The sequence below is a fragment of the Parafilimonas terrae genome, assembly GCF_900115755.1.
GTDB classification, from domain to species: Bacteria; Bacteroidota; Bacteroidia; order Chitinophagales; family Chitinophagaceae; genus Parafilimonas; species Parafilimonas terrae.
The window spans coordinates 115344-230686 of the sequence record NZ_FOXQ01000002.1; the positions used below are offsets into that span (position 1 = coordinate 115344).

91 protein-coding genes, 1 tRNA gene and 1 CRISPR repeat array (2 of these 93 cut by a window edge) are annotated in these 115343 nt (G+C 38.5%); of the genes, 46 read left to right on the top strand and 46 right to left on the bottom strand.

The genetic code is table 11. From position 1 onward, the window contains the following. The 19 genes from BM015_RS05300 to BM015_RS05390 form a co-directional block, all read left to right on the top strand. Positions 1-328: the 3' portion of a hypothetical protein gene (locus BM015_RS05300; protein WP_090655573.1), read on the top strand. The gene continues 140 nt to the left of window position 1, outside the view; 328 of the gene's 468 nt are visible here — the last part of the coding sequence; the start codon falls outside the window, past its left edge; its stop codon occupies positions 326-328. 593 nt (positions 329-921) lie between these two features. Next, entirely contained in the window at positions 922-4110 is a 3189-nt protein-coding gene (locus BM015_RS05305; RefSeq protein WP_090655575.1) for a SusC/RagA family TonB-linked outer membrane protein, read from the top strand. A gap of 50 nt (positions 4111-4160) precedes the next feature. Further along, positions 4161-5900, top strand: coding sequence for a RagB/SusD family nutrient uptake outer membrane protein (locus BM015_RS05310; protein WP_090655578.1), 1740 nt, complete (start codon positions 4161-4163; stop codon positions 5898-5900). A gap of 179 nt (positions 5901-6079) precedes the next feature. After that, a complete protein-coding gene (locus tag BM015_RS05315) occupies positions 6080-7156 on the top strand; it encodes a hypothetical protein (RefSeq protein ID WP_143075758.1) in 1077 nt (358 codons plus the stop codon). A gap of 98 nt (positions 7157-7254) precedes the next feature. After that, the gene (locus BM015_RS05320; protein WP_090655584.1) at positions 7255-8412 is read left to right on the top strand and encodes a glycoside hydrolase family 172 protein; all 1158 of its coding nucleotides are present in this window, start codon (positions 7255-7257) and stop codon (positions 8410-8412) included. Positions 8413-8481: 69 nt separating this feature from the next. Beyond that, positions 8482-8955 carry a TlpA family protein disulfide reductase gene (locus tag BM015_RS05325; RefSeq protein ID WP_090655588.1) on the top strand — a complete coding sequence of 158 codons (474 nt, stop codon included), beginning with the start codon at positions 8482-8484 and terminating at the stop codon, positions 8953-8955. A 46-nt stretch (positions 8956-9001) separates the two neighbouring features. Then, entirely contained in the window at positions 9002-10024 is a 1023-nt protein-coding gene (locus tag BM015_RS05330) for a LacI family DNA-binding transcriptional regulator (protein ID WP_245751238.1), read from the top strand. Between the two features lie 155 nt (positions 10025-10179). Further along, on the top strand, positions 10180-11430 hold the full coding sequence (locus BM015_RS05335) for a DUF6786 family protein (RefSeq protein WP_090655594.1): 1251 nt from the start codon (positions 10180-10182) through the stop codon (positions 11428-11430). A 183-nt stretch (positions 11431-11613) separates the two neighbouring features. Further along, a complete protein-coding gene (locus BM015_RS05340; protein ID WP_090655596.1) occupies positions 11614-13389 on the top strand; it encodes an L-fucose isomerase in 1776 nt (591 codons plus the stop codon). An 82-nt stretch (positions 13390-13471) separates the two neighbouring features. Then, positions 13472-14761 (top strand): sugar MFS transporter, encoded by a 1290-nt coding sequence (locus BM015_RS05345; RefSeq protein ID WP_090655599.1) that lies wholly within the window; start codon positions 13472-13474, stop codon positions 14759-14761. A gap of 91 nt (positions 14762-14852) precedes the next feature. Beyond that, positions 14853-16799 (top strand): glycoside hydrolase family 172 protein, encoded by a 1947-nt coding sequence (locus tag BM015_RS05350; protein WP_090655603.1) that lies wholly within the window; start codon positions 14853-14855, stop codon positions 16797-16799. Positions 16800-17201: 402 nt separating this feature from the next. Then, a complete protein-coding gene (locus BM015_RS05355; protein WP_177191821.1) occupies positions 17202-20252 on the top strand; it encodes a SusC/RagA family TonB-linked outer membrane protein in 3051 nt (1016 codons plus the stop codon). Positions 20253-20271: 19 nt separating this feature from the next. Then, the gene (locus tag BM015_RS05360) at positions 20272-21867 is read left to right on the top strand and encodes a RagB/SusD family nutrient uptake outer membrane protein (RefSeq protein WP_177191822.1); all 1596 of its coding nucleotides are present in this window, start codon (positions 20272-20274) and stop codon (positions 21865-21867) included. Positions 21868-22189: 322 nt separating this feature from the next. Further along, a complete protein-coding gene (locus BM015_RS05365) occupies positions 22190-25309 on the top strand; it encodes a GH116 family glycosyl hydrolase (protein WP_090655613.1) in 3120 nt (1039 codons plus the stop codon). A 32-nt stretch (positions 25310-25341) separates the two neighbouring features. Further along, positions 25342-26994, top strand: a complete 1653-nt coding sequence (locus BM015_RS05370; protein ID WP_090655616.1) for a ribulokinase — start codon at positions 25342-25344, stop codon at positions 26992-26994. Between the two features lie 27 nt (positions 26995-27021). Beyond that, positions 27022-29649: a GH116 family glycosyl hydrolase gene (locus BM015_RS05375; protein ID WP_090655619.1), complete on the top strand. Its 2628-nt coding sequence runs from the start codon at positions 27022-27024 to the stop codon at positions 29647-29649. Next, positions 29649-30005 (top strand): peptidylprolyl isomerase, encoded by a 357-nt coding sequence (locus BM015_RS05380; protein WP_090655622.1) that lies wholly within the window; start codon positions 29649-29651, stop codon positions 30003-30005. The genes BM015_RS05375 and BM015_RS05380 overlap by 1 nt, the downstream gene beginning before the upstream one ends. Before the next feature lie 61 nt (positions 30006-30066). Next, positions 30067-31131 carry a GTP-binding protein gene (locus BM015_RS05385; RefSeq protein ID WP_090655625.1) on the top strand — a complete coding sequence of 355 codons (1065 nt, stop codon included), beginning with the start codon at positions 30067-30069 and terminating at the stop codon, positions 31129-31131. 45 nt (positions 31132-31176) lie between these two features. Beyond that, positions 31177-31956, top strand: a complete 780-nt coding sequence (locus tag BM015_RS05390; RefSeq protein WP_090655628.1) for an L-fucose dehydrogenase — start codon at positions 31177-31179, stop codon at positions 31954-31956. 79 nt (positions 31957-32035) lie between these two features. Here the strand turns inward: BM015_RS05390 and BM015_RS05395 are convergent, their stop codons facing one another. After that, positions 32036-33508, bottom strand: a complete 1473-nt coding sequence (locus BM015_RS05395) for a M28 family peptidase (RefSeq protein ID WP_090655631.1) — start codon at positions 33506-33508, stop codon at positions 32036-32038. A 205-nt stretch (positions 33509-33713) separates the two neighbouring features. On the opposite strand from BM015_RS05395, the gene nhaA reads away from it, so the two are divergent. The 3 genes from nhaA (at position 33714) to BM015_RS05410 (ending at position 36987) form a co-directional block, all read left to right on the top strand. Continuing rightward, positions 33714-34868, top strand: a complete 1155-nt coding sequence (gene nhaA / locus BM015_RS05400; protein WP_090655634.1) for a Na+/H+ antiporter NhaA — start codon at positions 33714-33716, stop codon at positions 34866-34868. Positions 34869-35002: 134 nt separating this feature from the next. After that, entirely contained in the window at positions 35003-36412 is a 1410-nt protein-coding gene (gene lpdA / locus BM015_RS05405) for a dihydrolipoyl dehydrogenase (protein ID WP_090655638.1), read from the top strand. A 191-nt stretch (positions 36413-36603) separates the two neighbouring features. Then, positions 36604-36987, top strand: coding sequence for a response regulator (locus tag BM015_RS05410; RefSeq protein ID WP_090655641.1), 384 nt, complete (start codon positions 36604-36606; stop codon positions 36985-36987). Between the two features lie 80 nt (positions 36988-37067). Here the strand turns inward: BM015_RS05410 and BM015_RS05415 are convergent, their stop codons facing one another. Further along, a complete protein-coding gene (locus BM015_RS05415; protein ID WP_143075759.1) occupies positions 37068-37484 on the bottom strand; it encodes a hypothetical protein in 417 nt (138 codons plus the stop codon). Positions 37485-37786: 302 nt separating this feature from the next. On the opposite strand from BM015_RS05415, the gene BM015_RS05420 reads away from it, so the two are divergent. Next, positions 37787-38965 carry a galactokinase gene (locus BM015_RS05420; protein ID WP_090655648.1) on the top strand — a complete coding sequence of 393 codons (1179 nt, stop codon included), beginning with the start codon at positions 37787-37789 and terminating at the stop codon, positions 38963-38965. A gap of 190 nt (positions 38966-39155) precedes the next feature. After that, a complete protein-coding gene (locus BM015_RS05425) occupies positions 39156-42311 on the top strand; it encodes a beta-galactosidase, LacZ type (protein WP_218148437.1) in 3156 nt (1051 codons plus the stop codon). Positions 42312-42366: 55 nt separating this feature from the next. Here BM015_RS05425 and BM015_RS05430 read toward each other — a convergent pair whose 3' ends face one another. Together BM015_RS05430 and BM015_RS05440 are read right to left on the bottom strand one after the other, a co-directional pair. Next, positions 42367-43149 (bottom strand): alpha/beta fold hydrolase, encoded by a 783-nt coding sequence (locus tag BM015_RS05430; protein WP_090655651.1) that lies wholly within the window; start codon positions 43147-43149, stop codon positions 42367-42369. A 228-nt stretch (positions 43150-43377) separates the two neighbouring features. Then, entirely contained in the window at positions 43378-44220 is an 843-nt protein-coding gene (locus BM015_RS05440; RefSeq protein ID WP_090655658.1) for an N-acetylglucosamine kinase, read from the bottom strand. Between the two features lie 77 nt (positions 44221-44297). Here BM015_RS05440 and BM015_RS05445 point away from each other — a divergent pair, with 77 nt between their 5' ends. After that, entirely contained in the window at positions 44298-45914 is a 1617-nt protein-coding gene (locus BM015_RS05445) for a S41 family peptidase (RefSeq protein WP_090655661.1), read from the top strand. A gap of 101 nt (positions 45915-46015) precedes the next feature. On the opposite strand, the gene BM015_RS05450 is transcribed toward BM015_RS05445, so the two are convergent. Continuing rightward, positions 46016-47878 carry a CocE/NonD family hydrolase gene (locus tag BM015_RS05450; RefSeq protein WP_090655664.1) on the bottom strand — a complete coding sequence of 621 codons (1863 nt, stop codon included), beginning with the start codon at positions 47876-47878 and terminating at the stop codon, positions 46016-46018. A 214-nt stretch (positions 47879-48092) separates the two neighbouring features. Between BM015_RS05450 and BM015_RS05455 the strand changes: the two genes are divergently transcribed. Next, positions 48093-48467 carry a Dabb family protein gene (locus BM015_RS05455; RefSeq protein ID WP_090655668.1) on the top strand — a complete coding sequence of 125 codons (375 nt, stop codon included), beginning with the start codon at positions 48093-48095 and terminating at the stop codon, positions 48465-48467. A 76-nt stretch (positions 48468-48543) separates the two neighbouring features. Here BM015_RS05455 and BM015_RS05460 read toward each other — a convergent pair whose 3' ends face one another. Next, positions 48544-49155, bottom strand: a complete 612-nt coding sequence (locus BM015_RS05460; protein ID WP_090655671.1) for a YdeI/OmpD-associated family protein — start codon at positions 49153-49155, stop codon at positions 48544-48546. A 348-nt stretch (positions 49156-49503) separates the two neighbouring features. Between BM015_RS05460 and BM015_RS05465 the strand changes: the two genes are divergently transcribed. Together BM015_RS05465 and BM015_RS05470 are read left to right on the top strand one after the other, a co-directional pair. Further along, positions 49504-50661 (top strand): homogentisate 1,2-dioxygenase, encoded by a 1158-nt coding sequence (locus BM015_RS05465; protein WP_090656156.1) that lies wholly within the window; start codon positions 49504-49506, stop codon positions 50659-50661. Positions 50662-50730: 69 nt separating this feature from the next. Continuing rightward, positions 50731-51492: a transporter gene (locus tag BM015_RS05470; protein ID WP_090655674.1), complete on the top strand. Its 762-nt coding sequence runs from the start codon at positions 50731-50733 to the stop codon at positions 51490-51492. Positions 51493-51536: 44 nt separating this feature from the next. On the opposite strand, the gene lysS is transcribed toward BM015_RS05470, so the two are convergent. From lysS to BM015_RS05490, 4 genes are all read right to left on the bottom strand, one after another. Beyond that, positions 51537-53066, bottom strand: a complete 1530-nt coding sequence (gene lysS / locus BM015_RS05475; protein WP_090655677.1) for a lysine--tRNA ligase — start codon at positions 53064-53066, stop codon at positions 51537-51539. A gap of 171 nt (positions 53067-53237) precedes the next feature. After that, entirely contained in the window at positions 53238-53828 is a 591-nt protein-coding gene (locus BM015_RS05480) for a hypothetical protein (protein ID WP_090656159.1), read from the bottom strand. A gap of 112 nt (positions 53829-53940) precedes the next feature. Beyond that, positions 53941-55197 (bottom strand): DUF2130 domain-containing protein, encoded by a 1257-nt coding sequence (locus BM015_RS05485; RefSeq protein ID WP_090655681.1) that lies wholly within the window; start codon positions 55195-55197, stop codon positions 53941-53943. Positions 55198-55274: 77 nt separating this feature from the next. Next, on the bottom strand, positions 55275-55949 hold the full coding sequence (locus tag BM015_RS05490; RefSeq protein ID WP_143075760.1) for a hypothetical protein: 675 nt from the start codon (positions 55947-55949) through the stop codon (positions 55275-55277). Positions 55950-56141: 192 nt separating this feature from the next. Here BM015_RS05490 and BM015_RS05495 point away from each other — a divergent pair, with 192 nt between their 5' ends. Then, positions 56142-56663 carry a DUF2911 domain-containing protein gene (locus BM015_RS05495; RefSeq protein ID WP_090655687.1) on the top strand — a complete coding sequence of 174 codons (522 nt, stop codon included), beginning with the start codon at positions 56142-56144 and terminating at the stop codon, positions 56661-56663. 53 nt (positions 56664-56716) lie between these two features. Here the strand turns inward: BM015_RS05495 and BM015_RS05500 are convergent, their stop codons facing one another. Then, entirely contained in the window at positions 56717-57487 is a 771-nt protein-coding gene (locus BM015_RS05500) for an NIPSNAP family protein (protein WP_090655690.1), read from the bottom strand. Positions 57488-57599: 112 nt separating this feature from the next. Between BM015_RS05500 and BM015_RS05505 the strand changes: the two genes are divergently transcribed. The 3 genes from BM015_RS05505 to BM015_RS05515 all read left to right on the top strand — a co-directional run bounded on the left by BM015_RS05505 (position 57600) and on the right by BM015_RS05515 (position 60008). After that, positions 57600-58463, top strand: a complete 864-nt coding sequence (locus BM015_RS05505) for a carbon-nitrogen hydrolase (protein WP_090655693.1) — start codon at positions 57600-57602, stop codon at positions 58461-58463. Between the two features lie 92 nt (positions 58464-58555). Beyond that, positions 58556-58909: a four helix bundle protein gene (locus BM015_RS05510; protein WP_090655695.1), complete on the top strand. Its 354-nt coding sequence runs from the start codon at positions 58556-58558 to the stop codon at positions 58907-58909. 16 nt (positions 58910-58925) lie between these two features. After that, positions 58926-60008: an agmatine deiminase family protein gene (locus tag BM015_RS05515; protein ID WP_090656162.1), complete on the top strand. Its 1083-nt coding sequence runs from the start codon at positions 58926-58928 to the stop codon at positions 60006-60008. A 195-nt stretch (positions 60009-60203) separates the two neighbouring features. Here BM015_RS05515 and BM015_RS05520 read toward each other — a convergent pair whose 3' ends face one another. From BM015_RS05520 to BM015_RS05545, 6 genes are all read right to left on the bottom strand, one after another. Further along, entirely contained in the window at positions 60204-61181 is a 978-nt protein-coding gene (locus BM015_RS05520) for an acetyl-CoA carboxylase carboxyltransferase subunit alpha (RefSeq protein ID WP_090655699.1), read from the bottom strand. Between the two features lie 623 nt (positions 61182-61804). Next, complete coding sequence (locus tag BM015_RS05525) at positions 61805-65860, bottom strand: hypothetical protein (protein ID WP_143075761.1); 4056 nt, start codon at positions 65858-65860, stop codon at positions 61805-61807. A 287-nt stretch (positions 65861-66147) separates the two neighbouring features. Then, complete coding sequence (locus tag BM015_RS05530) at positions 66148-66684, bottom strand: hypothetical protein (protein WP_143075762.1); 537 nt, start codon at positions 66682-66684, stop codon at positions 66148-66150. 76 nt (positions 66685-66760) lie between these two features. Continuing rightward, on the bottom strand, positions 66761-67318 hold the full coding sequence (locus BM015_RS05535; protein WP_090655708.1) for a hypothetical protein: 558 nt from the start codon (positions 67316-67318) through the stop codon (positions 66761-66763). Positions 67319-67526: 208 nt separating this feature from the next. Then, the gene (locus BM015_RS05540) at positions 67527-68048 is read right to left on the bottom strand and encodes a hypothetical protein (protein ID WP_090655711.1); all 522 of its coding nucleotides are present in this window, start codon (positions 68046-68048) and stop codon (positions 67527-67529) included. 11 nt (positions 68049-68059) lie between these two features. Beyond that, a complete protein-coding gene (locus tag BM015_RS05545; protein ID WP_177191823.1) occupies positions 68060-68587 on the bottom strand; it encodes an NlpC/P60 family protein in 528 nt (175 codons plus the stop codon). 91 nt (positions 68588-68678) lie between these two features. On the opposite strand from BM015_RS05545, the gene BM015_RS05550 reads away from it, so the two are divergent. Both BM015_RS05550 and BM015_RS05555 read left to right on the top strand, forming a co-directional pair. Beyond that, the gene (locus tag BM015_RS05550; protein WP_090655717.1) at positions 68679-70622 is read left to right on the top strand and encodes a sensor histidine kinase; all 1944 of its coding nucleotides are present in this window, start codon (positions 68679-68681) and stop codon (positions 70620-70622) included. Beyond that, positions 70612-71250, top strand: coding sequence for a LuxR C-terminal-related transcriptional regulator (locus tag BM015_RS05555; protein WP_090655720.1), 639 nt, complete (start codon positions 70612-70614; stop codon positions 71248-71250). Before BM015_RS05550 ends, BM015_RS05555 begins: the two co-directional genes overlap by 11 nt. 263 nt (positions 71251-71513) lie before the next feature. Further along, positions 71514-73295: direct repeats of the CRISPR family, unit length 36 nt; unit sequence GTTTCAGTCAAGGAAGATTTGAAATTACTCTCTCAC. Between the two features lie 88 nt (positions 73296-73383). Here BM015_RS05555 and cas2 read toward each other — a convergent pair. The 13 genes from cas2 to BM015_RS21515 all read right to left on the bottom strand — a co-directional run bounded on the left by cas2 (position 73384) and on the right by BM015_RS21515 (position 82727). Then, on the bottom strand, positions 73384-73689 hold the full coding sequence (gene cas2, locus BM015_RS05560; protein WP_090655722.1) for a CRISPR-associated endonuclease Cas2: 306 nt from the start codon (positions 73687-73689) through the stop codon (positions 73384-73386). Positions 73690-73699: 10 nt separating this feature from the next. After that, positions 73700-74110, bottom strand: coding sequence for a CRISPR-associated endonuclease Cas1 (locus tag BM015_RS05565; protein ID WP_090655725.1), 411 nt, complete (start codon positions 74108-74110; stop codon positions 73700-73702). Between the two features lie 4 nt (positions 74111-74114). Beyond that, positions 74115-74849: a CRISPR-associated endonuclease Cas6 gene (locus BM015_RS05570; protein WP_090655728.1), complete on the bottom strand. Its 735-nt coding sequence runs from the start codon at positions 74847-74849 to the stop codon at positions 74115-74117. 7 nt (positions 74850-74856) lie between these two features. Next, positions 74857-75180, bottom strand: a complete 324-nt coding sequence (gene crn3 / locus BM015_RS05575) for a CRISPR-associated ring nuclease Crn3/Csx3 (RefSeq protein WP_090655730.1) — start codon at positions 75178-75180, stop codon at positions 74857-74859. Further along, positions 75152-76024: a hypothetical protein gene (locus BM015_RS05580; RefSeq protein ID WP_090655733.1), complete on the bottom strand. Its 873-nt coding sequence runs from the start codon at positions 76022-76024 to the stop codon at positions 75152-75154. The genes crn3 and BM015_RS05580 overlap by 29 nt, the downstream gene beginning before the upstream one ends. 254 nt (positions 76025-76278) lie before the next feature. After that, positions 76279-76536 carry an STIV orfB116 family protein gene (locus BM015_RS05585; RefSeq protein WP_090655735.1) on the bottom strand — a complete coding sequence of 86 codons (258 nt, stop codon included), beginning with the start codon at positions 76534-76536 and terminating at the stop codon, positions 76279-76281. Between the two features lie 7 nt (positions 76537-76543). Then, positions 76544-77725, bottom strand: coding sequence for a type III-A CRISPR-associated RAMP protein Csm5 (gene csm5, locus BM015_RS05590; protein ID WP_090655738.1), 1182 nt, complete (start codon positions 77723-77725; stop codon positions 76544-76546). Next, positions 77715-78800: a type III-A CRISPR-associated RAMP protein Csm4 gene (gene csm4, locus BM015_RS05595; protein ID WP_090655740.1), complete on the bottom strand. Its 1086-nt coding sequence runs from the start codon at positions 78798-78800 to the stop codon at positions 77715-77717. Before csm4 ends, csm5 begins: the two co-directional genes overlap by 11 nt. Next, the gene (gene csm3 / locus BM015_RS05600; protein WP_143075763.1) at positions 78797-79513 is read right to left on the bottom strand and encodes a type III-A CRISPR-associated RAMP protein Csm3; all 717 of its coding nucleotides are present in this window, start codon (positions 79511-79513) and stop codon (positions 78797-78799) included. Before csm3 ends, csm4 begins: the two co-directional genes overlap by 4 nt. A gap of 10 nt (positions 79514-79523) precedes the next feature. Then, positions 79524-79994, bottom strand: coding sequence for a type III-A CRISPR-associated protein Csm2 (gene csm2 / locus BM015_RS05605; protein ID WP_090655746.1), 471 nt, complete (start codon positions 79992-79994; stop codon positions 79524-79526). A gap of 3 nt (positions 79995-79997) precedes the next feature. Further along, positions 79998-81629, bottom strand: a complete 1632-nt coding sequence (gene cas10 / locus BM015_RS05610; RefSeq protein WP_090655749.1) for a type III-A CRISPR-associated protein Cas10/Csm1 — start codon at positions 81627-81629, stop codon at positions 79998-80000. A gap of 672 nt (positions 81630-82301) precedes the next feature. Further along, positions 82302-82526: a hypothetical protein gene (locus tag BM015_RS21510; protein ID WP_177191824.1), complete on the bottom strand. Its 225-nt coding sequence runs from the start codon at positions 82524-82526 to the stop codon at positions 82302-82304. Positions 82527-82562: 36 nt separating this feature from the next. After that, positions 82563-82727 (bottom strand): hypothetical protein, encoded by a 165-nt coding sequence (locus BM015_RS21515; protein WP_177191825.1) that lies wholly within the window; start codon positions 82725-82727, stop codon positions 82563-82565. 642 nt (positions 82728-83369) lie between these two features. Here BM015_RS21515 and BM015_RS05625 point away from each other — a divergent pair. Beyond that, positions 83370-83648, top strand: coding sequence for a thermonuclease family protein (locus BM015_RS05625; protein WP_090655751.1), 279 nt, complete (start codon positions 83370-83372; stop codon positions 83646-83648). A 105-nt stretch (positions 83649-83753) separates the two neighbouring features. On the opposite strand, the gene BM015_RS05630 is transcribed toward BM015_RS05625, so the two are convergent. The 7 genes from BM015_RS05630 to BM015_RS05660 all read right to left on the bottom strand — a co-directional run bounded on the left by BM015_RS05630 (position 83754) and on the right by BM015_RS05660 (position 91903). After that, a tRNA-Asp gene (locus tag BM015_RS05630) sits at positions 83754-83827 on the bottom strand. A gap of 249 nt (positions 83828-84076) precedes the next feature. Then, the gene (locus BM015_RS05635) at positions 84077-85183 is read right to left on the bottom strand and encodes a GEVED domain-containing protein (RefSeq protein ID WP_090655754.1); all 1107 of its coding nucleotides are present in this window, start codon (positions 85181-85183) and stop codon (positions 84077-84079) included. A 29-nt stretch (positions 85184-85212) separates the two neighbouring features. Then, complete coding sequence (locus BM015_RS05640; RefSeq protein ID WP_090655757.1) at positions 85213-86628, bottom strand: glucoamylase family protein; 1416 nt, start codon at positions 86626-86628, stop codon at positions 85213-85215. 139 nt (positions 86629-86767) lie between these two features. After that, positions 86768-87535, bottom strand: coding sequence for a PI-PLC domain-containing protein (locus BM015_RS05645; RefSeq protein ID WP_090655760.1), 768 nt, complete (start codon positions 87533-87535; stop codon positions 86768-86770). Between the two features lie 9 nt (positions 87536-87544). Beyond that, positions 87545-88900 carry a glucoamylase family protein gene (locus tag BM015_RS05650; RefSeq protein ID WP_090655763.1) on the bottom strand — a complete coding sequence of 452 codons (1356 nt, stop codon included), beginning with the start codon at positions 88898-88900 and terminating at the stop codon, positions 87545-87547. A 421-nt stretch (positions 88901-89321) separates the two neighbouring features. Beyond that, positions 89322-91301, bottom strand: a complete 1980-nt coding sequence (gene glgB / locus BM015_RS05655) for a 1,4-alpha-glucan branching protein GlgB (protein WP_090655767.1) — start codon at positions 91299-91301, stop codon at positions 89322-89324. A gap of 23 nt (positions 91302-91324) precedes the next feature. Then, positions 91325-91903 carry a hypothetical protein gene (locus BM015_RS05660; protein ID WP_090655770.1) on the bottom strand — a complete coding sequence of 193 codons (579 nt, stop codon included), beginning with the start codon at positions 91901-91903 and terminating at the stop codon, positions 91325-91327. Positions 91904-92246: 343 nt separating this feature from the next. Between BM015_RS05660 and BM015_RS05665 the strand changes: the two genes are divergently transcribed. The 9 genes from BM015_RS05665 (at position 92247) to BM015_RS05710 (ending at position 104287) form a co-directional block, all read left to right on the top strand. Then, positions 92247-95024 carry an outer membrane beta-barrel protein gene (locus tag BM015_RS05665; protein ID WP_090656165.1) on the top strand — a complete coding sequence of 926 codons (2778 nt, stop codon included), beginning with the start codon at positions 92247-92249 and terminating at the stop codon, positions 95022-95024. Positions 95025-95034: 10 nt separating this feature from the next. After that, complete coding sequence (locus BM015_RS05670) at positions 95035-95817, top strand: GLPGLI family protein (protein ID WP_090655773.1); 783 nt, start codon at positions 95035-95037, stop codon at positions 95815-95817. An 85-nt stretch (positions 95818-95902) separates the two neighbouring features. After that, complete coding sequence (bshA, locus tag BM015_RS05675; protein WP_090655776.1) at positions 95903-97039, top strand: N-acetyl-alpha-D-glucosaminyl L-malate synthase BshA; 1137 nt, start codon at positions 95903-95905, stop codon at positions 97037-97039. A gap of 53 nt (positions 97040-97092) precedes the next feature. After that, a complete protein-coding gene (locus BM015_RS05680) occupies positions 97093-97689 on the top strand; it encodes a Uma2 family endonuclease (RefSeq protein WP_090655779.1) in 597 nt (198 codons plus the stop codon). Between the two features lie 100 nt (positions 97690-97789). After that, positions 97790-98752 (top strand): oxygen-dependent coproporphyrinogen oxidase, encoded by a 963-nt coding sequence (hemF, locus tag BM015_RS05685; protein WP_090655782.1) that lies wholly within the window; start codon positions 97790-97792, stop codon positions 98750-98752. 93 nt (positions 98753-98845) lie between these two features. Further along, complete coding sequence (gene hemB / locus BM015_RS05690) at positions 98846-99823, top strand: porphobilinogen synthase (protein ID WP_090656168.1); 978 nt, start codon at positions 98846-98848, stop codon at positions 99821-99823. 49 nt (positions 99824-99872) lie between these two features. Beyond that, the gene (gene hemL / locus BM015_RS05695) at positions 99873-101162 is read left to right on the top strand and encodes a glutamate-1-semialdehyde 2,1-aminomutase (protein ID WP_090655785.1); all 1290 of its coding nucleotides are present in this window, start codon (positions 99873-99875) and stop codon (positions 101160-101162) included. A 361-nt stretch (positions 101163-101523) separates the two neighbouring features. After that, positions 101524-102351 (top strand): alpha/beta hydrolase, encoded by an 828-nt coding sequence (locus tag BM015_RS05705; RefSeq protein ID WP_090655791.1) that lies wholly within the window; start codon positions 101524-101526, stop codon positions 102349-102351. Continuing rightward, positions 102338-104287 (top strand): glycoside hydrolase, encoded by a 1950-nt coding sequence (locus tag BM015_RS05710; protein ID WP_090655793.1) that lies wholly within the window; start codon positions 102338-102340, stop codon positions 104285-104287. Before BM015_RS05705 ends, BM015_RS05710 begins: the two co-directional genes overlap by 14 nt. Positions 104288-104332: 45 nt before the next feature. On the opposite strand, the gene BM015_RS05715 is transcribed toward BM015_RS05710, so the two are convergent. From BM015_RS05715 to BM015_RS05735, 5 genes are all read right to left on the bottom strand, one after another. After that, complete coding sequence (locus tag BM015_RS05715) at positions 104333-104791, bottom strand: DUF5362 family protein (RefSeq protein ID WP_090655796.1); 459 nt, start codon at positions 104789-104791, stop codon at positions 104333-104335. 56 nt (positions 104792-104847) lie between these two features. After that, positions 104848-106560 carry a sensor histidine kinase gene (locus BM015_RS05720; RefSeq protein WP_090655799.1) on the bottom strand — a complete coding sequence of 571 codons (1713 nt, stop codon included), beginning with the start codon at positions 106558-106560 and terminating at the stop codon, positions 104848-104850. 165 nt (positions 106561-106725) lie between these two features. Further along, the gene (locus BM015_RS05725; protein WP_090655801.1) at positions 106726-107745 is read right to left on the bottom strand and encodes a dipeptide epimerase; all 1020 of its coding nucleotides are present in this window, start codon (positions 107743-107745) and stop codon (positions 106726-106728) included. Positions 107746-108205: 460 nt separating this feature from the next. After that, on the bottom strand, positions 108206-109429 hold the full coding sequence (locus tag BM015_RS05730) for a BaiN/RdsA family NAD(P)/FAD-dependent oxidoreductase (protein WP_090656173.1): 1224 nt from the start codon (positions 109427-109429) through the stop codon (positions 108206-108208). A gap of 99 nt (positions 109430-109528) precedes the next feature. Next, entirely contained in the window at positions 109529-110497 is a 969-nt protein-coding gene (locus BM015_RS05735; protein ID WP_090655804.1) for a PhoH family protein, read from the bottom strand. Positions 110498-110856: 359 nt separating this feature from the next. Between BM015_RS05735 and BM015_RS05740 the strand changes: the two genes are divergently transcribed. Next, positions 110857-111216 (top strand): GIY-YIG nuclease family protein, encoded by a 360-nt coding sequence (locus BM015_RS05740; protein WP_245751240.1) that lies wholly within the window; start codon positions 110857-110859, stop codon positions 111214-111216. 101 nt (positions 111217-111317) lie between these two features. Here BM015_RS05740 and BM015_RS05745 read toward each other — a convergent pair whose 3' ends face one another. The 4 genes from BM015_RS05745 to BM015_RS05760 form a co-directional block, all read right to left on the bottom strand. Then, positions 111318-111782, bottom strand: a complete 465-nt coding sequence (locus BM015_RS05745; RefSeq protein ID WP_090655807.1) for a DinB family protein — start codon at positions 111780-111782, stop codon at positions 111318-111320. A 46-nt stretch (positions 111783-111828) separates the two neighbouring features. Beyond that, the gene (gene panB, locus BM015_RS05750) at positions 111829-112644 is read right to left on the bottom strand and encodes a 3-methyl-2-oxobutanoate hydroxymethyltransferase (protein ID WP_090655809.1); all 816 of its coding nucleotides are present in this window, start codon (positions 112642-112644) and stop codon (positions 111829-111831) included. Between the two features lie 85 nt (positions 112645-112729). Further along, positions 112730-113617: a Ppx/GppA phosphatase family protein gene (locus BM015_RS05755; RefSeq protein WP_090655812.1), complete on the bottom strand. Its 888-nt coding sequence runs from the start codon at positions 113615-113617 to the stop codon at positions 112730-112732. Between the two features lie 182 nt (positions 113618-113799). Beyond that, on the bottom strand, positions 113800-114711 hold the full coding sequence (locus BM015_RS05760; protein ID WP_245751242.1) for an OmpA/MotB family protein: 912 nt from the start codon (positions 114709-114711) through the stop codon (positions 113800-113802). A 195-nt stretch (positions 114712-114906) separates the two neighbouring features. Here BM015_RS05760 and BM015_RS05765 point away from each other — a divergent pair, with 195 nt between their 5' ends. Further along, positions 114907-115343 carry the 5' portion of an SDR family NAD(P)-dependent oxidoreductase gene (locus BM015_RS05765; RefSeq protein WP_090655816.1) on the top strand. 358 nt of this gene lie beyond the right edge of the window, so the window shows 437 of its 795 coding nt (coding positions 1-437); the start codon lies at positions 114907-114909; the stop codon falls past the right edge of the window.

The window sequence follows — 115343 nt, forward strand, 5'->3', positions numbered from 1 at the left end:
AGATGCATCTACCCTTGCTTACAGCATGACGGCGGTGATATCTGTTTCTGACAGTTTAAAACAAACTGTGAGCACCGGCGATGAAATGGCGGCATTTATTGGTGATGAATGCCGCGGCATTGGTGTTTATGTTGAAAGGGACAGCGCTACACCGGTTTTTTATGTTTTGATAAAAGGCGCTGCAGATGAATCAGGCTACCTGAGTTTTAAATATTACAATAAGCAAAGCAGGTATATGTATTCAACAGATGAAATCATCCATTTCAAAATTGATGATAATTATGGAACAGTTGATGACCCCGCTATACCCATGTTTGAACCAATGTAGGTTGTTGGATTGTTGGCATCAGGCAAATGCAACATTTATTAAATCATCCTGCGATTACAGTTTATCCGCCACTGCGAATAAGGCTGGTTAAGGTTTATTTTTCCTCTTCTTTTTAATGATTTTTTGAAGAACGTAGCTTCTGAACCTATTGTTTCTGACGCCTGCATAAACAATGTGTTTTACATAAGCCTTAAAAATAATTTTAAAAAAACTTGCTTAAACGATTAAATGCCCTTACTTTCGTTTTTTATCTGCTGTTGTTGAAATGTGTTTGTTCGATTGCTTAAACGATTAACCATCTATTTTTTGCTTTAAACTGTATCGGCTCTGTAAAAAAATCAAAATTTGCTTAAACGATTAAATTCTCCTCTATGTATTGCTTAACCAAAATCGAAAAATTTTCCAGGGAGCTTTCGTTCCCGAAACGAATTACAATCCCCTTTAGCGGTATGAAGGTGTTGAAGAAATCTGCTTTCTGAATCACCGGCCTCCGTGTTATTTAATTACCTGGTTTATGTATAAGCCGGTAAGCACTTGTTTATATTATTAAGCAAGCTGGTAAATTCTTGTTGTCTCATCTAAAATAAACGTACATGCATTTCAATCTAACTGTTAAACGCTGCGTATGGTTACGCGGTTTTAAATTTAAAAAAGGCGCAATCAAACATGGGCTAACGCTCTTTTTTGCGCTCATTTTATCACACACCATGCTCTTTGCCCAGCAAACAATTACGGGCAAGGTTATGGATGAAAAATCAAATCCTCTTGTGGGAGCTACCATAAGGGTTTCAGGCAGCCGTACAGCCGTGCCAACAGGCCAGGACGGCTCATTTTCCATTACCGCTTCAAAAGGGCAGGTGCTGGAAATATCTTATGTGGGTAAGGTTAATGAAAGGGTAACGGTTGGCGATAATACTTTGATAAATATCACTTTGAAAGACCAGGCTGTATCAGACCTCGACGAAGTTGTTGTTACAGGTTATATGACCCAGCGTAAAGCTGATTTAACCGGTGCTGTTGCCGTTGTTACTCCAAAGGAATTAAGCAAAAGCCATGGGCAGACTAACGTAATGCAATCGTTGCAGGGCGTGGTGCCGGGCCTGCATGTAACCACAGATGGAAACCCTGCCGGCAACGTAGGCATACAGGTGAGAGGGCTTACATCCCTGAATGGTTCAAGCCCGCTAATTGTAATAGACGGTATGCCGAGTTATATGAACCTGCGTGATATTAACCCTGATAATATTGCTTCTATGCAAATATTAAAAGATGCCTATTCTGCCAGTATTTATGGAACGCAAGGCGGCGCAGGTGTTATTCTTATACAAACCAAAAAAGGCCAGGCCGGCAAAGCAAAAATTTCCTATAACGGTTCAGTCGGTTTTTCTCAATGGAATAATAAACCTGACATGCTGAACACGATGCAATACGGAACCGCTTTATGGCAGGCTGCAGTAAACGGCGGCCAGGACCCAAATACGGCAACACAGATTTATAACTACGAATGGCATAAAGATAATAATGGTATTCCTGTATTGGATAAGGTTACACCGCGGCAATATTTAAATGCCGATTCCACCATGATCGCTGCCAATACTAACTGGCTTGACGCTATTTCGCAAACAGGTATTCAGCATAACCACCAGCTTACTATTTCAGGTGGTAATGAAAAATCTACATCATTGCTTTCGCTAAACTTTTTGCAGAATGAAGGAACACAGTTGTACACAGGGTTTAAAAGGTTTACAGTTCGTGTAAATACAGAGTATAAAGTAATAGGCGATCATTTTACTATCGGGGAAAATATTGAAGCATCTCATTTAATAGACAACAACCAGAATGTAACGCACCTGGCCTTGGTGGAACCACCCATTATACCTGTACGTTCTACGGATGGCGGCTGGGGCGGTTCTGCGGTTGCATTAGGTATGGATGATTATTGGAACCCTGTAAGAGAGCTTTCTTTAAATAAAGACAATGGCAATAAATACAACAAAATTTATGGCGATGTGCACGCCAATGTAAAATTCCTTAAGAACTTTAATTTCCGTTCCCAGTTAGGTTTAATTTATACTGATGGTTATCACAGGACCATTCAGTTTACTTTCCAGGAAGCGGGGGGCAAATTCAACCCCATCAACAGCGTAGATCAATGGTATTGGAGAGAAACCACACTCGATCTTACCAATACACTTAATTATAAATTAAATACCGGTAAACATAACCTTGATGTGCTGGCAGGCATGGAAGCCAATAAATATATTACTGAATTTATGGATGCCAGGCGCCAGGCACTTGCCTTTGAAAATTACGATTATGCCTATATAAGCACTGCCACAGGTAATATGACACTTGGCGGCGGCGGCGATAAATATAACCTGCTTTCTTACTTTGGCAAGTTCAACTATTCATACAATTCAAGATATCTTTTATCAGGATCGTTAAGGTATGATGGTTCATCAAAATTCGGTTCTAATGAAAGGTTTGCTTATTTCCCGGCTGTTTCTGCAGGATGGCGCATAAGCCAGGAAGATTTCCTGAGCAGCAGCAAAGTTATTTCCGATTTAAAGCTGAGGGTAAGCTGGGGAAAGAACGGAAGCCTCGCCGGTATCAATTCATTAAATGCTCAAACCTTTTTTGCACCTGATTATGGTTTCACATCTTATTCTATCGGAGGAAATGAAACCGGCGGCAACCTGCCTTCCGGCTTTTACAGGGTGCAAACAGGTAATGCAAACCTGAGATGGGAAGCCACTTCTCAAACAAACATTGGTATCGACTTTGGATTTCTTAACCAGAAACTTTCCGGTTCATTGGATTTCTACAGGAAATATACTGACGGTATGTTGATACGTCCACCTTACCTCGGCACATTTGGTGAAGGCAGTTATCAATACATCAATGCCGCAAATATGACAAATAAAGGCTTAGAACTTTCTCTTGCATATAATGGTAATACAGGTAAAGACTTTACTTATCAGGTTAGCGGCAACATTGCTTATAATACAAATAAAGTAAACGGTTTGCCACAAACCGTTACCTACACATGGGGTGGCACTTCACAAAAGGAAGATGGTATTGCAGGCCATCCCTGGGGAGCTGTATATGGCTTTATTGCTGATGGTATTTTTCAAAACCAGGATGAAGTGGATAATTCTGCTGCACAACCCGGCAAAGGAGTTGGAAGGCTTCGTTATAAAGATATTTCCGGGCCCGATGGTAAACCAGATGGTGTGATTGATTACAATTATGACCGTACCTGGATAAGCAAAGGTTCTATAACGCCCAAATTTGAATATGGCTTTTCTATCAACCTTGCTTATAAAAGCTTTGACCTGTCTATGTTCTGGCAGGGTGTGGCAGGTGTTGACGTGTATAACGGATGGAAGAGCTACAGCGACTTCTGGAATGTATGGATACAGAATGGCTTCAACCATCCAACACGTGTGTTAGATGCATGGACGCCAACCAATACCAAATCCGGTATTCCTGCTTTGTCTTTAAATAACGTAAATGATGAGCTCAGAACGTCCACCTATTTTGTTGAGCCCGGCCAGTATTTAAAACTCAGGAATATTCAGTTAGGGTATAGTCTTCCCAAATCTTTTGCTTCCAGGTTAAGTATGGATAAATTCTATGTGTATGTAATGGCGCAAAACTTACTCATGTTTAAGAGCTCAAAGTTTACAGGGCCTGATCCGGAAAATCCCGAAGGCAGTGATTATGCAAATCCTTATGTAATACCAAGAATCTTTAAAGCAGGGATTGAAATATCATTCTAACTGAGCCGAATTATAAACAAACATCTGATCAATCAATAAAAAACAAACAGATGAAAAAAATATCAAATTATTTATTCTTATCAATAATCCTTCTTTCAATAGCAAGCTGCAAAAAGTTTTTGGATGTAACGCCGCAGGCTGTTGTTACGGAAGGAAATGTAAGCACGCCTGAGAATATAGACGGGCTTGTAATTGCAGCTTATGCATGGCTGCCACACGAAGGCATTATTAACCAAAAATTAAGCCCCTGGCTGGCCGATATAAAGTCTGATGACTCTTATAAAGGCGGCGGCGGTATCGGCGACCAGATACCCTGGTATCAATGGGAAGTTTTTTCATTAAACACACCAAGCACAGGCAATAATGATGGTATATGGTATGCAGAATATGAAGGCGTATCAAGGTGTAATACGGCAATAAGGGCATTGAACGTTTTGGATGCATCAACCTATCCGCAAAAAGATCAGCGGATTGCAGAAATGAAATTCCTGCGCGGTTATTTTTTCTTAGACCTGAAAAGATGGTATAAATGGATTCCTTATTTTGATGAAAATGTAATGAATGATTCCATTGCAAAAATTCCAAACCGGCCTGCAGATGCACAAAACGATCTTGATATATGGCAACATATCTACGATGATTTTGCTGCTGCGGCAAGCGTGTTGCCCCCAACACAAACCGAACCGGGCCGGCCAACAAAATATGCAGCCGAAGCAGAAATGCTGGAATGCCTGATGTGGATGGCTTATGAGCAGGATATAAATAATAAAGTGGTTAATATTAATACAGAAACATTATCTAAAGCGCTCACCATTGCAGACGATATTATCAACAGTGGCAAATACAGCCTTGCACCGGATTTTGCTATCAACTTTTTATTCGATTACGACAATAAATCGCCTGAATCAATATATGAATGGCAATACTCGCATGATGACGGAACCACCAATGGTAATTTAAACGGCGGAACTCCTTTGAATGCGCCCTGGTGGCCTCCATATTTCAGTTGCTGCGATTTTCATAAAGCATCTTATAATATGGTGAATGCATTTAAGGTTGACGATAAAGGCATTCCCATATTTGATGATTTTAATAATGAAGAAATCACCAATAAGCAATCTTATTTTGCCAATAATGAATGGGACCCGCGTATTGGACATACTGTAGGCATTCCCGGCCTGCCATGGAAATATCAGCAAAACCTGTTGTTTGACAGCAGCGGCGCAAGAGACCCGGCTAACTATGGTTACTTTAATTCATTAAAAGAAAATGTTGAATCAGATTGCCCAGGCCTTGTTAACCTCTTCTGGATGTGGAATTCAAAAAATGAAATTGTTATCCGTTACGACAGGATTTTATTACAAAAAGCAGAAATACTCATCAGGCTTGGAAGGGAAAAAGAGGCATTGCCTATTATAAATGAAATACGCCAGCGTGCAGCCAATAGCACGGGCCGTTTAATTTTTGCAGATGGTAAACCAACACTGGATTACAAAATAAGCCTGTACCAGGATGGCATTAACTGCACCTGGACAAAAGATTTTGCATGGAAGGCATTGATGTGGGAAGACCGTTTAGAGTTCGCAATGGAAGGTGTGCGTTGGTACGACCTTGTTCGCTGGGGTATTGCAGAACCTGTATTGAACGCTTATTTCACAAAAGAATATCCGCGCAACAGGTCATGGATGAAAGATGGAAAGTTCACTGCAGGCCGCGATGAATTCATGCCTATACCGCAGCCACAAATGAATTATTCATTCGGCGTGTATACTCAAAATGTAGGATACTAATTTATTGCAATCATGGTTTGTCTCTTGGAATATGGGTATGATGCCTGCACAGGCAGGTATCTGCCCATAATTAAAAATCAATGAAGGTATTAATGCTAAATAGTAAAGTAACAGTTGTAATAGAAGATTAATAAATGTATTCCCGTTTTCTACATAAAAAACTTTTTCCTCTTTTTGTTTTGGCTTTATTCGTTTGTAAAAAATCTGAAACGCAAACTATATCAGAAAATATAAAATGGATAAGGCCGGTAAACGAAAAAAGCCCTGCTGTATGGGGCATCCGCAACGGAATTGTTTTTGGCCTATGGCCATATGACATTGAAAACCCGGTAAAAGAAAAAGAAGGCGGGCCACGTGGTTTAATACGTGTTGGTTATGAATTTAAAGGACATATTGATATGATAAATTTCATTGCTGTAGAACCGGTAGTAAATGGTGAAATGGAATTTAGTGAAATCTCTCCATCACGTGTGGATGGCAAATGGGGAAAGCTGATGTGGGCAAGTGATAGTTCTAATTCCGGGCGCTATTATCCTGCTGCCATAAGCCGCGGCGTGATTACTCATCCTGATGCCCGGCATCCTGATGTAGAACAACTCTCTCTGTATGTTTTTATGGAGCAATTTTTAAACGGCGCACATCCATATCTTAAGATTAGTATTCGCAGTGATAATCCTGAAGAACTGTGCTTTGAGATACTCAATGAAGAAAACAGTGCGCCTATGCAGCGGTGTGCATTAACTGCTACAATGGGTAATTATTCAAGGCTGCGTTTGCTATACTTAAAAAATAAAGTAATAAAAGCAGGAGAATTATACAACGGGTTTGATGGAATTGATTTTATAGAAAAGAAAATATATCCTCTCAATGAATTATTAAGAGATAAAAATGATGATTATATTGTTCTGGCTGAAACAAACGAAAGTTTTGCTTCGCTTTCATCGTGGCCGCAGCAGGAAGTGTATTATGCAAGATGGAGCTGGCGTTATCGTCCTTTTTTTAAACTAACCCAATATTGGAAAAAAGAAAAGTTGCAGGCGGATACGTCATTATCTGTGCGGGTAAACGGCAGGGCCAAATATTGGAGTGGTGGCAGTGCGAACAAAAACGTTTATATTGATATTCCGGGCGGCGTGGCATTTGAGAATTTTGAAATGAGGGAAAAATATTATTCAGGTCAAAAGTTTTATTTTGGATTAACCAGAAAAACGCCTGCGGACATAGTGCCACAGGTTGCTGGAATGAATAAGCCATAAATGCATAACAGGTTTCAAAAAACCAAACGGCCTTAATGAATTAAATAATTTATAATCGTGGTAAAAATCCATGTACTAACAAACCAAAAAATACACACATGAAAAAAAACTTATTATTTGTTTTAGCAAGTTTTATATGTGGCGGCGCTTATGCGCAGTCGTTCAACGGCATTAATTCAGACCTCAGCAACATTTTTATGATGTCTGATGCCAAAACTCGTTCTATTAGTCCTGAAAACTTCAATGGTGAAAAAGGTAAGGGCGGCATGGCAACAACAGGTACCGGCCTTAGCGCATCAAGGGATTTAGGAAAAGGATGGAAAGTAAGTCCCAGTGTTATCATTAAAGCGCATACAACTTTTACCGTTGCGGAAATTACAGGCCCCGGCGCTATTCAGCATATCTGGATGACGCCAACAGGCAACTGGCGTTATTCCATTCTGCGCTTTTATTGGGATGATGAAACCACTCCATCCGTTGAAGTACCTGTAGGCGATTTTTTTGGTATGGGATGGGGTAAATATGCGCAGATGAATTCTTTGGCTGTTAACGTTAACCCGGGCAGCGCATTTAATTGTTACTGGCCCATGCCTTTCAGGAAAAAATGCAGGATTACCATGGAAAATATTGATGATAAAGACATGGTGTTATATTACCAGGTTGATTATACATTAACCGATGTGCCTAAGGACGCTGCTTATTTTCACGCACAGTTCCGCCGCACAAACCCTTTGCCTTATAAAACAGATTATGTATTGGTTGACAACATTGTTGGCAAAGGCCAGTATGTAGGCACTTACATGGCATGGGGCGTGCATAACAATGGCTGGTGGGGCGAAGGTGAAATTAAGTTTTTTATGGATGGCGATACTGATTATCCAACCATCAATGGCACTGGTACGGAAGATTATTTCTGCGGCTCTTATGATTTTGATACACGCAAAAAAAATGATGCCGGTGTGGAAGAAGTGAACTATACAGAATTCTCTACTCCTTATGTAGGCCTTCACCAGGTGATTAAAGGAGATGGTCATTATCAGATTGCACAAAGGTTTGGCATGTACCGCTGGCACCTGAAAGATCCTATAAGGTTTGAAAAGGATCTTAAAGTAACTATACAGGCGCTTGGCTGGCGCGATGGTGGCCGTTATCTTCCATTGCAGGATGATATTGCTTCAACAGTTTTCTGGTACCAGGCAGAACCGCATAACCCGTTTCCGCCATTGCCTGACAAAGATCATTTGGAGGTGAATTAAACAGGAATAGTATTGCTTCTGTAATATTGTAATCAAATACAATACAGTTCATCTAAAAATGCAGGCACAGTGAAAAAAAGTTTTATCCTCGTTCTTTTTGGTTTGTTCATATATATGCAGTTGTTTTCTCAGGGCGGCAATAGCAGTATTGCCCCCTTTAAAATAAGGCTCACAAATGGCCAGGGTTACACGTATGAACAGCTTTCCAAAAACAAACCTGTTATTTTAATTTATTTTTCACCCACCTGCGATCATTGTAAAGAGTTTACTCAAGCGATGCTGAAGCGTATGGATAAATTACAGGACAAACAGTTTGTAATGATTTCTTATGAAAATTTAAAAGCAGTAAAAGCCTTTGATGACATGTATAAATTATCCGGTCATCAAAATATAAAAGTCGGTTCAGAAGGTTACACGTTTGTTGTACAGAAATATTATAACATTCAGCGCTTTCCTTTTGTTGCGGAATATGATAAAACAGGCAGGCTTAAAAAAATGATACGCGATAATTTAGATCCGGAAGATATAGCCAGCCGGTTATAGAAAGCTTTGAGCTTTTAATTATAAGATCAGACCTAATACTCATATAGTGGAAAAGAAGGTAGCACTTAAAGACGTAGCGCAACATATTGGCGTATCGGTAGCATTGGTTTCTTATGTATTGAATGGAAAAGAAAAAGAGGCAAGGGTAGGTGCAGACATGGCAAATAAAATACGGAAAGCGGCTGCTGAATTGAATTACCAGCCAAACCTTATTGCCAAAAGCCTTAAAATGGGCAAAACAAAAACAATTGGGTTGATTGTAGCTGATATCTCAAACCCCTTCTTTTCAACTATAGCAAGAATTGTAGAAGATGAAGCAAAAAAACACGGGTATGTGGTAATCTTTGGCAGCAGTGATGAAAGCGCAGAAAAGCAGCTTGATTTGATTGACGTATTTTCCACAAGGCTTGTTGACGCTTTTATTATTGCGCCTGCATCGGGTACAGAAAAACAAATTGAAACCATTGTAAAAAGAGGCATACCTGTTGTTTTAATGGACCGTTTTTTTCCAGGGCTAAAAGTTGATTGTGTTCATATCAACAATTTTAATGCAGCAGGCAAGGCTGTAAAACAACTTATTAAAAATAACCGCAAGAGAATAGGCATGGTGGCTTATGATACAATGCAGTCGCACATGCAGGATAGAAAGCAGGGATATAAAGCGGCATTAAAAGAAAATAGCATCCGTTTTAAAAAACAATGGCTTGTTGAAGCCAGCTATCAGAATATTGAAAAAGATGTGGCCGCAAAGTTAAAAGCATTACTTAAGCCTTTGCAGGTTGATGCTTTGTTCTTTGCCACCAACTCGCTGGCTGTTGCAGGTTTAAAAGAAATAAATAAACTGGGCATTAAAGTGCCGGATGATTTAGCTATTATTTCTTTTGATGAAAGTGATGCTTTCGATTTTTTCTATTCGCCGGTTACTTATGTGAGCCAGTCGCTTGTTGATATTGGCAAAGAAGCCGTAAAACTTATTTTAAACAGGCTGCATAATAAAAGCAAAAAAAATGCTGATGTTATTGTAGAAGCCAGGTTGATCGTTCGTGAAAGTTGCGGCAGCAAGCTATGATTGCAGCAGTTCAGGAATGAATTATGAATTCAGGGAGTAAATGTCAGGGGCTGCCCGCCATTCACAACTAACAACTCAAATTATTTTTTATAGTAAGCTTAAACGATTAAAATATGATCAGGAAACGATTGCAGGTTTATTCATTAAACTATTGTATGAAACTATTTTTTAAAACCTTAATCATTGGGCAGTTTATGATGTTCGCATCTTCGTGTAATAATTCAACTGATAAAACGCAAACGGCAGAAGCAAATGATTCATCAAAATATGCGCAGGGAACATTTGGTTACGATTTAAATTTTTTGCAGCAGCATGATAGTGTTATTGTATTAAAATCAGGTGATAATGCACAGGTAATCGTATCGCCTAAATACCAGGCAAAAGTTTTTACATCAACTGTTGATGGGGAAAACGGTTTTAGTTTCGGCTGGGTAAATTACAAAGCTTTCAGCGGCCCCGAAGATGCGCACATGAATGCTTATGGCGGCGAAAACCGTTTATGGCTTGGCCCTGAAGGCGGCCGCTTTTCTTTATTCTTTAACCCCGGCGATTCAATGGTTTTTGATCATTGGAAAACACCGGCCGCATTCGATACGGAAGTATGGAAAGTAACAGCGCAAACTGACAATAGCGTTACCATGCAGAAGGATATGCAACTCACCAATTACCATAACACGCCATTGCAATTATCGGTTACCAGGGCGGTTGCTATTTTAAATAATGATGAAATACAATCCGGCACCGGCATAACACTGGAAACAGGCGTTAAGGCTGTGGCTTATGAAACAATAAACACATTGACCAACACAGGCAAAGACGCCTGGACAGAAGCAACAGGCATGCCTTGTATATGGATATTGGATATGATGAAGAATACGCCGTCAACCGTGATTGTTGTGCCGTATAAAAATGCAAAGGGTGTAAAATTTGAAGATGTGGCCACAACAAACTATTTCGGTGAAATACCTGCCGATAGATTAAAGCATGATGATGATAAACTTTTCTTTAAAGCTGATGGTAAAAGCCGTGGTAAACTTGGTATTAAACCAAAATATGCAAAACCCGCTATTGGTAGCTATGATCCTGAAAATAAAGTATTGACAATTGCAATGTTTGAGCCCGATGCATCAGCCAAATATTTAAACCAGGAATGGAATACAATAAAGCCGCCATTTTCCGGCGATGCAGTAAATGCTTATAACGACGGGCCTTTGGCCGATGGTTCGCAAATGGGCCCTTTCTATGAAATTGAAAGCGTGTCGCCTGCTGCTTTCCTGCAGCCTGATCAATCACTCGTGCATAAACAATCGGTGTATCATTTCACCGGCGATGAAAAAGCATTAGATGCAATCAGCCAGAAAGTATTAGGCGTGTCTTTGAATGAAATACAAACAGCATTTAAATAAGTGAGAGCAAATGGTAATCAATATAAATTACCCTGCACTAATTAGTAATGTTTAATGCGCAATACTCAATTAAAAAGAACCTGGATATTGAGTGTTTCTTTAAAATAAACAAGATTGAATTGTAATTAATTGTTCGGGGTTTCATCACTTACTATTCACAACTCACAACTCACAAATAAGATTATGAATAAACAAACAGATTATCCAAAGATTGGCATTCGCCCTATTATTGACGGGCGGTTAGGTGGCATTCGTGAATCACTGGAAGAAACTACCATGAAGATGGCGCAGCATGTTGCTGCATTTTACACAAGCGAATTGCGTTATCCCGATGGTTCGCCTGTGCAATGTGTGATAGCAGATACCTGCATTGGCGGTGTGCATGAAGCAGCACAATGCGCAAAGAAATTTGAGCGTAATAATGTCGGCGTGTCATTATCTGTCACTCCCTGCTGGTGTTACGGAAGTGAAACGATGGATATGAGCCCTCATTTGCCAAAAGCTATATGGGGCTTTAACGGAACGGAAAGGCCAGGCGCTGTTTATCTTGCTGCAACGCTGGCAGCACATAACCAGTTTGGTTTGCCGGCATTTGGAATTTATGGAAGGGATGTGCAGGATTTAGGAGATGAAACAATTCCTGAAGACGTAAAAGAGCGCTTGCTGAATTTTGCACAGGCAGGTTTGGCGGTGGCCATTATGCGTGGCAAATCTTATCTCGCCATTGGTTCTGTATGCATGGGTATTGCAGGCTCAATTGTAGTGCCCGATTTCTTCAGGGAATACCTCGGTATGCGTAATGAATATGTTGATTCAACTGAAGTATTACGCCGTATAGAAAAGAAAATTTATGATGAACCGGAATTTGAAAAAGCATTGGCATGGGTAAAGAAAAGTTGCAAGGAAGGCGATGATTTAGCAAATGAAGAAGGCAAACAATCATCAAGAGAACAAAAAGATAAAGACTGGGAATTTGTTGTAAAAATGACCATGATAATACGTGACCTTATGCAGGGTAACCCGCATTTAAAAGATAAAGGTTTTGGCGAAGAAGCATTAGGCCATAATGCAATCGTATCTGGCTTCCAGGGCCAGCGGCAATGGACGGATTTTTTACCGAACGGTGATTTTTCTGAAGCCATATTAAATTCATCATTTGACTGGAACGGCATTCGTGCGCCTTATACAGTGGCAACAGAAAATGATTGCTTTAATGGTGTGAGCATGTTGTTTGGATACCTGCTTACCAACACTGCACAAATATTTGCTGATGTAAGAACTTACTGGAGCCCGGAGGCCGTTGAACGCGTAACGGGGTGGAGGCCTGAAGCTTCAGCGGCCAATGGTTTCATTCATCTTATTAATTCCGGTTCTGCAACACTGGATGGAACAGGGCAACAACAAAAAAATGGCAAACCAGCCATGAAACCGTTCTGGGAAATTAATGATGAAGATGCTGATGCATGCTTAAAAGCAACCACCTGGTATCCTGGTGATAAAGGTTATTTCAGGGGTGGCGGCTACTCTTCAAAATTTGTAACCAAAGGCGGCATGCCGGTAACCATGTGCCGTATTAATTTGGTGAGAGGACAAGGCCCCGTATTGCAGATAGCAGAAGGTGAAACAATCGACCTGCCTCAGCATGTTCATGATACATTGGATAACCGTACAAACATCACCTGGCCCACAACCTGGTTTGTGCCACGCATAACAGGCAAAGGTGCATTTACCGATGTGTATAATGTAATGCTGCATTGGGGCTCTAACCATGGCGCTATAAGTTATGGTCATATTGGCCATAAATTAATAACATTGGCTTCTATGTTGCGTATTCCGGTTTGTATGCATAATATTGACGAAGAAAGAATTTTCAGGCCCTCCGCATGGAATGCCTTTGGTTCTGAAACGGAAGGCGCCGATTATCGTGCCTGTGGTAATTACGGGCCTCTTTATAAATAAAAAGTAATTGTATTAAAATACCCGTGAAAAATATTTTTTGCGGGTATTTTATAAACGCCATTGAAAAAACAAATTTGTACGAATGAAAAATAACAAACCATCACTTTTTGTAAAAGACGGCATTAATTATCTCGGCCCTTTCGCTGCCATCAGCGCTTTGTTTTTTTTATGGGGAATAGCGCACGGCATGCTCGACACGCTGGATAAAAACTTCCAGATGATGCTGCATTTGCAAAAATGGGAATCCAGCTTTATCCAGTTTTCCTTGTATGGCGCTTATTTTGGCATGGCTATACCTGCAGGCATGTTTATAAAAAAATACGGGTATAAAAAGGGCATTATTTTCGGGCTTTCCCTTTTTGCTGCGGGCGCCCTCATAGCTGCCGGCACAGCCAGTTTTCAATCTTTTGTTTTGTTTTTAATTTGCCTGCTCATTATAGGTGCAGGGCTTGCAACACTTGAAACAGCGGCTAATCCTTACACAACAAAACTGGGCCCCCCCGAAACGGCAGAACGCCGCATTAATTTTTCCCAGTCTTTCAACGGGCTTGCGTGGATGATAGGCCCACTGATCGCCTTATACATTTATGGCAACCAAAGCCACGTGGAAGGTGAAAAAATGATTTCAATCATTCTGCCCTTTGCTATAATAGGGTTGGTTGTTTTAGCCATCGCATTCGTTTTTATGCGCATAAAATTGCCTGAAATAACAGAGGCGGATGAAATTGCTGCACACGGTGGTGTGGTAACGCAAACTTCAGAAACCGGTATCGTAACAAGTGTTGACGACCCGGCTTATATATCTCCCAAACCATTATGGAAAAACCGCCATTTCACAATGGGCTTTGCTGCACAGGCATGTTATGTGGCGGCACAAACAGGCGTTTTTAGTTACCTGATAAATTTTGTTACCGATCACGACATGCACCCGCGTTTTGATGTGGAATATGCACCTTACTTTTTATCGCTTGGCTTTTTGTTATTTATGATCGGCCGTTTTTCGGGCAGCGCTATGATGAAGTTTTTTAAGCCAACAAAAATGCTGGCGCTTTATACACTTGCGGTTTGCATTCTTTTACCCATAGTATCGTTTGAAATGGGCTGGGTTTCTCTGATTGCGCTTTACGGTGTTTTCTTTTTTATGTCGATTATGTTTCCTACCATATTTGCGCTTGCTATAAAATCGCTTGGTCATAATACCAAGGAAGCTTCTTCTTACCTGGTAATGGCAGTGGCTGGCGGCGCAGTGTTTCCGCCGATTATGGGCGCTGTAGCTGATAACTACGGCATGGCAACAGGTTTTCTTGTGCCCATACCGCTATTCCTGTTTATATTATATTATGCCATTAAAGGGCATAAGGTGTTGGCATAATTGTACAACAATCTTTGGAAGATTTAAACCTTCCAAAAGTTGATTACATACTGAAATCAGAATAAAATTTTTACAAATAATAATCACCATAATGAGGTTAATCTTTTTATGTAGTTTGTTATGTGCTGCAACAGGGTTATGTGCACAAAAAACGGTTACCGCTGTTGATGAGTTGAAGCAATTTTATAATATTAATGAATTGCCGGCATATCGCTCAAACACTTATGCAGCGCAGGTTTCAACGTATGATACCACTGGTGGTAACAATGATGGTTTTGGCGGGCAATATTCTTTTATAAGAAGAAATGCAGACAGCAGCCTTGTGATTTTTGACGTTAAAGGAACAGGTGTTGTTAACCGCATCTGGACGCCAACACCAACTACAGATACACTTGATTTTTATATTGATGATGCAAAACAGCCAACACTCTCCATTAATTATATGGATCTTTTCTCTGGTAAGGTTTACCCGTTTGTGCAGCCGCTTTGTGGTAACCAGGTTGGAGGTTATTACTGTTACTTTCCTATTCTCTTTCAAAAACATTGTGTGATTGTTAGCAGGGGAAAGAAAATGATGTTTCATCAAATTGGTTACAGGTTGTATAATAAAGGAACTATTGTTGAACCTTTCACCACGAACATTGGTGATGATGTGAAAAATGCATTGAATGCAATCAGCGGTTTATGGAACAGTAACGAAGTGCATAAAGCAAAAGCAATTGCAGCCAGCAATGCCGGTACAAAAATTACTGATACGTCTTTTTCCATCAAGCCCGGCGATACAAGACAGGTATTTGCATTGAATACCGGCGGCAGAATTACAGGTATTGAAATCAGTCCTTCCAGCAGTTTTGCATCACTGTATAAAAACATCATTATGCGTGTGTTTTGGGATGATGAAAAACTGCCGGCTATTGATTGCCCCGTTGCAGATTTCTTTGGCTTTGCATTTGGGAAGCCTTCCATGCAAAGTTTGCTGGCCGGTTCAGAAAATAATATTTGTTACAGTTTTATTCCAATGCCTTTTGATAAAAAAGCGCGTATTGAATTTAGTTATGTGAATGCAAAAGACAGTGCGTTAGCAAGCGTTGGCCTGCACGCAAAAATTTATTATACACTTCAGCCGCGGAAAGCTGATAAGGAAGGAAAATTTTATGCATATAGAAACAGTGAAAAAACAAAAGATGGGCAACCGCATGTTTTTTTAAACATACAAGGCAAAGGGCATTATATAGGCACTGTATTACAGGCACAAGGCTTACATACAGGTATGACCATTTTTTTTGAAGGTGACGATTCTACAGTTATCGATAATACCATGCGTTTTCATGGCACTGGTTCCGAAGATTATTTTAATGGCGGCTGGTATGCATTGTTAAACCGCTGGGATTCAAAAATGAGTTTGCCATTGCATGGCGCTTTGGATTATTCACTGGCTTTTGCAAGAACGGGCGGCTATAGGTTTTATTTCACAGATAAAATGTCGTTTGAAAAAAATATTTATCACAGCATAGAACATGGTGGCGAACACAATGCGGTGCCCGGCTTATATACTTCTGTAAGTTATTTCTATTGCGACAGGCCACAGCAGTTATCATCATCCATTACGAATGAAAATACGAAGGTTTACATACCTGATACCATCAATATCTACCCGCAATTTTCCAGTGTTGAAATAGGTTCAGACATGAATATTAAAACAGTGTGGGATAATAATGATATAGGACAGAGTTTTGATATAACAGCGCCTGACAACGGCATGCTGAAAGTGAACCTGGGTGATATACCTGCGGGTTATTATAAACTTTTTATTTCTTATGCAAAGCAACCGGGAGGCTGTGATTTTTCTATCTGGCAGCGCCAAACACAAATTGCAGGCTGGCATTCATCTTCAGCAAATGACAAACAAAAAGTAAAAGACATGTTTGCAGGCGATATTCATATAACAGAATTGAATAACGCTGCAACTATTCAGTTTAAGACGGCAGGCGAAGCAAATAAGTTTTTATGGATTAAAATGATGTTGGTAAAAAAATAATGCATTGTAATTAATGGCGCCGTTGTTACCGCCTGTTTACTACTTCATAAGAATTGTTTTCAGACGTAAGCATTGTGCTGCGTAAGTACTCAAAAAAGAATACTATAACTGGGTTTAAAAAAACTAAAGAAAGTTTGCTTAAACGATTAAATTAATATAAGTTTGAGGTATATTTTGCTTAAACGATTAAACGCCATGCCTCATGAAATTTTACCTGTTGATTATTTAGCGGAAGGTCTTGCTGAAAATTATTTCCCTGATTCGGTGGATTATAATAAAGAAAGGATTTAATTCTCTGCAAATAGGTTAGGCTTCGCTTTAAATATGCATAGTTCAATAACTGTGTACAGTAGTTCTTTTGCTTTATCATTTTATATTTTCTTTAAAACAAAAAACAACGCTATGGGTTCTCTTTTAAAAATGCAGCCAATGTTTCTGCAATGCTTATTGCACTTCGGAACGGCCATAAAAAAAACATTTTTTATAGCCGTTTCGCTTGTCTGTTTTCAATCTTTTCTTTTCGCACAGCAATCTACGGTTACCGGGAAAGTAACAGATGAAAATGCTGCTCCGCTGGCAGGGGCTACTGTTAAAGTGTCCGGCAGTAACACCGCTGTTGCCACAAATGCTGATGGCACTTTTTCTATCAGTGCATCCAAAGGCCAAACACTGGAAATAACTTATGTGGGTAAGATGGATGAGCAAGTGACAATTGGTGATAATCGTTCACTTAATATTACATTAAAAGATTATACAGACACTGGCTTGAATGATGTGGTTGTAGTAGGATATGGCACACAGGCAAAAAAAGATTTGACCGGGTCTATCGGGGTAGTATCTCAAGCAAAGATGGAAAACCAGGCAACGGTGGGCATTGGGCAAAACCTCCAGGGTAAACTGGCCGGAGTTCAGATAATTCAAAATAATGGAACCCCTTACAGCGGCACTCAAATCAGAATAAGGGGAACAGGTTCTTTTGGAGCATCAAGTAATCCGCTTATCGTAATTGATGGTATGATCACCAATGATGGATTAGCAAATCTTAACCCGAATGATGTTGAAAACATAACAGTTCTTAAGGATGCTGCTTCTGCTGCTATATATGGTTCAAGAGGTGCGAACGGCGTTGTGATTGTAACAACCAAGAAAGGCAATTTTGAAGCGCCTATGAAAGTTAATTTCTCTGCTTATGCAGGAGTTGACCAGGTTCGTTATAAAATACCTACATTAACTGCAAAGCAATATGCCGTTCAGGTAAATGATTATTATGGGGCAGCAAATTTGCCTCAGCCTTTTACACAGGAAGAAATCAGTTCATATGGGAAAGGCACCAACTGGGTTGATGAAATAACGCAATCAGGCTTCAAGCAAGATTACTCTCTGTCAATCTATGGAGGAACAAAAAATAATGCTTACGCAATAGCTGTAGATTATTTTGATGGCCAGGGAGTAATTAAGAATACAAATTTTAAACGCGGTAATATTAAAATAAGTGATGATAGCCGCATCTTGCCCAATTTAAAATTAGGCATAAGTCTGAACGTAAATTATGGCGTATCGAACAATACAGATTGGGGCCAGGCAATTGACCGCGCTTTGATATTTCCGCCTACAGAACCGGTTTATGACGCAAACGGAGATTACAGTGCCGCCATACATAACGGAGAACCTGTAACCATGCTGAACCCGTTAATAGCAGTGAACTTATGGAAGTATAAACAAACATGGAAGAAATTGCTGGGAACAACATATTTGGAGTGGGATATTTTTAAAGACCTGAAATTCAAAACTTCGCTTAATGCGGAATATTATGGATGGAACCAGGACCACTTTATTCCTGCTTACACATTTGGCCCGGCAGGATTAATAGGCGACCATCCGATTGCAGAGCTTTATGAAGATCAAAATGAGAATATTAACTATGAAATTGATAATATCCTTACTTATACCAAGCGCATAAACCAGGATCATAATTTAACAGTTATGGCTGGTTATACCTTTCAGCAAACGAACGGATCTAATTTAAGTGCATCAAGAAATGATTTTTTGAACAACGATCCAAACATGCAGGTAATAGATGCCGGCAACAGCAATATCAGTAATGGAGGCAATAAATATGCATGGGCTATTCAGTCTTATCTTGGCCGAATAAACTATGCATATAAAGACAAATATTTATTGAGCAGCAGTTTAAGAATTGACCAGACGTCACGCATTGCTTCCAATCACAGAAGAGGTGTGTTTCCCGGAGCATCAGCCGGCTGGGTTATTTCAAAAGAGAAGTTTTTTGAAAATGTATCTGCTGTAAATAATTTAAAGCTTCGTGCAAGCTGGGGTATTTTGGGTAACCAGGATATTGGAACATATCCATATCAAACCACGCTTAACTCTACCGGGTTATATTATCCATTTGGCGCAGGCGGCGATGGCACCACATATACCGGTGTTGGCCCAACCAGCCTGGGCAACCCTAATATTCGTTGGGAAAAAACATCAACTTATGGTGCGGGCCTGGAAGCTTCTTTTTTGAATAACAGGTTGTCCTTTATAGCAGATTATTATAAAAGAAACACTTCTGATATTCTTGTTCAGATTCCTTTGCTTGCAACTTCCGGCGTTGATAATGCGCCTTATCAGAATGCCGGCAGCGTATCAAACACAGGCATTGAGTTAACATTAGGTTACTCCGACCAGATCGGCAAATCTTTTAAATACGATGTGAGCATTAACTGGACGCATAATAAAAATATTGTTACAAAAGTTCCGTCGCCCATAGTTAATGACTTTAGCCAAACTACAATAGGCAATTCTATTAATGAATGGTATGGTTATGTGCAGCAGGGCATTTTCCAAACACAGGATGAAATTGATAAAGCGCCAACGCAACCTAATGCTGCTCCCGGCGACATAAGGTTTAAGGATTTAAATAATGATGGTGTAATTAATGCCAGCGACAGAACATTTTTAGGATTTGCCGTAGCACCTAACACGTATGGTGGCAGTATTTCTATGTCTTATAAAGGGTTTGATTTGGTTACAAGCTTTTATGGGCAAAGCGGAGCGGTCAGAAGTATAGACCAGGTTGGTTTTGCAATAACAAGAGGCGGCGAACAAACTTCTGCATGGATGTATAACCAAAGATGGACAGGCGAGGGAACAAGCAATTATGTGCCAAGGGTAGTAGCGGGTGATCCGAATGATAACTATCGCAGATCTACTTTCTGGTTAAGGTCATCTGATTTTTTCAGGCTTCAAAACCTGCAGATTGGTTATGATTTTACAGGTTTATTAGACAGCAAAGCAGCTAACGTAATTCATAAGCTGCGCTTTTATATTGCAGCGCAAAACCTGTTCTGCATTAATACTTATCCGGGATGGGACCCTGAACAAAGTATTAATGGCGGATATCCGATGCCTCGATCTTTTTATGGTGGTATTAATGTGCAATTCTAAACAGAGTAAAATAATAATCATGAAAAAAGCAATTTTCTTTTTTATATCTCTTTTAACCTTCGCTGCTTGTAATAAGCAATTAGATAAAATGCCGTATGGTGTTGTATCAACTGATAATTTTTATAAAACCGCTGATGACGCTGAAATGGCGGTAACAGCCGCGTATAAATCATTCCAGTTATTAGATGGACAAAACGGCTGGAACACCCAGGCTGGTTATACGCCCATGGGAGATATAACAGGCCCTGATGTGCAGGCCCACCCGGATCTTGTTGTTTATTATCAAATACAGCAGTCCATTATTTCAGCAAGTTCAGACCAGATGGAGATGTTATACCAGCGTTGTTATAAAGCGCTTTTACTGGCTAATGAAGCAATAGAAAAAATACCGGCAATTGAGATGGATGAAACATTGAAGTCCAGGTACATGGGTGAGCTCTATTTCATAAGAGGTTTTTGGCTATTTCGTTTAGGGTATATGTTTGGTACAGCGCCATTGGTTACCACTCCTTTAGGTATATCTGAATTAAATGTTCCTAATTCCGTAAGAACGGCTGAATTTGACAACAGCAAAAAAGTAAATAATTATACAATTACAAAAAGCGATTTGTTTGACCAGGCTGAAGCTGATTTTAAATTGGCTTTGCAATCATCTATAGCAGACAGGAATACAGGCGATTTAATGGGAAGGGCAGATAAAGGTGCAGTGAAAGCATATCTTGCCCGGATATATTTATACGAGCACAAGTGGAATGATGCCAAAGTTTTATTGGAAGATATAATGTCTTATGGCTATGCATTGCTCCCTGATTATAACGATATATTTAACGGTACGCACGATAATAGCACAGAAGCAGTTTTTGAAGTTCAATACACAGCATTAAATCAAAAAGGCACAGATAATTTTGGAACAGTGCTTAATGCGCCAAATGGAGAAGGATATGTTGCCGGTGGCGGCTGGGGATGGACACGCCCTACGCAGGATTTGGAATGGGAATATGAGGCAGGAGATCCACGCTTAACAGCCTCTATTTTCCGTAAAGGCAAAGACGATTTTTTCGGCCAGGTTTTTATGGATAAAGTAAACGGAACGGGCCTGGGCATCAGGAAATGGTGTATTGGTAATCCTCCCAATAATAATGGTGTTACAGTTGACCAGGTTAGCTGGAATAATTCAAGCAACTACACTTTGGTTAGGTATGCTGAAGTATTGTTGTGGTATGCTGAAGTGATGAATGAATTAGGTGATCGTGCAAAAGCTGCGGAATATGTAAATAAAGTAAGGGCACGTACGGGTACAACAACAGATCCTAATACAGTTAATAAAAATGATATAAAACAATTATCGCCAATATCTTCAACACTAAGCTATGAAGATATGTTTTGGGCAATTGTACATGAGCGCAGGGTTGAGTTTGCTTTTGAAGGAAAATTTGGATGGGATTTAAGAAGATGGGGCGTTGCAAGCGATTATCTTACTAATCCTGATAGATGGCAAAACCAGGTAACGCCCGGGTATTTTAAATATAAAATCGGGAAGGATGAAGTTTTCCCCATACCACAAATTGAAATTGACAGGTCTGGTGGTGTTCTAACGCAGAATCCTGGTTATTAATATAACAATAAGTTTCAATGCTGAAGCGCCGGAACTTTATTACTAACAAAAATAATAGGCAGCTTAAGTTAAGCTTAAGATCGTTCGGTTTAAATACAAGCAGCTCAACTCTAAAAACTTAAAAAACAAGCAGGGTTAATGGTTTATTCTTCGTTGAGGACTTTTTCAAAGGCCAGGTTTTACAAGGAGCAATCTTCAGGTTGCTCCTTTCATTCGAAGAAATCATCAGCCTGTTACTAATTTATTTAATTGGAAAAGATTTGATAATAGCGATTGGTTATTTCTCACATCATGCTAAGTATATCAATGTAAAAAATTAGGTATGAAACACATCTTTTTAATTATCTGTTTTTTTTCTATTGCAGCCATTACATTTTCGCAGCCTGTTGATCCATCGCATCATGTTCCTGAAAATAAAAACCTGCCTGCATCATGGAAAACGTCTTTATATAACAATCAGAAAAAGGTTTTTAAAGGTGATGAATTGCTTACTATTGGTATGCCCTGCGGCGGTATTGCAGCAGGCCAGTTATATGTAAGGGGTGATGGAACATTGGCTAATTGGTGGATATATAACAATGCTTATAATACAGGCTATGGCATAGACTCGCTTACCCATTTTAATACAGCGCTCGGCCCATGGACAGTTTGTTATAAAACGTTTGAACCCAAGAGCTATATTGACCAGGGATTTAATATAAAAATTACACAGGATGGCAAAACCACAAACGTCAATTTAAACAAAAAGGATTTTGATGATATATCGTTTGTCGGTGAATATCCAATCGCAACTATAAACTATAATTCAACAACAAAAAAATTACCGGTTGCTGTTTCATCAGAAGTGTATTCGCCGTTTATTCCTATGAATGCGAAAGAGTCTGCAACACCCGGTACAATTTTAAAATACACTGTAAAGAATAATTCTTCAAAACCAGTGCAGGTAAGCCTCTCAGGCTGGTTGCAAAATTTTGTGTGCCTCGATATTGCAAAAGATATTCTTGCTAACAGGCGCAACGCCATTGTTCGTAACGATGGCATTACTTCACTTGTAATGGGCCTTACCAGGGCAGAAAAAACAGGCGCGGAAAAAAAGCCAACAATAAAGTTGTTTGATGATTTTGAAAATGGCTATGGCAAATGGAAAGTTACGGGAGATGCTTTTGGCAGCGCACCCACAAATGGCAGTTTTGAAAACCAGGGCAGGATTGTTGGCTTCAATGGTAAAGGAGTTGTAAATTCTTATATTGATGAAGATAAGACAACCGGCAAAATGGTATCAGAAACATTTACGGTTAATGATGATTATATCGTTTTTAAAATTGGAGGCGGCAGGCATGCAACAACCACTTGTATTAATCTTATAGTTGATGGTAATATAGTGCGTACGGCAACGGGTGCAAATACTGAACTCATGAGCGATAAATATTGGGATGTAAAAGAACTGAAGGGCAGGCAGGCACATTTTGAAATTGTGGATGAAGATAAAGGCGGATGGGGCCATGTTACACTGGATGATATTGGCTTCAGCGATATGCCGGTTACAAAAGAAAAATATTATCCCGAGCATCATCCGTATTTTGGTAATGTATCATTAAGCATTTTATCAAACAATGCTTTTGGCGATGCTGATTACAAGGATTTTAATGATAATACAAAATCAGCAACTGCATCAGCAACTGCTATTGATAAAATTAATGGCAGTGTTGGCGAATCATTCAGTTTGCAACCAGGCCAGTCAAAAGAAGTTATATTTCTTCTTACATGGTATTTTCCTAATCGCCCTTCTTATTATTTTGGCAGCGATCTTACTGATATTCTGCCTAACGACTGGAATGAAGCTTTACCAACAGATGGTGCTACCATCATTGGAAATATGTACAGCAATTGGTTTAATAACTCGCATGATGTGGCTTTATATCTTCAGAAAAATTATAGCCGCCTCTCCAAATTAACTCATCTTTTTCACGATACTTATTATAACAATACAACCATTCCTTACTGGTTAAATCAGCGTTTGCTGATGCCACTTTCAACATTGGCAACAGAAACCTGTCAGTGGTGGGCAAACGATAAATTCTGGGCATGGGAAGGTGTTGGTTCCTGTGTTGGTACTTGTACGCATGTCTGGAATTATGAACAGGCTTTGGCACATTTCTTTCCTGAGCTTGAAAGAAATATACGGGAACGCACAGATTTTGATGTGTCTTTTCAAAAGGATGGCAGTGTGCTTGCCCGTAATGGCTGGGGTGGTGTTTTAATTGATGGTCATGCCGGCGCTATTTTAAAAGCGTATCGCGAATACCTGAATTCAAAAAATAATCTCTTTCTAAACCGTAACTGGGACAGGATAAAACGCGCAACAGAATTCATAATTAACGAAGACGGTAATGAAGATGGCTTAATTGAAAAAGTGCAGGCCAATACTTATGATATTGCTTTTTATGGTGCCAATACTTATGTGGGCTCATTATATCTTGCTGCATTAAAAGCTGCTGCAGCAATGGCTTCCGTTATGAATGATACAGCATTTGCACAACGTTGCTCCACAATTGCGCAGGCAGGAGAAAATAACACGGTAAAAAGATTATGGAACGGTGAGTATTTTGTTCAGGATGTTGATTTAAAAGCACATCCTGAATATCAGTATAAAGATGGTTGTTTGAGCGACCAGTTGTTTGGTCAAACATGGAATCATTTAAATAATCTTGGTTATATCTATCCAAAAGAAAAGGTGAAACAAACACTGGAATCTATATGGAAATATAATTGGGCGCCGGATGTTGCAGTGCAAAATAAAATTCATCCGCCGGAAAGAACCTATGCAAGTTTTGGCGAACCGGGCTTACTTGTTTGTACCTGGCCCAAAAGTGAGCACATGGGTGAAAAAGGTGTGCGCTACCGCGATGAAGTATGGACGGGTATTGAATACCAGGTTGCCACCAACATGATTTATGATAACATGGTGGATGAAGCTTTATCAATTGTAAAAGCAGTTGATAAAAGGTACAGCCCGGAAAAGCACAATCCATGGAATGAAATTGAATGTGGCGATCACTATGCCAGGGCCATGGCTTCATGGGGCGTGATGCTGGCGCTGGAAGATTATTATTATAATGGCCCGCAGGGTGTTATCAGTTTCAATCCTAAAATTCAGCCATCACATTTTGAAGGATTTTTTACAACAGCCGAAGCCTGGGGAAATATCAAACAGGATATACAAAATAACCAACAAAAAAATTCAATAGTTTTAAAGTATGGCAATCTGGCATTGCAACAAATACAGTTGCATTGTGATAAAAAACCTGCTGTTATAAAAATGCTTATTAATGGCAAGCCTGTTAAAAATAGTTTTTCATACGAAGAAAATACAGCTTCTGTCAGGTTTGATAATATTTCATTGCAGGCTGATGATAATGTTGATATATTGATCTCTTATTAAAAGGAAATTTATTAGCTGTTAATATTTTGCTTATGAATAAAGCTTATGTTATTGGTGTTGATTATGGAACGGATTCGGTGCGTACCATAATCGTAGATGCATATAACGGTGCTGAAATTGCCGCTTCAACATTTGAATATCCGCGATGGAAAAAACAACTCTATTGTAATGCAGCCATCAATGAGTTCCGGCAACATCCGCTGGATTATATTGAAGGTTTGGAATTTACAATAAAAGAATGCCTGCAAAAAGCAGGCGATGATGTTCCTAACAATATCAAAGCTATTTCAATAGACACTACAGGTTCTTCTCCCATCGCCGTTGACGAATCAGGAACGCCGCTGGCATTGCATGAAAACTTTGCAAACGATCCTGATGCCATGTTTGTTTTATGGAAAGATCATTCATCTGCACCGGAAGCAGAGGAGATTAATCAACATGCAAAAGAATTCAATATTAATTACCTGAAATATGTTGGCGGCATTTATTCATCTGAATGGTACTGGAGTAAACTGCTGCATATTTTACGGGTGAATAAAAAAGTAAAAGATGCATGCTATAGCTGGGTGGAACATGCTGACTGGATGCCTTTCTTATTAACCGGCGGCAAACATATCAGCGAAATGAAACGCGGCGTTTGCACCGCCGGTCATAAAGGCTTGTGGGCGGAAGAATGGAATGGTTTTCCTCCGGAAGAATTTTTCACGTCGTTAGACCCGCTGTTGGCTGGTTATGTTTCCAGGCTTCCATCAACAACTTATACCGCAGATAAACCTGCGGGTAATTTGTCAAAAGAATGGGCTGCTGCATTAGGTTTATCAACCAATGTAATTGTGGGCATTGGTGCAATGGATGCACACATGGGCGCTGTGGGTGGGCAAATAGAGCCTTATTATTTAAGCAAGGTAATGGGCACTTCCACCTGCGATATGCTAGTGGCGCCTGTTAAAGACATGCAGGGCAAATTTGTACAAGGTATTTGCGGATTGGTAAATGGTTCTGTTATTCCCGGCATGATTGGTATGGAAGCAGGACAGTCTGCATTTGGCGATGTGTATGCATGGTTCAAAAATTTATTGTCGTGGCCTTTGCAGCATCTTGCAGAAGATGTATTGAATGAAAGCGCCATAAAATCAATCACCGATAAAATAATCCCTGCATTAAGCAAACAGGCATCTGTGATGCCTTTGCATGAACACAATGAATTAAGCCTCGATTGGTTTAATGGCCGCCGTACACCAAATGCGAATGCGTTATTAACAAGTACCATCACCGGTTTGGATTTAGGCAGTGATGCAGTAAAAATATTTCATTCTTTAGCCGAAGCTACCTGCTTTGGCGCGAAGGCAATTGTTGAATGTTTTATTAATCAAAATATTCCTGTTAAAGGATTGATAGGCATTGGCGGCGTTGCAAAAAAATCGCCATTCATTATGCAAATGATGGCCGATGTGATGAACATGCCTATCAAAATAAATAAATCGGGGCAAACATGTGCTTTGGGTGCGGCTATGTTTGCAGCTACTGTTGCCGGCATTTATAATAAAGTTGAAGATGCTATGCAGGCAATGGGGCAGGGATTTGATGTTGAATATTATCCTGATAAAAATAAAGTTGACATCTATCAGCATCGCTATAAAAAATACCTTGAATTAGGTGGTTACGTGGAAAAAAATATTGCATAATTCATAATAACATTAAAATCATTCTGTATGGACAAGTTTCAAAAACGCCGCTCGTTTCTAAAATCTGTTGTGCTTGGTGGAACAGGCATTGCCGTTAGCCCGGGTATAATAAGAGCAGAAGATACAACTGCTGAAATATCCCATAACGTTGAACAAAAAAATATTCCTGCACCTGCAAGAAAATATAATACGCCATATACAGGTGAATATTTAAACCGTATTGCTTTTCCGATTGGGGGCTTAGGCGCAGGCATGTTTTGCCTCGAAGGCACCGGCGCTATTTCGCACATGAGCATTCGTAACAGGCCGGAGATTTATAACGAGCCCTCTTTATTTTCTGCTATTGCCATTAAAGGTTTAAAGAATGGTGTTAAAGTATTGGAAGGCCAGGTGCCAGACTGGAAGATGTTTGGTGCAAGAGGAACAGGCAACGGCGCAGCAGGTACCACGTATGGCTTGCCGCGTTTTCAAAATGCAGAATTTAAAACACATTTTCCTTTTGCGACTATCCAGTTGCAGGATGATGATATTCCTTTGCAGGTTTCCGTTAAAGGCTGGAGCCCTTTTATTCCAACAGATGAAGACAACAGCAGCCTGCCTGCGGGCGCCTTGGAATACACTTTCACCAATAAAACAACGCAAAGTTTTGAAGCTGTTTTTTCATTCAATACAAAAAATTTTTTAGCGAATGCGGATACTGCAGTTAATAAAATTACTGGCATTACTAATGGGTTTGTATTGAAACAGGACGCTGCAAAAGATAAGCCCGAAACAGAAGGCAGCTTTGCTGTGTTTGCAGATGATGATAAAACAATTGTTGACCATTGCTGGTTTCGCGGTGGCTGGTGGGATCCGTTAACGATGGCGTGGAATACAGTGCACGATGTGAAAACAAGGGCCGCTGATGTTGTTGAAAAAGATGCGCCGGGTGCATCATTATTTGTGCCTTTTACATTGGCAGCGGGGGCGTCTAAAACAATTAAGTTAATGATGACGTGGTATATCCCGGAAACAGCGATGCATATTGGTGAAATTGTTTTGGATGAAAAGAAAGATTGCAGCTCTGAAAGCGGATGTTGTGCGGCGCCTGAAGATTTAGGCGTAACGAATGGAAAGAAAAACCCTTCATCAAATTATAAACCCTGGTATAGCAGCCGTTTTGCAAATGTTGAAGAAGTGGCCGATTACTGGAAAAAGAATTACAGTGATCTGCATTCAAAATCAAAATTATTTTCTGATGCTTTTTATGCAAGCACGCTTCCGCCTGAAGTAATGGAAGCTGTTGCGGCCAATCTTACTATATTAAAATCACCAACTGTTTTGCGTCAATATGATGGCAGGTTGTGGGCATGGGAAGGTTGCGGTGATGATGGCGGTTGCTGTCATGGTTCCTGCACGCATGTTTGGAATTATGCGCAGGCTATGTGCCATCTTTTTCCAACGTTGGAAAGATCATTGCGCAATACAGAATTTTGCGAGAACCAAAATAAAGTCGGTCACCAGGGTTTCAGGGCTAATCTCCCAATCAGCCCTTTAAAACATGATTTTCATGCGGCATCAGACGGGCAGTTGGGCGGCATCATGAAAGTGTACAGGGAATGGCGCATAAGCGGCGATAATGATTGGCTGCGCAGAATATATCCCGTTGTAAAAACAAGCATGGATTATTGCATTGCAACGTGGGACCCTGCAGGCAAAGGCGTGGTTGAAGAACCGCACCATAATACGTATGATATAGAATTTTGGGGGCCTGATGGCATGATAACATCTTTTTATCTTGGCGCATTAACTGCCATTGTTTTAATGGGTAAACATCTAAATAAAGATGTAAGCAAATATGAAGATTTGTATAAGAAAGGTAAGGTGCAGCTTGAAACAAATTTGTTTGATGGAGAATATTTTTTCCAGGATATTGAATATAAAAACCTGAAAGCGGAGAACCCGGCAACAGCGCAATCGTTTGGCGGTAATTATTCTGCTGAGGCAATAGAAATTTTAAAACAGGAAGGCCCGAAATATCAATACGGCAAAGGCTGTTTGAGTGATGGTATTTTAGGCGCCTGGATTGGCAGCATGTGTGCATTGCCAACGTTTGTTGATGATAAAAAAGTAAGCAGTCATTTACTGGCTATTCATAAATACAATTTAAAAACTTCGTTGAAAGAACATGCTAACCCGCAGCGGCCTGCGTATGCTTTAGGCGATGAAGGCGGCCTGCTTTTATGTACATGGCCGAAAGGTGGTAAGCTGTCATTGCCGTTTGTTTACAGCGATGAAGTATGGACGGGTATTGAATACCAGGTGGCAGCACATCTTATGGAAATGGGCCACGTGCAGCAGGGTTTGGATGTGGTACAACTATGCCGCAGCCGTTACGATGGTAAGGTGCGTAATCCTTTCAACGAATATGAATGCGGCCATTGGTATGCGCGTGCCATGAGTAGCTATGGCATGTTGCAGGCTTTAACCGGTGTGCGTTATGATGCGGTTGATAAAACATTGTATGTTGATTCAAAGATTGGTGACTTTACTTCTTTCCTTTCAACGGCAACAGGTTTTGGAACGGTGAGTTTTAAAGCGGGCAAGGCTTCTGTGAAAGTTTTGTATGGAAAAATTGATATTGATAAAACGGTTGTTGGCAATAAAAAAGCTTAATGGAAAATTTGTGTGCAGATAAAAACAGGGTAGTGGCTTTACGGTACATTATGCGCAATGGAAATGGTGAAATACTGGAAGATACCATGCAAACATTGCCGGTAAATTATTTGCATGGTTCAGGAGGGATTTTATCCGCACTTCAGCAACAAATAAAAGGATTAAAGACTGGTGATAAAAAGAAAATATATCTTTTTAAAGAAAGCAGTGACGCAGATGATGATTTTGAATTTGATGTAATTATTGATGATGTGCGGGAAGCGCTTGCTGAAGAAATTATTTTAGGTTATCCTCTCCAGATAACAACTGAAATTTGTAATGATGATTGTAATTGTTACGAGGTAAGTAAAAAGTAAAATTCAAAAGAAGAAACCCTTTAATTGAAGCAGCCTTTTTACTTTTAAATTTTGAATTGATATGAAAGTGCATTTAATAAGTGGTTTTCTTGGCAGCGGCAAAACAACAGCTATTCAAACTGCCTGCAAAGTACTGATGGCAGAAGGATTGAACGTTGGCGTTATTACAAACGACCAGGGTATAAAACTGGTGGATACTGGCTTTTTCGAAAGCCATTCTATTCCAAACCGGCAGGTTATCAACGGATGTTTCTGCTGCAATTATAATGCGCTGGATGAAAATATTCAATCGCTTATTCAAACCAATAGCCCTGATGTAATTTTTGCAGAATCAGTTGGCTCATGTACAGATATTGTTGCAACTGTAATGAAACCTTTATTGCAATTCAGGAACGATGTAACAGTAACAGTTTCCACCTTTGTTGATGTGCAATTGCTCCACATGCTTTTTGTTGAAAAGAAGCATGTATTTAATGAAGAAGTGCAATACATCTATCAAAAGCAACTGGAAGAGGCAGAAGTGATTGTTGTTTCAAAAATTGATCTCGCAGATGAAAAAACATTGAGCAGTGTCCGGTATTTTTTGAAAGATCAATTTCAGGACAAACAGGTTATTTATGTAAATGGCACTGATGATGAAAGTACAACAGAATGGTTAGATGTTATAACCAGCAAAACAAATCATTTTATTCCATCTTCACTTGATATTGATTATCCCACTTATGGCGCCGGGGAAGCAATGCTGGCCTGGCTGGATGCGGAATTAAAAATCGACAGTAACATTAACAGCGCGCAACAAACAGCCATACAACTTGCGAAACAGATTTATAAAAATGTACAGAATGAAAAATTAACCATTGGGCATTTAAAATTTTTGATTGATGATGTAATTAAAATAAGTTATACCGCTTCAGGTAATGAAACTATAGTAAGCGAGGCCTGTAATGCAGGCGCAGCCTCCATTTTGATAAATGCCCGTATTCAAACAACACCGGTATTTCTAAGTTCTCTTATTAACAGGGCAATTGAGCAAACAGAAAAAGAAAATAACTGTATTGTGGTTAAAGAAAAATTTACAGCATTCCAGCCCGGTTATCCAGCGCCAACACACAGAATTATGGTTTAAAGTTGCTGCAAACAGTCAAACTGTTATCTTGCATTTTTTTTTACTATGGAGCTTGATTTAAACAGTAAAATAATAATCGTTACCGGCGGCGCAAGAGGTATTGGTGAAAGCATTGTAAGAAAACTTGCTGATGAGAATGCTATTCCATGTATCATTGATATAAACCGGCAACTGGCTGATGAACTTGCAAATGCTTTGCAGCAGGAAGGTAAAAATTGTTTTGTTGCTATTGCAGACTTAACAAATCCAGGGCAATGCAAAAAAGCTATTGATGACATTATTAATGAGTTTGGGCATATTGACGGTGTTGTGAACAATGCCGGTTTAAATGATGGCGTGAGCCTTGAAAACGGCACGTATGAAAAATTTATACAATCGCTGAAAGTGAATGCTGCCCACTATTTCAGCATTACACAATGTGCATTAGATGCTTTAAAAACAAGTAAAGGAAGTGTTGTAAATATCTGTTCAAAAGTGGCGCAAACAGGGCAGGGCGGCACATCGGGTTATGCTGCTGCCAATGGCGTTCGGTTTGGGTTAACAACACAATGGGCGAAGGAACTTGCATCTTTTGATATTCGTGTAAATGCAATTGTAGTGGCAGAATGTTATACACCGCAATATGACTGGTGGATTAAACAACAGCCTAATCCTGAAGCATCACTTAATGCCATTATATCCAAAATTCCCTTTGAACAAAGAATGACATTGCCGGATGAAATTGCGGATACTGCTATCTTTTTATTATCGTCAAAATCAAACCCAATTAACGGAGAATTTTTTTATGTTGATGGCGGGTATGTTCATTTAGACAGAAGAGTATAACATCTTTCTTCCAAAAAAATTGGGTTGCATTAGCAACCCAATTGAATTAAATCCTTTGAATTTATAGATCTATTTCCTGTTATCTTTTTTCTGCGTTTAAAGGCAGATCTCTTTTCAGCATAGCATCACGGTTGGCCATATCCCAGGCTGTATAAAAAACAAGCTTTACACGCTTTGCCATAAGGCCAAAATTTATTTTATCAATTGTGTCTGTAGGCCTGTGATAGTCGGCATGCACACCATTAAAATAAAAGATGATAGGAACGCCTTTATCTGCAAAATTGTAATGGTCGCTTCTGTAATAAAAACGGTTAGGATCGTTGGGGTCATTAAACTTTCGGTCCAGCTCAAGATGCGTATAGGTGTTATTAATGCTATCTGAAATGCGCATCAGGTCGCTGCTCAGTTTATCTTCACCAATAGGATAAACATAATTGGTTGAATCACCGTAATTCCTATCGGGATCAATTCTTCCAACCATATCAATATTCAAATCAACTGAAGTTGAATCAAGATTAAACAATGGATGATCTGTATAATATTCGCTTCCCCACAAACCTTTTTCTTCGCCTGAAACTGTCATAAAAACAATTGTTCGCCTTGGATTATGGCCTTTATCACGTGCCTTCGCAAAAGCTTCTGCCATTTGCAATACACTGGTAGTGCCGCTTCCATCATCATCAGCGCCATAATAAATTACAGAGTCCTGTTTGCCCAGGTGGTCATAATGTGCCGTAATAAAAACATACTGGCTTTTTTTATCTGTTCCGGGTAACACACCAATTACATTGGTGCTTTGCAGGTTGTTGATGTGTTTTGAAATCTGTAATTGCGCCGTTGTTGAATAATTTTTGCGCGCTGTATTTTCATTAATACCTGTATTTATCAACGCTTCAGCCAACTGCTTTGAAACAAAAAACAGAGGCGTTTTTACCTGGGAAGGTTTAAGGTACATGCGTCCTTTATAAACAGAATTGTCTTTCGGAAAATTATCTGAAACAATCAAAACGCCTGCCGCGCCGGATTGTGCTGCTGCAATTATTCTCCTGTAAAAACTGCGAAAACTTTTTTCTTCTTCAGCAGATACGGTAATCATTACCCATTGTTGTTTCGTATCGAGACTGTCGTAGTCGTTATGTGTTGAATCTTTTATGCCTTTACCTGCAAAAGCAATATTACCGATAGTAAAAGTGCCTTGCGGAATACCGCTGCCTGCAATTGAAAAGTCGGTTGCAAAGGCAAATTTTTTGCCTGACACATCAAATGCTGCATCCGTTATGGAATCCTGGTAAACGGGATAAGGCATTTGATATTTCCCTGAATCTCCGGGCAATAATTTTAATTTTTTGAAATGATCTTCAATATACGCCGCAGCTTTACGCTGGCCTTCCGTAGCAGTTTCGCGGCCTTCCATTTCTGCGCCGGCTATTACACTGAGTTTTGTCTTTAACGCTTCGGGCGTGATGGCGGCGGCAAATTTCTCTGCGGTTTTATTTTGTGCAGATGCATTTAGTGATGCAGCAATCAGCAATAAGGGTAACAATTTTTTCATGGTGCGCAATATGATGAAAATTGTGCAAAACAAAAAAGTGAAATTTGGATGAAAGGAGGTTAATTAATAGAATTGGGAATTAGGAATTTGTTTCTTGCGGCTTGCTGCCTGTGGCTTACAGCACTCTGCGTCTGCGAATGTTTTTTTCCCTAATATTGAAAAGAAAACACGTTATTTCAGTATCATCTATTAATTAAAAGATTACATGCAGTTAACACGGTTGTTCAATGAATTTTTTAACAGCGAAAAAGCTTCCGGGATAATCTTAATTTTTGTTACAATACTTTCTATAGCCATCGCCAATTCTTCTTTGCAAATACCTTATATAAATTTTTGGCATACAGATATAGGAGGGCATGATATTGTTCATTGGATCAACGATGGCCTGATGACAATTTTCTTCTTATTAATCGGCCTGGAACTTGAACGGGAGATTTATCATGGTGAATTATCAAATTTCAGAACAGCATCATTACCCATTTTTGCAGCCATAGGCGGTATGTTTATGCCGGCTGCTATTTATTTATTATTCAATTATGGAACGGAAACACGGGCAGGCGCAGGCATTCCTATGGCTACCGATATTGCTTTTGCAATTGGCATACTTTCATTATTAGGCCGCAGGGTAAACCCTTCACTTAAAATATTCCTGACTGCCCTGGCCGTAATAGACGATCTTGGCGCCATTATCATCATCGCCATATTTTATACTCAAACCATTGCATGGCTTAATCTGTTGATTGCGTTGGCAATCTTTATTGTGTTACTTATTTTAAACCGTTTAAAGGTGCATAATCTTATACCCTATATTCTTGGCGGTATTTTAATGTGGTGGTTTATGCTGCATTCCGGTGTTCATGCCACCATTTCCGGTGTGCTGCTGGCTTTTACCATTCCATTTAAAAATGGCGATGAAAAATCACCGTCGTATAAATTGCAGCATTTTCTTCATAAGCCCGTTTCCTTTTTCATACTCCCGTTATTTGCAATTGCCAACACTTGTATTGCTATTCCGGCCAATTGGGTAGAAGGGCTTGCACAGGCAAGCAGCATAGGCGTAATTACCGGGCTTGTAATTGGTAAACCTTTAGGCATATCATTGTTTTCATTTGCTGCCGTTAAAACAGGTTTGTGTCAACTGCCCTCACAGGTTAGCTGGAAAAATATTATAGGTGCAGGCATGCTGGCCGGCATAGGCTTTACCATGTCCATATTTATCACGATGCTGGCTTTTAAAGATGAGGATACTATAAACAATGCAAAAATTGCTATTCTTATGGGTTCTGTCATTTCAGGTATCGCCGGGCTTTTGTGGCTAAGAATAACGTTGCGAAAACAAAGTATAACGCCTGGCCAATAGCGGGCTTGTAAAATGTTTTAACATATATATTCAGTTAATAAACAATTCATAATTACCTAAAATTGAAGAATTCCTTTTTAGCATTTACTTTCGCATGATTGGAATTGCTAATTCAATCAGAAAAATAAAATATTATGGCATACGATGTAATCGTTATTGGCAGCGGCCCCGGTGGTTATCCGGCAGCTATACGCGCCTCTCAGTTAGGGTTTAAAACAGCAATTATAGAAAAAGAAAGCCTCGGCGGCATTTGTTTAAACTGGGGTTGCATTCCAACCAAAGCATTAATTAAAAGCGCTCAGGTATATGATTATATGAAGCACAGCAGCAACTATGGTTTGTCTGCCACTGATGTAAAGCAGGATTTTGGCGCTGTGGTGAAACGCAGCAGGGGTGTGGCTGATAAAATGAGCAAAGGTGTTGCATTTCTGATGCGCAAGAATAAGATTGATGTGATAATGGGTTATGCAAAAATTACAGGCAAAGGCAAGATTGAAGTAACTGCCGCCGATAATTCGAAGCAAACGCTTGAAGCAAAAAATATTGTTATAGCAACCGGCGGCAGAAGCCGTGAATTACCAAACCTTAAACAGGATGGCAAAAAAATAATCGGCTACCGCGAAGCGCTGGTATTGCCGCAGCAACCTAAAAGTATGATCATTGTTGGCAGCGGCGCCATCGGCTCTGAGTTTGCTTATTTCTACAACAGCATGGGCACGAAAGTTACCATTGTAGAATTTATGCCGAGAATTGTTCCGGTAGAAGATGAGGAAATTTCAAAAGAGCTCGAAAAGCAATATAAAAAACAGGGCATTGATATTATGACGAATGCTTCTGTTGAAAAAGCCGACACTGCCGGCAACGGCGTTCGTGCCACTGTGAAAAAACAGGATGGCAGCACCGTAACACTTGAAGCAGATATTTTATTAAGCGCTGTTGGTGTTGTGGCGAATGTTGAAAACATCGGCCTTGAAACGGTTGGCATTAAAACAGACCGCGGTAAGGTTGTTACCGATAAATATTTGCAAACAAACGTTCCCGGCTTTTATGCCATCGGCGATTGTACGCCAAACCAGGCCCTGGCGCATAAAGCAAGCCGTGAGGGCATTGTAGCCGCAGAACATATTGCCTATACAGAAAAGAAAACTACGCATTTGCCTGAGCCGTTGGATTATGGCAATATTCCGGGTTGTACCTATTGTGTGCCCGAAGTATCAAGCGTAGGCATGACGGAGAAGGCTGCAAAGGAAGCCGGTTATAATATTAAAGTAGGCAAGTTCCCGTTCATGGCAAGCGGTAAAGCTACTGCTGCCGGTGCAACAGAAGGTTTTGTAAAGATAATCTACGACGCTAAGTACGGCGAACTGCTCGGTGCGCACATGATTGGATTTAATGTAACAGAAATGATTGCCGAAGTGGTTACAGCACGTAAGCTCGAAACAACCGGGCATGAAATTCTTACAGCCGTGCACCCGCACCCAACCATGAGCGAAGCTGTGAAAGAAGCAACGGCTGTAGCTTATGGTGAAGCGACAGATATTTAAGCTGTTTGTTTTTAATTTATTGCATCAACGAACCTCTATATAAACCGGTTCAGCCGCAAGGTTGGCCGGTTTTATTTTTGTTTATGTACGATTATACACATTCTTAAAGGGTTTTCTATCGTACAGCGTGAATCTATACTGGCAGTATTTTTGGTAAGACTATTGCTATATATTCCAAAAACAAAAAATTTATGTTGAATACTAAACTGCCGCCTGCCCAAACGAAAAAAATTTTTATTGTTGAAGATGAAGGCGATATGTGCCTTTTACTGAACATTATGTTACAGGAAAAATCTATTGAACTGGAACATGTAAAAACAATTGCCGCTGCACAGGAGTATTTAAAAAAGGAAGAACCTTCTGTGATTATACTGGATAATAAATTGCCCGATGGGCTTGGAGTAGACTTTATAAGTTATATCAAGCAAAACCATCCAGATGTGAAAGTGGTAATGATTTCCGGTTATACCCCGGAAGCAAAAGATATTGCGCTTGAGAACGGCGCCGACCTTTTTCTTGAAAAACCATTTACAAGAGAACAATTATATTCTTCAATAAAAGAATTGCTGAATTAATTCAGTTCTCTAAAAAATCAAGGGCCGGAGATTTGAATGTCTCCGGCCTTTTATATTTATGCAATTATTTTTTACGGTTATTAAAAACCGGTTGCGATCATTCTTTTAAAAAACGTTCCGGTATTACTGAAAAACTCTGTAAGCGTTTCCTGTAATGAATATTCTTTCACATCCGGCATACCTGCACTTTCTATATATAGTACTTTAAACTGAACGGTAAATTCGTTGTTGTTATTGAACCATGCAGTACCGTGTATATTCATGCTGAATGGCACGCCTTTCTTATAAAAATAAAGTTCGGCGCCAAATACATTCCATATATTTTCCAATACAGGGAAATGCGATACAGAAAACTCAAGCGTGCTGTTATTTACAATTTTTACGTTGCTTACAACGCCAACAGCCATTCGCTCGGAGGATTGATTAATGCAATAAAAGACTGCATGTTCAAAACGGCTGATATTTTCAAGATTGGTTATGGGTAGCGTATTTATCATATATAAAATTTAAGACAGGTTTTCCAGATTTTTAGCTGCTTTTTATGCAGTAAATCAATAATTTTTTTTAGATGAAAATCAAACATTGTGCCTTTGTGAAATAGAGAATTTTCTGCGCTTTTTCACAGGCTTAATCGTTGAAAATGTGGCAGCAGAAAACATAAATACCCCGTAATGGGGAATTTTTAAAATAAAATCTATTTTGATGTACTTGGCTAAATTTTTTTTAACGGATTAAACCCTATAAACTTTTACCTGCATGAAATACCTTTGGCCGAAACATATTTTAAATTAAAAATTTGATGGAAAGCAAAATTGCTGATCAGTTTGTAAAAATTTACCCGGCTGCAGGAGATATGCTTATTGTTCGGTCGCCAGGCAGGATAAATATCATAGGAGAGCATACAGATTATAACGAAGGCTTTGTGTTGCCTGCTGCTATTGACAAAGCGGTTTACGTGGCTGTATCCAGGCGCAACGATGATGAAATTCATTTGTATGCCGGCGATTATAATGAAAGCCATATCACAAATACAAATGCCGTTGAAATAAGCGACAAGCATTGGCCCAACTATATTTTAGGTGTCGTTGACCAATTGCAGAAAAAGGAGTTTTACATTGGTGGTTTTAATTTATTAATTGACGGCGATGTGCCGCTTGGTGCAGGCTTATCATCTTCCGCTGCAGTTGAGTGCGCAACAGCTTTTGCTTTAAACGAATTATTCGGGCTTGGCTTATCAAAGCTGCAAATGGTGCAAACAGCGCAAAAGGCTGAACACACATTTGCCGGTGTAATGTGCGGCATTATGGATCAGTTTGCATCTATGTTTGGTAAGAAAGATCATGTAATACAGTTAGATTGCCGTTCCATTGAATATGAATATGTGCCATTTGAATTAAAAGACTGCAAAATTTTATTGCTGAATACCAATGTAAAACATTCACTTTCTTCTTCTGCATATAACGAGCGCAGGCAACAATGCGAACAAGGTGTTGCGTGGGTAAAGGCGCATCATCCTGAGGTGTTGAGCTTAAGAGATGTTACCGTGCAAATGCTGGATGAATACGTATTACCAAAAGATGAACTTATTTATAAAAGATGTAAATATATAGTAGAAGAAATTCAGCGTTTGCTGTTGGGCTGCGCCGATTTGCAGCAAGGCGATATAAATGCATTAGGTAAAAAAATGTTCCGCACACACGAGGGCTTAAGCAGGGAGTATGAAGTGAGTTGTGAAGAGCTTGATTTTTTGGTAGATGCGGTAAAAGACAATCCTGGTGTTATAGGAGCGAGGATGATGGGCGGTGGTTTTGGCGGCTGCACCATCAATATTATTAAAGAAGATGCAATTGATGAGCTTGTGCGGAGATTAAAACCTTTGTATAAGCAGGCATTCAATAAAGAATTGGATTACTATATTGCAAGCATCGAAAATGGAACATCGCTGGTTGCTCAAACTGTTGCTGCATCAAACGCTTAACTGCACGGCATAAGCAAGCTAAATAATACCGGGGGTATTGTTAAACGAAAATTATATTCTCCTGAAATAATTTTGATGACACATGTTAAGAGTGCTTTTTAAATAATGGAATATTGTTGCAGGAGTGATGAAAGACTAAAATCATTAAACACAATTATTATACTGATAAAATTAAATGGTAAATAATAAAATGCCTGAAATATTCTCAAAAGCCCCGGTTATACGTTTTAGGATTTGCATGCTGCTTGTATTGCAATTTGCATTGTCTTTTATATGTTCTGCACAGCAGCAAAATAATCCATGGGAAGATGAAATTCTTTTTGAAAAGAATAAAGAAAAACCGCATGCTTCTTTTATGTTGTATGCAAACGAGGCAGATGCGATAAATGATGATTACAGCAATTCTCCGTATTATAAATCTTTAAACGGCACCTGGAAATTTGTATATGCTGCAGACCCGGATACCCGTATAAAAAATTTTTACGAGCCTGGGCTTAACACACAAACATGGAACGATATAAGCGTTCCTTCCAATTGGGAAATGAAAGGTTTTGGCACACCCATCTATACAAATATTATTTATCCGTTTCCTAAAAACCCGCCCTATGTTGGCAGCAATAACCCGGTTGGCACATACAGGCGGGAATTTACGATACCTGATGGATGGGATGGAAGACAGGTGCTGCTGCATTTTGGTTCTATAACAGGGTATGCCGTTGTATATGTAAACGGCCGCGAAGTGGGTGTGAGCTCGGCAGCCAAATCGCCGGCGGAATTCAACATAACACACTATCTTAAAAAAGGCAATAATTTATTGGCTGTGCAGGTATTCAGATGGAGTGCTGCCAGCTATCTTGAAGACCAGGATTTCTGGCGCATAAGCGGTATTGAACGCGATGTGTTTTTATATGCTTTACCAAAACTTTCAGTTTGGGATTTCTTTTTAAAATCAGGGCTTGATAATTTTTACAGGGATGGATCATTCAACAGTTATATAACGCTGAGGAGATTTACCGGCGATACCACAAACTATGGCAGCGTAACACTTGAAATATTCAATAAATCGGGAGACAGGATTTTTTCACAACAGCAAAGTGTAAAACCATTCAATGAAAGTTTAAGGGTTGTGCAGTTTAGTGGCACAATAGCCAATCCTTTAAAGTGGAGTGCTGAAAAACCCAATTTATACAATTGTATCATCACGCTTAAAACAGCCGACAATGTGGTTTCATACACCGGCGCTAAAATTGGTTTCAGGAAAGTAGAAATAAAAAATTCACAGTTGCTTGTAAATGGTGTTCCTGTGGTGGTGCATGGCGTTAACCGTCATGAGCACGATCCTGTAAACGGTCATGTTCCTTCAAAAGAATTGATGATACGGGATATTCAGTTAATGAAGGAATATAACATTAATGCCGTGCGCTGCTCCCATTATCCTAATGATGAGCTATGGTATAAGTTATGTGATGAATATGGTTTGTATGTTGTGAATGAAGCTAACATAGAAGTGCATGGCATGGGCGCAACAGGGCAGAGATCGTTTGACAGCACCGCACACCCGGCATACCTGCCGCAATGGGCGCCTATGTTTATGGACAGGGAAAGGCGTTTGGTGGAACGCGATAAAAATCATCCTTCTGTTATTATATGGTCACTGGGTAATGAATGCGGCAACGGCCCGGTATTTCATGATGCTTATAAATGGATAAAACAAAGGGACGACACGCGGCCCGTTCAGTTTGAACAGGCCGGCGAAGACTGGAATACAGATATTGTTTGCCCCATGTACCCATCTGTTAACCACATGAAAAATTATGCTGCCGACAGCAGCAAAACAAGGCCTTTTATTATGTGTGAATATGCGCATTCAATGGGCAATGGCGATGGCAACTTCAGGGAATATTGGGATATAATTTACAGCAGCAAAAAAATGCAGGGTGGTTTTATATGGGACTGGGTTGACCAGGGTATGCGTGCAAAAGATGCAGCCGGTAAAATTTATTATGCTTATGGCGGCGATTTGGGCGGGTTTGATTTACAGAATGATGAAAATGGTTGCGCTGACGGATTAATTGCATCAGACCGCACTATTCATCCCGGCCTGAATGAAGTGAAAAAAGTTTACCAGGATATTTACTTCAGCGCAAAAAATATTTCGAAAGGCATTATAACAGTAAAGAACCTTTTTGCTTTTACAAATCTTAATGAATATAACTTTAAGTGGCAGCTATATAAAAACGGCGAACAGGTGAAAGAAGGAAATTTGGCTGTTGAATTAAGTCCAAGGCAATATAAAGATGTTACATTACCTCTTCCTCCGATAGACACAACCGGCGATGAATATTTTCTGAATATTACAGCCACTGCAAAAAATGCAACCAGCCTTATTCCTTTAGGACATGTGGTGGCAACAGAACAGTTTAAATTGACCGGTGATTATTTTACCAAAAATTATTCAGGCGCCGGCGATCTGCAGGTTACAAAAGATTCAACAAAACTCAGCTTTCAATCAGGCCTTATATCAGGAGAGTTTGATTTGAAAAGAGGCGTTTTTACCAGCTATAAAAGTTTAAATGTAAAGCTGAACAGCTTGCCAAAGCCTTATTTCTGGCGTGCGCCCACGGATAATGATTTTGGTAACCGCATGCCCGAAAAGCTTGGCATCTGGCGCAATGCGCATGAAAACATTATTGTAAAAAATATTACTGTCGGCAGCCAGGATTCAAACGGCGTAAGCATAAAAGCTGATTATGAACTGGCAGGCATTAATGTGCCATATACAATTGAATATTTTATTCAGAATGATGGCAGTATTAAGGTAACAGCATCTATAGATATGACCGGGCGCAACTTACCTGAGCTGCCACGTTTTGGTATGCGCACAGAACTGCCGGAGCAATATCATTACCTCGATTATTATGGCCGCGGCCCCTGGGAAAATTATAATGACAGGAATGAATCTGCCTTCGTTGGCTTGTACAGTGACAGCGTGGAAAATCAATATACCTATAATTATATAAGGCCGCAGGAGAGTGGTTATAAAACAGATGTACGCTGGTTTGAATTAACAGATGCTAAAGGCAACGGCCTGCATGTTGAAGGTATGCAGCCAATATGTTTCAGCGCTATTAAGCACAGGGATGAAGACCTTGATCCCGGCAATACAAAAAAGCAACAGCATCCTTCTGACCTTCCGCCATACAATGCCATTAATGTTCATATTGATTTAAAACAAAGAGGCGTTGGCGGCCTTAATAGCTGGGGCGCCCTGCCATTTGAACAATACCGGCTGCTTGATAAACAATATACCTACAGTTATATTATTAAACCGGTTGACGGAGAATAATGCTGTAACAATTTTATTGAAAGATTATCGACAGAAATGTCAGTGCAGGTTTGTATTAATCATCCAGGAATTCATTTAATATATCAACAATGTACTGCTGTGTCCATTTGCCATTATCCAGGTATTCCATAGCGCCAATATAAACTCCGTGTTTGCCAGGAAGAATAACGAGTTGCGCGTTAGGCATGATGCGATACATTTCTACGGCATGCTCTACAGTGCCAACATCATTATTACCATTAATAATTAAGGCAGGTGCTGTAATTGACTGTATTTGTTCTTTACCCCAACCCTTAAAGTTTTTCATTCTTTGCACATCTTTATTAAACATGTTCAGCAGGGCCTTTTCATCATTATTTACTTTTAAAAAACCGTCTTTTAATGATGTGGGCATAACATCAATCGTTGCATGATCAAACCCTTCCCAAAATTGGGGCGTTGTTGCGCTGCGGTTATAAAATGCTGAGGCAATAATCATCTTGTCAACTATAGCTGTATGCCTGAGTGCAATTTCAATTAATGTTTGCCCGCCATTACTATAACCCAAAAAATCAGCTTTGGCAATATTTAAATTGTTCAGGAGCATTGCCACATCATCCGCATCCTGCTCAAAGCTCAGGCTGCCTGCACGGTCGCCGGTGCGGCCATGCGCCTGTAAATCCATAGCAATAACCTGCCTGTGTTTTGAAAGCAGTGGAATAATGTTGCTGTAGGTAGTTTGAATGGTTGACCCGCCGCCATGAATTAAAACAATGGGCTTGCCTTCGCCATAAATTTCATAATACATTTTAAGCCCGTTGACTTCAGAATAGCCGCTTTGAAAACTGATCTTACTCATATTAATGTGTTTAGAAGATATCTAACAACAAAGATGATTGCAATGTTTAATTTTTACAGGCAGTACGTACGTCAATTTAGGGGGTATTTACGACGCGGCTCGCACAGGAAGCAGGCATATAGTTTTTATAATTTATACATATTTTATAAAAAAGATTATTGCCAGGCTGCAACAGCACATTTATATTATTTGTTTAGCCGCCGTATAACTGTACCTGCTGCAGCAATATTATTTTGAATGATATTTCACTAATCCATCCATAGGATGCTTCAGCACAATGCCCATTTCCATTTCATAGCTATGGCATAAATTTTTCAGCACGTCTTTAAATCCATGCGAAATACTTCCTGCAAAATGAACGGGGTACAGCCAGCTTTCCGTGTATTTAGAAAGATGTGTAAAAAAGAAATCATTAAGCCCGTCTTCAATAATATTTTCTACCATGTAATGGCCGCGGTTCTCTGCAAGAAACAATGCATAAGAAGCGAGATAACGGTTTGGCTGCGGCTTTGTATAAACGTTCATAATAATTTCATCGGCATTGGTATTATATTTTTCATTGAAAGCAAACATGAGCTCTTCGTCGAACGTGTTATATAAAAAATATTGTATCACCTTTTTACCAAGATAAGCGCCGCTGCCTTCATCGCCTAAAATGTAACCAATGCCCGGGCTGTTCTTTATAATTTTTTTGCCGTTGTAATAGCAGGAATTAGAACCTGTGCCCAATATGCAGCACACGCCTTTTTCATTAAGGCTTAAAGCTCTTGCCGCGCCAAATAAATCTGTCTGTACTTCTACCGTTGTGCCAGGAAAAACTTTTTTCAGCACAGTTTTAATCAGTCTTTTGTTAGCATCATCTTTCAGGCCTGTGCCATAATAAAACACTTCATCAATTACTGCATTTTTAATTTTCGGAACCAATTCTTTTTCTAATAAGAGTTGTATTTGACCGGCGCTCAAAAAATAGGGGCTTATACCGGTTGTAAAAATCTTTTTGCTTTTTCCTTCATTCAGCAGCCTCCACTCACATTTGGTGGAGCCACTGTCTGCAATTAAAACTGTTGCCATATTTACGTTTAACAAGAAACAATTAATACTAATTGCGATATTCGCGCTTTCAATTCAAGATACAAAGAGAAAATCTTATGGCGCGAAAAAAACTGCAGGTTTGGCTTCCACTTATATTTTCAGTTGTTATGATTATTGGTATGATGATAGGTTACCAGCTTCGTGCAAAAACCACAGGCGGCAATTCTTTCCTGCAGAATACTATTTCATCGCCGCTGCAGGAAGTAATAAGCCTTATTAAAAACAAATACGTGGATAATGTAAATATGGACAGCCTTGAAGAGCCTGCTATTACAGGCGTGCTTGAAAGGCTTGACCCGCATTCTGTTTTTATTCCGGCGCAGGACCTGCAGGCTTTGAACGAAGATCTGCAGGGCAATTTCCAGGGCATTGGTATAGAATTTCAAATGATCAGGGATACTGTAAATGTTATGAACGTTATTCCCGATGGCCCTTCATTCAAAGCCGGTATTCAGATTGGCGATAAGATTGTAAGCGTTAATGATACGGTGAATTTAACCGGAAAGGATGTTAGCACAACTGTTATACGCAGGGAGTTAAGAGGCGAGTATGGTTCTGTTGTAACAGTTGGCGTTTTGCGTGACAAGGAATTGAAAAAAATAAAAATTACCCGTGGCATTATTCCTTTGTATTCGCTGGATGCCGCTTATATGTTAGACAGCGCTACCGGCTATATAAAGCTGAACAAATTTGCAGAAACCACTTACCGTGAGTTTATGCAGGCCATGGAAAAATTGCAGGCGCAGCACATGCAGCAACTGGTGCTCGACCTTCGTGAAAACGGCGGCGGCATTATGCAGCAGGCTATTGATATTGCCGATGAATTTCTAAATGAAAATAAATTGATCGTTTATACAAAAGGCGAACATTCTCCAAGGGCCGATTATCGTTGCAGCAAGGATGGTGTTTTTGAAAAAGGAAAGCTGGTGGTATTGGTTGATGAAACTTCTGCATCAGCGAGTGAGATAGTTGCCGGCGCTTTGCAGGATTGGGACAGGGCAACTATTGTGGGCAGAAGAACTTTTGGCAAAGGCCTGGTGCAGCAGCAGTTTAACCTGAGCGACAGGTCGGCGGTGCGCCTTACCGTAGCGCGTTATTATACACCCCTTGGGCGGAATATTCAAAAGCCTTATGATAAAGGCCGCGAACAATACCAGGAAGAATTAATGAACCGTTATCATGATGGCGAACTTGTTGTTGGCGATACATCAAAGCCCAAAGGCCAGGCATATAAAACGCCTTCGGGTCATTTGGTATATGGCGGCGGTGGCATTATGCCCGATATTTTTGTGGCTTATGATACCACTTCGCAGCCAAGGAAAGTAATTGAATTATTTACAAGAGGCACGCTTAGAAATTTTATTTACAACTATTATATAGAACACAGGGCCCAGTTAGAACAGTTTAAATCGCCCGGTGAATTAATGAAGAAATATACGGTGGGTGAAGATGAATGGAAGCTGTTGCAAAATTTTGCTATAAGAGATTCTTTGGATATAAAAAGCTTTGATGCATCTGCTAAAACCTTTGTAATGCAGCAAATGCAGAATTTACTGGCGAGACAAATCTGGCGAAGTGAAGGTTATTATGAATTTGCCAATACAACCGACCCCATGATTAAAAAGGCATTGGAAGTATTGAAGCAAGAGCCATCGCCGGAACTATCTAAGTGAGTTATAAATGATAAACAGGCAAACGAATAGAACGTTCAATCTTCAATAAATAATTTCGAAGATTTTTTATTAAACCTTAACCTCTCAATGAGTGCGTATTATTACTTCACTATTGGTAACACCAGCTTTGAAGCATTGTTTGAATCGTGGTAAACCTTTATATCGCACTTTATGAAATCACTGTCTTTTGCATGATAGATATCAAGAAATTGCTGTGGGTTTCTGTCAACCAAAGGAAACCAGGAGCTTTGTATTTGCACCATTATTTTATGGCCTTTTTTAAACGTGTGCGCCACATCGGGCAGTTCATATTTTACCCGTGTTATTTTACCCGGTACAAATGGTTCAGGCTTTTCAAGGCTATTGCGAAATTTGCCCCGCATAATTTCAGCACGCACAAGCATTTGGTAGCCGTTCATTAAATACGTATCGGTATCGCTGTATTTAAAATCGTCGGGAAAAACATCTATCAGTTTTACAACAAAATCAGCGTCGGTGGTTGAAAGGCTTACCATTAAATCTGCTATAACAGGCCCGGCCAGCGTTACATCTTCTGTTAATGTATTTGTTTCAAAACTCAGCACATCGGTTCTGCGGGATACAAAGCGCTGATCATCGGTCATATATTCCCTTGTGCGATGGCTCAATTCTCCTTCAGCATACGGAACGGGATGCGCCGGATCGCTTATATATTCAGAAAAGCTTTGTTTGGCAGCAGTGGGTTTACTGAATGAAAGCTGTTTGTTATCATCCAAATAAATATCCGTCATTTTAACGCCTGCCGGTGGCCAGTTTGCCAGTTTATGCCATTCGTTTTCGCCGGTGAAAAAAATGGTTGCTTTGTTCAGGCTGTCAACAGAACCTTTCCCTTTTAAATAATAATTGAAGAAAGGGAATTCAATATTTTGCTCATACCATTCTGCTGTATTGCTGCCAAACTGCACATTGCCTAAATTGAACCCTTTTTTACTGGCCCACTGGCCATGATACCACGGGCCTTCCACAATTCTAAGGTTGGTTGAAGGGCTTTGTTTTTCTATGGCTTTAAAAGTTTGCCATGCACCAAAACAATCTTCTGCATCAAACAAACCGCCCACTACCATTACGGCAGGTTTTACGTTATAACAGCCAACCCTTGCATTGCGTGCTTTCCAGAATGCATCGTAAGTTGGATGATTCATTACCGTATCCCAAAACCAAACGCTGTCTGCTTTTGCAACGGCAGTTAAATTAGGTAAAGCGCCGGTCTTCAAATAATAGTCATATTTATTGTTCGTAAAAAACTGCTTTGCTTTCGGCCCCACGGTTGTGGGGTTTGGCCTTGGTTTACCAAAACCTCTGCCAATATAAAATTCATAAGCATCCATGGCAAAGAATGCGCCGTTATGATGAAAATCATCGCCTGCAAACCAATCTGTAACCGGCGCCTGCGGGCTAACTGCTTTTAATGCAGGATGACCGCTTAAAGCCGCTTCTGTTGAATAAAAGCCCGGATAAGAAATGCCCATTACACCAACGTTTCCATTGTTGCCCGGAATATTTTTTATCATCCAGTCAATGGCATCGTACGTATCACTGGCTTCATCAATTTCTTTACCTTTTTTATTGGCATTGAATGGACGAACATTGGCAAAATCGCCTTCGCTCATCCAGCGCCCACGCACATCCTGGGTTACAAATATGTAACCTTCATTTATGTATTGTGTGAAATAACTAAGCCAGTACTTTTTATAGTTACTCTCACCATAAGGCGAACAGGAGTAAGGCGTGCGTGTTAACAGTATCGGGTGCTTTTCAGAACTGTCATTCGGAATATAAAAAGAAGTGAACAGCTTAACACCATCACGCATGGGTATGTAAATTTCTTTCTTGGTATAATGCGTAACAAACCAGGTTGAATCGATTGTTTGAGCGAACAGGTTGCTGCATACAAACAATAAAACAATAAGAATACATTTTTTCATGATACTGATTTAGCGTGATTAAGTATGCATCAAAAATATTGAATATGATGTATTGAAAGCTATTTGCAATGGTTGTTTTGTATCTTGAACATATTTAAGCTTTTGAATAAACTATACGTTTAAAATGAATCTGAGCAACTTCATTAATAGTTCAAAAAGAAACATCAATCAACAAAATTTCATTTAACATTGTTGTCATTTTAATCAATATATCATGAAAAAAATTACATTGCTTGTATTATCCACCATTTTAGTATCAGGTATGTCTATGGCACAATCATCAACAAAAATGCTAAAGCATGTTGTTTTATTTGGATGGAAAGAAGGAGCAGATTCTGCAGCAGTTGATAATGTTGTAAAAGCGTTTGTGGCATTGCCCGGCAAAATAAGTTCTGTTAAAGCTTTTGAATGGGGCACCAACAACAGTCCTGAAAAATTAAACCAGGGATTAACGCATTGCTTTGTACTAAGCTTTAGCAGTGAAGAAGACCGTAATGCCTATCTTACCAATCCCGATCATGTTGCTTTTACCAAAATGCTTCCGCCTGTATTGGATAAAGTAACGGTTTTCGATTACTGGGCGCAGTAAGTTGGGAATTAGTAATGTGGTATTTGGAATTTGGGTAAACCAGTGAACTTTTAAGCTAATCGGAAAGCCTGTTCACCTATTTTTCATATTTCCAGTTGCGGCTTTTGCCTTCAGCAATCCATTCAACAGCCGTTTCTATTCTTTTTAGTTTTGTGGGCTCCGTTTTGGCTTCTATGATCCAGAGAATATAATCTTTTCTTTTACCCGGCGGAAAATTGTCAAACACAGTTTGCGCCTGTTTATTCTTTTTTAAAGCAGCGGCAAAATCAACAGGCATTTCCAAATTAACGGGCGCTGCTTTCTTTGGCTTAGCTATTTTAATATTCTCTTCATTCAGTTTCATGGCTTCTTTTATATAAGCCGTCAATATTTTTTCAGAAGGAATGTTTTTTACTGATGTTATCCTGCCGAAATTTCCCATGCCATCTCTTTCTGAAACCTGCATGATACCTTCCGGATCTTTTAATAACCTTGCTTTCCAAAACATAAATGAACAATGTTCTTTAAACGCAGCCATAGCACACATTGTACTGCCTTTATAATCAAAAAAAGGCATGCCCCATTTTATGGTTTCTTCAACATCAGGGCAGGCTTTATGAACAATTTTTCTTAACTGGTTTAAAACAGGTTTTGCAAAAGCCGCTTTCTTTTCAATGTAAGCATCAATGCGTATATCAATGGCAGGCATATAGAAAATTTATAATCAAATTTATGGAAAGGAGTTGATTGGTTGAGAAGCTGAAAGGTTGAGGAATTGGGAATTTGTAATTGGGAATCGGTAATTAGGGAAAACCCGTGAACTTGTAAACAAGTGAACTGTTATTGAACTAATCATGAATTGAAAACAGCCTGTTTTATTTATACTACATTTGTTATCAGAAAATGATGCATGCCCTTCTTTAGAAATTTTATATACTGGATTGATAAGCGCCGCTGGAAATATTTTTTCCTGCTTGCCTCACTTGAATTATCCTCTCTTTAGACTGCCTCTGTTATTGATAGTTCATCTTATTTGCAATCTTTTAAAAAAACTTTTATGCCTTACTATTATACGCTCGGAAATATTCCGCATAAGCGCCATACACAATTCCGTAAACCCGATGGCGGTTTATATTCAGAACAATTGTTCAGCACAGAAGGATTTAGTAACGACTATGCTTTGCTGTATCACGTGCATCCGCCAACGCGCATTATCCAAACCGATGAAGCCATTGATGTAACGCCAAAAATTGCTGAAGAAAAAATGTTAAAGCACCGCAGTTTTGAAGGCTTTAATATCAAACCTCAAAATGATTTTCTTAAAAGCCGAAAGCCTGTGTTAACAAACAATGATTGTACAATTGTTTTGGCTGCACCGCAAATTGGCACCAAGGATTATTTTTATAAAAATGCAGATGCAGATGAAGTGATTTTTGTGCATGAAGGCGGTGGCTCTGTTTACACGCAATACGGTGAGTTGCCTTTTAGTTATGGCGATTATATTGTTCTACCAAGGGGAACTATTTATCAAATACAATTTACCCATGAGCATAACAGGTTATTTATTGTTGAATCACATCATCCAATACGTTTCCCCAAAAAATATTTAAGCAGGAATGGCCAGTTGATGGAACATTCGCCCTACTGTGAACGCGATATACGCCCGCCGCAAAATTTAAAAACTTATGATGAGCCCGGTGATTTTATTATTAAAACAAAAAAGCAAAACCAATTATACGGCATTCATTATGGCCATCATCCTTTTGATGTAGTGGGATGGGACGGATGTTGTTACCCATTCATTTTTTCCATACATGATTTTGAACCTATAACGGGCCGTGTGCATCAGCCACCGCCGGTGCATGAAACCTTTGAAACGAATGCTTTAGTATTGTGCAGCTTTGTTCCGCGGTTATTTGACTATCATCCTCAAAGCATTCCGGCGCCCTATAATCACAGTAATATAGACAGTGATGAAGTAATTTATTATGTTGATGGTGATTTTATGAGCCGTAAGAATGTTACACGGGGCATGATAACATTACATCCTGCAGGTATTCCCCACGGGCCGCATCCCGGCGCTGTTGAAAAAAGCATCGGCGCAAAGGAAACAAAAGAGCTGGCGGTTATGGTTGATACATTCAGGCCATTAATGCTTACACAGGCTGCGCTTGAAATTGAAAACCCCGGCTATATTATGAGCTGGGCAGAATAATGATGGCTAATAAATAAATTTAGACTTATTTAAAATATTTTTAGATTTGTCTAAATTTATATAAAATATATGCCTAAATATATTTGGCTGGGTATAATTATACTCCTGCTTAGTTACATCAATGTTTTTTCACAGGAAAGGATTGCTGCCGACAGGCCCGATCAAACAGAAACCGCAGCACTTGTTCCCAAAAGTTACTTCCAGGGGGAATTTGGTTTTGGAAAAATAACATTGCATGATAATGATTATACGCTCGTTTATCCAACGGCTTTGCTTAAATACGGCCTCACACAAAATTTTGAATTAAGGCTTGAAGGAAATCTTATTACGGAATATAAGCAACTGATACCGCAACCTAAAACCACTTCAGGGCTTGAGCCTTTGCAAATTGGTTTTAAGACAGCACTTTTTGAGGGTAAAAGTATCATTCCCAAAACTTCACTTATAACACACTTTGCCTTGCCTTTTCTTGCAACAAAGGAATTTAAAGCACAACATATTGCACCTTCTTTTGTGCTTGTGATGGATAATGATATTACCAAAACAACAGATATCGGCTATAATTTCGGGGCAGCATGGGACGGGTTCTCAACCACACCTGAATGGGGTTACACTATTTCTTTTGGTTTCGATATAACCAAAAAGTTTTCAGGTTATACTGAAGCATTTGGCCTTTTTAAAAAGGATGAACCTGCAAAACACAGCATTGATGGTGGTTTGTGTTATTATGTAAGTAACGACGTAAAGCTGGACACATACGCAGGTTTTGGTGTTTCCAAACATGCAGACGATAATTTTTTTGGCATCGGAATTTCATTCAGGTTTAAATAAATCTGAATGAAATTTTTTCAATTAGGTTCAATGAATTTAGCGGCTCAAGCTTCGTCAGGCTTACGCTCAGGCCTCATTTGCGGAAAAAATAAAACATCCTGTATAGAAGGCTGGTTCGTCATCAGCATGCATAAACGATCAATGCCAATGCCAATGCCACTTGTGGGCGGCATGCCATATTCCAGCGCACGCAAAAAATCTTCATCAATATACATAGCTTCATCATCGCCGCGTTCCATTAAACGGCTTTGTTCTTCAAAACGTTCACGCTGATCAACAGGATCATTTAATTCTGTATAAGCATTAGCCAGTTCTTTGCCATTAACCATCAATTCAAATCTTTCAACTAATCCTGGTTTGCTGCGGTGCTTTTTGGTAAGCGGGCTCATTTCAACAGGGTAATCAATAATAAATGTTGGCTGAATGAAATTACCTTCTGCTTTTTCACCAAAAATGGTGTCAACCAGTTTGCCTTTGCCCATACTTTTATCCACTTCAAGATGCAATTGTTTACACACTTCATACAATTGTTCTTCATTCATTTCGCTTACATCAAAACCGGTGTATTCTTTAATGGCATCGTAAATGCTGATGCGTTTAAAAGGCGCTTTAAAACTGATGATGTTATCGCCAACTTTTACTTCTGTTGTGCCATGCAATGCCAAAGCAATTTGTTCAAACAACTGCTCGGTTGTTTCCATCATCCAGAAATAATCTTTGTAAGCCGTGTACCATTCAAGAATGGTGAATTCAGGATTATGCGTTCTGTCCATGCCTTCATTCCTGAAGTCGCGGCTAAATTCATACACCCAGTCAAACCCGCCAACAATCAATCTTTTTAAATATAATTCATTAGCAATGCGCATATACAAAGGAATATCCAATGCATTATGATGTGTAACAAACGGCCTTGCCGCAGCGCCGCCTGGAATTGGTTGCAGCACCGGTGTTTCCACTTCAAACGCGCCACGTTCATTTAAAAAATGACGAATAGTATTAATGAGTTTGGTGCGTTTTACAAATGTGTTTTTTATTTCAGGCTGAACAATAAGGTGCGCATAACGCTGGCGGTAACGGAACTCAGGATCTGTTACTTCATCATATACATTGCCTTCATCGTCGCGTTTTACAACCGGCAATGGTTTCAGTGATTTGGAAAGCAGCGTAAAACTTTTTGCATGAACAGAAATTTCACCTGTTCGCGTTACAAACACAAAACCAGTAACACCGATGATATCACCCAAGTCAATTAAATGTTTTATTACTTCATCAAACAAGGTTTTGTTTTCGCCGGGGCAAACGTCGTCTTTGCGCACATACAATTGAATAATGCCTTTGCTGTCCTGTATCTTAATAAAAAATACCTTGCCTTTATCGTTAATGCTCATTATCCTGCCGGCAATGCATACATCAGCAAACTGTTCTTTTGTTTCTTCTGTAAAAGCATTTTTTATATCGGTAGAATAATGTGTTACAGGATAAAGCGGTGCAGGGTAGGGGTTAATGCCCAACGCTTCAAGTTTTTCTAATTTATTTCTGCGGATAATTTCCTGTTCAGACAATTGCGCACTCATTGATATATGATTTCTGAATTTATTATTTATGATAAGCGGTTACTTAACCGGGCGGCAAATATAAGCCAACAAAAATGTATTACTTATTGCAGAATGAATCGCCTTTCCTGATTACAGCCAATAAAAAATCCCGTTGGTAACGGGATTTTTCTTATTCGTTTAAGATAATGTTTACATACCCTCCTGTGATTTAACCTTATTCACGGTACCTTTTCCGGGCAGGTAAATCTGGAACCCGAAATTGAGGCTTAAATTGTTCTGATAAGTTTGATTACCAAATCCAACCAATCCATTATATTTTAATAAAGTTTCTAACCCAATATTTGGTGTGATAAAATAAGCATACCCGGGACCAAACCCTAAACCTAAGCCATTGGTATTTCCACCGCCCTTTGATACATTTCTGCCTTCAATTCCTACATTGGCTTCACCAAACCAGCGGCCATGTTTTAAAAGATTCAGGTTTGGCTTATTTACATAATACCTGCCCATAGGCCCTATGCCATAAGTTGTAACGGTGGCCGAAGCATCGTTTTGTTTACTTATACCAAGTGTTGCATAACCGCCTATTGCGATATTATCATTTATAAACCACGCGCCTTTAGGAGACAGGTTTATATCAAACCCCGCATTTTTATTGAGGCCAAGATCAAACTTTGCCAAATCTGTACCCACTAAAACATTTCCTTTTTCGAGCTGGGCATGAATCTTTTGAGTACAAAGCAGCGATAAAATGGTTAATACTGCCAAAGTCTTTTTCATAAAATAATTTTTTGTTTTCAATTTTTATTTTGTTTGTAGTCTTTGCACCCACATTCAGAAATATCATGCCAACTACTTCCAAATCAAAATAAATATTTGAAAAAGTGTAATATCAAATTAACAGATTACCATTATCATCATCTTCCAGGAGATTGAGGTTTATGGCATCGCTGCCGGCAATACCTTCAACGGAGCCTTTTATATGCGCCGCATTCAGCAATACTTTCTCAAGCTGTTTTTCCCTTACTTTCCATAATTTCTCCATAGCATCGCGTTCTTTCTGTATGCTTAATTTCATGTTTAAAAAGCCTTCACGAATGGCATTCCATTGTTCACTAAATTCATGGCTGGTTAAATAATTATACAGCATGTGCATTTTATCGCCTTTATTTTCCTGGCTTTTGGTAAGCTGAAAAACTTTTAAAATACTGGTACGTAAAACAGAGGCAAGGCTTCTTACTTCAGTAAAAGTGCACACATATACACCATCTTTTTCCCCAAAACGTTCCATGTCTTTTGGCAAAGTTTGGGTAACAATTACCGCAATATCTGCGCCCTGGCTGCGCATATCAGCTTTTAATTTGTCAATCCAGTCGGCGCCAAAGCTTGCAGTGCGCTTACTTTCATAAATAATTTTGCCACATTCATTACCAAACGGGTTGCAAACAACCTGTATGCAATCCGCGCCGCGAACACCTTTTCCAACCGGTAAAATTTTATCATGCGGAAATGTATTATGCAAAATATTTTCGAGCAACAGTTCCTGCACTTCTCCCTGCAGTTGCATGCTGCCCTGTTCTGCCTTGCGCTTCATTTCCTCCGCCAGCTTTTTCTGATCTTCAAGCTGCTTTTCTTTTTCGGCAAGCTTTAATTTATAATCATTCTCTAACTGTTCTTTTTTCTGATCTTCAATCTTTCTTATCTCAATAGCCAGCAGTTCTCTTTCTTCAATTAATTTTTTCTGAACATTCAATTCAAGCTCTTCTTCTTTAAGTTTTAACTGCTTCTCTTTTTGCATGTATTCAAGCTCTTTGCGACGGGCATCTTTCAGTTTCTCTTCATTTTCTGCAACAGATTGCTGCAATATTTTCATTTGATTTTCATAATCCGCGTTTAAAGATTTTCTGAGAGATTGCTCAAGATCAGCCTGCAACTTTTTCTTTTCATCTGCAAGTCGCTTATTCATCTCATCGTCCTTTGCCGATAATTGTTTCTGAAATTCCGATTCTTTTTTCCTGAAATCTTCTTCTTTCTTTAATTGCCAGTCCTTCATTTTAGACCTCAGCTCATTTTCAATTTGTTCCCTTATTATATTATTAGGCTCAAATTCATGTCCGCACGAAGGGCAGGTTAACATTGTTATTGCCATATACAAATCAATTATGGCATAAAGATAATGCTAAGAAATTTGGTATATGCTAATTGATGAAGGCCGGCTGAGGCGAATTATTTAATGGTAAAGCTGTTAATGTCTGTATTAGTAGCGGGGCCTGCAGGCAATACTTGTTTCGAAACATTTTTTATAACCCCTACGCCTTTCGCAACATAATAGTCCTGTTTATACACAACGATATAAAAAAATGTAATGGGTTTTCGTATTTCAACATAGCTATGGATAACATTATTGTAGGTTTTGCCATTTACTTTAAGGGTAATATCTTTCTGAAGAATTTTTCCATAGCATTTTAATTTAATGCCATTGGCAGAACCTGCTTTTTGCTGCCATGTTTTGCCAACAGCCAGGTTATCATCCAAAAACAAAATTTCAAGATCTAAGGCATCGGCATCACCGGTATCTTCCTTTGTGTATATGTAATATTTATGTGAAGTCTGGTTATAATAAATTGTATCATTTTTTTTATCCTTATAGGTATTAACAGCCGTATAAGATTTGCCGTTAAAAGTTTTTTTCCGGTTAAGCACTGTGAGTTTGGATTGATCGGCAACACCGCCTGTTGTATTTGTATATGACCAGATGGTGCCTGCTGTAAGAGGAAGATAAGTGTCTGTTGTTGCGGTTGCATTGCTTATTTCATTATCTGCAGCTACAACAGGTTTTGTATTTATTTCTTTGGAACATCCTGCAATAAGGATAGAAGCAGCTAGTAAAAATTTTCTCATGAGTACGGTTTTTTTAGTGTCCCGCAGACAGCCAAAATCAGGCCAGCTTAAAAACTGTAAGAAACTTTTTATGCAGAAAAGGTTATTGAAACCTGCCATTTAGAATAAAATTTTACCAGGCTATCATCTTTTCTTTTATTTCACATGTTTTTGCTTAATTTTTGCTGATAAATTCTCACTAAAAACATCAATATGAAAAAACTGTTATCGCTTGCCTTAGTTTCAGGCATACTACTTATGGGTGCAAACGCCAAAGCACAGGATAAAAAACCACCTGCCAGTCCGCCCGCAACTGCTTCCGCCACCACATCCAACGGTGTTGAAATTAAAATCAATTATAGCCAGCCTTCCGTTAAGGGCAGGGAAATTGGTAAAGAAGTAGAACCTATGCAGGGCAAGGTTTGGCGAACTGGCGCCAATGATGCTACCGTGTTTGAAATAAATAAAGACGTTACTATTAATGGCAAGAATTTGCCGGCAGGTAAATACGGCCTTTTTTCAATATGGAACGGCGATACCTGGACGATTATCTTTAATAAAACATGGAAACAATGGGGCGCTTTTAACTACAAAGATGCCGATGATATTTTACGGGTAGATGTTCCGAATGTTGCGCAGCAAACACCTTCTGAGAAAATGACCTTTACCGTTGGTACAGATGGGAAGGTTTCATTAGCGTGGGGAAATGTTGGTTTTAGTTTTACGGTGCAATAGTTTAGCCCGAAATGAAATAAAAAAACTGCCGGCTTTAAACCGGCAGTTTTTTATTAGTAATCAGAATAAGAAGCAGCATGCATTAAAATAATATCAGCCTTAGATACATTGTTTTTATATTCTTCCAGTGTGGTTAATTTTTTCCATTCCGCATTATCCCGGAAGCTTTCCCAGTGTGCATCCCTGTCAGCCATATTTTCATAACTGGTTAAATACATTAAGTTGGGCATGCGGCTGCCTGTAATTACATCGCCATAAAATATAGCATTAGCATTTATATTCTTAAATATGGTAACCTCGCCACCCTGGTTAAACATTTTCACCTTGCTTTTATGATAGTTTTCAGTTGGGCTTTCATAGCTCCTCAGTTCATAAATATGTTCTGCCTTTGGCGATTTGAGATTGGGTAATGTTAATTGCTGCGCCATAGGAAATGCTGTAAGCATTATTGTTTCCATTCGTTTATAAGGCGGGTTTTTATAATCTGCATTTAAATAAGAAGCGGCTGCCGTTTTATAAAGATTATCAGTCATTAAACGGGCCGGTAAGTTCACAAACTCATCAAAAGATTTATAGGGAACAATTACATAAATAATCTTGTCGGCAACCGTGTCATTTGCTATCGGTTTAAATACGCCCACGTTTTTTATAGCCTTTCGGTGAAGCGCCGGCAGGTATGCCGTTTGCAGGTAAGTATCTAATGCCGTTTCCTGCGAAGCATCGGTAAAATGATATACAGTTATTGCGTAAATATCACCGGCAAAACTTTGGAATGAAAATGCAACGCAGAAAAACGCTGCAAAAAATGTAATCCTTTTTTTCATGCTGTTAATTTAGGCAGCTAAGTTAAACCGCATATATTAAATATAACGTTCACATTATGTTGAACCTATTAATCTTTTTGAATAACTATTTTTGCAACTTAAATTTTTTCACATGATAAAAGTGGCTGGCATACAAATGAGCTGTACGGCAGACAAACAGGCTAACCTTGAAAAAATGACAGGAAAAATAAGAGAAGCGGCGGCGAAAGGTGCGCAGGTTATTTGTTCGCAGGAATTATTCACTTCACTGTATTTCTGCGATGAGGAGAATTACGATAATTTCAAACTGGCGGAAGCCATTCCCGGCGAAACCACTGATGCGCTTTGTGTACTGGCGAAAGAACTGAATGTGGTAATTATTGCTTCGCTGTTTGAAAAAAGGGCTCAGGGTATTTATCACAATACGACAGCGGTTATTGATGCAGATGGAACTTATCTTGGCAAATACCGCAAAATGCATATTCCCGATGACCCTGCTTATTACGAGAAATTTTATTTCACGCCGGGTGATTTAGGCTACAAGGTTTGGAAAACAAAATACGGCACTTTTGGCGTATTGATATGCTGGGATCAATGGTACCCAGAAGCAGCCCGCATAACATCGTTAATGGGCGCTGAAATTTTATTTTATCCAACTGCCATTGGCTGGGCCACAGACCAGGATGGAGCAACCAATGATGAACAATATAATGCATGGCAAACTATTCAGCGCAGCCATGCGGTTGCAAATGGCGTGCACGTGGTAAGCGTGAACAGGGTAGGGCTGGAGCAGGATGGAAGAATGAAATTCTGGGGCGGTTCATTTGTTTCAAATCCGTTTGGCAATCTCATTTATAAAGCTTCGCATGAAGATGAAGAAGTGTTTGTGGTGGATATTGATACAAAGAAAACTGATCAGTACAGAACGCATTGGCCTTTTATGCGGGACAGACGGATTGATTCTTACGAACAGATAACGAAAAGGTTTATTGATTAGAGTCTGGAAGTTGGAAAAGTCCGAAAGTCCGGAAGAATGTTCGTGAAATTATAAAGTACTTTTAATAATCTAACCCTTAAATAAAAAATGCTATGCCGTTTAAATTCGAGAAGCTTATTGTTTGGCAAAAAGCTTTAGACCTGGCAACGATTGTTGATGAGACATCGAAAAAGTTTCCAAGAGAAGAGTTGTATGTTCTGGCTTCTCAAATTAAAAGGGCTGCTGATTCCATTTCATTAAATATTGCTGAAGGTTCAACCGGTCAGTTAAATGCAGAGTTTAAACGGTTCCTTGGTATAGCATTACGGTCAGATATTGAAGTAGTTGGTTGTATTTATTTAGCTAAACGAAGGAATATTATTAATGAAGAGGATTTTAATAAAATTTATAAATCCTGCGAAGAAATTTTAGTAATGATTAATGCACTAAGAAATTCACTTGGATAAATTCAATAATAAACGTATGTCTAAAAGTCTTTCTGACTTACCGTCTTCCGGTCTTCCGAACTCCCGTACTCCCCGCCAAATCGGCCTTCACTTTCCCGCCGAATTTGGCCCGCAGGAAGCTATGTGGCTGAGCTGGCCGCATAAAGAAGCTTCATGGCCGGGAAAAATTGAAACAATTTACAAACCCTATTCACAATTTATAAAAGCGGTTTCGGCAGGGCAGAAGGTGTGCATTAATGTAGTGGATGAAGAAATGAAAACTTTTGCTGAGCAGGTATTATTAAAGGAAGACGTAAACCTGCAGCAGGTGAAGTTTTTTCTGCACCCGACAAACGATGCCTGGTGCCGTGACCATGGCCCCGCATTTGTGGTAAATACAGAGAAGAAAGAAAAAGCTATTGTTGACTGGGGTTATAACGCCTGGGGCAATAAATATCCTCCTTATGATCTTGATGATGTAATACCTACTTTAATTGCAAGAGCGTTGAAATTACCCGTGTTTTATCCGGGTATTGTAATGGAAGGCGGGTCGGTTGAATTTAATGGTAAAGGAACATTGCTTACTTCAACAGCCTGCCTGTTAAACCCAAACAGGAACCCGCAATTAAACCAGCAGCAGATAGAAAATTATTTGCGCGAATATTATGGTGTGGAACAAATTCTTTGGGTGGACGAAGGCATTGTTGGCGATGATACTGACGGCCATATTGATGATACCGTTCGGTTTGTGAATGAGGACACGGTGATTACTGTAGTAGAAGAAAATAAATCTGATGAGAATTATGAACTGCTGCAGCATAATTTGAAACAGCTCAAAGCCATGCGGTTGCTAAATGGCAGGCAGCTAAATATAGTTGAACTGCCTATGCCTGATGCTGTGATTTATGAAGACCAGCGCCTGCCTGCATCCTATGCCAATTTTTATATAGGAAATGATGTTGTGGTTGTACCTGTTTTTGCATGCGATAAAGATGAAAAAGCATTAGAGATTATTCAACAGCAATTTCCAACGAGAAAGGTGGTTGGAATAAATTCAGTTGATATTATTTGGGGGTTAGGCAGCTTTCATTGTTTAAGCCAGCAGGAACCGGCTGTGTAAAGCTATTTGTAGTACTGGCATACCGCTAAATCTATATTGCCTGACTGCAATTCACCCGCTGAATGGCTGCGGGATGGAGCGAATATCCCGCTGAAGATTTGGGCGATAGCTATGTGGCGGAATAGCAGCGACAGCCCGGGCTGCAGTTGCCAACTTTCATGCTGCTGACAGCCCCAATGAAAGCATTGAAAAATTTTATCCTATTTCCTGCCAATGCCCCATTTTGCCAAACTTTTCAATACGTAGCTGAGTGCGGCGCTCAGGCGTTAAATCCCTTACTTCGTTGAGTGCTTTTTTAATATGGTCTTTTAGTATGGATGCAGATAAATCGTAATCCCAATGAGCGCCACCATCCGGCTCGGGCACTATATCATCAACCAAATCAAAACCCTTCATATCTGTGGCTGTAAGTTTTAATTGCTCGGCCGCCACTTCTTTTTTCTCCCAGCTTCTCCATAAAATAGTGCTGCAGTTTTCAGGGGAAATAACGGTGTACCAGGCATTTTCCATCATTAAAATGCGGTCGCCCACGCCAATACCCAAAGCGCCGCCACTGGCGCCCTCGCCAATAATACAGCAGATGATAGGAACCCGCAGGCGTATCATTTCGTAAATGTTACGTGCAATGGCTTCGCCCTGGCCGCGCTCTTCAGCTTCCATACCGGGATAAGCGCCGGGCGTATCAATTAAAGTAATAACAGGTTTATTAAATTTTTCGGCGATTCTCATTAAGCGCAGCGCCTTGCGATAACCTTCCGGGTTTGCCATACCAAAATTGCGCAATTGGCGGGTTTTGGTATTTATGCCTTTTTGCTGGCCTATAACCATTACCGTTTCGCCATCAAGTTCGCCCAGGCCGCCTACCATAGCTTTATCATCTCTTACATTACGGTCGCCATGTATCTCGATAAAATTGGTAAGCATTTTATCAATATATTTCATGGTATAGGGCCTATCCGGATGACGGCTTAACTGAACGCGCTGCCAGGGTGTAAGATGTGCTGTAATATTTTTTCTTCTTTCAAAAACCGAATTCTCTAATTGCTCGATGGTTTGAGAATAATCTATTTTGGAATTTTTTTCTGCAAGTTTTTTTGTTTGATCAATTTGCTCATATAGTTCTTTAATCGGCTGTTCAAAATCCAGGAACTGCCTGTTGGGATACTGCGGCATATTGTTAAATTGTTGGGCGGTAAAAGTAAGAGAGAATTTTTAAATCAACTGATGTTTAAAATAGTATTCCAATAAGAAGGAGTGAAATATGGGCGCTATTTTTTATAGAATGTCAAAGTAATACTTTCAATTAAACCTGTTTGTAAAAATAATGGGTACGCCGTAATGGTACCAGCATTATTTTTATTCAGTATCGTAAAATTTGATTAATACGGGAATTTATATTCATCAATCATGTTGGAACAGAAAAATATAACCGTGTTAGTTCTACATTGTCTGAACAATATGGAAACGTTGCCAGCGTCAATTATCGAATAATTTTTCCGAAAATTCTGTTGTGTCTCTTTTCGCTGATATTTCCTATCAAGAGGGATATTGAAAATCTACAGAAACAGAGTTTTGTCTTGAATACTCAGAATAAACAAATAACTGATTAGTTTATTTGAAACCACTACTGCAACAGTTTCAAATAGGCTCACAGGTGTGGCCATCTCATTCTCGTTTCACCAAACATTTTCAAATATAATTGATTGCTTATAGTTATATCGCTAACCATGCCATACAGGTAAACTTTTGATTCTGCGTTCTCAGCAATACACGTTTGGCAATAGTTTATGTTTTACTTAACTGCATTTATTTATTCTATCCGTAAACAAATTATTTATCATAAAATATCTGTCTAAAGCTGCTCCAAAATGGTATGCATTGTCATTAAAATCATCTTCTAAATATATCATTTCATCAAGGCTCTTATTATATTCATCGCCTGTTGAGTGTAATTGTAAAGCCTTTTCATAATTTAATTTTGCCATGCTGAAATAGTATGATGCATCATATAATGAATAAGAATATTCATCTCCAAAAAGATCTTTCAATCCTTCATTTACTTTTTTCAATGATTTCCTATCAACATATTTATTATAAAACTTACCAATTTTATAATAAATAGTAGCTTGATGGCTAAACCCTAGCATGTAATCAGAGCCATAAAAATTTAGTATTCTTATATTATTTACTAAAGCAGATATATATCCTATCATGTGCGTTATTTTATCTTCTTCCTTACTCTCATTTTCTAACCGCAGCCTACATATAAAAGCATAATATTCAAGCTCCATAATACGGCAATGCTGCGTTGCTATAGCGTTATAGGAATTTATTATATCCTCGTAATTATTATAAGCATTGCCTCCTAATTTTTTTGCTATGTAATTATATAATAAATAAATTTCTCTTACTTCCGGATGGTTTGACAGATTACATCTAAAGTATTCATTTGGTGGGAGTGTACTTTGGTCTTTTTTCTCTTTTTTAATTTGATCTATGATTTTTTGCTCAAATTTTTTAGCCATGTGGTTTTCAGTATTTTCAGCATTTTTATTTGCAAATTCCAACAATGGCTTTATGAAATATACCCGAAGAATTTCTAGAAAATAAATAACGGTATCTTCAGTATCAGTTAATGATTCAGCTTTCTCTATTGGTGTCACCTGGCTTTTATCATATAATACAGCTTTTAACAGAATTAAAATTTTTCTTAACTGAAAGCTGGCTGATAATGACCTTCCCCTTCTTACAAAATAAAAAGCAGATAAATAATAATACTTAATTACAAGTACAAGTGAGGGCTTTGGTGATGAATTTAATAAGTTCAAAAATTTTAGGTCAATTCCATTGACACATAAACTACCGGAATAATCAGATATTAAATCAGAAGGTCTTATTTTTTTAAAATTATCTTCTTTAAGAGATGCCAAAATACTATCACCGATTGAAGAAAGTAAGATCGCCAGATACCGAAAATGAAACTTTGTAAACCTTTGTTCCAGCCTAAAGCTATCATTAGTTGTTTTCAAAACGTCTACAATATTTGTCAAATTATACTTACCCCAGTCATATATAAATTCCTTATCGTTCTTATCATGACCAAAAATATTTTTTGATAGTAGCAGCTGCTGCAAAGCTGTAAAATAAAGAGCCAGTGCGAAAACCGGAAAACGGTGTTTGTTATTGTTACTGCTTAACTGCCCCCCATAAATAGTTCTTATTTGTCGCAGATTTTCTTCGATTCTTGAGAATGTACCAGTGGGTAATAAGCCTTCTTCGGGTAAAACAATAGAGTTTCTATAATAGAATAAATTTCCTACGACCAAATAAGTATTCGTTTTTACCAAATACGTTTGATCGTTAATTCCTTTAATCTGTTTTTTGCTTATCTGTTCAATAAGATCAAAAAACTTTCCAACTGAATTGGGAAGTTTTGCAGCAGAATTGCTTTCAATACTCATTTTTTCTTCAGCAACAGCCATAGCAAGAAAAGCCTGATTAGAAACTTGCAACAACTCGATAATTGCAGCTGAAGATATTGTGTTTGTCATTGCAATGTTATGATTTTCATTAGTGGTTAAACTCGCTTTATGAAGCAAGAATTTAATAGCATATTCTGAGGCATCTGAATACCAGGCTAATGCCTGCTCATAAGCAACTATTTTTTCATAGCATAATCCGATTTTCAGCATTGATATTGAGAGCGTAATAAAATCCTGGTATAAAAAATCTTTTATATCCTTATTCCCCAAAGGTTTAATGGCATCAGAATAGGCGACGATAGAGTCATCATATTCCTGATCAAAAAAATGAAGGTCTCCCAAGATATTGTTCATAAGGGCTATTGAATGTACTTGATTGTTTTCTTGAGAAGAATTTTCATTAAACTTTGCATATATACTTCTAAGTTCTTTTATCTTGTTGCGAACATGTGTTTTAATCAGAAAACTTTCATCTAAAGTAAAATTGAATGCTGCTGATTCAGCCTCAAAAAGCTTAGACTGATAACTCAACTCATTCAATGTTCTGTTATAAAATTTATAATTGAATAATCCAACTTCAGTTTCCTTAACATGGCTGTTTTTCAAATATTCCACAACTGCTTTCAAGTGCTCTTTTGTTGTAGGTGTTTTATTTGTTGACAAAACTTCCGGGATTAACTCGAGGCTCGAAATATTAAAGCCAAAAGGATGAAACTTTAATAAATGATCAAATAAATAAGATGTAGATACTATAATATTATCACTGTATTGCTTAAAATTTCTTCCGTATTTAATGAGAAAAGGCCGGTACAAATAGTTTATAAAGCCAATCTTATATTGTGTGTGGTAATTAAAATATAAATACCTCTTTTTTTCATTACTGATATGCTTTGATTTGAAAACAATTGTTCTTCCTTTACCTTCTTCTTCAACTGGGACATCTTTTCTTATGAATTCATGAATAGTTTTAATTAACTTCTTCGGGGATCCGTTGGTTCTATAAGTTAAATAAATAATGAAGTTTTGAAGCAAAAGGCCAATTTTATAAGTTTCACAAGCACTATTATCATTATCTATAACACATTTAAAAAGATCTTTTTCTTTTTTACGGTCGATTTCAGCGCCGAAAATAAGCCCGCATAAATATCTTTCAATTGTTTTACTCAATGAGGTAGTATTAACATCCCTATCTTTCAAAAAACTATCAACATTAAAAACATAATTAAAAATGCTGCCCAATGACGACTGACGATCTGCAACGTCTGCTAAAGATGCGTCAAACATTTCTCTCCCCGCGATAAAAACAAAACTTGCTTCTGCAGTAGTTATGAAATTTTTTAAGCCTGCAACTAAATTTATTACTGCCTGTTTCCTGTTTCTTTGTGATTGCAGGTAGTTATTATTCCAGTTTTCATTTTTTGTAAAATCAATTTCCTGATAATAAGAAGTTGTTGGCGTTGGCGGATCTATTTTGTCTAATTCGTCAAAAACAAACATGAAATTGAACCGTCCCTTTAATTTTTTTATAATATTGGATAACGCGTATTCAATTTCCTTTGAAGTGGCAGCGGGCAGCGTTTCCGACCTTTTCTTTGATCTTCCAGCATATGGGAGATTGAATAAAGTAAATAAAAATTCATTTGAATGCGCTTTTTCTGAGGTAACAGAAGCATAACAACGTTTATTTAAAAAGGTTAATTTATCTTCCAAATCCGAGTTGAAATTCTCAACCTCATCTTTTCTTTCATTAAAGGATTTTTTTTTGAACAGAAAAAAATATCTGCGAAAAATCAAGATAAGTATAAGCCAACAGGCAGCTTTCAAACTTATTTCTAATAAATCAATAAAAAGAGAAGGTTCAAACGGAATAATAAAAAAGTTCTTTATTAAGGTTGGTTTCCAGATGCCTATAATAAGTAGCCCTAAAAATATAATTGTTAGCGTATTCCAAAACTTGTTCTTTCTTGCTTTAACCCTCTTTATAAAATTTTCATTCTTTTTCTCATCAGAATCAAAATATTTGTCATTTACCTGTGCTACCATAATTCTCAAAACATCTATTTCAGTCAGTAGGGATTGAGCGAGGTTTAAAAAAACCGGTACTATTTTTTTTGAAGATCCTGGTCCATTATATTTTTTTATTACTCTATTTACAAAACTGGTTTTACCGCTCCCGCGGTATCCGGTAACAAGGTATGCCCCCTTATTATTGTTAAGAAATTCCAGGAATTTACTCTCCATTTCTTCTCGTTCAAAATACATTTTAAACTTGTCTGAACTATCTTCGTAAGAGTAAGGTGTATTTGTTAACTCGTAGTCATCATTAATAGGGATACGAACGTTCTTTATAAAAAAGTCAGGTACAGGCATAGCATTAGTTTTTAGTTATAAATAGGTTTAGCAAACAATATATCAGCAGTAGTATTAAATTCAATAAGCGACGTGTCGCAGTGATGAATTACTAAAAATAAAAAGTTTTATCAATTTATTCCTTTTTAGCAGTGCTTTATTTTTGTATGTCATTTTTCCTTTCAAGATTGAATTGTCCCTAATTGCATTTGCCGAACAGCTAAATTCATTTCTTTTCATATAAAGAAAGGCTGCCTCTGTATTTTGGGCAGCCCGTTTTTTAAAAGGGCGGTATGGGCTTAGTAAGTTTAAAAATTAAATCCTAACCGTATTAGTCCGGCCGATAAAGAGCTGCCTGATAATGCAGTAGATTCATATCTTACTCCTATCTCGAAAGAACCGAATTGGGCACCCACGGCCGGGGCATACGTAAAGCCGCTTTGATTAACACTTACAAGCCCCCCATCGTAATCTTCAAAATAATATTTCATGGTGGAAAACCCCAATTCCCCCATAACAAAAAAATGTTCGGCAAATACATATTTGTATCCTGCCTTAACAGGTATTTGAAGCCCTGCTTTAAGGTCTTCATCATCGAAATTTTTTGGCAGGAATGCAATACCACCCGAAGTTAATGTGACAAAACCGGGCCCAAGTTTATAGGAGGCACGTGCAGTAATGCCGGCAGCGAAATTGTACACGTCCTTAAAATCTCCGGTTAAAAGGCCTGCTTCCAGCCCAAAACCGAAGCTTAGTTTTTCGTCGCTCTTTTGTGCATGTGCATTGTTGGTATTTAGAATTAATAATGCAGTTATAAACGTGAAGAAGAAAATATGTTTATTCATTTTTCTGTATTTTAAATTGTTAGTTTGATATAACATTAAGTTGCTCAACAGGATAGAAGACAGCCAATTTGCATTATTAATTATTAGCAGTAATCGTTGTATCTGCCGGTGTTGTTTCAGCCTTTAGTTTTGCGTTTTTCATATTGGGTATAGCTGTTCCAATAAGATATTTGGTATAACTAATGCAATACTGGATAGCCTTACGTGCTTCGTTTAAATTTTTAAGTGCGGTGGGAATTTTGAGAACAGGCACATGCAGGTCTTTTATGTTGGCAATCATATCAGCTACATTTTCCGCCAGGTCAGGCGCAGTTGAACCCACGATGCCTATTGCGTTTGAGCATTCATCAATTTGCGTTAAAAGCATTGAAGGGTCTGGTATGGAGCCTTGCAACTGGCCCTGGATGCCTTGTACCTTTGTATCAATTTCATCAACGCTTTTTAATAAAGTAAAGCTTGATGCAACAACACCATCAATAGTGCTTACATTAACATTGTGAAGATTGGTAGAAAATTTTGGCCGCTGGGGCGCCTGTGAAACTTTACTGGTTTCCTGTGCATTTACTGTAATCATTAAAAAAGAGAATACCATCAACTGGCTAAATAATTTTGAAAGGTTTTTAATCGTTGCCATAAAATAGTTTTTAAGTTTGTAAAATCAGTTTAAAGAATTGGTTGATGATTTTGGATTTGCTTAATCATCCATCAATCTTTAACAAAACTATTTTTGACAAACACCCTTTCCTATACCCACTAACCCTGATATTTTTACTGTTTTATATATTCAGTTATAGAATATTAAATTATAAGAATTAAAACATAAATAGGCGCAGGGGTTCTATTTAATTATTAAAATGATAGCAGCAGCAAAACAGTAACATCAAAATAACATCCCAAACAAATACAGAAAGTAAAAACCACCCCAAAGCCCATCTGTGTTTTTTTACATGTTCCATCAATAGTATTTTGGACCCGCCTTGTCGCACACTTGAATAGATGTATTTAAAAAAATCATTTTTAACAAATACATCCGGGATAATAATTGGGACCTTGAAGGATTGTAAAAACTCAAAATCTTTTACCCTTATCCTGTGCAAAGGGAAAAGGCATTTATAACAATACCATACAAATTCAATACAACTGAAAGAATCGAAGTTTTCAAAATCAAATTTTAAATCGTAAGGCGTACCTATTAAAGATTTAGCCCTGTTTGTAACGGCTTTGCGATACATCTTCAGGATATCTGGGTTGCCCTCAAAATCATAAGTATTTTGAGGTTTTGCATTTTCCATCAGCGTATTAAAGATCAGTAGCTCGTTATCTAAAATATTTTTTTCATCATCAGGCCTGCACTTACCATCCATTATATACTTTTTTATTTTTCTTCTTCAGGAGATACGCTGAATGAGAACCTGAGAACAGCTATGTCATCGCCATTGCAAAAATCATCAAGCGATGTTGCATGCACATTTCGCTGAGACGTGCAATGCAAAATCTGTGAAGTCGCGCCATTGTAGTCATCAACATAAATGCCTGCATGTGTAAAGAAACTATTTTCAGAAAAAACAAATTCATCTATATATCTGCTATACCTTCTTAAGAATATATCGCCTGGTTGTAAATCTTTTTTGATAGTGTCAATATCAACTCTTTTCTTTCGTACAGGATGGGGCCTGTAGCTAAACCAGAAAGGAAACCAGAGCGTGTACTTACTGTGGGCCATGATGGCCCTGAAGCCTTTTTTTCCATGAGAAACACAATACAATAAAAAGCAGCCAACAGGAAATACGGCAAGTACAGACGGAATAGTATCCGGCATCTTTTTAGACAGTTGTTTTACCGAAAAAATAATGGTTAAGTGCAAGGCTGATATAATAAAGAAGGGAAGCCATAACTTTCTCAAGTAAAATATTGCATAATCCCGGGTCTGTTTTTTAAGCAGCATATCAAAAAGAATTATTTTAATAATTAATTTTAGATAAACTAATTAGCTGATGGCCTGCCCTGAAAAAAAGGTAACACTCATTTTAATACTGCTGTTCTTTCTGCATGTTGGGAATACGTTATTGGGGCAACAGATCATTTCTCATAAAAATACGGTTAAAGCTTTCAGCCTTTCATCTTTATCGTATTACCAAACCAATAATAAAAACGAAACACTCAAAAATATTGTCAGCAGTTATCGCTCCGGCCAGTTTACGGCTGTAGTTTCAAATGTACTAAATGCAGGCATACCGGGGCAATATTTCTGGGTTCATTTTACAGCTTTTAATGCAGGGGATTCTTCGGAGGCAATGATTATTGATATTAATAATTCCAGATTGAATGAAATAGAATTGTTCAGGCTAACGCATGATACCCTGTTGTCTTTGGGCAAGCTCGGAGATTTTTACCCTTTCGCTGAACGGCCTGTGCCACATAAGGACTTTATTTATACTGACTCTTTATCCGGTAATCAAAGAAGTGAATATTTTCTTTTTATAAACCAGGTGGGCCATACATTTAATTTGCCTATTAAACTCTTTGATGTACGGGATTTCAGGTCAGCTACTTTCAAAGATTATTTGTTTGATGGCTTTACTTATGGCGTCTTATTAGCTATTGCTATACTAAGCCTTTTTTTCTTCTTAAATTCAAAGCATTACCTGTACCTGTATTACGGCCTTTACCTTATAACCGGGATATTATGGTTTCTAAGCTATTTTGGGCTAGGCTACGAATATATATGGGGTAATTACCCGCCTTTAAATACAGCCATGGCGCCTTCAATGGCTTCCTTCAACATCTGCCTTAACCTTCAGATATGCCAGATATTTTTAAAGTTATATAGTACAAACAGGTTACTCGATAAACTTGCCGGCTTTACAAAATATGTGCTCCTGTTCATGGCGGTATTTCCGTTTTGCATTAACCTGAACGCATACGGCTACGTAATAAACCACACTTATCTCGTGTGTTTTCTTTTTACCATCCTGTTAGCAATGGTTATAGTGCTGATAGCTGTTGTCATTTATTCACTGCAGGGCATACTTACTGCCAGGTTCTACCTGGCCAGCAGCTTATTGAAAGCAGGAGGAATTATTAACCTGGCCTTGCTTGAACTGGGTATAACGCCTGCCGCATTTAATATGGAAGAGCTATTACAAACCGGCATTTTTATAGAAATAATTTTATTAACCTACGCATTGGCCCTCCGGTACAGCAGGTTTAAATCCAAAACATTTATAAAGGTGATTGAAGCGCACGAGAATGAACGGCTGCTTATTTCAAAAGAGATACATGATGGAATTTCCAGCGCTTTAACAGGAATAAACTTCGGAATACAAAATTTTACAAGGGATATAACAGGGCTTACAAATGAAAATAAGGCCAGGCTGGATAAAATATTAGAAGAATTAGATAAGGTGCAGGTGGAAGCCAGGCATATTTCACATAATACAATGCCTGATTATATAGATTCCAATCCAATTGCAGTGATCGTTGAAAAATACATTGCAGGAATGCAGGAAAAATTAAAACAAAATGCAAATGGTGTATCATATATCAATATTCATTTTTCCTGCAACAGGCAGCTAAAGCCTTTTTCCGAAGCTGTGAAGTTGAATATATTCCGGATTGTGCAGGAGATTTTGAACAATATTCTAAAACATTCAAAGGCTTCAAAAGCCGATATACTTTTTTCATTTAATAAAAAGGAAGTGGTTATGTATGTGGAAGATGATGGCATTGGTATAACCCAGGAGAATAGTAAAAAAGGGGGAATGGGCATGAAAAACATACATACAAGGGTTACGCTGCTTAATGGAGACCTGGAAATAAAATCACCCGTGTATAAACATCATCCTGAACAGGAAGCTCCTGATTATGGCACACTGATAAAAATACGCATTCCTTACAGGGACAATACAATAAAAACCGTAACAGGCTATGACTACTGAAGAAAAATATAAATTCATTGTTATTGACGACCACCCCTTTACAAGAGATGGTATTATCGGCTATGTAACTGCCCATGAAGAATTTGAATTCATTGGTGAATTTGGAGACACAAGGTCTGTTATAAACTCAACCTTTGCAGGCAGGCCCGATATAATAATTTTGGATTTAAACCTGCCCGGCATTGATGGTGCAAAATCGTGTGGCCTGCTTAAACAAAAGTTTCAGAAGTGTAAAGTTGTTGCTTTTACACAATATGAAGGAATGGAAAAAGAACTGGAAAAACTGGGCTTTGACGGTTATATAATAAAATCGGAGAAAGATTCGCTGGTTCCGGTACTGCTGGCAGTGCTTAATGGCGAAAAGTATTTTAAAACCAGCGCTAAAAAAAACGTGCATACATCTGAGAAGCTGAACAAGCTGGATGATTATTTAAAGTTTAAAGAATTAACCAGCCGGGAGATAGAAGTGGCAGAACTTTTGGCTGAAGGCTTTTCCAACAGGGAAACAGGTGAAAAGCTAACGATATCTGAAAGCACTGTTGAAACGCATAGAAAACATATCCTTGAAAAATTAGGGGTGAAATCAAAAAGCGAGCTTTTTGCATTGTTAAAAAAACACCTTGAGTAAACGGTTAACCGTTTACAGTTAAACCGCCAACCGCCTGTTTCAGTCAAGGATAAATTGAAGTTACTCTCTCACTAAGTGGCAAGTCCATGGCCGACAGTCAACCGTCCACGGTTAAACCATTAACTATCTGTCAGTTCATATTCAAAAATGGCTTTTATTTCTGTGTACTATGGTCTATGGACTATCAGCTTTCAACCAGTCAAGGATAAATTGAAGTTACTCTATCACTTGGAGAAGTATTGGGAACCTTATTATGATTAATGGTTTCAGTCAAGGAAGATTTGAAATTACTCTCTCACGAATAATGTTCCCATTGACTATTGTCTTCAACATGTTTCAGTCAAGGAAGATTTGAAATTACTCTCTCACAGAAAATTGCGGTTAATGCAACTGTTTCCAACACTGTTTCAGTCAAGGAAGATTTGAAATTACTCTCTCACACAAGGTTGCTGCTGAACCAAAAGCAGACGTAACAAACGAACAAGTTTCAGTCAAGGAAGATTTGAAATTACTCTCTCACTCCTGCAAAGCAGGTGGAATATGGAGTATTGGGTTTCAGTCAAGGAAGATTTGAAATTACTCTCTCACTTTATATTGCTTATCGCACTTGGCTTTATTATATGTTTCAGTCAAGGAAGATTTGAAATTACTCTCTCACATTTAAAACCTATTGAGCCAAAAGACAAGAAAGAAGTTTCAGTCAAGGAAGATTTGAAATTACTCTCTCACCTGGATTCCGCATGCATTACCTTCGAATTGATTACGTTTCAGTCAAGGAAGATTTGAAATTACTCTCTCACTCGAGGTTTTCTTCTATAGAAAAACCTCTAAAAAGTTTCAGTCAAGGAAGATTTGAAATTACTCTCTCACAAGTTTAGAGGACCTTGACCGGCCTCTGGATTTGTTTCAGTCAAGGAAGATTTGAAATTACTCTCTCACTTTCAAAGCTGGATGTTTATGCGCGTTGCAGAACGTTTCAGTCAAGGAAGATTTGAAATTACTCTCTCACTTGTATTACTTGCGGTATCTTATGCGGGGATTTTGTTTCAGTCAAGGAAGATTTGAAATTACTCTCTCACAAAGAGTTGGCTGCAGGTTCCAGGTTGGACTTTGTTTCAGTCAAGGAAGATTTGAAATTACTCTCTCACGTTAATCTGGAAATTCTGGAATCCAAAATATTGTTTCAGTCAAGGAAGATTTGAAATTACTCTCTCACAACTTTATGCAACCCCTGAATCGGATGATGCAGGTTTCAGTCAAGGAAGATTTGAAATTACTCTCTCACTGAATTGGATCAAAGTATTGGAAGACCGTTGGTTGTTTCAGTCAAGGAAGATTTGAAATTACTCTCTCACGATGCTGCCGCCGGCAGTGTTACCGCTTTAAAAGTTTCAGTCAAGGAAGATTTGAAATTACTCTCTCACATAGCTAGAACATATGCAGCATTATGTATGAAGTTTCAGTCAAGGAAGATTTGAAATTACTCTCTCACAGGAATAGCGGTTGGAACAACAGAGGTTGGAATGTTTCAGTCAAGGAAGATTTGAAATTACTCTCTCACATCTATGGAGCAAGCATAGCAAGGCTAACGGATGTTTCAGTCAAGGAAGATTTGAAATTACTCTCTCACCAGGGTGCCAGCGTGAACGGGAAATTTAAAAAGTTTCAGTCAAGGAAGATTTGAAATTACTCTCTCACTGGCAATTTTGGAGTCCAAATTCCAAATAAATTGTTTCAGTCAAGGAAGATTTGAAATTACTCTCTCACTATAATGGGGCTATTTTTATCCGGATTAGTAGTAATGTTTCAGTCAAGGAAGATTTGAAATTACTCTCTCACAGAGAATTGATTATTTAATTTCTCTATCACCTGTTTCAGTCAAGGAAGATTTGAAATTACTCTCTCACATTCTTTGGTGTAGTAGAGCAAAACAGTAAATGTTTCAGTCAAGGAAGATTTGAAATTACTCTCTCACGGAAATGTGACTGGAGCGCCTACTCCGCAGGTACGTTTCAGTCAAGGAAGATTTGAAATTACTCTCTCACCGCTAATGTAGCATAAATAGTTTTAAACCATCCGCTTGTTAAACAAAAATTTGTGCGCACAATAAGTTGTTTTGCCATATACGGGGTTTTAATAATACAAAGTATGCACCTTACCTGTTACCCAGTCTATGTCAAATCCTGTTCCATGCATTTCAGCCTGTTTGAACATTTTTTCGCTCTGCGGTATGGCATACAGTTTATCGCCGGCTTCAGCATATTTTAAAAAAATACCTTCTATTTTCTTTTTCCGGTTACGCCATTGGGCAATGGTGGCAGTTCCTGCAAATACGCTGTATTGTATGCGGGTAAAGCCAAACCGTTCCAATTCTTTAGCCAGCTTTGTGCGCCCTTTATCGTTATTCATATCATAACTGATAATTAAAAGTATGTCCATAATACAGGTTTTAAGCTTTATGGTTCTTTACCGCCTGTGCCAGGCTGCTGCATAATGCGGTAACCTGGTCGTTTCGGGCTATGCGCCGCTTGTTCAGCAGTGTTTTTTCCATAAGAAATGCATTAAAGGAAGTTACCAGCAGTTTCCTGCATGTTTTTTCAAGCGTCATTTTTTCTTCGCCATATTTAAAATGTGCGCTGGTAAGCGCGTTGTTCCTGAAAAGGGTTACCAGCAGCAATTCGGCCCAGGGCCTGAAGGGCTCAATACAATCATATACGAGGCTTTTTTTATTATATCCTTCGGCATGCATAAGGCCAACCATGGGGTCGAGGCCATAGCAAAGTAAAGCGCCTTCTACTTTGCCATATAAAATGCCGTATACAACATGCTGCCTTAATTCCTTGTTTTTCCAATATGTCAAAGAGCTATGGCAAAGTGGTTACCAGTTCATCCTCCTTCATACTGCGGCTGGTTTGCCAGCCGTAACCCAGCCGGGTTTGCCTGCCCAGTGCAATGCCATCGGGCATTTGCAGGTTGCTTGTATAATCAAGCGTAAAGCCAATAACATTATGCTCTTTAATTTTTACCCACTGACTGTGCCATACCCAGTAAATGGAAGCATTAAGCTTTTCTTTATCCAGCTTAAAACCGGCGGCCTTGCAAAACATGGCGATATTATTTTTAAGCAATTCTTCAAGCCGCTCTATGCGTTTGGCTGCATTGGGCAAAGCCTGCCAGGCTTTGGCATTGGCGGGGTTAAGCGCTGCAAAGTAGTTGAGCGAATATTTGTTTTGTTCGTTGCCGTTTAAAAACCCAAGTTCATTTATTACGGTGCCTGTTCCTGCCGGTATTATGCGGCATTGTGTGCCGCGAAACTGGAAGCCCCGCAGCATTTCATGCATCATTATTTTCTGCAGTATGTCAGCACCTTTGTTCATGCCCCAGAGCATGAGCTTATCTTTTGGCAGGCGCAATTGTATTAACGGATATTCCTGCTTTTTAAATTCTGGGTCTTCTTCTGTTTCGTGGTTGTGTATAAAACCATGCTCAGCAAAGCCTTTTTTTTTCAGCCAGGTGCCAAGGGCTTTTTTTACAGCCTCGAGGTCCTGGTGCTGCAGATGAATATTTGTTTGTATGGTAGTGATGGAGAGGGGGTGCATGGATTGATCAATCGTTGCTTTTTATCAGAGAAGATTCAATTGAGATAATATCACCAACTTTATATTGACTGGCATGCGATTCCACTACAACTGCACCTTGTAACCGGGGATCATAAGTAGCCACAAATTTTGTAGGATGATAAAAATGTGTTAGAAAGCAATACAGCCAAACCGGCCCCCTTCCTGAAAGTATTACTCCTTTGTGTGCAAAGTCTTCTGTAATAGCATCGGGAGGCGCTATTGTTTTCAAAACAAAAGGTTCAATATCGTCTTCCAACACGAAATTTATAATACTGAAGTTTTCAGTTGGATTGCTGCTGAATTTGATCATTTAATGAATCTTGATATTCTTTTGTTAATTTAGTTATTTCGTCCTTAAGTTTTGTGAGTTCCGGATTATCAATTATCCTATAATAGGTTTGCAATTCATCATTTACAGTATTGTCTTTTGGATTATTACGTTTTAATAGTGCATTCTTCTTTTCAAGTATGTCAACGAGCTTAAGTATTGGAGGGGTTTCTACTTCTCCATGCTTTTTAATATGATTATACGCCTGTTCTTTAGATAATGGCTCCGTAGGGTGCTCATCAAGTGATCCTTGCTTATAACCTAAACTTACATCATCTTGGATCCAGAAAACATAGTGTTTTTCTAAAAGAGGATTTGTTGTTGGCAGTTCTCTGAGGTAGATTGTAATTTCATAATGCATAAAGGAATGTATGTTATTTTCTTTATTAGCTGGATTTTCTTTTGGTTCTAAAGATGTTATATATGGATAAAAACTAAGTTGACGTTCTTTGCTAATTTGTGCACCTATTTGCTGAGCCCATTGTCTTATATCTGCCTCACTGCTTAAATAAGCCTCAAAACAAGACATTATATACTTTTTATCGTATTTGAAATGAACCGTAAGTTTTTTCGATAAAGATTCTGTACGACGTTTATCTAAATAGGCAAACCATAAACCTATTCCAACTACTAAAGTTGATATAGATATAACGGTATCAATATACGCGCTATAAAAATTTGAAAAAGACTCTCCTAACGACCAACTTAAAAAAACAATAACTATTGTTACAAATAAAACAAGTAGTCCAATTTTAAGTTCTCGCTTATAATGTTTTATTGCGAATTGAAAGTTCCTTCTAAAAAATGATGGCCTCGGATTTTGCATAACTTATTAGTTTGGCTTTTTTAAACATTTTGAATTACTTTAGTTAGTATTTGGTAATACGGGCCGGTTTTATAATGTTGCAGCGCTCCGAATAAAATTGAAGCAACAATTATTACAATACCTGCGTAAAATTGTATACTTAAAAATTTTGTGGAAGTAATGTATTGTAAAAACCTTTTTTTCATAATAAAGTAATTTGTACTCTTTTCAATAGCCCGAATTCATATTCTTCTGATTCACTTAAATCTCCTGCTTCAACAGCCTGTCCTTGAAGAAGTCTTTTTTATTTTAAATACTAAGGCTGTTTCTTCCTTTTGTTGCCGGTATTCTATTCTGTTAAAAGCTATTTCAAAACCCATTAGCTGTGAGAGCAAGGTGGCATTCCCTTCATGACTGATTGCTGATATAAATCCTTCTTTTAACAATAACTCTCTGGCTTTTGCTAATGTTATTTCTTCATAAGTATAACTGCCAAATGCTGTAAGCGCAGAGAAGTTTAAAATATTTATCATTCAGTAATTATGAGAGTTCAACCCATCCTAATGGTTCCTGTCCAATACTTGTAAGCACACGTGTAACAGGATAAAAACTGGATATATCCTTTTTGAATTTATTGCAGTATCTCAGGTAATTATTCCATTCCCTGTTTTCATCGTCATAGTCAAAATATTTTAAAATTGATAAAGCTATAGTTTGATAGAATTGCAGTTTGCCAAAGCCAAGGCGCAAAAAAGCCTTTTGATTATTGCTTTCTTCTATAGCGCTTTTAATGCGGCCTAAATGAGAGTCATATTCTTTTAATCTTGCAGTTACTTTATTGCTGCTCATTATAAAATATTCATGTTCTAACACACTGAGAGATGCCTTGTTTATAGTAGCAAATAATTTTTGTTTAGATGTTATTTCCCTAAATGCAAAATGATGTTCTTGTTTTTTTACAGAATAAAAATCAAGGTATATACTTGTTTGAAAAGCATATTGCTTTGGTATGCATTGCTTCAAAACGCTGATTGAAGAATCTGCCGTTTCTGCTTTAAATAAATTAAATCTATCTACTTTGTATATTACGATGTCAGAGAGTTCTATCGAATTGGTATCAGGTATTCTTAAACAACTGGCCGGCATTCTCGCATTTCCCTTTAAAACACCAAAAAGCTTTTCTTCAACATCATGAATATAACTTTCTTCTACTTTCCAGGTATTATTATTAACAACTGCTTCATTTAACGCATCTAAAAATTTATCAAGTATATTATCGCTTTCTTCTTCTCCGGAATTTAACCAATTCAGAAGTAAAATTGTTTTTATAGCGCCCTTTAAACTGCTTCCTGGCACAAATGGCTTCCCCTCAGTTTGCAGGCAACAATCAATTTTAATAGGATTGTTTATCCCGAAACTTTTAAAAATTATTTTTTCTGAAAGAGCACTAATTTCTTCGTCTAAAAAAGTTTTGGCAAAATTGCTGAGTGCATTAGTTTTATTTTCATTTGCTATTGCTGTGGCAAACTTTACGTATTCATTAGTTCTGTTTTTCTTTTGAATTAATTGGGAAAACGCATCCTGGTTTATTAAGTGGATATTTTTTTTGTCATCCATCCAATAATCTGCCAATGGGCTAAGCACTTCTCCACTGCCTATATGCAATGGCGTAATTGTTTTTATTGTAACAGGCATGTGTACCCCTAATGCTTCAGTCTTCATAATCAGGTATCCATTTTGAACGTACGGGCAGGCAAATAGCTTTACCAAGCCTTAAATAAGATTTATCAGCGCCGGGGCTTACATCGGCAAGCTGGCCTTCTGCACTCTTCTGTATTATTGCGCCTTCGCTTATCATTCTCACCGTTTTTAAATACTGGCCTTGCCCTTCATTTTTGCCGAGCCGCCTTCCTCCGCGCATGATGGATTTGAAATAAACCAGTTTATTAAGATCGGAATGCATGGGTGAAAAAAGTGAAACAGTACAATTCATATGCTGGTCTGCATCATTCATATAAATATTCCATTCGTTAACTTCAACTTTTTCAATCTTGCCAATGGTGCTTCTTTCAGCGCCAATTCCTGTGTAAGGCAGCATATCTAATACCAGCTTTAAATTCTGGTACAAAGCATTATCTTCATTACAATCAAGAAGAAAATAATAATGAACGAGAATATCTTCGGCTACATCTGAATTGTCGCATATTTCAGTTACAGTTAACTGGAAAATGCCACGTTCTTCTTCAGTATCCCTTACACGTACCTTGGGCAGGGTTTCTTTATTTACAACTGCCAAAGATTGCACTAAGTTACCTGTGGTTTCACCGGGAATATTTATCTCATCTTTATCTAATATAAATACCCGTCTTCCAACTGTGCCTCTGCCATTAACTTCTTTTCTTCCAATCTGTATATATTGCTGAGAGCCGGATAAATCCGGAGGGTTTTGTATGCTTTCCCATACCTTTTTTGAAATATATTCTATACTGCGATAATTCTTGTAATTGTTTGAATCAAACAGGTTAAAAGATATGGGCTTGGGCAGGAACCATACAAAATTTCCATTTTGTTGTATACATGGAAAGAGTGAAGATATTTTTACTTTTCCATCCTCAAAAGCTTTTACAAGTTCATTGGCATCGCTGAATATATCCTGCCAGGTATTTACCAGGGCTGCAAACAGTGTATCTGAATGCATAATTTCATCGCTTTCACTCAAAGCGGTGTCACTATCCGGGGCGTATCTTCCAAAATGAAAGCAGCTTCCGCGTTTGCAATAAAGTGTTACTGACTTCATGCCTGTACTTTTTCATTGATAGGTTCAGCAAATTTTTTGAACATTTCAGTATATTCATTAAGGTTCATATCAGTTAATTCATTATTTGCCCACTTTTTTCCTTTTAATTCCAGGGAATATATTTTAACCTTTCCCGAGCCGCGGCTACCATGCCCCCCGAGGTAATCATATTCAAGTAATTCAAAAGCATTGGTAAGTGTTTCCAGGAATTTTTTAAGGTTATCATTCTCATATATGTCAAGCATCATTTCAAAATTAAAAACAGCCCCTGCCGGCACGCGTTCAATTGTTCTTGGATGTTGTGCTTTTCCGGTACTCCTGTTAATTACATTTTCAGTTTTGGTTTCACTGTATTCAAAATCCCTTTTGTTTTTATCAGGAAAGTCTTCATTAAACTTTGCAACATCAAGCGTTGCGTCTCTCACAAACAGCCTGGTAATTAATTTTGAATCTTTACCACCACTCCCGCCAAATAAATCAGTAACGATCTGTCCATCCATTTTTATACTTTCCCATCCGTTCGGCTTAGCTAATAATGATCTGAGTTTTCCTTTTAGGGAGCTTCCGGGCAGGTAAGGAACGCCCCTGGCGTCTTTTATAATATTTAAATCTACGCCGCCAATTTCGAGCGAAGATTTATTACCTCCTATTCGTAAACCGGTATGACAAAATAATTTCCCTTTAATAATAATCTTACTGGTAAGCTTTAACATTGTTAATAATTTAATCTTTTGAATAAAATTTGTGATAAGCAACCATACTCTCCATTATGTAGTGTAAGCCATTTATTTTTTTACTTATTTTTTCTTTATCTTGACTTAGATCAATAGATTTTATGACGTCATCTAAAACTGTAATGATGATTTTTCCATCATCATCTTTCTGCCGTGCCCCTATATAAGCAAGTTTGGGTCTTAGTAGCTGTAATTCATTAAGCTTTTTCACCGCATCTTTTTCTTTCAAGTCTTTAATTAAGGAAAAAATGTTTCGAATTTGGTGTGCAGTAATACCAGAGTTTTTTTCCATCAAACTTTTAATTGATTCTATTCCGGCTTTTATTTCAGCAGTGCTCGATTCTTCAAACAACAACATATTTTTAATTGCGGGGGTATATTTATCTGCAATTTTTGAAATTGAATCTGAAGAATTTGGTTTTTGATTTCTATTATGGTTTTTATTGTAATCTTTTGACATGATTTAATTTTTATTTCTGTTTAGTAATTCGGTCCATCTTGCTGCGACAGGCATTACTTGGGATATTTCCTTGCCTGGTGAAAAATGCTCCCATATATACCTTCTGTAATAACCATTTTTTTCTGAAAAAAACTTATCGTGCAGGCCGGACGTATTGAAATAGGGTTTATGCCTTATGTCTCTGAAGCTGTAAATAAATCTCCATAATACAGAAGGATTAAAAGGCTTTGATTCTTTGCATTTTTGCCAATAAATCTTGTCACTGCCCTCAAAAGAGTTTATAATTCTGTGAAGAAAAGCATTTGATTCATTATATTCATTTATCATTTCATTCATAGTGTCTTTAACTTCAATCAACTCATAGAATTCTTCCCAGGAAAAAACATGGCCCATAAAGCTTATATTATTTTTCATTTGTTCGCCCGATGCATCAAACTGTTCGTTGGCTTTTGTTGCTTTTGCAGTTTTAAGATCATCTTCAACTATTTCAGCAAAACGTACAACGGGAAAATGTGAATCAACGAGTATAATTGCTGCAGAAAGCGTAATTGGTTTTGTAAATACGTTTATCTTCTTTCTTATTTCAGTTTCAAACTTGCTAAACTCTTTTTGCAACTTTATGGCAAACTCAATAATAGCATCCCATGCCCCAATAAAAAAGCAATCATCGCCACCGGCATAAACTGTATAAATATTATCTTTCAATCTGTATTTTTCATTGTTTATTGTAACAGTACTATCAAGTAATTTTATAATTGCCTCTCTGAAAAAGAATTGCATTTTTTTAGACAAAAAAGCATTCTGCTCTTTTTGATTTAATTTTTGGAACAGCTTTCCAAGATTATCTATATCTAATTTTAAGATTCCAAGGTTATCTGTTCCTGTTCTTTTTTTTGCAAACGCTGCGAGGTACTCAAATGAGATTATATTATCCTTTTTAGGAGCTGCATATTCATCTTCATCGTCCTGAAGTTTTATCTCCGTTATCACATCCTGGTAGTTGAATAATAGGTCGCTATTCCATGTAGGCAAAGGGATTAGAAAACCGGAAGGCCTATTATTAAAAATAATTTTTTGATTTAATAGGGCTACGCCTTCTCCTGTAACCAGTTTTCTGTTGTCGTTATTATCTTGTCTTATCTCAAATGAATTATTGCGGGCGTAAGTTGAAGTTAATGACATGAAGTCTGACTGGTTTTTATGAAGACCGGCATTGGGTAAAAACACATTAATGTCATTTACTCCAAACCTTAATTTATTACTGTTAAGTTTTTCATTTAAAGACTTAATAAAAATCCCAAAGGCTTGTCGATTATCAAAAAAACTGTAAGAAAAGCTTGCGGTTAGCTGGTAAGGTAACAGAGCTTTGATAATAAGGCTTGTTTTTTCTGAGTATGCTTTTCTAAATTCTTCCTCATTTATGTTTTCAATGCCTGTTTCAAAATAAACATTACCGCCACCCGTAAAAATTTTGTTTCCCTTTGGAAATGATTCCTCAAATATTTTTTCAATAAGATAGCAGCAAGCTTCTATGGTAAAGGATCGCGCCTTTAGCGCTTTAGCAGCACCTTTGCTTTGAATGTTAAAGATAAAATCCTGTATTCCGTTTATTTCAGCTTTAATAATGTACGACATAATAAATTATCTTTTGAGAGTTCGGTTAAACTCACAATCCAAAAACATTTCCATCAATTAAAGTTTTTATTAAAATAAGAAAAGCGAAAGCAATCCTATGGTTTATGGCAGTTTTTCTCAGGAATCGGTTTACGTATTCAAACATACATAAAAAATTTTTGTATATCAAAATAATTTAGCGACCTTAATTTTAAACAAAAGCCTATATAAAACACATGATTTCTTTAAACGCAAAGAGGTTTTGTGTTGAAAATTTTTTCAATCTTTAGTTTTTACCCAAAAGCTGGATGCAACCTGGAATACGATCAATTTAAAAATGCCTGGGGTATATGTACAGCAAAGAAAGTAAACAGGATAAAAAATAGATGATGCAATGAGAAAAGGATAGGAAGAATACGATGTAAAGTAATGGAGGTTAAAATAAAAATCTAAAGAAAACTGTTTCTTCTTATTAAATTTTCAATAAAACACGTACCCATCATATCACTCATTTTCTCATGCCTTGTTAAGGCTGTTGCATTTTGTGTTATAGTTCAGCAAATAAGTACGTTAGGTACGCAACTGCCTCTCCATAAGAATAATCATATTTAAAATTCATACCGGCTGTAACTTTTGTTTTACCTGCAAGCGTAGCAAAATCTTCTTTCCCATTTACTGCCATCTTTTCTTACATCAAAACTGCAGGTGATGTATGCAGGCTGCCGTCTTTAAAAAGATTATTCCGTTTTCCGCAGCGTGTATCCCATATACCTGTGCCGCTATTTGCATAGTAACATGTTCATTAGCCGGCATCTGGTTCACTTTTTTCAGGTCTCTGGGAATAGGGTTTAATATATAGCTTCCCTGTTCTCCTTCTTTCGTTAACCTAAGTTCACTCTTGTGAAATGCCAACGACATTTTTTGAACACCAGATATGGAAATACGTTTCCTGTTTTATATAAACCGTATTGCGTCTTCTTCGCTGTGTTGAGGTGAATCGTAGCCTAATATGTGGCTTACCTTTTTTGCATCGAACATCCTTCGCAGAAAAACAAGGCTATAGGTATGATAGCCTTCGGTCAGTAAACCCGGGCAATATTCAATTTCAGGAATGCTCATGTCATTATCGGTTTAACGGTTACTGCCCCAACTGTATTATAGCGCGCTATGGCTGCCAGCAATCCAAAATCATCTTCTTCATCTATTCTTAATGCACTGTTCTGCGGTAAGCCTGCCGGCCATTTGTGGATCACTCATTTGTTTGATTACCTGGCTTAAACGAGTGCGGATTGATTTACCGGCTGAAGTGCAGCCGCCAAATTCGTTCATGTTTTCACGAGTTCTTTCAAACTCAGGAGAGCCGTTAAGATCTGATCATCGGAAGGACCGCCAACCATTCCGCGAAGTCGCCAGAAAGACCTTTAATCTTGAAGTGACGGACCCCGCCCATTGTGCCAGAGTATCTTGTTAAACCCTGTTTGTCTTGCCATTTTTACAATGTTTAAAAGTGGTTTTTAATAGAAACTATTTATTTTCAAAATAAATTCGTGAATAATTGAAAATCAGCACTATATATAAGGAAAAGCAATGCAAAACATAGCAATCGCACCGCAAATAGTAAAAACTCATTATACTGTAACAAGAATTGTTGATGGAGGTGGCTTATTTGTAGTTTGATATGTTCGCAAAAATGAAACTGAAATACGCCTCTTGAGAATTGATGCACACCTGAAATAAATAGGTGTAGAAAATTGATCCAGGATGAAGGCAAACACACATACCGGTCAGCTGCTTTTAAGCCTTGGCATGGCATCTAAAGCGTTCTTGTCATCTATTGTTCATCCGAGACAAAATGTTTCTCCGATAACAGAAGGAAGCTCAAATGTGGATAGGCATAGCTGGACACTGGCTTACGTTATTCTTTCTAATGGTGCTTGTTTAAGTGAAATAATGATAAGAGAGGGATACGCAAAACCTTATAATAAATATTACTGTTCCAAACTCAACTATTTTCAAGAACTTTCTTTTGATGCAGAATAAAAGAGGATTATTCAGTGAAGTCTTGAGTTTTTAGGTAAGTGTTTACCCCGAAATGAAAAATGCCTCGCAAGCTTTTGACTTACAAGGCGTTATTATTTTAATCTGCGGACCGGACGGGACTCGAACCCGCGACCTCCGCCGTGACAGGGCGGCATTCTAACCAACTGAACTACCGATCCAAAACTCCCCGTTTGTTTTCGGGAGTGCAAATATAGGGGCATTCGGCATTTATCAAACAAATCTTTCAAATAAAACTTACTAATTTCTATATTTTAGCTTATTTTAAATATCATCAGGAATTGTTCCCTTATTAATCACGCAATCTCAACAGGAATTATAAAGCTGCCAAATTGATTAGATTAACGTATGGGCTATCAAATCTTAACAACATGTTCCTGTTTATATTGTTTAAAAAAAGTAAAGTATTATTAATGTCTTATAACGAGTATAGTTCTTTCAGTAATGCTGCCATTTTTGATTAACACAAGAATATAATTACCATCAGGAATATTCGTTGTATTTAGCTGTGTATTGAATTTGCCTTTCACCTGAATTCCTTTTTTTTCTGATAACCTTATTCTTCCTGACTGATCAACAATCATCAATTCAATATTTCCTGTATTCTCAATACTGCAACTAACTGTTGCTGCATTGCCTGCCGGATTAGGATGCACCACAAGGTTACTTATTTCTTTATTGGTCATCATTACTGCATTATCATCATTGGCTGATGATAATGCAGTAATTTTTACGCTGTAATCTTCGGTTTCACCATTCGTATAATTGCATGGTTCGTTGTAGGCAAAAAATGTTTCTTCGGTTACAATACGCATCCGTGTATTGCCATTTACCGCATTGGCAGGAATAATAAAACTAAAAGGCAGTTCCTTTTCTCCCAAAGTTTTTTTTCTTCCTATAAGTTCACCGGCATCGGATAAAAGTTTATTCTTATTAAAATCTATATAAATGCTTACTGTTACCGAATCGTTTATCAGCGGGCTTTTTACCGGCTTCACATACAAGGTGTAATTTTTTTGTTTTGTAAAAGGAACGATTATGTTTGTATAATCACCATAGCCCGAACCATTGTTTCCGCTCGTATTCTTTTTATTTTTAAATCTTACGGATTCAATATAAATTAAGGAGTTGGAATGTGCTGCGCAATATCCGCCTTTTGCAAGTGTGCTAAAAACCCATTTTAATTTATACCTGCTTATAGTGTCGCTGCAAACGGATGCCACCCTGAAAACATATTGTGTATTGAGTTTGAGGTTTTTCAATAAATAATTTGTATCCTGAATATTAAAAACAGTATCCCACTTTGATTTGGCGGTATATTCACGCCAGATAAGATTAAATGATAAAGCACTTTTATCATACCTCTTCCATGTTAATAAAGCTGAGTTAGTGGTGATGTTTTCAGCAAACAGGTTTACAGGATTAATGCAGGCTGCATTTGTTACAGCTTTAGTAGCAGATTGAGCATTTGCATATATGCATGCAAACAATAATAATAAGGTAGAGATTGTTTTCATAAGTTGCTTTTTTGTTTAAGTTATTGCAATTACTGCTTTTTAATGAATGGGCTCTTAAAGCCTAGTTTCTTTAACCCGTTTTGCACATCAGGAATATGCATGAATAAATTCCAGATAAGTTTGCTGCGGTAGTTTTCTATCATCACAACAATTGGCCCCTGGTCTATGGCCAGATGTGTTTTGGCATACCAGTTATGTTCTTCACTAAAGCCATCCGCAAAACCATACTGCCCCCAGATTTTATCACCAAGATCATAATAAAAATGTTTTAATGCCTGCATGGAATACTCAGGTGTGTAAGGCATGGATGATAAAGCCGCAGTGGGTGATATTACACCCACATCTTCCTGCGGGCAATGCGCTACATAACCTTTGTAACTATCGCTGGCCGTTAAGCCCCAGCAGTTTTCACTATAGCCTTTAAATTTTTTTGGATTGTCGATGCAATAAGCGCGGTTAATACGGGTATGGTTTACCACCTGCTCCCAGTAATCCGTATGCCAGTCTTTTAAATTATGCGGATCAACGCCCATGAAAGTATAATGTTCAAAGAATAACGGTCCGCCAAATTCGAAGCCTAACGGCAGCTTTATGTTGTAATAAGTTTTATCATTAATATAAGAAGCGCTGTTTACAAAACTGTTGAAATAAACATCAGGTGAAATGGCATGTGTTGGCGAAGATGCTGCCATAATAAATGTTATCAAACATTCATTATAACCGCGAATGGGAAAGTTCATATCAAAAGAATTCATCGGGCTCCAATGCCAGTACAGTAAAGTATTTCCACCGTTTGCATGCCAATTCCAGTTAGCGCTGTTCCATAATTGCGTAACGCGGTTCCTGAAATATTTTTCAAGTGGCGTATCGCCTTTAAAATATTCCTTCGCACATAAAAATCCCATCAGCAGATAACTCGTTTCAACAATATCTGCGCCGTCATCTAATTTGCCAAACGGAATTGTTTTTCCTGTTGCACCGTTCATGAAATGCGGGAAGATACCATGATAGCTGTCTGCCGTATTTAGAAAATCAACCATCTTCACCAGGCGTTTCAATGCTGTATCATAACCAATCCATTTTCTTTCTACGGCAACAATAGTTGCCAGAATCCCGAAGCCTGTTCCTCCGGTAGCGCAGGCTTCAGGGCCGTAAGTTTTTTTGCTGAAGTTTGGCTCGTCATACGCTTCATTAATATAATCCCAATAATAATCGCCCTGCACTGTATTATCTCTTTCCCTTGCGAGGCCGCTTACCGGGTGTGCATAATGCCAGAAGTATCGGAAGGTTTGCCGCTGCACAATATCAAGCAAAGCGCTGTCGGATATATCTTTAATAACGCCAACGGGCGCAATGGAGTCCGGGTAAGTTGTGTTATTGATTTGTGCAACAGCATTTAAGCAAAATGAAAAAGCAATTGTGGTAACAACAATTTTAAATATCATCGGGAATTGTTTCGTTATTAATGGTGTAGTTCTAACAGAAATTGTAAAGCTACCAAATTGATTAATTATTTGATTTAACAAGCGTTTGACCGTTAATTACAATCAATCTATATTAACGTGCAATTGCGTAAGCATTTGTTTAATGCAAATCGTTTTGTGCATTTAAAAACTCTCTGCACATTGTTACTTTGTCGGTATTAATAACATCAGCATTAAGGTTGATCATTGTTTGCCAGCACTGTTTTGTATCCGGCGCTCCCCATAGCCTCACAGGTTTGCCCAAAGCATGTGCAGCATTGATCATGTTTTCAATTTTAATGCTGTCTGCAGCGGGTAAAGCGCCGTTACCATTCCAGTTGGAATACGTGCGAAAATTATCGCTTATCATTACTATCTTTTCCAAATCTTTTGGTGCGTAATTTTTATCAGGCAAACCATCAAACATTATATAAAACGGATAATTATGAAACGTTGAATCTGCGGGCCTTTCACCACTTATAAAAACCTGTATTGCATTTTTATTTATCTGCCTGTTAAATACTGAAGGATGTTGCTGCAATAAATTCATCAATGCAGGCAATGCCTGCACCTGGTTTTCTTTTATGTCTATCATTAAATAAAAGCTATGTACATTTTTACCGGTATCAAACAATTGCACAATTGGCTGAATGTACATATTGTTTAAACTGCTGGCTGGCCTGATGTCTGTTTTATTATGCGCTACCATTAATTCATCGTTCACATAATATACATCGGCTTCAATAACGCCGGCTTTATTGTTGTAAGCATCGCGGAAGGGAACCGTATGCGAATAATCGTTATGCGAATGAATAATTGGCTGCGCAAATGCAGCATTGGAAAATAATAATGTTGCTGCAATAAAATAAGTTCTAAAAAATTGTTTCATGTATTTTTTTTATTCTGCTATTGTAAAGCCTAATTTGGCAAGGCCATTTTTTACTTCATCACAACTCATAAATAATTTCCATAACAAACCGCTGCGATAATTTTCCATCATTACCACAATGGGCCCCTGGTCTATGGCAAGGTAACGTTGCGGATACCAGTTGTCTGTTTCACTGAAGGCATCGTAAAAGCCATAAGGGCCGAGCAATTTATTTCGAAGTGTTGAATCATTATACCAATGCTTCATGGCGGACATTGATTGTTCAGGCGTATAAGGAAAAGATGATAAGGCTGCCGTTGGCGAAATAACACCGAGATCGTTTATGGAATCAGGCGCATGTGCTGCATAACCTTTCACAGAATAACTTGCCGTTAAACCCCAGCTATCTTTGCCATAACCTTTAAATTGTTTGGGATTGTCAACACACCATTCATAATTCATCTTTGCCATGGTGCTCATCTCTTTCCAGTAATCAGCATATTGATCTTTTAAGTCATGCGGGTTTAAACCAAGCCATGAATAATGTGCCCAGAACAATGGCCCGCCATGCGGCGGATTTCCCTGCATGAATAAATGCAGCGTATCATTTTTATAATTACTTGTTTTATTGATAGCGCCGTTCTGCGCCCAGCCTTCGTGATATACTTCTGCAGGTACTCCATGCGTAGGCGAAGATGCTGCCAGCACATACATGATCAAACATTCATTATAACCATGCACGGCAAAATTTTTCTTCCATTCATAGTTTGGGCTCCAGTGCCAGTATAAAACATTTTGATTGTTTTGGCGGTACCAGTCAAATTCAACAGCTTTCCATAAACTATCAATACGGGCTGCTAAATTTTTTTCTTCATCATTGCCATCTTTAAAATATTGCCGCACGCATAAAAGTCCCTGCATTAAAAAGCTTGTCTCTACGAGATCGCCGCCGTTATCATCAAAACCAAAAGGACGAACATGTCCGTTTTCATCCAGCAACCAATGCGGATAAGCGCCATGAAAACGATCTGCTTTTTCAAGAAAGTTTACAATTTTCTGCAGGCGCTCAAATCCCTGTTGCCTTGTTATATAATTGCGTTCAATGCCTGTTAAAATTGCCATCAACCCAAAACCGCTGCCACCAACGGCAATGGTACTTTGATCGTTTTCGGGATAATCACCATCAATATGAATGCGCTCTGCCGCCATGCCGCTGTTGGGCTCCGCGCCCGTCCAGAAGTATTCGAATGTCCTGCGCTGAATAGTATCGAATAAAGCAGAATCGGAAAGGTTATTTACTGCACTGATATTTTGTTGTTTGGGTTGCGAATTGCACGCTGCGGTTAATATTATAATTATAATTGCAGGTAATGTGTATTTGTTCATATCGTAATTATAATTTAAAGTTTTGGGAAGGGGACGTGGTCAGACGGCTCTATGCCATCAGACCATTAGCAAAAGTGCGGGTTTTTATTTTCATAAGATTTTAAAGTATCTTTTTCTAAATGCTCCCGGTTGAATGCCAGGTCAACAAATAAGTGATTACGAACGAACGCATTTATATTGTTTTAAAGTTTATTGACATTATAAAGCTGGGCTTACCACATGGGGCATTTTATGGCAGATTTGAGGTATGGAAATAGCAGCAAAGCAATGGAACAATTATCTCTTTATTCCAATGGTTATATATCAGGTTTAAGCTGCCTGTTGTATTGTGTATTGTTTTATTGAGTATTGAATATTCTTCTTAACTAAACCATATTAACATTGCAACTATTATTTAAAAAATTTGATGCGCCTGACCGCGTTACCGCAACACCACCGCGCCCAATGCAGGCAGGTTAATAGTTAGCTTATAAGCTTTCGTGCCTTCATCCACAAGTTCTGCTCTTATTTCAGGATTGAATACATCGCCGGTGCCCCAGAATTCTTTGCTGTTGCTGTTGAAGATTTCTTCCCATTCTCCTTTATCATGCACATATATTTCCCAATCATTGCGCACTTGGGTTGTCATATTTAAAATCACAAGCACATCATCTTTACGGTCATTACCAATACGTTTATAACCAATAATGGCATTGCTGCCCTTTGTAAGGTCAAGCCATTCAAAGCCACCGGGCATAAATTGTTTTTCATACAATGCCGGCTCATTACGATATAGCTCATTTAGTTTCTGAACGCAATATTTCATGCCGCCATGACTTACAAATCCCAGCAGGTTCCATTGCAACTCGCTTTTATAATTCCATTCGCTTGATGCAGCAAATTCATCGCCCATAAATAAAAGTTTGGAACCGGGATGCGTGAACATATAAGTATATAGTAAACGCAGGTTAGCAAATTTCTGCCATTCATCACCGGGCATTTTATACAGCATCGGGCTTTTGCCATGCACCACCTCATCATGGCTTAAAGGCAGCATAAAGTTTTCATCATAGAAATACATCATGCTGAACGTAAACTTGTTTTGAATAAGATGGCGCAGTGATGGTTGCATCTTAAAATAATCAAGCGTATCATGCATCCAGCCCATCATCCATTTCATGCCAAAGCCAAGCCCATCTTCAAATGTTGGCCTGCTTACACCCGGCCAGTCGGAGGCTTCTTCGGCAATGGTTTGTATATCTGGAAAATCCCTGAATAAAGTTTCATTCAAATCTTTAATAAAAGCAATTGCTTCAATATTGCCATTGCCGCCAAATTCATTAGGTTCCCATTGGCCTTCCTTGCGGCTGTAATCAAGGCGCAGCATAGAACTTACTGCATCAACACGAAGGCCATCTGCATGAAAACGGTCGCACCAGAAACGTGCATTGCTTATTAAAAAGCTTTTTACTTCGCCACGTTTATAATTGAATACATAAGAATTCCAGTCGGGATGATAGCCTTTGCGCATATCTGCATATTCATAAGTATGCGTTCCATCAAACATAAATAAACCGTGTGCATCGTAAGGAAAATGCGATGGCACCCAATCGAGAATAACACCAATGCCTGCATTATGAAATGCATCAACCATCGCCGCGAAATCCTGCGGGCTTCCAAAACGCGAAGTGGGCGCATAATAACCCGTGCCCTGGTAGCCCCAGCTGCCATCAAAAGGGTGTTCCATTACCGGCATAAATTCAACATGCGTGAAACCCATTTCCTGCACGTAAGGCACCAGCCTTTCTGTTATTTGCTGATAGGTATTATAGCTTTCTTCATCATATTTATTGGGGCGCATCCAGCTTGCCAGGTGCACTTCATAAACAGAGAAGGGTGAAGTGAGCGCATTGTTTTTTTTGCGTTGCTGCATCCATGCTTCATCTGCCCATTCATAAAAAGTGCCCCACGTGATTGATGCCGTAAGCGGCCGTTTCTCCCACAGGTGCGCAAAGGGGTCGCCTTTATTCAACTGCGTTCCGCCATAACCATGAATATGATATTTATAACTTTCACCGCTCCACACACCTGGAATAAAACCTTCCCATATACCGCTTTTATCAAGCCTTACAAATAATTTATGCGCATCATTATGCCAGTTATTAAAATTTCCTATAACGCTTACCTGCGTTGCATTTGGCGCCCATACAGCAAAATAAGTTCCCTGTGTGTTTAATACTTCAAGCTGTTTATTGCCAAATAATTCATACAGCCTGTAATGTGTGCCATTTTGAAAATTACTGACGTCTTCATCACTGAACAGTGAATAATTCCATACGGGCTTTGCACTGTCAACAAAATGTATGTCTTCATATTTTTTATGTTGTGTGTGATGCTGTACATCATCATTTGTATTTTCCATAGCTGTTATTTTTTTAATGACAATTATTTTGTGTCATACGATCTTAAAACCTTGAACGACTGGCGGCCATTCTCCATCATAGCTTTATATTGAACAACACGTGTGCCGCCTGTTGGCTTATCGGCGGCATCGCCTGGCATATAAACCGGGAATTTTCGCATCAGCGTTCCGGTTAACGGCGAAAACACATCGTACCCTTTATAACCTTCCCGGATTTTAGCATCAAGATAAATATCCGGAAAGAAAATGGGGTCGAAACCTTTATCGGCATTATAAGATATGGCAACCACAGAACCTATAGCATCATTATCGCCGCTGTAAACACAAATAGCAAGATCGGGGCGGCCATCATCATTCATGTCATCTGTAAATGCATTCAATACTTTTCCATATACACTAAACGAAGGCTTTCTGCCGCTTACCTGTAAATTAATGGGTGAAACAGTTACTTCATTTTTATCAGCATTTTTGTTATTGCATTCAACGCGAAAACCCTGCTCGCCCATCTTCACAGTTGTATCAAATTTTTTTGATTGGGCTGCAGATTGAACAGTTGAAAAAATAAACAGGAACAGGCAGGTAAAAAAAAGACTCGGTTTCATGCATCGATATTTGTGGAAAATGTTTGGTAAAAGCATCATAGCAGATCAACTTGTTTTAAAGCATTAATAATTAATGCGGGTAAATTACATTATTTACAGTGTTGGTAAACTTTCGGGATAAAATTATTATTGGCTTATTATGTTGCGCAAAGCAATATTTGTACAAATGATAAAGCCTATATATAGTTGCAATGATGCAAATTGATTTGTGTTAAGAAAAAAGTGAGATCAAAACCTTATGCCGTTCAAAGATGCTATAAGCCTTTAAACATATTTGAAAATCATTAACTTTTTGTTTGGAGCATTTACTTCCAATTTTGAAAGTGAAACCCCCTGGTCGCTTATGAAAAGAAATTCTATCCTCTTATTTTTTTTATTGTTCAGCATTTATGCATCAGCACAAAAAGCAACTTTAACAGGTGTAACAATTGATACATCAGAAAATGTTAAGCTTGTTAATACAACCATTGCGCTGCTGAGATCGCAGGATTCCACACTTTATAAATTTACACGCAGCAAAGAAGGCGGCACATTTGAAATAGATAATCTTGATACGGGAAAATATGTATTAATGATTACACGCAACCGCTATGCCGATTATTTTGACGTACTTTCTTTTACGCCGGGCGAAACAAAAAATATCGGTAATGTTATGCTGACAACAGAAGCTAACCTTTTGGCTGATGTTGAAGTGCGGACAAGAATTGCAGCTATGCGCATGAAAGGCGATACACTGGAATTTGCAGCTGATAGCTTTCATGTGCGACAGGGTGCAAGCGTAGAAGACCTTCTGAAAGTATTGCCCGGCATACAGGTGGATAAAGATGGCAACATAACGGCACAAGGTGAAAAAGTGCAGAAAATATTAGTGGATGGGGAAGAGTTTTTTGGCGATGACCCAACCGTTGCAACAAAAAACCTGCAGGCGGATGCATTAAAGTCGGTGCAGGTTTTTGACAAGAAAAGCGACCAGGCTGAATTTACCGGCATTGATGATGGTGAGAAAACGAAAACCATCAACCTTAAACTGAAAGAAGATAAAAAGAAAGGATATTTTGGAAAGCTTGATGTGGGCGGCGGCACTGATAGCCGGTGGAATAACAGCGCCATGATCAATAATTTTAAAGGTAAGAAAAAGATTTCTGCTTATGGCATTATGAGCAGCACCGGTAAAACGGGTTTGGATTGGAATGAGCAAAGCAGTTATGGAAGCGGTAACAGTTTGCAATATGATGATGATTTTGGCGGCTTTTATATTGAAGGCGGCGACGATTTTTCGGGCGGCAGTTATTATGGTGAAGGCGTTCCCAAAAGCTGGGCAGGCGGCATAAATTTTGGCGATAAGTTTAATGATGATAAACAAAACTTCAACGGCAGTTACCGCTTTAATAAATTAAATACATCAGGTGAAGGCAATACATACTCGCAATCAATTTTGCCTGACAGTATATTTTACAATACTGAAACATCCAGAACTTTCAACAGCAGGAACCGGCATTCGGTAAGCAGTATTTATGAGCAGCAGTTTGACAGCAGCTTTTCTTTAAAATTCACCGGCAGCGGATACATAGGCCATTCAAATTCGTTCAGCGATTATACAAACCAGTCGCTGGATGAAAACAGTGTACTGGTAAACCAAAGCAAAAGATCAATTAACTCCACGGGCGATAACTCAAATTTTAATGTAAACCTTTTATTGAAGAAGAAATTTAAGAAACAGGGAAGAACAATTTCTTTAAATATCAGCAATGTTTACAATGCTTCCAATTCTGATGGATTTTTGCGTTCGCTGAATTCATTTTATACCAAAGGTGTTTTGTTTTTAAATGATTCAACAGACCAGGAGAAGAGAAACGATTCTAAAGTGAATATGTTTAATTCTAAAATCGTTTATACGGAACCTTTGATTAAAAATCTTTATGCTGAAATAAATTATGCTTTCAGGTTAAGCACCAATAATGCGGAGAATTTATCGTACGACCGGGCAGCAGACGGGAAATATTCAATGTTGAACGATACTTTCAGCACGCACTATAATTTTGATGTAACAACTAATACCGGCGGCGCAGCGCTGAGATATAATGGAAAGAAATTAACGCTTGGCGCAGGAACAGATATTGCTTCAACCAATTTCAATCAAAAAGATTTATTTAAAGACACTGTATTGAAACGCGATTATCTGAACTTCTTTCCAAAAGTGAATTTTGTATATAAGTTCAATACACAATCCCGCATTTCCATTAATTATAACGGCCGCACGCAGCAGCCGGGCATAACGCAGATTTCGCCGGTGGCTGATAATACCAACCCATTGATAATAAGAAAAGGTAATCCCGGTTTAAAACAAGCGTTTCAACATAGCATGTATATTAATGCAAACCGGTATAAAATGTTAAGCCAGTCAGGTATGTATATGTATGGCGGCGTAACGGTAACAGAAAACGCCATAGTTACCAACCAGTTTACAGATACAAGCGGCATTACAACTTATACTTATGTAAATACGAACGGAAATTATAATGCTTATGGAGGCATTGGTTTGTCTAAAAAGTTTACGAAGGCTGATTTTTATTTGAATTATGGCGTGCGGTATAATTCCAGTAAATATTCAAACTTTGTGAATGGCGTAAAGAACGAAACCAATAATTACAGCCCGAGTGTGAATGTTGGTTTTAATAAAGGCAAAGAGAAGAAATATGATTTTAATTATTGGGCCAGTGTAGGCTACAATATTTCAACTTCATCAATTAATAAGGCTGCTGAAACAAAATACTGGACAACAAATCATAACCTTGACCTCACTGTTTATTTACCTGCAAAATTTGAGATCAACAATAATGTAGATGCAAGTTTCAGGCAAAAAACGGCCATATTTACTACCAATAATAATGTGGTTTTATGGAATGCTTATCTCGGAAGAAAATTCTTTAAAAACGATAAAGGCCTGCTTAAGTTTTCCGTGTATGATTTGCTCAATCAGAATAAAGGATACCAGCGACAGCTATCTACCAATGTTATCACCGAAAGAAATTATAATACCATCAAACGTTATTTCATGCTCAGTTTTGTATGGAATTTTTCCAAAACAGCAGCAGGCATGCCAGCGTCTAATCAACCATAAATTTTATTGTATGAAAAAAATAGCGGTGCTTATTTGCTCATTATTCATTATGCATTATTCACTATATGCACAGGATATATTTATTGCAAAAGGGCAAATTGAATTTGAAAAAAGGGTGCATTTTATTGCCAATATTGATGACATCTATAAAAAAGACGACGATAATGGCGGTGGATTTGACTTTATCAATTCGATAAAGAAACAACTGCCTGAATGGAAAACAAGTTATTTCAACTTATATTTTGATGGCAATAAAACATTGTATGAACCAGGACGTGAAGTAACAATAGCAGGCCCCAAAGGCCCTGATTGGTTTAATGATCCTGCGCAGGACAATGTGGTGTTTTGCAATCTCGGCACCAAACAAAGTATTGCCCAAAAATCAGTTTACGATGCTAAATTCCTGCTTGCAGACAGTTTAAGAAAAGCAAATTGGAAAATTACCAACGATTCAAGAGATATCGCTGGTTTTAATTGCCGCAAAGCCACTACCATTATCAACGATTCGGTTTTTGTGGTGGCATTTTATACTGACCAGATTACAACCACCGGTGGCCCTGAGTCTTTCAATGGTTTGCCCGGAATGATTTTAGGCCTTGCTATTCCCCGTTTACATACAACATGGTTTGCCACAAAAGTTGAATTGACAGCGCCTTCTGCCAGCACTTTAATACCGCCTGTGAAAGGTAAAAAAGCCACCAATGCAGACCTTAGTGTAAAACTGCAATCAGTATTTAAAGATGCATGGAATAAAAAATTTGCGCAGCATGCACAATGGATGATTGATTTGTAAGCGCATTTAAGCATACTTAATACAACGTTTGCAAATGGTTTAAATAATGTAATTATTACATTGTTACTTTGCCAAAAATTATTGCATGCGTATAGGCATAGTTTGTTATCCTACTTATGGCGGAAGCGGTGTTCTGGCTACGGAACTTGGCAAGGCATTGGCAGATAAAGGGCATCATGTTCATTTTATTACTTACCAGCAGCCTGTGCGCCTTGATGCTTTCAGCGCCAATATTTTTTATCACGAGGTAAGCGTGCCTTCCTATCCTTTGTTTGATTATCCTCCTTATGAACTTGCTTTGGCAAGCACAATGGTTGATGTTATTCTCAAGCACGATCTTCATTTACTGCATGTGCATTATGCTATTCCACATGCATCTGCAGCCTACATGGCTAAACAGATTTTATTAAAAAGAGGAAGAAATATTCCTGTAATTACTACCCTGCACGGCACCGATATAACACTCGTTGGGCGCGACAAAACATACGAGCCTGTTGTAACTTTTTCTATTAATGAGAGTGATGCCATTACAGCCGTATCGCAGAATTTAAGGGAAGAAACTTATCGGTCATTTGCTATTGAAAAAGACATACAGGTAATTGACAATTTTGTTGATAATTCCCGCTACAATAAAAAACCCATTAATGCTTTTAGAAAAGTAATTGCGCCGCATGATGAGAAAATATTGATTCATGCATCCAATTTCCGCAAGGTAAAACGGGTGAAAGATGTAATAAATATTTTTGCCAATGTGCATGAAAAACTGCCTTCAAAATTATTATTGGTTGGCGATGGCCCCGAGCGTCGCAGTACGGAAGACCTTGTGCGCAAATTAGAAGTGCAGGATGATGTGCGTTTTCTTGGTAAGCAGGAACAGATAGAAGAAATTTTACTTATTTCCGATTTGTTTTTATTGCCCAGCGAATATGAAAGTTTTGGCCTTGCTGCTATGGAAGCAATGGCGGCAAATGTGCCTGTTATCAGTTCAAATGCCGGCGGGCTGCCGGAAATAAATATCAACGGGGAAACAGGTTTTCTTGCCGATGTTGGCGATGTGCAAACGATGAGTGAAGACGCTATAAAATTGCTGAGCGATGAAGCATTGCTGCAACAATTTAAAATAAATGCAAAGGAGCAGGCCATGAAATTTGATCTGCATAACATTGTTCCCCAATACGAAAAACTATACAGCCGTTTTTGCAGGATGACTTGTGAAGCGTAAGTAAACAAAAGCTGAGCCGGCCCATATACTTCACAAATTTGTATTTTTATGCAATGGAAGTCAGGGAACCTGCAATTGCCTGTAATCAACAAAAAATTTCAATCGGGGCTTATCTTGAAATGGAAAATGCTTCGCAGGAAAAGCATGAATATTATAAGGGTGAAGTGTTTGCAATGTCCGGTGCAAAAGTGTCGCATAATATAATTGCTTCTAACTTAATGACTGAAATTGGCATAAGGCTAAAGGGGAAATCATGCCGTACGTACAACAGCGACCAGCGCATCCACATTCCTGCAAATACATTATTTACCTATCCTGATATTTCAATTGTTTGCGGTGAAATAATAACCCTGAATAATGATGAATACAATGTTTTGAATCCCGTTGTTATTATTGAAGTGCTTTCAAAATCTATAAAGAATTATGACCGCGGCGAAAAATTTAAACTATACCGCGATATAGCTGCGCTAAAAGAATATATTTTAGTTGATTCGGAAAGCATGCACATCGAAGTGTTCCGTCTTAACGAAAAAGACCACTGGGAACTTGAAGAGTATAATGAGGCTAATAGCATGCTTGAAATAAAAACAATCAATGAGCAAATACTTATAAGCAGTATATATGCTGATGTGAAATTTGAAAACCGGTAAGGTTAAACTGCACCGCGTTTCGTCATGCTATTGTCATGTTTGTTAGCGATGACTTAAATCATTCTTTCCTCCAATCATTTTTTTGAACTTTGCATGCTTTATGGCTGAAGAAACAGTAAACAAAACAGCAACAAAAGAATTTCGCCAGCAATGGATTGAATTTATTTACAATCTCCAGGATGATATATGCACAGCGCTTGAATCTGTTGATGATAAATCAAAATTTGCAGAAGATGCATGGCAGCGTGCAGAAGGAAAAGGCGGTGGCGGGCTGACGAAAGTTATTCAAAACGGGCAGGTATTTGAGAAAGGCGGCGTAAATACTTCTGTAGTGTACGGGCATTTAACCGAACGTATGTGCAAGGTTTTACAAATACCTTTCCCCGGCAACGATGCCACCTGGTTTGCTGCCGGTATAAGTTCTGTAATACATCCTTTCAACCCTTTTGTGCCAACAGTGCATTTTAATTACCGCATGTTTGAATTGTATAATCCTGATGGCTCTGTAGCAGATCGCTGGTTTGGCGGCGGCACCGATCTTACGCCATATTATTTGTTTGAAGATGATGCAAAACTCTTTCATCAAACATTTAAAAATACCTGCGATGGCTTTGATGAAAGTTTTTACCCAACATTCAAACAGCAATGCGATGATTATTTTGTAAACACACACCGCAATAATGAACGCAGGGGTATTGGCGGTATTTTTTATGATCATCAAAGATGTGATGAAAAGCACGATGAAGTGTTTTGGCTTGATTTTGCAAAAGCCTGCGGTTATGCGTTTATGGATGCATATATTCCTGTTGCGGAAAAAAGAAAAAACACTTCGTTCAATGATGACCATAAACATTGGCAGGAGATAAGAAGGGGCCGTTATGTTGAATTCAATTTAATTCATGACCGCGGAACTATTTTTGGCTTAAAAACGCATGGCCGTACAGAAAGCATATTAATGAGTTTGCCCGCTACGGTGCGTTTTGAATATAATTATCAGCCTGACCCCGGCTCAGAAGAAGAAAGGCTTTTGAACATATGTTTACAGCCTAAAGAATGGGTATAATTTTTTAACTACGAAGACACAAAGGCACTAAGAAAGCACGAAACCTTTATAAAACTTCGGGTCTTGGCGACTTTGTGGTTTAAATTTTTAGAAATGTTTTTACAAAGAAGAAACAGAATTTTAAGAGCAAACGCTTCTATAAGAAGTTTGGTTGCAGAAACAGTTTTAACGCCCAACGATTTTATTGTGCCTTTATTTATAGATGAAGGTGAAAACGTGAAAACAGAAATTGTATCAATGCCTGGCTATTATAGAATGAGCATTGATAACACAATTAAAGAAGTTAAGGAATTATACAATCTTGGTATAAAAAGCGTGTTGTTATTTGTTAAATGTAAAGATGAATTGAAGGATAATACCGGCAAGGAAGCGTGGAATAAAGACGGGCTGATGCAGCGTAGCATTAAAGCCATAAAAAATGCTGTGCCTGAAATGTATGTAATGACGGATGTGGCACTTGACCCTTACTCTGAATATGGCCACGATGGCATTGTAAAAGATGGAGAAATTGTAAATGATGAAACGGTTGAAGCACTGGTAAAAATGAGCGTTTCTCATGCAGAGGCTGGTGTGGATATGGTGGCGCCAAGCGATATGATGGATGGCCGCATTGCTGCTATACGTGAAGCATTGGAAGAAAATAATTTTACCAAAGTTGGCATTATGGCATATAGTGCAAAATATGCTTCCTGCTTTTATGGGCCTTTTCGCAATGCGCTGGATTCTGCGCCGGGTTTTGGTGATAAGAAAACTTATCAAATGAATTATGCCAACCGCATAGAAGCGGTTAAAGAGGCTTTGACAGATGAAGAAGAAGGCGCCGACATCGTAATGGTAAAGCCGGGTTTACCTTATCTTGATATTGTGCGTGAAGTAAAGAATGCAGTGCAGGTTCCGGTGAGTGTTTATAACATCAGCGGCGAATATGCAATGATTAAAGCAGCCGCAAAAATGGGATGGATTGATGAAAACAAAGCCATACTTGAAACGCTTACTTCCATCAAACGCGCCGGCGCCGATTTGATAGCTACTTACTTTGCAAAAGATGCGGCAGGTATTTTAAATGGATGATCATAGTGAATGAAAAATAAATACGATTTGAACTAATGAATAAACTGATATGAAGATTACTAACAGTGAAGAATTGTTTTCCCGTGCGCAACGTTCTATTCCCGGCGGTGTAAACTCACCTGTACGTGCTTTTAAAAGCGTGGGCGGAACACCTTTATTTATAAAGAAAGCAAAGGGCGCTTATTTATATGATGCTGATGATAACCGGTATATAGATTATATTAATTCCTGGGGCCCGATGATTATGGGCCATGCATTTGAACCCGTTGTGGAAGCTATACAAAAGAAAGCGGCAGATTCCACTTCGTTTGGCGCGCCTACCGAACTTGAAATTGAAATGGCTGAACTTATAAAAAGCATGGCGCCGAATGTTGACCTTATAAGAATGGTAAGCAGCGGCACAGAAGCCTGCATGAGTGCTATCAGGTTAGCGCGTGGTTATACAGGCAGGAATAAGATAATAAAGTTTGAAGGCTGTTATCATGGCCATGCAGATAGTTTTTTGGTGAAAGCAGGCAGCGGCGTTGCCACATTTAATATACAAACGGTACCGGGTGTAACAGCAGGCGTTGCAGCAGATACTTTAACCGCGCCATATAATGACATCGAAGCTGTTGAACAACTCATAGCTGAATATAAAAATCAGATTGCTGCAATTATTATAGAGCCTGTTGCAGGTAACATGGGCTGTATTTTGCCTGCTGAAAATTTTTTGGAGCAACTGCGGAAAATATGCACGAAGGAAGATATTATTTTCATCTTCGATGAAGTAATGACAGGCTTTCGCCTTGCACCGGGGGGTGCGCAGGAGCGGTTAAAGATTGATGCAGATTTGGTTACTTATGGAAAAGTAATTGGCGCCGGCATGCCGGTGGGTGCTTTTGGTGGCAAGCTTGATATAATGAAACAAATAGCGCCGCTGGGCAATGTTTACCAGGCGGGCACATTAAGCGGCAATCCCATTGCAATGATTGCGGGTTATATACTGCTCAGTCATTTGAATAGCAATATATCTGTCTATAAAGAGCTTGATGAGAAAGGCGATTATTTAAGGAAAGGATTATTTAATGTGTTTGATAAAGCAAATATCCCGGTAGCCATTAACCAGATCGGTTCAATGTTATCAGTACATTTTATCAATAAACCGGTAAATAATTTCGCTGATTCATCAGCGGCAAATATTGCGCTGTTCAATAAATTTTTTCATGCTATGTTAGATGAAGGCGTTTACCTGCCGCCATCAGCATTTGAAAGCTGGTTTATGAGCAATGCTTTGAGTTATGCTGACCTGGATAATACAATAAGCGCAGCGGAAAATGCCATTAAAAGTATTAAGTGAGAATAACCACGCTCATACTAAAAAAGTATATCATTCAATTTTATCTCAATTTAAATTAAGCGCTTTATAAAAATATAATAAACAGTTATTGCATTCACAAAGCCCGTATGCTTCCGCATACGGGCTTTGTGCTTATTAGTTAGCCACAGATGTACAGATTGTATAAGGGCTTTAATGCGCATCTGTGTATCTGTGGCGGATAAATATCTTAATACGATTCTGAAATTTTGTAATAGAACATTTTTAATTTTTGTGTTGTTCAACATTGATTGCTGCCTATTGAATATTTACACCAGTTGTTTAAGTGAAACATATAGATGCTTAATTTGCAAAGTCTGAAGTATGTATTAATTTCCTGCACATGAAAAAAATATTATTAAGCGTATTTATCATTATTGCCTGCCAAACTTTTGCACAGCAACAGTATGAAACCATTAAAGCCATTCATTATTATAGCGATGCCATTAGCACAAAAGACACGTATATAGATTCACAATGCGTGCTCGATTTATATTATCCAAAAGACGTAAAAAATTTTGCAACCATTATCTGGTTTCATGGCGGCGGTTTGGCAGCCGGCCATCGCGAAATACCACAGCAGCTTATGAATAAAGGCTTTGCAGTAGTGGGCGTTGGTTACCGTTTTTCACCGCGTGTAAAAGCCCCTGCTTATATTGAAGATGCGGCGGCAGCAACCGCGTGGGTCTTCAAACATATACAGGAATATGGCGGCAGCAATAAACTCATATTGCTTTCCGGTCATTCTGCCGGCGCTTATCTTGATATGATGATAACGCTTGATAAACATTACCTCGAAAAATATAATATTGATGCCAATACTGTTGCAGGATTAATTCCTCTCAGCGGTCAGTGCATTACACACTTTACCGTGCGGCAGGAGCGGGGCATGGAAGCAACAAAAGTTGTGGTAGATTCATTGGCACCTTTATATTTTGTGCGTAAAGATGCACCGCCTATGTTATTAATTACCGGTGACAGGGAACTTGAACTTTATGGCCGTTACGAAGAAAATGCTTACATAAAAAGAATGATGATGCTTACCGGTAATACCACTACCACTTTATATGAACTGCAGGGCTACGATCATGGCGGTATGCCTGCCGGTGCATTTCCATTATTGATTAAAGAAGCAAACCGGCGCATAAAAGAAATAAATGCAGCTAAATAACTTTAAACTGTTTAACGGTATCAATATGCGTTTATATAAACTATTAATTTTTGTTTTACTGATATGTGTAACATTTTTAAATAAAGCACATGCACAAACAGAAGTGGAAACATGGGGCAATTTAAAAGGCATGCGCATACAGGGGCAATTGATAAATTTTGAATCGGCGGTTGAAGTAATTAACAGCGATTGGTCAAAAGTAAATGCAACCGCAAAAGAAAGACAACATCCAAAATTTGACAGGCAGAATAATAAGCAAATTATCACTACGCAGCTCGATAGTTTTTATATTGCTGAACAGTTTGAAGATATAAGTGAAGGCGTTTGCAAAGCAACCATTCAGTTCACATCAAAAAAAGATACAGCGCTTGCAGGTTTATATTTTCATTTGAAATTCCCGCTGAAAGATTATGCAAAAAATAATTTACAATTCATTGGATCAAAACCAGGGGTTAAAAATGGTGAAACCATAGCTTCCGGTGTTAAGGTTATTTCACCTGAAAAGCAGGCCGGGCTTGATTTTGAAAGGCCGGTAACAATTAAAAGTATAGAACGCAAAAAGTTTCTTCACGTCTATATTCCTATTCAAACGGGCAGCTTTACAAACGGGCAAACAGGTGAGATTTCGTTTACAATAAAAGCATCCGGAACAATTGATAAAGCGCCGGTAACTGTTACAATCGATCCCTCAAAACAAGGCCGCATCTTCGCAGGGTTTGGTGGCAACTTTCGTTTACAAAATCCAAAAAACGATCCACAGGTTATTGACTATTGTTTAAGCAATATGCGTGTTGCTTACGGTCGCGTAGAGATGCCCTGGCGTTTGTGGCAACCGGATGAAGACAGCAACCCGGTTGATTCGGCCAAAACGGGCAAACTTAATCCGCATGTAAAAGAAAGTATGGAGATGGCGCAGCGGTTAGGTAAACTGAATATTCCTGTTATCCTTTCTGCATGGTTCCCGCCACAATGGGCTGTAACCGGAAAGCTTCAACTAAGAAAACAACCTGATGAAGAATGGGGTAACCCGCTTGATCAAAACAAAGCGCAACAGATATATAAATCAATTGCAGATTATGTTCAGTATCTAAAAGATGCTTACGGTGTTGAAGTAAAATTGTTTTCGTTTAATGAATCCGACCTGGGCATTAATGTGCGGCAAACAGGCGAAGAGCATGCAAAACTTATTAAGGAGTTAGGCGCTTATTTTCAATCACGTGGTTTATCAACAAAAATGTTGCTGGGCGATAATTCAGATGCTACTACTTATTCGTTTATTTACCCTGCAATGAATGATGCTGCAACGCATCAGTACATCGGCGCCATATCTTTTCATTCATGGCGCGGATGGAACGATACGACTTTACAAAAATGGGCGGATGCAGCCACCAAAATGAACCTGCCTCTATTCGTTGGCGAAGGCAGCATAGACGCAGCGGCCTGGGCTTATCCAAAAATATTTGAAGAACAAACTTATGCGCTGGAAGAAATTAATTTATATGTGCGGCTGCTGAACATTTGCCAGCCGTTAAGCATTTTACAATGGCAGCTAACATCAGATTATTCGCCATTAAAAGGTGGTGGTATTTTTGGTAACAACGATGCGTTGCAGCCAACACAACGTTTCTGGAATTTAAAACAGCTTGCTTCAGTTCCGCCAAATATTGCAGCTATCCAGGTTGCATCAAACAAAAAAGATATAACCTGTGCGGCGCAGGCAGATGCGGGTAAAAACATGTATGTTGTTCATCTTGTAAATAACAATGCAGCGAGAATGGTAACTATAAAGGGCTTCCCGGCTTCCGTAAAAAAGCTATCTGTTTATATTACAAATAAAACAAAGGATATGCAGGAAGAAAAACCTGTTGCGGTTGTAAACGGGCAGGCGACATTCCTGCTGGATGCCGTTAGTTATGCAGTTGTAAAAACCAATTAATTACCCGGCAAGTAAAGAAAGAGCTGCAAAAAGATTCAAATCATATTATCCTATAAATGCGGAACCGAGCATTGCAAATACTATTGCAAGGGCATAGAAGCATAATATTATAATTAAAAGGATGCCCCAGAATTTTAAGCACGATTTTAGGCTTTTAAATGAATCGTTGAGGCTTATCTGATCATTATTTCTTAATGCAATTTGCATTTTAGATGCAAAATTGAAAAGGTAATAACTTGGGAAAAAATAAAGCAGCGCACACAATATAAACCACATTGCAAAGAAGGTTGAGCCTATACTCCCCATTGCATTTAATTCGTTGTCGGCCTGTGCAAGCGATGCAAAAAAGGAACCCGAAAATACGCCTGTAAGCACAAGCAGCCCGCAAATAATGAAACCTATAATTGAAAGGAATTTTGCCCATTTTGCTGCTTCCGTTAAATAAGGTGTATTGCCATTATCAACCTGCAATAAAAAATTATTGTTTATAATATTTTCGTCCATAAAAGTCTGTTTTAACCAGGCATTCAAAAACTAAAAGTACAGAAACATTCATAACATTATACTTCCGCTTCTGTATTGTTATTGTCTAAAGGCATTTCTATAATAAAGGTTGAGCCTTTGCCTGGCTGCCCCACCGCGGTTATAGTGCCATTATGGTTTTCCACTATTTTTTTACATATTGCAAGCCCAATACCCGTGCCTGAATATTCGCTTTTACCATGCAGGCGCTGGAATAGTTTAAAAATATCGGCGGCATATTGCTGTTCAAAACCAATTCCATTATCCTCAACGGTAATGCGTATAAATTCCTTTTCGTCTTTATTAAAAAAATTTACTGTTTCAATTTTGATCTCAGGGTTTACATCGCTGTGGCTGTATTTTATGGCGTTTTCAATGAGATTGGAAAACAGTTGATGAAATTGCAGGCGGTGCACTTTAAGCGTGGGTAATTGGTTATACACAATAACTGCCCGTTTTTCCCAGATAACTTCTGAAAGGTCTTTTTTTACATCCTGTATAAGTATGTTTAAGTCTGTGGGTTCAAGCACCATTTGCGCAGTACCCGCCCTTGAATAATTCAGCAGCGAATCAATGAGCGTTTGCATCCTGTTTACCGATAAAATTATCCTGTCAAAATAATTAGCCGCTTCGGGTGAAAAGTTTTCTTTTTCCCTGCTTAAAATAATATTGCTGAATGTTCGTATTTTCCTTAATGGTTCCTGTAAATCATGGCTTGCCATGTAAGCAAATGAGTCAAGCTCTTTGTTTATGCGCTGCAGCTCCTCATTATGCTTTTCAATTTTTTCGGCATACTCTTTCAATGTATCTTCTGTAAATTTTCTTTCAGTTAGGTTGCGCGTAACTTTTGTAAAGCCAATAATATTGCCCTCATTATCGTGCAAGGCCGTTATTACCGTATAGCCCCAAAAAGCCGAGCCACCTTTTCGCAGCCGCCAGCCCTCATGCTGTGCCTTTCCTTTTTGGGTAGCTTCTTTAAGCAACGATTCAGGTAAGTTTTTATCTCTGTCTTCCTGCCGGTAAAACAGCCTGAAATTTTTGCCGATAATTTCCTGCGCCGTATAGCCTTTTATTTTTTGCGCCCCTTTATTCCAGTTTTGAATAAAACCTTCTTTATCGAGCAGGATGATAGCGTAATCTTCTATCTCATTTATCATGAACTGGTACTGCCACTCTGTATGTTTTATTACTTCGTTTGCTTGTTTAAGCTGAAAATGAAGTGTATGATTATTCGGGCTGGTGGGGGAAGGTTTTATTAATTCGAAAAAGGTCTTGATAAACTTTGTTTCAATTTCAGTGATAAACAGGTCTGCTTCGGTTAAAATATTCCTGGTTAACACCGCATCTTTTGTGAAACCACTGATAAATTGACGGAAGGCATTACGTTGTATAAAGCTTAACAGGCTGATGTCTTCTATTGAAATTTGTTTTGAAATGAAAGAAAATGATTGCTGGTCAAGCCATTTTTTTATATATAGTTCTATGTAGCGGCTTGTTGTATTTTCAATACAGGCGTTTAATAGCTCATCCGTATTTTTCAATAAAATTGAGGTTAGTTCGTCTTCGTTTATATCCAGGTGGTTTAACAGCGGCAGCTTTGTTTCCCTTGCAACATCCAACTGTGCTATAGTAAAGGCTTCCGCCTGGTTTTCCAAAAGATATTTGGCATATTGAGGAAGATATTTGAAGCCTGAATTTGTATCGTGTGCAAATAAGTTATTTATTTCTGATGACGTTTTTCTTGAAGCCATATTATATACTCCTTCAACAGGAATATGCAATTTACATATTTGAATTAAAGTAGTGAATTATCAATGTAGTTATAGCTATTGCTTACCTATTAGCCTTTGGTTTGGCTGATGTAATTATTTACAACGGTTGCTGGAATAATGGATCGGCATTTAATTGCTTATTTTTTAAAACTGGTCCAGCCTTATGCCGAGCCCCGGCTCATCAGCAACCGTAACAATACCATTGTTGTAGGTTAAACCTGTGGCAATATCTTCTTTTAATAACAGCGGGCCATCCATATCAACATAATCCAGTTGTGGCAGGAATTGTGCGATGGCTGCAGAACCAACCGTGCATTCATTCATGCTGCCCATCATTATCTTCAGGTTAAGTTGCCTTGCTTTTTCAATCATGCGCAATGCAGGTGTAATGCCGCTGCATTTTACCAGCTTTATATTGATGCCATGAAAATGTCCCACACATTTTTCAACATCATTTTCAAATACACAACTTTCATCGGCCAGCAATGGGAGAGGGGATTGTTCGTACAAAATCTTCATATCATCCCACGCCTCTTTTGCCAGTGGTTGTTCAACCAGTTCAACACCCAATTCTTTTAATACAGGGATTTTTTCAAGCGCTTCGTTTAATTGCCAGCCTGCGTTGGCATCCACACGAAATGCGGCATCGGTATGTTTGCGTAAGGCTTCTATTGTTGCAATATCATTATCAGTGCCCACTTTTATTTTATACACCGGCCAGGGCTTGCGCTGCATCTTTTCAATCATCTTATCGATGGAATCAATGCCTAATGTATAATCGCAAACAGGGATATTTTCCCATGTTGTGTTCCATAGTTTGTATAAAGGCTGGTTGCGCATTTTGCCAAACAAATCCCAGGTAGCCATATCCAAAGCGCAAACCAAAAAGGGGTTATTGGGAATAAGATGATGCAGGTAATGCCAGTAACGGTCGGGCGTGGTGAAAGCAAACTTTTCGATCATCGGTTTTTTCTTCTCAATGTCTTCTATCATTTGCTCAACTGTAATGTTATAATACGTAATGGCAGGCGCTTCGCCATAACCAATAAGGTTGCCTAATTGCAAAGCAACAATTAAAGATGGCTGGTGCGTTTTTGTTCTTCCGCCGGAAATTGTAAATGGATATTCAAACGGCAGTTCTGTTTTTTTATAATGAAGTTTCAAACTGTAATAGAATTATGTAAAGTGAAATTATATTTTTTAATAATCATGATGAAGATGTTTGCGAATTGAGCAGGGATTTGTATCGTCATGTCGGGGAAACGAGACATCTCCTGAAATTCAGACTGGTTGAAAGTTAAGAGATTTATCTCTTTCATATTTATCTTTTAGGCCTCGATGATTGCTTCGCAATTCTCCTATCGTCGAAATGACGTTCAAAGATGTTTATATTTTGCAATAAGTTTTCAATTTTATAGCATAACGCCTCACATATGTTTATCCAGAACTCACATTAAATTAAGAACATATTCAATATTCCCCGCCTGACCGAATCAGTCGGGCAGGAACAAAACAATACGCTATCTTCAATTGTAAAACCACTGTTAATTCAGCATTGAATATTGATTATTGTATATTTCAAAAATTAAACCTTAAGTAAACGGCACTTACTTAATATGGAGTATTAAATCAACATGCTCTCATCCATCGCCAATGCTGCAATATAGCCGCCCGTCCATGCATTTTGAAAATTGAAACCGCCTGTTATGGCATCAATGTTTAATACTTCGCCTGCAAAATAAACGCTTGGTAAAACTTTACTGCGCATGGTTTTAAAATCAATTTCTTTTAAATCAATACCGCCTGCTGTAACAAATTCTTCTTTAAAAGTGCTTTTACCTTTTATATTAAAACTGCATTGGCAAAGTTGCTGCGCCAGTTGCTGTAACTGCGTTTTGGAAACATCGGCCCATCTTGTTTGTTTATTGATGGATGCTGCCTGCACCAGGCTTTCCCATAAACGGTTAGGAATTGTAAAAGGTGATTTAACTATAATAATCCTCTGCGCCTGTTGCTCTTTCAGCGATTTTAATTTTTGAAGAATTGATTCAGCATCTTCATCATGCAGCCAGTTTACAATTAATGTGAACGCATAATTCATATCATGTAAAATACGGGCGCCCCATGCAGAGAGTTTTAAAACAGCCGGGCCGCTCATGCCCCAGTGCGTAATTAATAAAGGGCCTGATGAACGCAACCTGGTATCTTTTATATGTACAGATACATTTGTTGCAACGCCGGGTAAATGAATGATGCGCTCATCTTTGCAATTAAAAGTAAACAATGATGGCACCGGCGGAACAATTGTATGCCCGAGTTGCTGCAACAACTTCCACATAGCAGGGCTGCTGCCGGTTGCAATACAAATTTCTTTTGCCGCAAAGATATGTTGCGTTGTTTGCAGTTGCCATTTATCAGCATTGTGCTGAATTGATAACACATTTTCGCCGGTGAATAATTGTATGCGCAATGATTGTTGCAGGCGGATAAAACAATCAATAACAGCCTGCGAGGTATTGGCCTGCGGGAACATGCGGCCATCATCTTCTTTCTTTATCAATACGCCATGCCGCTGAAACCAGGTAACCGTATCTGCTGTCGCAAATGTGTGAAATGGCCCGCGTAATTCTTTATTACCCCGCGGATAGTAGCCCGTGAGTTCATTTGCATCAAAACAGGCATGCGTAACATTGCAGCGGCCACCACCGGAAATGCGCACTTTGGAAAGCACTTCCTTACCTCTTTCAAGTATGGCAATTTTAAGCGAAGCATTTTTTTCAGCAAGATTAATAGCTGTAAAAAAACCTGCTGCGCCGCCGCCAATAATAATTACATCAAACTGCTGCATAGCTGCGAAGATATGTTTGCGGATACAGTTTACATGCATAATAAAAGCAGGCGTTAATGCCTGCTTTTATTGTTTACAATTATGAAAATAAAAACAAATTTACGATTGCATTTCTTTATGGTATTCTTTATCGTAAGCTTTAATAATGGCTTTTACAAGGCGGTGGCGTACCACGTCTTCTTCATCCAGTTCAATATGTGCAATGCCATTTATATTTTGAAGAATGCGTATGGCTTTATCCAAACCGCTGCGCTGGTTTTTAGGAAGGTCAACCTGGGTGGGATCGCCTGTTATAATAGCTTTTGCATTGGCGCCAATACGTGTTAAAAACATCTTAAGCTGAAGATCGTTTGCGTTCTGCGCCTCATCCAGAATAATAAAAGCATTATCGAGCGTACGGCCACGCATATACGCCAGCGGCGCAATTTCAATAGTGCGTGTGCTCATGTAATAACCTAATTTATCAGCAGGAATCATGTCATCCAGCGCATCGTATAAAGGCCGCAGGTAAGGATCGATTTTTTCTTTTAAATCGCCGGGTAAAAAGCCAAGGCTTTCACCAGCTTCCACTGCCGGCCTTGTTAAAATAATTTTTTTGACGAGCTTGTTTTTTAATGCCCTTACAGCAATGGCAACTGCCGTATAGGTTTTACCGGTACCGGCCGGGCCAATAGCAAATACTATATCATTTGAATCGGCGGCCTGCACCATTCTTTTTTGATTGGCTGTTCTTGCGCGAACAGTTTTTCCATTAGGCCCAAAAACAAGAATATCATTCGGGTTTTTGTCAACAAAATTGTCAATGGTTTCTGCATCATCACCGCCAAGAATCTGTTCAAAATAATTTTCACTTAAATCGCCGTTACGTTCCATGTATTGCACGATAAGATCAATTTTTTCCTTGGCTGATTCTACCTGTTCCGGTGCGCCGCTTAGCTTTAACTGGGTACCTCTTGAAAGTATTTTTAAGAGCGGGAATTTTTTTCGCAGAATATCAAGTTTCCTGTTGTTTACGCCGAAAAATTCTATTGGATTTAATGTGTCGAGGTTAATAATTGTTTCTGTCAAAGGTGTTAAGTTTTTTGTGATTGAATATTATTGGATAATCGCCTTTACCAATCCTTCTCAAATGTATTTGGAAAGAAGAAAAAACCTGTTTTTGTTGTTCACACTATGTTAATTAGTATGCTTATAAAATTAATAATAAAAGTGAAAAGGTTATCTTAAATAAAGATGAACAAATCGTGAATTTGTATATAGGATTTAACCGTGAATCTTGAAAAACGTGAATACTACTTAAAGTAAATCCGGATAAGATTAGTCAGCGACCGTCATTTCGAAGGAGCATTGCAAAATCATTTTCTTTTAATCGAATCATTCATGCGACTGAGAAATCTCCGGAAATGAAGGTTGTGAATCAAAATATAATGACAAATAAACTAAAAACCACTTTATATATTGATGTAACATCAAATCTGCAGGCAAGGATCCGCCAACATAAAAATCATTTTTTCAAAGGCAGCTTTACTGATGAATACAACCTGGAATATTGTGTGTATTATGAAAACTTTTTTTCAATAGAAGAAGCAATCCTGAGAGAAAAGCAAATAAAAATGTGGAGCAGGCTAAAGAAAGAAAAATTGATCAATTCAATAAATCCAAATTGGGTTGATCTGTGGTTGAAATTGAAAAATGGTAAGATATTATTCAAACTATCCCAATCTCAGGAGATTTCTCCTATCGTCGAAATGACGTTCGAAGTAATTTATATTTACAGCCATCTTTAATTTCATAATGCATATCTAAATATTTTTTATCCTGCACTCATATCATTTAAAATTTTGCCACGGATGCACAGATACGAATCTGTGTATCCGTGGCTGATATTTTATTGCGCTAAAAGTTTTTTAATGATTACCATTTGCCCTAAATGATAATGTGCATGTTCTGTGGTTCCCTGCAGGTTTTTATAAAAAGTTGATTTGCCTTCAGCATAAGTTTCATTTAATTTATCTGCAGGAAAATTTTTAACTGCATTTGCCAGTTGTATAAATGAATGATGTGCTTTTTCTTTAAGCGCAAGCCAGTCTTCTTCACGTTTTAATTCTTCAACATCAAAGCCATTTGTTTGCAGTACCTGTGGATTTTTACCCTGCATTCTTTGCACCATAATTTCATTCCAATAATATAAATGGTGTAATAAAGATGCAATAGTATTTGGCGAACCGGCAGTGCGTTGCTGCGCCTGCTGAAAATTGATGTTACTGATGGTATCGGCAATGCACACTTCCGTCCAGTTATCGCCTTCATAAACCTGGCGTATATGCTCAGCAATTAAGTTTGTAATTATCATAGTGCGTTAGCATTTTTTAATATAGCGGTATGTGAAACAAACGGCATTAATAAGATTCAGTCTCCGAAGGAAAATCGTTTGCCTTTACATCCTTTACATATTGTTGTACAGCGCCTGTAATTTCATCAGCCATATTGAGATACTGGCGAAGAAAACGTGGTTTGAATTCAGTATTAATGCCAAGCATATCGTGCATAACCAATACCTGGCCATCGCAATATTTGCCTGCCCCGATACCTATGGTTGGTATGTTTACACTTTCTGTAACTTCTTTTGCAAGTGCAGCCGGAATTTTTTCAAGCACTACAGCAAAGCAGCCTGCTTCTTCCAGCAGTTTTGCATCGTTGCGCAGTTTATTGGCTTCTGCATCTTCTTTTGCACGCACATTATATGTTCCGAATTTATAAATGCTTTGCGGCGTTAAACCTAAGTGCCCCATTACCGGAATGCCCGCAGATATGATGCGTTTCACGCTTTCCACCACTTCTTCACCGCCTTCTAATTTTATGGCATGCGCACCGGTTTCTTTCATCATGCGTATAGCCGAAGCCAGCGCCACGTCTGAATTGGACTGATAAGAGCCAAAAGGCAGATCAACCACTACCAGGCAACGGCTTACACCGCGAATAACAGATGATGCATGATAGATCATTTGTTCGAGCGTAACAGGCAACGTGGTTTCATGGCCGGCCATAACATTGCTGGCGCTGTCGCCAACAAGAATTACATCAATATTAGCGCTGTCTATAAGTTTGGCGAATGAAAAATCGTAAGCGGTAAGCATGGCAATTTTTTCGCCCTGCATTTTCATCCGTTGCAATGTATTGGTGGTAATTTTTTTTACTTCTTTATGTGTTGACATCTGAATAAATTAATTGGTGACAGAAAACTGAATATGACCCTGCGTTAGAATAAAACATATCCAGATGCCGGTGCAAATATGCTGATTATTTTTTACTTTGTATTTCTTCGTACAGCTTTTGTATAAGGCCATCTGCCAGGCCTATTTTAGGCACATATATTTCTTCTATTCCGGCCCAGCGCATTACGTTTACATAAATCTGTAGCGCTGGCACAATTACATCGGCGCGGTCGTCTTTCATTTTATATATACGAATGCGCTCGCTTAAAGAAAAGCTTGAAAGTTCTTTATAATAATCCTTCAATAATTCAAAGGAGAGCGGCTTGCCATCTTTTCGTTTGCTTAATGAAAAAACCTTGTTGATGTTACCACCGGAGCCAATAGCAATTACCGGCAGTTTGCTTTTTATATTGGCTTTAACCTTCGCTTTAAATTCATCCCAATGCGATTCATCAACCATGTTTTTTAAAATGCGGATGGTGCCAATGTTCACAGATTCTTTATAACGCAGTTTCCCATCGGCAATAAAACTTAATTCGGTGCTGCCGCCGCCCACATCAATATATAAATAAGCATGCTCCCGGCCGAGGTTCTCTGCAATATGATTTTCGTAGATCATCGTTGCTTCCTCGTCGCCATTAAGAATATTTATTTTAATACCCGTTTCAAGTTTTACCTGCTTTATTATATCCGGGCCATTAACAGCATCCCGCATAGCGCTGGTGGCACAGGCTTTCAGTTGTTTTACTTCATACGCTTTCAGCAAAAAACTGAATGCCTTCATCGTTTGCATAAGCATTACAATTTTCTTGCTGCCTATTTCATTTTTTTCAAACACATCAAAACCCAGGCGCAGCGGCACACGTATTAAATTGAGTTTGGTAAGTTCGGATTTACCTTTATCATCCGTTCTTACTTCAGAAATTAATAGTCTCGCTGCATTACTGCCAATATCGATTGCTGCTAATCTCAATATCTTTTATTTATGGTTCAATGCGGCGAAAGATACAATGTTTACAGAAAGACGAAAATAAGCGGGGCTTTATCTGTGTAAAGTGTGGAAGAAACAATTTGCAGGTAACATTAAAGCTGTTGAAAATGAAAAAGGCTGTTGAATTTTTCAACAGCCTTTTGATATAATTGAATAAGCCTGCTTTAATTGGTAGTTGCAGGAGGTGTAACGGTAGAATCTGGTTCGGGCGCTTTATCAATCAATTCCATAAACTGGTCAAGTTTAGGAGTGATGATAATTTGCGTGCGCCTGTTCTTTGCTTTTCCATCAGGTGTATCGTTGCTGGCAATAGGATTATATTCGCCGCGGCCGCCTGCGGTAAGGCGTTTTGGATCAACACCAAAAGTATTTTGCAAAGCCTGCACCACGGAAGATGCCCTTAATGCACTTAAATCCCAGTTGTTGCGGATGTTTGGTTTTGAAATAGGCACATTGTCGGTATTACCTTCAATCAATACTTCAAAGTCTTTATAATCCATAATTATTTTGGCAATCTTAGATAATGTTTCGTTGGCTTTATCAGATATTTCGTAGCTGCCTGATTTGTATAGCATGTTATCAGATAAAGAAATATATACAACGCCTTTCAATACCTGCACGTCCACATCCTTCATTTCTTCGCGGCTTAGCGATCTTGTAAGATTGTTGGTTAATACCATGTTTAAAGAATCGCTTTTATTCTTTGAATTAACCAGTTGCTGTATATACTTGTTTGAAGAATTTATTTCATCAACAAGCTTTGAAATATTTACGTTGCCCTGGCTTGTTGAAGTAAGGCATTTATCCAATGCTGCCTGCAATGACTGGGCGCTGGCCTGTAAATTTTGTGCATTGGCACGTTCTGCCCTTAGCTGGTCCTGCAGCCCTGCTATTTTTACGTTTGCTGAACTTAAATTGCTTTGACAATCTGCATTTTCCTGTCCAATTGCATTCATCCTGCCTTGTAAACTGCTGTAATCTGCCTGTAATGCCTGGTACTTTTTAGTGCCTACACAACTTGTAGCAAGTATTGCCATGGCGGTGGCGCTAATCATTAAAGAAGATTTAATTTTCACGATAATATATTTTGTGTTTATTAATGTGTTGCTAATTACAAAATTTCGACCAAGTTTTTAAATTTTATATTGTTTATATTTTTTATAGATGATAATGATAAAGTTTTATGAATGTTTATTGTGCAGCTTTGCCTTAGACAAGAGTGTTGGAATTTTGCAGCCTTAATTTTGTTAATAAAATAAAAACAAATTGATATGGATTTACAATTGAAAGATAAAACGGCCTTAGTTACCGGTTCAACAGCGGGGATTGGATATGCAATTGCAAAAAATTTATTGAAGGAAGGTGCAACGGTTATTATTAATGGCCGCGGTAATGAACGGATAAATAAGGCAATTGAAACATTGAAGAAAGAAGTGCCTGGCGCAAATGTAAGCGGCATCGCGGCAGATTTTTCAAAGAAAGATGATGTGGATCATCTTATAAAACAGGTTCCGTTTGTTGACATACTTATAAATAATGCAGGCACATTCGGGCCAAAGCCATTTGTGGATATCCCCGATGAAGAATGGTTTACATTTTTTGAAGTGAATGTAATGAGCGGTGTGCGTTTATCACGTCATTATTTTCCAAAAATGCTGCAGCAAAATTGGGGAAGGATCATCTTTATCTCCAGTGAATCAGCCATACA

Coding starts and splice junctions, on each gene's coding strand:
- BM015_RS05525 (WP_143075761.1), bottom strand. CDS start 65,860: ATGCCTGTACCTGACTTTTTTATAAAGAACGTTCGTATCCCTATTAAT.
- bshA (WP_090655776.1), top strand. CDS start 95,903: ATGCGTATAGGCATAGTTTGTTATCCTACTTATGGCGGAAGCGGTGTT.
- BM015_RS05345 (WP_090655599.1), top strand. CDS start 13,472: ATGAAAAATAACAAACCATCACTTTTTGTAAAAGACGGCATTAATTAT.
- cas10 (WP_090655749.1), bottom strand. CDS start 81,629: ATGTCGTACATTATTAAAGCTGAAATAAACGGAATACAGGATTTTATC.
- BM015_RS21515 (WP_177191825.1), bottom strand. CDS start 82,727: ATGAGCATTCCTGAAATTGAATATTGCCCGGGTTTACTGACCGAAGGC.
- BM015_RS05360 (WP_177191822.1), top strand. CDS start 20,272: ATGAAAAAAGCAATTTTCTTTTTTATATCTCTTTTAACCTTCGCTGCT.
- BM015_RS05465 (WP_090656156.1), top strand. CDS start 49,504: ATGCCTTACTATTATACGCTCGGAAATATTCCGCATAAGCGCCATACA.
- BM015_RS05425 (WP_218148437.1), top strand. CDS start 39,156: ATGCCTGAAATATTCTCAAAAGCCCCGGTTATACGTTTTAGGATTTGC.
- BM015_RS05450 (WP_090655664.1), bottom strand. CDS start 47,878: ATGAAAAAATGTATTCTTATTGTTTTATTGTTTGTATGCAGCAACCTG.
- BM015_RS05390 (WP_090655628.1), top strand. CDS start 31,177: ATGGAGCTTGATTTAAACAGTAAAATAATAATCGTTACCGGCGGCGCA.
- panB (WP_090655809.1), bottom strand. CDS start 112,644: ATGTCAACACATAAAGAAGTAAAAAAAATTACCACCAATACATTGCAA.
- BM015_RS05460 (WP_090655671.1), bottom strand. CDS start 49,155: ATGCCTGCCATTGATATACGCATTGATGCTTACATTGAAAAGAAAGCG.
- BM015_RS05640 (WP_090655757.1), bottom strand. CDS start 86,628: ATGATATTTAAAATTGTTGTTACCACAATTGCTTTTTCATTTTGCTTA.
- BM015_RS05515 (WP_090656162.1), top strand. CDS start 58,926: ATGTCTAAAAGTCTTTCTGACTTACCGTCTTCCGGTCTTCCGAACTCC.
- csm3 (WP_143075763.1), bottom strand. CDS start 79,513: ATGTTAAAGCTTACCAGTAAGATTATTATTAAAGGGAAATTATTTTGT.
- crn3 (WP_090655730.1), bottom strand. CDS start 75,180: ATGATCAAATTCAGCAGCAATCCAACTGAAAACTTCAGTATTATAAAT.
- BM015_RS05480 (WP_090656159.1), bottom strand. CDS start 53,828: ATGAAAAAGACTTTGGCAGTATTAACCATTTTATCGCTGCTTTGTACT.
- BM015_RS05335 (WP_090655594.1), top strand. CDS start 10,180: ATGAAACTATTTTTTAAAACCTTAATCATTGGGCAGTTTATGATGTTC.
- BM015_RS05680 (WP_090655779.1), top strand. CDS start 97,093: ATGGAAGTCAGGGAACCTGCAATTGCCTGTAATCAACAAAAAATTTCA.
- BM015_RS05430 (WP_090655651.1), bottom strand. CDS start 43,149: ATGAGTAAGATCAGTTTTCAAAGCGGCTATTCTGAAGTCAACGGGCTT.
- BM015_RS05740 (WP_245751240.1), top strand. CDS start 110,857: ATGACAAATAAACTAAAAACCACTTTATATATTGATGTAACATCAAAT.
- BM015_RS05370 (WP_090655616.1), top strand. CDS start 25,342: ATGAATAAAGCTTATGTTATTGGTGTTGATTATGGAACGGATTCGGTG.
- BM015_RS05395 (WP_090655631.1), bottom strand. CDS start 33,508: ATGAAAAAATTGTTACCCTTATTGCTGATTGCTGCATCACTAAATGCA.
- BM015_RS05505 (WP_090655693.1), top strand. CDS start 57,600: ATGATAAAAGTGGCTGGCATACAAATGAGCTGTACGGCAGACAAACAG.
- BM015_RS05555 (WP_090655720.1), top strand. CDS start 70,612: ATGACTACTGAAGAAAAATATAAATTCATTGTTATTGACGACCACCCC.
- BM015_RS05530 (WP_143075762.1), bottom strand. CDS start 66,684: ATGAATAAACATATTTTCTTCTTCACGTTTATAACTGCATTATTAATT.
- lpdA (WP_090655638.1), top strand. CDS start 35,003: ATGGCATACGATGTAATCGTTATTGGCAGCGGCCCCGGTGGTTATCCG.
- csm4 (WP_090655740.1), bottom strand. CDS start 78,800: ATGAAGTCAGTAACACTTTATTGCAAACGCGGAAGCTGCTTTCATTTT.
- csm5 (WP_090655738.1), bottom strand. CDS start 77,725: ATGAAGACTGAAGCATTAGGGGTACACATGCCTGTTACAATAAAAACA.
- BM015_RS05350 (WP_090655603.1), top strand. CDS start 14,853: ATGAGGTTAATCTTTTTATGTAGTTTGTTATGTGCTGCAACAGGGTTA.
- BM015_RS05535 (WP_090655708.1), bottom strand. CDS start 67,318: ATGGCAACGATTAAAAACCTTTCAAAATTATTTAGCCAGTTGATGGTA.
- BM015_RS05310 (WP_090655578.1), top strand. CDS start 4,161: ATGAAAAAAATATCAAATTATTTATTCTTATCAATAATCCTTCTTTCA.
- BM015_RS05320 (WP_090655584.1), top strand. CDS start 7,255: ATGAAAAAAAACTTATTATTTGTTTTAGCAAGTTTTATATGTGGCGGC.
- BM015_RS05445 (WP_090655661.1), top strand. CDS start 44,298: ATGGCGCGAAAAAAACTGCAGGTTTGGCTTCCACTTATATTTTCAGTT.
- nhaA (WP_090655634.1), top strand. CDS start 33,714: ATGCAGTTAACACGGTTGTTCAATGAATTTTTTAACAGCGAAAAAGCT.
- BM015_RS05550 (WP_090655717.1), top strand. CDS start 68,679: ATGGCCTGCCCTGAAAAAAAGGTAACACTCATTTTAATACTGCTGTTC.
- BM015_RS05625 (WP_090655751.1), top strand. CDS start 83,370: ATGAAGGCAAACACACATACCGGTCAGCTGCTTTTAAGCCTTGGCATG.
- BM015_RS05585 (WP_090655735.1), bottom strand. CDS start 76,536: ATGATAAATATTTTAAACTTCTCTGCGCTTACAGCATTTGGCAGTTAT.
- BM015_RS05645 (WP_090655760.1), bottom strand. CDS start 87,535: ATGAAACAATTTTTTAGAACTTATTTTATTGCAGCAACATTATTATTT.
- BM015_RS05540 (WP_090655711.1), bottom strand. CDS start 68,048: ATGGATGGTAAGTGCAGGCCTGATGATGAAAAAAATATTTTAGATAAC.
- hemF (WP_090655782.1), top strand. CDS start 97,790: ATGGCTGAAGAAACAGTAAACAAAACAGCAACAAAAGAATTTCGCCAG.
- BM015_RS05355 (WP_177191821.1), top strand. CDS start 17,202: ATGGGTTCTCTTTTAAAAATGCAGCCAATGTTTCTGCAATGCTTATTG.
- BM015_RS05580 (WP_090655733.1), bottom strand. CDS start 76,024: ATGCAAAATCCGAGGCCATCATTTTTTAGAAGGAACTTTCAATTCGCA.
- BM015_RS05745 (WP_090655807.1), bottom strand. CDS start 111,782: ATGATAATTACAAACTTAATTGCTGAGCATATACGCCAGGTTTATGAA.
- BM015_RS05670 (WP_090655773.1), top strand. CDS start 95,035: ATGAAAAAAATAGCGGTGCTTATTTGCTCATTATTCATTATGCATTAT.
- csm2 (WP_090655746.1), bottom strand. CDS start 79,994: ATGTCAAAAGATTACAATAAAAACCATAATAGAAATCAAAAACCAAAT.
- BM015_RS05520 (WP_090655699.1), bottom strand. CDS start 61,181: ATGCCGCAGTATCCCAACAGGCAGTTCCTGGATTTTGAACAGCCGATT.
- BM015_RS05635 (WP_090655754.1), bottom strand. CDS start 85,183: ATGAAAACAATCTCTACCTTATTATTATTGTTTGCATGCATATATGCA.
- BM015_RS05665 (WP_090656165.1), top strand. CDS start 92,247: ATGAAAAGAAATTCTATCCTCTTATTTTTTTTATTGTTCAGCATTTAT.
- BM015_RS05415 (WP_143075759.1), bottom strand. CDS start 37,484: ATGATAAATACGCTACCCATAACCAATCTTGAAAATATCAGCCGTTTT.
- BM015_RS05375 (WP_090655619.1), top strand. CDS start 27,022: ATGGACAAGTTTCAAAAACGCCGCTCGTTTCTAAAATCTGTTGTGCTT.
- BM015_RS05470 (WP_090655674.1), top strand. CDS start 50,731: ATGCCTAAATATATTTGGCTGGGTATAATTATACTCCTGCTTAGTTAC.
- lysS (WP_090655677.1), bottom strand. CDS start 53,066: ATGAGTGCGCAATTGTCTGAACAGGAAATTATCCGCAGAAATAAATTA.
- BM015_RS05365 (WP_090655613.1), top strand. CDS start 22,190: ATGAAACACATCTTTTTAATTATCTGTTTTTTTTCTATTGCAGCCATT.
- BM015_RS05490 (WP_143075760.1), bottom strand. CDS start 55,949: ATGAGAAAATTTTTACTAGCTGCTTCTATCCTTATTGCAGGATGTTCC.
- hemL (WP_090655785.1), top strand. CDS start 99,873: ATGAAGATTACTAACAGTGAAGAATTGTTTTCCCGTGCGCAACGTTCT.
- BM015_RS05485 (WP_090655681.1), bottom strand. CDS start 55,197: ATGGCAATAACAATGTTAACCTGCCCTTCGTGCGGACATGAATTTGAG.
- BM015_RS05650 (WP_090655763.1), bottom strand. CDS start 88,900: ATGAACAAATACACATTACCTGCAATTATAATTATAATATTAACCGCA.
- BM015_RS05440 (WP_090655658.1), bottom strand. CDS start 44,220: ATGGCAACAGTTTTAATTGCAGACAGTGGCTCCACCAAATGTGAGTGG.
- BM015_RS05495 (WP_090655687.1), top strand. CDS start 56,142: ATGAAAAAACTGTTATCGCTTGCCTTAGTTTCAGGCATACTACTTATG.
- BM015_RS05385 (WP_090655625.1), top strand. CDS start 30,067: ATGAAAGTGCATTTAATAAGTGGTTTTCTTGGCAGCGGCAAAACAACA.
- BM015_RS05570 (WP_090655728.1), bottom strand. CDS start 74,849: ATGCACCCCCTCTCCATCACTACCATACAAACAAATATTCATCTGCAG.
- hemB (WP_090656168.1), top strand. CDS start 98,846: ATGTTTTTACAAAGAAGAAACAGAATTTTAAGAGCAAACGCTTCTATA.
- BM015_RS05660 (WP_090655770.1), bottom strand. CDS start 91,903: ATGAAACCGAGTCTTTTTTTTACCTGCCTGTTCCTGTTTATTTTTTCA.
- BM015_RS05380 (WP_090655622.1), top strand. CDS start 29,649: ATGGAAAATTTGTGTGCAGATAAAAACAGGGTAGTGGCTTTACGGTAC.
- glgB (WP_090655767.1), bottom strand. CDS start 91,301: ATGGAAAATACAAATGATGATGTACAGCATCACACACAACATAAAAAA.
- BM015_RS05340 (WP_090655596.1), top strand. CDS start 11,614: ATGAATAAACAAACAGATTATCCAAAGATTGGCATTCGCCCTATTATT.
- BM015_RS05720 (WP_090655799.1), bottom strand. CDS start 106,560: ATGGCTTCAAGAAAAACGTCATCAGAAATAAATAACTTATTTGCACAC.
- BM015_RS21510 (WP_177191824.1), bottom strand. CDS start 82,526: ATGTCGTTGGCATTTCACAAGAGTGAACTTAGGTTAACGAAAGAAGGA.
- BM015_RS05500 (WP_090655690.1), bottom strand. CDS start 57,487: ATGAAAAAAAGGATTACATTTTTTGCAGCGTTTTTCTGCGTTGCATTT.
- BM015_RS05510 (WP_090655695.1), top strand. CDS start 58,556: ATGCCGTTTAAATTCGAGAAGCTTATTGTTTGGCAAAAAGCTTTAGAC.
- BM015_RS05730 (WP_090656173.1), bottom strand. CDS start 109,429: ATGCAGCAGTTTGATGTAATTATTATTGGCGGCGGCGCAGCAGGTTTT.
- BM015_RS05710 (WP_090655793.1), top strand. CDS start 102,338: ATGCAGCTAAATAACTTTAAACTGTTTAACGGTATCAATATGCGTTTA.
- BM015_RS05715 (WP_090655796.1), bottom strand. CDS start 104,791: ATGGACGAAAATATTATAAACAATAATTTTTTATTGCAGGTTGATAAT.
- BM015_RS05305 (WP_090655575.1), top strand. CDS start 922: ATGCATTTCAATCTAACTGTTAAACGCTGCGTATGGTTACGCGGTTTT.
- BM015_RS05705 (WP_090655791.1), top strand. CDS start 101,524: ATGAAAAAAATATTATTAAGCGTATTTATCATTATTGCCTGCCAAACT.
- BM015_RS05455 (WP_090655668.1), top strand. CDS start 48,093: ATGAAAAAAATTACATTGCTTGTATTATCCACCATTTTAGTATCAGGT.
- BM015_RS05420 (WP_090655648.1), top strand. CDS start 37,787: ATGGAAAGCAAAATTGCTGATCAGTTTGTAAAAATTTACCCGGCTGCA.
- BM015_RS05410 (WP_090655641.1), top strand. CDS start 36,604: ATGTTGAATACTAAACTGCCGCCTGCCCAAACGAAAAAAATTTTTATT.
- cas2 (WP_090655722.1), bottom strand. CDS start 73,689: ATGGACATACTTTTAATTATCAGTTATGATATGAATAACGATAAAGGG.